The following is a 92,565-nucleotide window of genomic DNA, read 5'->3' as shown; positions in this document are numbered from 1 at the left end:
TTAAAGAACCTGCAACTGGTTCACGGATGCCGTCGATGTCAACGGGAGGAGCAGCGATAAATGCGATGATGAAGCAAGTGGTAGCTGCTAACAAGGTGGGGATCATTAATACACCGAACCAGCCGATGTAAAGGCGGTTGTTGGTGCTTGTGATAAATTCACAAAAACGATCCCATACGTTGGCGCTTTGGCGCTGTTGAATGGTTGTGGTCATTTTATGAGTGCGATGTTTTCGTTATTTAAAAACACAGGTAATTTTTTCCTGATGCTATAAACTTAGCATAAGTTTACGAGTTTTGTAACATTGATTATTTTATTAAAATTTATAAAAGTAATAACTTTTACTTATAGTAAAGTTTACAAAACTTTAGATTTCTTTAATTATATTTACAAATATTCCAGATGTTATGGCAGGAGTCAAGAGTAAAATCCTCTTTTAGTGGGAGTTTAATTATCAGTAGAGGTACAAATTGAAAACCAAAACATGGCTTACGCCAAGCTGCGCTATCAAGCAGTAACCGTGTTTAACCTCCTACCTTCTGCCTCCTGCCTCCTGCTGTATGTAGGGCTTGCTAAACTAAAGTTTAAAAATTAGGATCAAAGCGATTTACCAAAGTAGCTACTACAATCATCGGCAACCCAACAACGAAACAGATTAACCATTGATTCAAGTCCAAGGGTGCTGTATAAAAGAGCTTATTCATTACACTCCACTGGCTGAAAATGAATTGCAAAACAATAGTGCTGGCAATTCCTACATACATTGCAGTTTGATCGCCTATTTCCCTTCTATTTCCGCGAATCTTATCAACAATAGCAAGGCCTAATTGAGTAATACTTAATAAGTAGAAAATTCTCCCTACCACTAAAGATTGAATTGCCATTGTTCTAGCAATATCAATATTGCCGGTGGTTTTTAGTATCCATTCAAATACGCCAAAAATTAAAATCCAGTTAAAAATAGAAATGATAAAAATACGTTTGACTAAATGAGGAGAAAGCAATTTTTCATTGGGGTTACGTGGTGGTTTTTGCATTACCTGTTCAGACTTTGGCTCAAAGGCTAAAGGTACTGTCATAGCAATGGAATTTACCATATTTAACCACAGAACTTGTAAAGATAAAATTGGTAAAGCTCTAGCTAATAAAACACTAATTAAAATCGTCATAGATTCACCTCCATTCACAGGAAGAATAAAGGCGATCGCTTTCAACAAATTTTGATAAACTGTTCTTCCTTCTTCCACCGCAGCTTCGATAGATGCAAAGTTATCATCTGTCAAAATCATATCTGCGGCTTCTTTGGCAACTTCCGTACCTGCCCCACCCATTGCAATACCAATATCCGCTTGTTTCAGTGCTGGTGCATCATTCACACCATCCCCTGTCATGGCGACTATTTCACCTTTAGATTGTAGTGCTTCCACAATCCTTAATTTCTGTTCTGGTGCTACACGGGCAAATACTACCCCATCTTCTATAGCTGTGGCCAATTCTGGTTTTTCCATTTTCGCCAGTTCTGCACCTGTAAAAGCCCTAACTTCCTGATGATGATTAAAACCCATTCTGGATGCGATCGCTGCCGCAGTCACAGCATGATCACCTGTAATCATTTTCACTTGAATACCAGCTTGTTGACAGGCTTGTACTGCTTTGATAGCCTCTTGACGGGGTGGATCGATCATCCCCTGTAAACCCAAGAAAATCAAATCATTGTCTATATCTGCGTGATCCAATGAGTCTTGATTTTCAGATACAGATTTTTTCGCAAAAGCTAACACCCGTAAACCCTGATGCGCCATTGTATCAACTTGCTGATGTACAGTATCGGCATCAATAGGGGTAAGTTGTCCAGAAGAATTTAACATCTGTTGACAACGCTTGATAACTGCTTCTACTGAACCCTTAACGTAAATAATTCGTTCTTGGTTTTCAATTTCATGCAGAGTTGCCATGTACTGAAACTCTGACTCAAAGGGAATGACATCCACCCTAGATATTGTTGCTTGTAAACTTTCGTGGGTTAACTCGATTTTATTAGCAACGGTTATTAATGCGCCCTCGGTAGGATCGCCAACTACTTGCCATAGCCCATTTTTAGTTTCCAAATGAGAATCATTGCACAACAACCCAGCTTTTAAACATTCTGCCAGAGGAGGAAAATCGTTGACATCTACAGAATTTTCATTGAGTAAAATTTCCCCATCTGGTGCATAACCTGTACCCGTGACTGCATACTCCTGATCCCCTGCATAGATGGTTTGTACTGTCATCTGGTTTTCAGTCAAAGTACCAGTTTTGTCAGAACAGATAACCGTAGCACCCCCCAAAGTTTCCACTGCGGGCAACTTGCGAACAATGGCGTGTCGTCGTGCCATGCGGGAAACACCAATAGCTAAGGTGATGGTAACTACAGCAGGTAATCCTTCGGGAATGGCACTGACTGCAAAAGCCACCGCAGCTTCAAACATTTCTACCCAGGTGTTACCGTATCCTAATCCCACTGCAAAGGTGAGGGATGCTATGCCTAAAATGATGTAAAGTAAGGTGCGGCTAAATTTCTCAAACTTCCGGGTTAAAGGGGTTTTGAGGATGTCTCCCTGTTCCATTAATTGAGAAATACGCCCGGTTTCTGTGGCTGTACCTATGGCAACTACAACACCTTTACCAGTGCCAAAAGTGACAAAACTACCAGCATAAGCCATGTTAGTCCGTTCTGCTAGAACTGCATCTACTTGTACTGTTTGGGTATCTTTTTCTACAGCAACAGATTCCCCTGTTAATCCTGATTCATTAATTTGTAAATTGCGTGTTTGTACAAGTCTTAAATCTGCTGGTACTTTATCACCTGATGTTAATAATACGATGTCACCTGGGATCAGTTCAGTAGAAGCTACTTGAAGTTTATTACCATTACGAATAATAGTGCTGTTAGTTTTGACAGAGGAAGCTAAGGCAGCGATCGCACTTTCCGCTTTTGATTCTTGCACAAAACCAATAATGGCATTAATTAAAGTTACGCCCCAAATTACCCCAGCATTTACCCATTGTCCCAAAAATGCTTTAACTGCACCGGCGATTAATAAAATATAAAGTAGCGGTTGATGAAATTGCAGTAAAAATCGTAATAAAGCACTTTTTCCGCGTTTGGCTTTGAGTTCGTTAGCACCAAAACTTTCTTGGCGTTTGGCTACTTCAGCATTAGTTAAACCTGTTTCGATATTACTGTTTAAATAACGAGTTACTTCTTTTACAGGTAAATTGTGCCATTGATGTTCTGTTAATTGATTTGTATTTATAGTTGTCATAATTATTTTCCTATGTTGCTTGATTTTGAACTTACAGCAGAATATGGCTTACGCCACGCTACGCTATCAGGAGTCAGGAATTAGGAGTCACGAGTAAAACTGCTTTTGTGTATAGGTTTCAATTTAGATTCTGTACCTCATTGGTCTGCAATCTGCTGTAAATGTACAAAAAATCTCTCTCAAGAATGATATTCTCAGCAAATATGTTTGGTTCAAGTGACACTATAGATAGATATAATCTCAAACATTGTCATTTAAGTAGAACGGCGGGAAAAAACCAAAGTATGTAAAGAAAAGTAAATTAACCTCAAAACCTCTTCCCCCTTGCCTTTTGCCTCTTGCTTTTTGCCTTGTCATAACGACAATTTTTAACGCCTACCTACTTAGTTCTGAAAAAATATATTTGGTTTTGATTAAAGTTTAATTTATAAATTCCTTTTTATTGAGATTTTAAGAATATATTTATAAATAGATTTTTATTTTAATTAGGGTTTGCTGAAAAAGTCTGTTTGTGGGGGTTAAGTAAGATCCCTACCCCACAATAATTAATTGGATATTTTTTTTATTTGGAAGTCCCTAAAAATCAAAGTAAATATAAGGTAAACTGCCTTCAGGAGCTAGTAACCAAACTGCATAGAAACATAAAGGTACAAAAACAAGTTTTATCGGCCAACTAAACTCTAATTTCATGCCTCGTTTAAAGCCATAAGCTATACTCATCACAACAGCGATCAAAACCAATGACCATGTTAGTTGGTGAGGAGTGCTGTTTAAGGCTTCGACATAGACTTTTTCAATAAACTGTGCATCCGCACTATGACCCCAAAGGTTTTGTATAACTAAAGCAGAATCTTGGATGTTGGGGAGACGAAACCAGATCCAAGAGGTGAAAACCATCAACTGAGTTAACAACCAAGCGAAAATTATACCGACAGGGTTGTGCCAAAATAGGTAAAGAATTTTTGAGCGATCGCTCATAGCATCTGTGAGACGATGAACAGCTAAGGCCAAACCATGTAACGCACCCCACACCACAAAACCCCACGCAGAACCATGCCAAATACCCGCTACTATCATCACAATGAATAAATTTAAGCAGGTACGCATCAACCCCTGACGAGAACCACCCAACGGAAAGTATAGATAGTTACGTAACCAGTCACCCAAAGTTATATGCCAACGTCGCCAAAAATCGGCAATGCTGGTACTGAAGTAAGGAAAATCAAAATTTTCTGGTAAAACTAAACCAAAAAGTAAAGCAGTACCACGGGCAATATCTACATAACCGTTAAAATCTAAATATAATTGTAAACCATAAGCCACAGTAGCTAACCACAAATCTGTGCTACCTGCTCTTGGTAAATTACCAAAACATAAATCTACAAAAATTCCTAGATTATCAGCGAGAATGCCTTTTTTAACCGCACCTCTAGCAATTAACCATAAAGCTTCTGATAAGCTATCAACATTAGGCAATTTTAGAGTATTGAGTTGAACTGCTAAGTTATGGTAACGGGTAATTGGTCCAGAAATTAATTTAGCAAAAAATAATTTATAGGCAGCAAATTTCAAAAATTGTTCAGTAGCCGGCGCTCCACGATAAACATCTATTAAATAAGCAATACACTCAAATGTAAAAAAGGAAATTCCCAAGGGTGTAACTAATTTAAATGGGGCATCTGGAGAATTTATATTTATCTCAAATATCCATTTAAATATGATAGGTAGATATTTAAAACCTAATAACAAACCAACATTTAAAATAATTCCGAACCATAAAATTTTGAGACGGTTAAGATTCCAGTCAGATTGAGCAATTTGCCACTCTTCATTAGAAAGTTGCCAGTCTTGGAAATGTTTACCTGGTGAAGTATTTTTACCTATTTCCAAGCCTATACGAAAGTTCAGAAAAGTCAGTACCAACAGTAGAGGCAGGTATTGAATATTCCAAGATGAGTAGAATACAATACTAGCTATCAGTATTGTCCATAATCTTAATTTTTGTTCGCTTACAGTCCAGTAAATACCAAGAATACTCAGCAAAAACAGCGCGTAAAAAGGTGATATAAATTTCATTTTTTAGTTATTAGTTATTAGTTATTAGTTATTAGTCATTAGTCATTAGTCATTAGTCATTAGTTATTAGTCATTGGTTATTAGTAATTAGTTACCAGTCCCCTGTCACCAATCACCAATCACCAGTCCTCAGTTCGCATTTATTTAAAACTCCAGGGTATCATCGGATCAATAGCCAACCTTTTAGATACTTCATAAGCTCCGTAGCGGTTGAGATGACTGGGGTCAGAAAAGTAGTCATGTGCTTTGAGCCAGATTTTGCTTAAATCGCGGTAGATAAAATTGCTATTAGTAGTGGAAACATCTAACATATATTTTTGAAATTCTTGTTCATATTTTAACCGCACTGAGTCTAAATAATCTCCTGTTAATGGCATATTTACAAATACTAATGATATTTGTTTATCCTTGGTAAACTCTATCATTGATTTTAAGGACTCGTCTTGCTCACCTGCTAATTGAAAATCTTTGTAGTCATTGTCGTAAGCTCCAGCTACTCTGGGATGGTTTTGATAATATGTAGCAGGATTAAAACGAATAGATAAGGGCAAGAAGCCATCAAAATCAACGGCTGCTTGGGAATTTTGCTCTTGTGTATAGCTGGTCAATTCGGTTTTTGAGTTGACTTGCTGAGAGTTATTAATAACTGGTAAATAGTTAAGTTGTTGTTGCAATAAAGCTTTGATTTGCCCCCGATTTTCATAGCTGGCAGATATACCAACTAAAGCTTGATTTAAAAAATTATTAGCCACTTGATAACTATTAACATTTAATGGTGTATCTTTAATTGGCTCATCTTTCGCTGCATTTGCTTGTTGGCTGGATGAATTATTGTTAACAGGCTGTGTAGCTCTTTTTAATACCTCTTCATAGCCTTTGGAAGTAGCAATAGCATTAAAAGTGATATCTTTGCGCGCACTATTGAAAGCTCTAGAACCATCTGCCCAAATAATCATTTTTGGTAATTCCGAGGGTTGTAAAACTCGACGAATGATAAATTCTACAACTTGGGCTGTAGCACCATTAATACCAAAATTAAATACGTCAACTTTGGGATAACCCTGAGTGGACAAGGCTTTAGAAAGGGCAACAGGATCAACTCCTCTCAAGGCACGAGAAGAACCAATAATTAGGACATCTGGTGGTTTTCCATCTGTTGCTAGGCGCTGTTTATAAAGTGCTAATTGTTCATCTAATTGCGTAGCATTAAAACTGGGTAAATTTGATCTTGCAGCCAAGAGAATAGCAGTAGTATTGGCTTTTTGTTTTAATGGTGCGGCAGGTAGATTTGTTGATGGAGTATCATCAGCTTGGGTAAAGGCAGAAGCATTAAAAGCAGAATTACCAAACTGAGAAGATGTTGTGTTATTTTTGCTGGTAAAAAATGTTGTTCTTTGACTTTGATTTTTTTCTGATGTTAAAGAGACCTGAGACTGTGAGGATGGAGATGTTAAAACACCAGTAACTTTGGGTGTATTTTGTCCAATCTTAGTAGTAACGTAACCTAACATCCAATCACTTTGGACTACGAGTATTAATCCCAAAGCTACCCAGATGAAACTTCCCCAGAGTCCTTGTTCATGGGGATTTTGCTCAGTTGATTGGTTAGTTGCTGTAAACAGTTGGCTTGCTAAAAGTAAGTTTCTGACTTGTTGATGAGCGGTTTCCAGCCAATTTTGTGCTGCTTCAGTCACCAAAGTTTGAACTTCCTGGGTTGTCAAGTCAGGTCGCAAAATTGACTCTTCGGTTTCATTCGGCAGTAAATCACTGACATATTGAACAGTAGCTGCAAATTCAGGTGTAGCTTCTGGTACTAATCTGTGGCGTTGTCCAAAATCAACCCCGTGATGCCAAACAGGTTCAGTATCACCGGCTCGGCGACCATAAACTCTCACACCAGTAACGCCGACAATACTGAGTTGACGAATAAATTGGGTGACTTTGCTGGCTACTTGCTGGCGTTTGGGACAATTGGGCGCATCACACATAATGTGTAGTAAATCACCCTTACGCAATAATAAAACGCGGATACCGCCTGTTTTTAACCGCCAATCCATATCCTGATTTAACAGACGCTCCAGTAGGAAAATGATCGCTGGTTCATCCCCGGCAGCACCTAATTCTAAGCTGGATGTTGCTAAGGCGGGATGTTGTGCAGCGGGTAAAGATAACCAGTCTACCCAAGCAGGTTGTTTATCTTCTGTTTTTTGTCCGTAGACAGCAGCGGCCAGAATGCCTTGGGGGGCGATTTTTTCTAACTGAGAGATAATTAAAGGTAAACAAACTTCCTTTTCTGGTGCAGGAGAATTTTTTAAAGGATCAACTGCTGGAGTACAAAAGATATGTAAGGTAAATTCTTTTAAAGAAGCTTGAACGGTAACTTGGAAATCTGATAAAACTTCAGTTAACAAACGAGCGATCGCTTGTATATCTCCCCAACGCGCCCATTCTTTGAGCATGGTTTCCGGTGGGGTTAAATCCACCCTTAACCGCCAATCTGGCTCACTTTCACCCCCAACTTGGGAGACAATAACAGCATCTTGATAACCAGCCAGCTTGAGATGTCGCAACTGTTGGGCTACAGGTTCAGCTAATAATGTAGCATCAGGACTATAAGTTGATTGGCAAAATATCCAGAGACGATTACCTGTTTTCTGGGATTTGGCTTTAGACTCGTAGGGTTTGCTTTTAACTTGTACTGCTACACCCAACTTACTCAAATTTTCACTCAGATAACGAGCGATCGCATCGGGGTTGCCTTGACGTGCCAAACTTTCATTAGAGACGATCAGCGCCCCACCAGGTAGTCTGGATTTTTTGGTTTCTAATAAAAGTGCTTGTTCTGCTTGCTCTAGATGTCGATCTAATTGATTTAAATAGACTCTATGACACCATTGAGGACGATGTTCTCCTTTCTTTCGACCATAGACCAATACTTGGTATATTGAGGATTGTTCCTCATTTGTGAGACTATCTAAATCTGTTTGTCCCAGCGCTTGCAACAAGTCATAGAGTGTGTGCCAACGTTTTGGACAGTCTGTACCTTCACAAAGGATATGCAGGTCATTTCCTAGTAACCGAACTTTCACCCCGAAAGTGTTAATTCCTGTTGCTTGGCTTACCCATTGCACTAAGGTTTGCTGACGATCTAGTAATAATGTTTTCATTATGAAGTTAACTTTAACAGGAAGCGAGTATTGGGGGATTTTGCCTGTACTTGTAAACTAGAACCATAGATTTATCATATTTTGCAGTTTTTTTTTAACAATTTTGTTACCATTGGAGCTTGCAAAATCGGCAAAGATAGTCTTACAAGGTTGCACTTCCTCTCAAGATTGAGTTTTGCGTCTATTTTACTCATCTGGCCATCATCAAGAATTAGCAATGTCATCTGTAACCCAACACCCATCACCCACCCCCGGATTAAATTTGCTCTTTTTTAGTATTCCCCAATCTGGTCTCTTACAAATAGCTACAGTATCTATGCTACTGCTACTTGTAGCAGATAAAGCAACTGGTGAAGCACTCAAAGCTATAGGCGAAGCTAGTGAAGAGGTATTTAGAGGCGATCGCCTCCCAATTCTCAACTTTCCAGATCAACAGGAATGATAAGTAGGCAGGAGGCAGAATAATTTTAGATTTTAGATTTTAGATTGGAGTTGAGAAAAACAATCCAAAATCCTTTCATCCAAAATCCAAAATTGTATCCCCAGTCACCAGTCACCAGTCCCCAGTCCCCAATCACCCCCTACAGCAACAACCAAAAAACTAAAATTGTAGGCATTAATTGGCTTTACTAGAGCAAAGAATATGAGTTCTATTTTATACTCCTCCTCGCCATCAGCGAATATCTACCCTATGTCTGAATTATTTTTACGTCATCGTCTACAGATAGTAGAAGAATTGTGGGAGTCGGTGTTGCGGCAAGAATGCGGCCAAAAAATGGTGGATCTATTACGGCAGTTGCGTGATTTGTGTTCACCGGAAGGACAAGCTACCAATGATCAAGCCTCGTCAGCTGTGGAACTGATTGAACAGCTAAATATTAACGAGGCCATTCGTGCTGCTCGTGCTTTTGCTCTTTATTTTCAATTGATTAATATCATTGAGCAGGAATATGAACAAAAGCAACAGTTAAGCCGCTATTCTGACTCAGACAGCATAGATCAGGAAAATATTCCTAATATTGTTTATTCGACTAACCAACGAGAAGACGACTTACCTGTTACTAAGTCATGGGGAGGAAATCCCATATCTCACAGTTGGACTGATACAACACCAGCTACACAAAAAGGTACATTTGCAGCTTTATTTCCTCTATTATTCAAACTGAATGTACCACCCCAGCAAATTCAGCGTTTAATTTCACAACTAGATATTCGCTTGGTTTTCACCGCCCATCCCACGGAAATAGTCCGCCACACGATCCGCGATAAACAAAGACAGGTGGTAAATCTATTACAACAGTTGGATAATGTGGAAACCCGTTCTGGTGGTTATCCTTGGGAAGCAGCAGAGGTAAAAGAGCGATTATTAGAAGAAATCCGTCTGTGGTGGCGTACTGATGAATTACATCAGTTTAAACCAACTGTATTGGATGAAGTAGATTATGCTTTACACTACTTCCAAGAAGTGTTATTTGATGGTATTCCCCAACTTTACAAACGTCTCAAATACTCTCTAAAACAAACATTTCCTTGGTTAGAACCACCCAGTAAAAATTTCTGTTCTTTTGGTTCTTGGGTAGGTTCAGATAGAGACGGAAACCCATCGGTAACACCGGAAGTAACTTGGAAAACCGCTTGTTATCAGCGGAAGATGGTTTTGGAAAGATACATTCAATCAGTGAAGCAACTGATTGAATTGTTAAGTGTGTCAATGCACTGGAGTGATGTACTTCCAGATTTGTTGGAGTCGTTAGAGTTAGATCAATCTATTTTGAGTGATGTGTACGATGCGCTGGCTTTGCGTTATCGTCAAGAACCTTATCGCTTAAAATTGGCTTATGTGTTAAGAAGGCTGGAAAATACCCGCGATCGCAATCTGGCTTTATATAATCGGGAAACACCAAGCAATGAAGATTCTCCCATGTATCGTTCTGGGGCGGAATTTTTAGCGGAACTGCGATTAATTCAACGCAATTTGACGGAAACAGGTTTAAGTTGTGGAGAATTAGATCATCTCATCTGTCAGGTAGAAATTTTCGACTTTAATCTTACCCAGTTAGATATTCGTCAAGAATCATCTCGTCATTCTGATGCGCTCAATGAGATTCTTGAATACTTGCAGATTTTACCCCAATCTTATCACGAACTCTCAGAAGCACAAAGGGTAGCTTGGTTAACGGGAGAACTGCAAACCAGACGGCCGTTAATTCCCGCAGAATTACCATTTTCGGAAAAAACTAATGATGTAATTGAAACTTTCCGGGTGGTGCGATCGCTACAACAAGAATTTGGCATTAACATCTGCCAAACTTACATTATCAGTATGTGCCGGGAAGTTAGCGATGTTTTGGAAGTTCTGCTGTTAGCGAAAGAAGCGCGGTTATTTGATCCAGCGATCGCTGTAGGAACTATCAGAGTTGTACCGCTATTTGAAACTGTAGAAGACTTACAACGCTCTAGAAGCGTGATGCGGCAATTGTTTGAACTACCATTGTATCGTGCCTTTTTAGCTGGAGGTTATGAAGCAACCAACCCAGAAAATACCTCTTCCCATACCACCCTCAACCCCAACTTACAAGAAGTAATGTTAGGGTATTCTGACAGTAACAAAGATTCAGGGTTTTTAAGCAGTAACTGGGAAATTCATAAAGCCCAAAAATCACTGCAAAAAATCGCCGAAGAATACGGTTTAAACCTGCGAATTTTCCACGGACGGGGTGGATCGGTAGGTCGTGGTGGTGGACCTGCTTATGAGGCAATTTTGGCTCAACCAGGACATAGTATTAATGGACGGATCAAGATTACTGAACAAGGGGAAGTTTTAGCTTCTAAATATTCTTTGTTGGATCTAGCTTTGTATCACATTGAAACTATTACCAGCGCAGTGGTCCAAGCTAGTTTGTTAAAAACCGGGTTTGATGATATTGAACCTTGGAACGAGATTATGGAAGAATTAGCTCATGCGTCGCGTCAACATTATCGGGCGCTCATTTACGAACAACCCGATTTTATCGACTTCTTCCATCAAGTTACCCCCATCGAAGAAATTAGCCAACTGCAAATTAGCTCCCGTCCAGCGCGACGACCATCTGGTAAAAAGGATTTAAGCAGTTTACGAGCAATTCCTTGGGTATTTAGTTGGACACAAACCCGATTTTTGTTACCTTCCTGGTATGGTGTGGGTACAGCTTTACAGGAGTTCTTGAACGAGCAACCGGAAGAACACTTAAAATTAATGCGTTACTTTTATGTCAAATGGCCTTTCTTCAAAATGGTGATTTCTAAAGCAGAAATGACATTGGCAAAAGTAGACATAGAAATGGCGCGTCATTACGTACAGGAATTGTCTAACCCAGAAGACAAACCTCGCTTTGAGAAAGTGTTTGAGCAAATTGCTAGTGAGTTCTATCTCACCAGGGATTTAGTCTTAAAAATCACTGGACACCAAAAACTTTTAGACGGTGATCCGATTTTGCAGCGTTCAGTACAGTTACGTAATGGAACTATTGTACCGTTAGGATTTATCCAAGTTTCTCTACTCAAGCGCCTACGACAGTATAAGAACAGTACCACACCAGGAATAATTCACTCTCGTTACAGCAAAGGAGAGTTACTGCGAGGAGCATTGTTAACTATTAACGGTATTGCCGCAGGAATGAGAAATACTGGTTGATGGGGAAAGGAGTTCAAGGAGTCAGGAGATGGGAAAGTTTGAGTTCTTGAGTTTTGACTTGTGACTTTTGACTTGTGACCTTTCACTTGAGTCTACCAATGACCAATGACCAATGACCAATGACCAATGACCAATGACCAATGACTAAAAAACGCATCCTAATTTGTACCGTTATTGCTTTATCATCTGGCTTTTTTGGTGGTTTAATGGCGGCACAAATTACTTCCATGTTACACAACCAAAAATGTCAAACTCAAGGCTGGGGTTTCCAGCAAGTTTGTAATGTCGTAGTCACACCTGGAGCAATTTGGCAGGGTAGTATAGCTGGAATATGGACAGGTACAATATTAGGGGCGTTTGTTGGCGGGTCAATAGTACGTAAAAGTTATTAATTAGGGAACAGGGAACAGGGAACAGAAGGCAAGAGGCAAGAGGCAAGAGGCAAGAGGCAAAAGTTATATTCTCCTCCTGCTTCCCCTGCCTCCCCTGCTTTCTTCCCAGTCACCAGTCACCAATCACCAGTCACCAATCACCAATCCCTTGGAGTAGTAGATGATTGGAGACTGCTTAAAGATTGCCAAGTATTGGTGCTAGTATCAAAACATCGCCAATTTCCCTTCCGTTCGTCTTTATAACAAAATAACGTGCGATCGCGGTCATCAAAATTATCAGTTAAAAAATATACCATTCCTCGAAATGGATAAGTTTTACGACTCAGGCGCTTTGCTACGGCTTGATTCGGACATTCTACGATAAAAACGGATTCTCCATTGATTTTAGCGAGGGAGAAAATACACATCCGCAAAATTGCTCTCAGCCAACTTTCAGAATTCTCGAAGTAATCGTCGATAATTTTGTTAGTTAGAGCTTGTTCGAGGCTGCGGTCTTTGTTACGAGGAGTGTGGGCATCAGACATAGCATCACCTAAAAATGGCTATACCGCTGGTTCGAGATTAAACTAAAATTTCCCAAAGTGGCAAGTCTGAATAGGTGACAGGTGACAGCGAAGAAGTAGGGGAGGTAGGGGAGGTAGGGGAGGTAGAGGAAGATTAATAACCCAATGCCCAATGACCTGGTAATATATACCTAATAACTTTGAGAATTTAATAGCCATGACTACCGAAACAAATGTAAAAAATCAAGCTACTACAGGTGCTGATGCTATTGATGTAGCGATCGCACAAGGAATTGATTTTGACGGTTCTCCTATTCCCGCAGCTAAGTTAGAACTGTATAACCAAGTCATGGGCTTAGAAGCTGGTAGACAACGCAGTGGTGTATCTAATACTATGCGTTCTCGTATCGTTCGCATTGGTGCAAAGCATATTCCCCAAGCTGAGTTAGACGCAAAGCTGGTTGCTGCTGGTTTTGCTCCTTTGAAAGAAAAAGAAATTGCCTTTTTCTATGGCGGTAAGTAATTTTTCCTGTTGATAAAAGCAAGAGGCGTTTTATGGAACGTCTCTACAAAAATTTATAATAATCACAATTATTGCTATCTTCAATTTTCTGGAATTAGGGTAAATTTAAAGTAATCTTATATTTTCGACTCAGGAGTTTAATTGATGGATATACTCATTGAATCGACAAAGGATTTTGAAGCTGATTTAGAAAAGTTTACAGATACAGAGAAGTTTAGAATTATTAAGGAAATGAATCGGAATTTTGAACTTCTTTCATCTAATAATAATTCTTTAAATAATTCTTTTTATGAACATAGCGAACAACTCAGAAACATTAAACTAAATCATGACTATGATTCTACTATATATTGTCTCAAAATTAACGATCAACAAAGAATAATTTTAACTATTGATGATGATCCGATTTTTGGGTGTATTTTAATTACTTTATTTAGATTAGTGGATCGAGAAAATGCCCAAAAAGCTTACAATGCAGTTACAGAGATGATTTATCAAGATTTCACGGTAGAAGAAAATCAAGATTTAGAAATTCAGTGTTGTTAATGGCACAAATTAAACCTCTGTTAGATGAATATGGTGTCATTCATGAAGCAATGAAAATTCTTCCAGAATATCTGAAAATTGATTTTCTGGAAGCTTTAGCTGAGTTAGAAGATAATGAATGTCACAGAACTAGAACTTTTCCAAAAACTAGATTACATAAGGTAGCGGGTATTAAACAAGCTATTTACCGTGCGGATATTAATAAAATATCAGGGTGGCGGATTCATTTACAATATATTGATGGAAAAATTCACCTCAAAGATATTATTAATGGTCAACATCATGATAATGTGATGCTGGTGATTAAGTTGAAAAAGGATAGATATGATTAATAATTGATAATTAATAATTGATAATTGATAATTGATAATTGACAATTGGTAATTGGTAATTGGTAATTGGTAATTGGTAATTGGTAATTGACAATTGACAATTGACAATTGGTAATTGATTCTAGCCTAAAATGCTATCAACGGTAATTTTAATTTCTGGAAATGCGAGAATATCTAAAATTTCACCACGTTGCAAGGTTTTGATTTTACTATAAGTATTTTCTGTAGGTTGACGATAAACGATAATTTTTTGTTCGATGATATCAACTAACCAAACTTCTACAATACCATTAGCTGCATAAAGGGGAATTTTGATATCTCGATCATATTCAAAACTACTATCTGCAACTTCTATTAATAAGAATACATCCGATGGTTGGGGATGTGCAGATTCATAAAAATCTTCACGGGGTTTCAGTAACGCTATGTCTGGTTGCGGTTCGGAAAAATTATCTAAAGTTATGGGGTTTTGTACAGCAACAATTACTCTTTTACCTAGTAACTGTGAAAAAATAGAGTTTAAACGATTTACACAAGATGCGTGTTTTCTTCCAATTGGTGACATTTCAATTATTTCTCCGTTAATTAATTCCACTCTATCATCTTCTGTTAATATTCCTGCTTCATTCATTTGGTGATATTGGGTAACGGTGAAACGTCTGGTTAATAGTTTTGTAGACATAGTTCACTCTCTTTTTTGATGTTATTGGTTAATTATTTCTATAGTTTGTTTATAGAATTTGTTTCTATAATTATTTTGTTCCTAAAATACTATCAACGGTAATTTTAATTTCTGGAAATGCGAGAATATCTAAAATTTCACCACGTTGAAAGGTTTTGATTTTACTATAAGTATTTTCTGTAGGTTGACGATAAACAATGATTTTTTGTTCGATGATATCCACTAACCAAACTTCTACAATAGCATTAGCTGCATAAAGTGGAATTTTTATATCTCGATCATATTCAAAACTGCTATCTGCAACTTCTATTAATAATAATACGTCCGATGGTTGAGGATGTGCAGATTCATAAAAGTCTTCACGGGGTTTAAGTAACGCTATGTCTGGTTGCGGTTCAGAAAAATTATTCAAATTGATGGGATTTTGAGAATCAACTATTGCTAATGAAAGCAACAATTGAGAGAATGTACTAATTAGTCTTCTTACACAACTTGCGTGTCTTCTTCCAATGGGTGACATTTCAATTATTTCTCCGTTAATTAATTCTACTCTATCATCTTCTGTTAAAATTCCTGCTGCATTCATTTGATGATATTGTGCAACTGTGAAACGTCTGGTTAATAGTTTAGTAGACATAGTTCACTCTCTTTTTTGGTGATATTTATAGTAATTTCCATTCAAGTGAAGTACAAGTATTAGTAATTAAACGCAGATGGACGCAGATAAACGCAGATAATTTTGTACTTCATTAGAATAGGAAACGGTATATCAATTCTAGCATTTATTGGTTTTTTAAGAGATAGATCCCCGATTGATTTCATAATTCAGGGATCTGGAAAGGTTTTGATTTTGCTGAAAGCTGATTAGTGATTACTGATTACTGATAGCTAAATGCTTACAAATAATCAAAAAATACTTCTGGTACTAATCTTAATTCTCCTGATTTAAACTTCTCAATTTCTACCCATAAAGCGCGATGTTTCTTTTCTGGTGTTTCGGAAAAAGTTAAACTTTCAAGTTGGTAAAATTTCGGATCTGCAAAGTCGCATTGATAAAGTTGGATGATTTCATGTCCTTGTTTACCATCGAATATAAACAGGTTTTCGATACAATTTAAATAACGAATGTTGGTTAAATCAGCTTGTATTTCTTCTTGAAATTCTCGTTCCAATGCTATGCGACTGGTTTCACCAAATTCTACTCCTCCACCTAAAGCACGATAAAATGTTGATTGTTTTGTCGGATCATATCCTTCAGAAACAAAGATTCTGTCACCGTCTTTAATTAATGCTAAAACTATGACTCTAATTTCACCTGGTTTATTCATTGTTGTGAGTAATTGTTGTTATTTGAATGATTAATTATCGTAAATGGAATAAGCACGAGTTTCACTATCTTCTACTGGCCAATCTTCGTTTTCACCACCTAAATATAATGCTTCTATGGTGACGTATTCTTCACTTAATTGAGTGAGGGCGTTGATGAGAATATCTAAGGCGATCGCATCACTTGTTCCTAAATCAAACCAGCATCTTCCCCATTCCCCTTCATATTCAAATTCTCCCATGTTGTGCATTAAAGCTAACATACTTTGATCATAACCTTGGTTGTCATAATCCATGTAGCTTAAATCCAAACCTGTTTCTTGAACTTGCAAGTTTTCAGCGTTGAAACCTCCTAGTTTACCTAAATAAAACCAGGAGTTAAACACTTCTTCTACATATTGTTTTTCTTGTTGGGAAGGAATGGTACTAAATTTGATCCAGAACCAAACGTCAAAGGGATTAAATTCGCGGAATTGAATGTACATTTTTGGTGATTGGTGATTGGTGATTGGTGATTGGTGATTGGTGATTGGTGATTGGGACAAATTATTACTGTAATCACTAATGACTAATAACCAATAACTAATTACTCATGACTAAATTATCATATATTATTTAGTCGGTTTTTAGCCTGGTTGCGTTCGGATTCAATTTGTCTGACTAGACTAGCAGGAAGTTGGGATTTTTTGGTTAACGCTTTTTCAAAATATGCGATCGCTTCTTTAACCAAATTCTGACTTTTATCCTGTTTACCTTGTAAGTACAGTATTTGCGCTTTCAGATAATAAATTTCTGGGTTGTCAGAGGTGTTTTTCAAAGCACGATTTACATAATCTAATGCTTGGGGATATTTTTTCAAATCCCTATACGCTAAAGCAATACCCCTATCTACTAAATATCCAGGTGCTGCATTTTGTTCCAGTTGTTCAATCGCTTGATCAGGACTAATAAAAGGCAAATTAACGGCTAACATTAAGTTCATATAGCCTTTAATTAAATTTAACTCTGGATCATTGGCATTAATGGCTTCTGCTCTATCTAAATATTTATACACTCTTGTTAACCTAGTAAATGCCTTTGATGCACCATTAACCGTACCTTCACGGGTAAGAATAACAGCACCTTCTAAAAAATTGCCTACTCCAGTGTATAAATTACCACGTAATTGGTTAGTAGCAATCAACTTTTGTCCAGCTTCTAAAGTCTTTTTGCTGTACTTCTCCAAATTAACCAAATCTTGATTAGTATAAGCTAAAGATGCTTTTAAAGCATAAGCTAAAGGTTCATCGGGTTCATCAGCGATCGCTTTTTTCAGGTGATCCTCTGCAACAGGATAATTTCCTTGTTGGAAAATAGCTTTAAACGCTGCTTCCGTGCGATCGCCAATTTTATGGGGTTCACTGCTGCGAAACGGATCACCAGCTAATGAGGGATTTACCCACAAATTTAAGATTAACGTAGTAGCAAAAGCAACTTTAGAAACCAGAGGAAATCCTAAAAAATATTTAGACATAATAAAACACAGAATTATTACGGTTGAATTTGTCTTATGTATTACTTAAAATCAAAAAATGCTTAACCAAAAAACGCTTCTGTCTTAGCAAAAAATCCCAAAAAAATCAAATTTATCTAGACTATTGAAAATTCATGAGGTTTCCTCGCTGATTGTAGCGATTTTTTTTGTGTACTTCTGTCAAAATAGAAAAAGTTGAATGTTTGTTGCTGCTGGATCAGCTTTTGGTTACGGAACTTTGCTTTTAGTCCATCATTAGTCCATCAGTTGTTCGCTACTTGTTCGCTGACTATCTGGTAATTTTAACAAATGCTTTATCTGAGAAATTTAACTTATCACCCCACAGCTTGTCCCACAGCAATTCTTAAATCTATTAACCTGGAATTACCACCACAGCAACTAGGTTTAGTCATAGGTCCTAGTGGTTCGGGTAAAAGCACCTTATTAGAAATTTTATCAGGATTAGCTGAACCTACCTCCGGTGCTGCATTTTGGAGAGAACAACCACTTATATCGGAACAACTGCAACAATTAGCCGGAATAGTCTTTCAATTTCCCGAAAGGCACTTTTGTGGTGGTACAATTTTGGAAGAATTGCGTTTAGGACATCCCGAATTAGGTACAGAACGAGTTCATCAAGCACTTAGAGAAGTAGGATTAGATCATTTATCACTTTCTACCTCACCCCATGCTTTAAGCGGTGGACAACAAAGACGTTTAGCTTTAGCAGTTCAATTAATTCGCCAACCAAATTTATTATTATTAGATGAACCTACAGCCGGTTTAGATTGGTCTATTCGTCGTCAATTAGTAAGTTTATTAGCGAAATTGAAAAAAGATTGGACTTTGTTAGTTGTTACACATGATGCTGGAGATATGTTACCAATAGCGGATAGTTGTTGGACTTTAAATCATGGTGTTTTAGAATCTGTTGATCCTAAAACTTTAGAAAAGAAAATTGCAGAAACTGTTGGGAAGTGAAACATTTGAATTAAAAATTAAAATGTTTCACGCAGAGGCGCAGAGGCGCAGAGAAGAACGCAAAGAGTTTGAGATAATTAATTGAGTAAATATGAGTTTAGAGTCTGTATCTAGTTTACCAGAAATGCTAGAAGTTTGGCAAGAAACATTAAATTGGCAACCAACAAATGATCAACAAAATCAATTGCAAAAACTCTATGAATTAGTTATTGAAGCTAATCGTTATCTTAATTTAACGCGCATTACTGAAGCGTCAGAATTTTGGGAAAAACATCTTTGGGATTCTTTGCGAGGAGTTGCACCAAAACAGCATTTTCTTGATTTTCTTCATCAAGGTGCATCTGTCATTGATATTGGTACTGGTGCGGGTTTTCCTGGTTTACCTATTTCTATTATTTTTCCCAGTTGTCAAGTAACTTTGTTAGATTCTACGCGGAAGAAAATTAATTTTATTGACTCTGTTTTTAATGATCTTCTTCTCACAAATGCGAAAACAATTGTCGGGAGAGTGGAAGAAATTGGACAGGAAAGTAAACATCGAGAAAATTATGATTTAGCTGTGATTCGTGCGGTGGGTAGTGTTTCTGCTTGTGCTGAATATAGTTTACCCTTAGTGAAAAAAGGTGGTTTAGCAGTTATTTATCGTGGAAGTTGGACAAAGGAAGAAAATGACAGTTTAGAAAATGCGGTACATCATTTAGGAGGAGAAATTGAATTAATTGAAGAATTTACAACTCCTTTAAGTAATAGTATTCGTCATTGTTTATATTTAAGGAAGGTGAAACATACACCTGTAAGTTTTCCCCGTCCTGTGGGTATACCTACACAAAAACCTCTTTAACAGGACTGCATCTCGATTTGGCAAAATTCACAAGAATGACCACAAAACCCTCTTTATACTTTTTTTCCTTTGTGTTCTTTGTGTCCTTTGCGGTTAGTTTATTTCCAGTTTTCAAACCTTCACCAGTTTTAGCTGCAATAGAACCTTTACCAAAGTTAAAACAAGTTGCTAACTATCAAAAAATAACCCAAAAATATCAGCCTTTATCTGGTGTAAAAATTTTAGTTAATCCTGGACATGGTGGTAAAGAAACTGGTGCTGCTGGTGCAACTGGATTTTTAGCTAAAGACGTGAATTTAATTGTCTCTAAATTACTGCGTCTTGAGTTACAAAAACGAGGTGCTACAGTGGTTATGACCAGGGAAGATGATCAAGAAATATCTTTACTAGAACGTCAAAATATCATTAATCAAGAAGAACCGACAATAGCGATTACTATACATTATACTGCTGTAGAAAGTGATGGTGATACAGAAAAAACTCAGGGAGTGAGAAGTTTTTGGTATCATCCTCAATCCCATAGTTTAGCAATAATCATACATCACTATTTAGTGAATAAATTAGGACGTAAATCTCAAGGTGTGTATTGGAATAACTTAGCCCTAACTCGTCCAGAAATTGCACCAGCAGTAGTGTTAGAATTGGGTTTTATGACCCATCCTGAAGAATTTGAGTGGATAGTTGATCCCCAGGAACAAAAAAAGTTAGCCGTTGTACTAGCTGAAGCAATTACAGAATGGTTTAGACAGTCTCAGGACTAAAAAACAGAGAAATTAACTATCCTAATTTCTTTGCATCTGCAAATCGTTGATTAATTTCATCCCAATTAATCACATTCCACCAAGCATCTAAATATTCAGGACGACGATTTTGATATTTTAGATAGTAAGCGTGTTCCCAAACGTCATTACCAAAAATGGGATATTTACCTTCCATTAAAGGACTATCTTGATTTGCTGTAGTTGTAATTTCTAACTTACCGTTTTTGTTACGAACTAACCAAACCCAACCGCTACCAAAACGACCACCACCAGCTTCATTAAACTGTTTTTTGAAATCTGCAAAATTGCCAAAATTATCATTAATTGCAGTTGCTATTTCTCCAGTTGGTTCACCACCACCATTAGGTTTCATGATTTTCCAAAACATGGAATGGTTCACATGACCACCACCATTATTTCTGACTGTAGTTCTAATATCTGCGGGGACATTATCCAGATTTTGCAGTAGTTCTTCAACGGTTTTGTTTTTCAGTTCTGGGTATTTGTCCAATGCTTTATTTAAGTTATTCACATAAGCTGCATGATGTTTATCGTGATGAAACTGCATGGTTCTAGCATCAATATGCGGTTCTAGTGCGTCGTAAGGGTAGGGTAAAGGAGGTAATTCAATAGTTGATGTTCTGGGGGGAGAGGTTTCCGCAGAAGCGCAACTATCGAGCAGAAAAGCACCCGCACTTGCACCCAGTAAAACCAAGAAATGACGACGATTTAAACTCATAATTTTTTTGCAGTTGGTAGATTTACACACTGTTTTAGATCATAACTGCAAAAATAGATTAGGGAATAATAAATTGTACCTCTCCACAGTAAGAGGTGAGTTTCTGAAATCTTGCATTAGTAGCAATATCCACCTCCGAATTAATTCGGAGTCTCATAGCAAAAGTCGTCTTCAGACGACTATTCACAGGTTTTAGTTTAGTTTTTTATTTGGGAGGTTTCAGCAGGTGGATTTATTTGACTCGGTGATAGTCTAAAAGCAACAATAGGTATTGACTCCTGACTCCTGACTCCTATACCCTCACGGAAAGACTTTCTCAGCAAACCCTAGATATGAATCTTATTCATAATCAAGAAGATTTGTATTTTGCTATCTGTGAAAAAATTGGTATACCAGACAGTAAAGGTTATATATTTACAAGGAACTTGGAAAATAAAAAAGTATTATTAGTTTTAGATAATGTTGGTAAACTAAATGGGTCAGGATTTATAAGGGATGTGAGGGATCATTTACGCGGTTTATCTGAAGGTGAAAATGCTTGTTTAAAATTAGTTGTTGCCACCAATGAACCTTTAAAAACATTATTTAATGATAATCCTAAAATCACACTTAAATACTATCAGGGTCTACACCCAAAGCCTTTAATTTTTCTGCTAATAATTGAGCGCGTTCTTCTGCTATTTTCGCACGTTCATCACCAGTTAGTAAAACATTACCATTTTGATCACACCAACGCAACCAAGAATCATTTCTATCTTCAAATTCTCCATTCCATAAAGTTACACCCAAACCAATATCTTCTAACCATTTATCTGTAGTTTCTACATAACGTCTACCCTGGATAGAATAAATTCTTAAAACTTCTGCTCCTAAATTTTGATGTGGGTCATATACAATATAATAAGAAACTCGCATTTTCTCATAAATTTGCAGCTTTTTATCTAGTTCTGCACCTTCTTGATTTGATACAATTTCAATGACAACTTCTGGTGATTTACCGAATTTCCAAACTAGATAACAACGATTTTGTTTTTCCCACCAGTTTTGAGGAGTTTGCACATCAAAACTGACAAATACATCAGGAACTATGGCAGGTTCACCATAAGTATGATAAACACCTACATTAGCTGCTGCTAAAAAAATCTGATTTTGTAAAGAACTGTAAAGAGAACCGACTAAAAGGCGTTGTTGTTTTTCAGATGCGAGATTATCCACAGGTGTATCATCTTCAGTGACTAGCAAGTTGGCATCTGGTACATCACAATTATCAATTTCACTATTGATTAGAAGTTGCTCAATCATGATTGTATCCACTAGTTGAGATATGGAGATTATAACACTTTACTTGAGATTTTAATAACAATCTAAACTCAAACTAAATCCTGGTAATATCTCTTCCCCTAATAATTCTGTGGGTAAATTGCGTAATTCTACATCTTTTCCTAAACGATAAATTTCTACCTGCTGCTGTTGAGGATTTATCAACCATGCCAGTTTTACCCCTGCATCCATATATTCTTGCATTTTCTGACGCAGAGTGTCTAAACTATCCGTTGCTGACCTTAATTCAATCACAAAATCCGGTGCAATAGGGGGAAATTTTCGCCTTTGTTCAGGTGTTAATGCTTCCCATCTTTCTTTTTTAATCCAAGCTGCATCAGGAGAGCGATCGCCCCCATTTGGTAACTTAAATATAGTGGAAGAACTAAAAGTATAACCTAGTTTTGTTTGCCGATTCCAAACACCTAAATCTATAATAAATTCTGCTTCTCTATTTCCGCTTTCTCCTCCCACTGGTGGCATAATAATTAATTCTCCGGTAGATGTACGTTCAAATTGTAAATCACTGTTTTTTTGACATAATTGATAAAACTGTTCATCGCTTAAATTAACAGTATCTAAGTTTAGTTTGAAAGGACTGATAACCATAAAAAATCACCTATTTGCAATACTAATTTAATTGCTTTTTAATCTGATTTAAAGTGTTTATTTTCTGTCTTACCCCAATAATTCATCTACTGTAATATTAAACCCTAGTAATACAGTTTGAGTCCTCACTATTTCACCAGCAATAAACACAAGACGTTGATTCTTAGTAATTACAATAATCCAACGATTTTCAGGAAAAACTAACCAAACTTCCTCACTTCCTGATTGCAAATATTCTTGAGATTTAGCAATCATATCTTCTGCTAAATCTGTGGGAGAAATAATTTCTGCTACGAGGGGAAAACTTTGAGGTAAAACGTCAGGTTCACCAAACTGCTGTATCAATTCTGGAGTAAGATAAGCAACATCAGGACGACGACCTTGTTGATGAGTGCGACAGGGTGCTTCTGTATAAACTTCTCCACCTTGTTCACTAGAATCTTTATAATTTCTCCAGTAAGTAGCTAGTTTTGCTTGTACCCGACTATGTTTCAGTGTCACTTCTTTTTTCTCCAATAATTCCCCATTTACCCATTCTGTACCCTCTGGGGAATTTTGTATCCAATTTTCTAGCGAATAATTTTTTAATACCTCTTCTTTAATTGGTGTCATTACCATAATCATCTATTCTCCTTTTCAACACTTTTGATATTATTGATATTATGACTCAAATATAATTTTTATACATTTTCTCAATCCAATCCTGTTCATCCTTTAATCCTGGATATCCTGATTCAGACAAATAGGACGGGAAAACCCGCCCCTTTAGTTAATAGTAATTAACCCAAATTAACCGAAATGTTTGATAATTGCTTCAGCAAATTCTGAACATTTCAAAGGTTCTACAGGTGGTTCTATTAACCGCGCTAAGTCATAAGTAACTTCACCATTAGCTATGGCTGCACCTAATCCTTTTTTAACCAAATCTGCGGCTTCTTGCCATCCCATATATTCTAGCATCATTACACCGGAAAGAATCACAGAACCGGGGTTAATTTTATCTAAACCGGCGTGTTTGGGTGCTGTTCCATGAGTAGCTTCAAAAACGGCGCAGGAGTCACCAATATTTGCCCCTGGACCCATGCCTAAACCACCGACAATGGCGGCAGCAGCATCGGATAAATAATCACCGTTCAGGTTCATTGTCGCCAGAATAGAATACTCATCTGGACGGGTTTGAATTTGTTGGAAAATACTGTCAGCGATGCGATCATTTACCATCACTTTATTTTTCCATTTTCCATCACCATGAGTTGCCCAAATTGAGTTAAGAACTGTTTCCACTTCTTTAACAATTTGGGCTTTTTTCTCTGGGGTTAAAGCATCAAAACCAGGATCGATCATTCTGGCGTTTTCTTCTAAGGAAAGGTTGGGGTTTTTCTCCTTATTTCCTAATATCCAAGATTCTCTTTCGGTAACGCATTCATTACGAAATTCGCTGGTTGCTAATTCATAACCCCAATCTCTAAAAGCGCCTTCGGTGTATTTCATGATGTTGCCTTTATGCACCAATGTTACTTGTTGCTTGGCTTTGGGCAGTTGTAAAGCGTGCTTGATGGCACGTCTAACTAAACGTTGTGAACCGCTTTTGCTGATGGGTTTAATTCCTATACCTGCATCGAGAGGAATTTGCTTTTTACCATGTTCTGGTGTTGCGGGAATAAGTTCATTGTTGAGGATAGAAATCAGGCGATCGCCTATTTCACTACCTTGTTTCCATTCAATCCCCAAATAAATATCTTCCGTATTTTCCCGGTACACAATCACATCCAATTTTTCCGGGTTTTTATGAGGTGAAGGAGTTCCCGCATAGTAACGACAGGGACGCACACAGGCATAAAGGTCAAAAATTTGACGTAAAGCCACATTTAAAGACCGAATCCCACCACCTACGGGAGTAGTCAAAGGTCCTTTAATCGCAACGCCATATTCTTTAATAGCGGTAAGAGTATCCTGGGGTAAATACTGATAAGTGCCGTATAAATCACAAGCTTCATCACCAGCATAAACCTTAAACCAGCTAATTTTTCTTTTGCCGTTGTATGCTTTTGCTACCGCAGCATCCAGTACCTTTTCTGTAGCTGGCCAAATATCAATACCTGTGCCATCACCACGAATAAAGGGAATAATAGGATTGTCAGGAACAACAGGTTCACCATTTTTGAAGGTAATTTTTTCGCCAGTTGTCGGGGGGGTAATCTTGTCGTACATAGTTAACACATTCCAAATAGAATAATTTCAAGGAGTCAGGAGGCCGGTGACAGGTGACAGGTGACAGGTGACAGGTGACAGGTGACAGGTGACAGGTGACAGGTGACAGAAGGCAAAAGTTAATATTCTCCCCCTGCTTCCCTTACTTCCCCTGCCCTTTCTTTGAGGCGCAGATCATCCCCTGCGTTACCTGGTAAATTATTGGTAGCTCAGACGTAGATTGCAGTTAAACCGGCGCTACTTTGTCCAGTCAAAAATAGTAAACTACTTTTCGCTATCTGTGCTTCATTTTGTAGAATGCCCAATAGCTGATTCGTTTGTTCACTGAAACGCTAACACGAGTAATGGCATGACAGACCCAATGATTGTATCAGGCACTGCTAATGACATCGACTCCCTGCGCCAAAAGTTAATCGCTGGGTCCGAAAAAGTCCAACAACAAATCATCCCACAATTAGCTAACTTGGGTAATGAGGGTTTAGAGGTGTTGCAGGAATTTTTGTTGAAACGTCGTGACACTCCAGCAACTTGGATTGATGGTAAAGCTTACCAAGTCATCTATAATTCTGATGCACCTACGGCTAAGGAATTTCTAGAAACTCACTTTCCTGAAGGAATTGTACCTCTAAAATCAGATCGTGGGATCAGTTACAATTCTTTGCAAGAATTACTCATCAAGCAGGAGTTTCAAGCTGCTGACCTGCTGACAATTCAAAAAATGTGCGAAATGGCAGGACCCCAAGCAGTACAAAGAAAATGGTTGTATTTTACTGAAGTGGAAAATTTTCCCATTAAAGATTTACAAACAATTAATCATCTTTGGGTTGTCCACTCCGAAGGCAAGTTTGGTTTTTCTGTACAGCGAGAAATTTGGTTGGGGGTGGGTAGAAACTGGGAAACTTTATGGCCAAAAATCGGCTGGAAGGACGGTAATAAATGGACTCGCTACCCCAACGAGTTTACCTGGGATTTAAGCGCCCCTAGAGGTCATCTACCCCTTTCTAACCAACTGCGCGGGGTGCGGGTAATGGCTTCTCTTTTATCTCATCCTGCGTGGGGTTAGGTGACAGGTGACAGGTGACAGGTGACAGGGAAGAGGCAGGGGAGGCAGGGGAGGCAGGGGGAGCAGGGGAAGATTAATAACCCAATGCCCAATGCCCAATGCCCAATGCCTAATGCCCAATTATCAATTATCAATTATCAATTATTAGAAATGGCTAAAGTTGTTTTAGATAAAATTAAACGTAAATTTAACAATGTCACCGCGATTGAGGATATCACCTTTGAAATTCCTGATGGTGAGTTTTGGGTTTTAGTTGGTCCTTCGGGGTGCGGTAAGTCTACAATTTTACGAACTATCGCAGGTTTGGAAACTGCTACTTCTGGAAATTTGTTTATAGGCGATCGCTTGGTTAATGATATCCCAGCCAGAGCGCGTGATGTAGCAATGGTATTTCAAAATTATGCCCTTTATCCCCATAAAACCGTCGCCCAAAATATCGCTTTTGGTTTGGAAATGCGAAAGGTGGATAAGAAAACTATTCAAGAACGGGTTTTGACGGTTGCGCGATCGCTGTCTTTGGAACATTTGTTAGACAGAAAACCTAAACAACTTTCTGGAGGACAACAACAACGGGTAGCATTAGGAAGAGCGATCGCCCGTCAACCTCAATTATTTTTACTTGATGAACCTTTATCTAATTTAGATGCTCAATTACGAGATGATACTAGAGCAGAATTAAAACAACTACATCAACAATTGGGAATTACTACAATTTATGTCACCCATGACCAAGTTGAAGCTATGACTTTGGCTGATAAAATTGTAGTTTTAAATCGGGGACGTATTCAACAAATTGGTGATCCTCAAAGTATTTATGCTTTACCTGCTAATGAAATGGTAGCAACTTTTTTGGGTAATCCTCCCATGAATATTTTAGCGGCTATTTATAAAGGTGATCATTTTGATATTTGTGGGCAATTATTAGCTATTCCTGAAAACATCAAAGCAGCTTTTAATTTGCATCCTGAACAAATTTGTAATTTGGGTATTCGTCCTGAACATATTAGTATTAGTAAATCAGAAATTCAACCAGAAAATTCAACCCTTGCAGTAGAAGTTAAAGTTGTTGAACCTTTGGGAAGGGAAATTTTAATTCGTGTGAGTTTACCTGGTTCTTCTGGGTTTACGAATGTTCAGGTGGGTGGGGGTTTGCGTTTACATCCCGGTGAAAAGTTGCATTTGCATTTCGATTTAAATCATTTATTTGTTTTTGATCCGGGTAGTGGAGAAAGAATTTTTCCCGTTTAATGTAGGTTGGGTTAAGCGACAGCGCAACCCAACAAGAAGTTAGATCATTTTATTTATTCATGTTTTCTCGGTGTAGTTTCCAAAATTTTCGATTAATGAACCGCAAAGTACGCAAAGTACGCAAAGTAAGAGAATGAGTAATGTTGGGTTTCCTTTTGTCAACCTAACCTACTATTTATTTTAATCCTGTCGCTTTGAGAATTTCTTGATCACCTTTTCTCACTATTAAAGTTGAATCCGCATTTCCATTTTCTGTAATCGGTTGTTCTATGATGTAAACATAATCTCCATTTCTCCAACCGGTAACACATTTTCCATCACGACAAGAAACTTTACCACCTGTTAATTCAATACAGTTACTTTTTGTATCACATCCTTTATATGTCAAGTTTCCTGTATTATTAACTCCTGTCCAAGAATCACCATTACCAATAGTAATTGTCCACTCTCCGTTACTGATGGTTTGGGTTTTATTTGCTTGAGGTTTTGTTTCTGTCTTTGTTGTTGTTTTATCTTCTAAAACCTCCATTTTAGTAATTATAGATTCTTGACGAGTTTTTCCGCAAGGTTCTGCACTTTCACAATCATTCACTGATTCTACTGTGAAACTCGCACGGACTTTTTTATTTAAAAATTTTCCTTCTTCTGCACAAATATCAAAACTTGCCCCAAATTGATTTTCTCCACCTTTTTCATTTACTAAGGTGACATAACACATTAAATCACCATTGACTAATTGTTTGACTTTACCAACTTGCGGTGATTTATTTTTGATATTGGTTTTGCTGACTGTTTGCGGGGTAGATTTTATTTTCTCTGGTTTATCTGTTTCGGTTTCGGTTTCGGTTTGATCTTCCTTTTCTGTTTCAGATGTGGGTGAATTTTCTGGTTGAGATTCTACAGTATTATTAGTTGATGTTGCTGTGGTTGGGTTGTTTGTATTTGTTGTGTCGGTTGGTGTATTACTACAACTAACCAAAGAAATGCAAGATAGAATTAAAGTGATTATGGGGATTAATTTTTTCATGGGTGGTAATTTATGAGGTTTTGTCAAAACTCAATTAATTTTTTTGACATAATATGTTGTTTATGTCAAAGTTTAGTAGATAATACTATCAACTTATGATATTATATAATGGAACTGAATACTAAACACAAAAAAACCCTTGACGCTATATTTGAAAATCCAGTGAGAGCAAACATTCCGTGGAATGATATTGAAGGAATGCTGGTAGCACTGGGAGCAGAAATAACAGAAGGTTCTGTGGTTCACGGGTGAGAATTGCTCTCAATGATGTAAAAGCTGTTTTTCACAGACCTCATCCTCAAAAAGAAACAGATAAAGGTGCTGTAAAATCTATGCGTCGCTTTTTATTAGAAGCAGGAGTTAGCGATGAAATATAAAGGTTATGAAGCAATAGTTGAATTTGACGAAAAAGCTGATATTTTTCATGGTGAAGTTATTAATATTAGAGATGTGATTACATTTCAAGGTAGCAGCGTGGAAGAGTTGAAACAAGCTTTTCACGATTCTGTGGATGATTATTTAGAATTTTGCAAAGAACGTGGTGAAGAACCTGAGCAACCATTTTCAGGTAAATTAATGGTGAGAATTAATCCCCAATTACACCAAAGAATTGCAAATCGAGCTAAACAAGAAGGTAAAAGTTTAAATTCTTGGATAGAAAAATGCTTGTCTGAGTATACAAGTAAATCTGGTTATATTCAAAGTTAAAAATCAGTTAAAAATCACCCACATTTATGGGTGAGTTAATAATTAAGAATGATTATGGCACTTTACCAAATCCCCTGGAGCAAAAGCACCATTTTCTGTAATAATGGCTGTAATTAACTTTGCGGGAGTAACATCAAAAGCAGGATTATAAAATTCTACTCCTGAAGGTGTCAAAACAGTATCACCAACTTGATAAACTTCTGAAGGATGACGTTCTTCAATAGGAATTTGACTACCATTAGCTAAGGTAAAATCTATAGTAGAAATCGGTGCAGCGACAAAGAACGGAATATTATGAGCTTTAGCAACAATGGCTAAACTGTAAGTACCGATTTTATTAGCAGTATCTCCATTGGCAGCTATTCTATCAGCACCGACAACCACCGCATCAATTAAACCTTGTTGCATACAATGAGCGGCCATATTATCAGTAATTACAGTAACGGGAATTCCTTCTTGTACACATTCCCAAGCGGTGAGTTTTGCACCTTGTAAACGAGGACGGGTTTCATCTGCAAATACTCGTGTGAGTCTTCCTTCTCTCCAAGCAGAACGCACTACACCTAAAGCAGTACCATAACCAGCGGTTGCTAAAGCACCAGCATTACAGTGAGTTAATATGATTAATTTTTCGGGTGTTTTGGGTAAAACATTTAAACCGTGATCACCTATTTTTTCACAGGTTTGGATATCTTCAGCGTTGATAGTTTGGGCAGTTTCTAGGAGATTTTGTTTAATTTCTGGGATAGTTCCCAAAGTTTCATAAGCAGTTTTCATCATTCTCCCAATTGCCCAAAATAAGTTTACCGCAGTGGGACGGGTAGAACGCAATAACTGGGCGACTTGTTCTAAACGGTTTAAAAATTCCGTGCGATCGCTGGTTTCAATTTCCCTTGCACCCAAATACATCCCGTAAGCAGCTGCAACACCAATAGCCGGCGCACCTCTAACTATCATAGTTATAATGGCCTCGGCCATGTCTTCGCTACGATTAATTTCTACCACTGCATACTCATTTGGTAAACGGGTTTGATCAATGAGTAAAACTGAGTTATTCTGCCAAACAACGGGATAAAGCATAAATTGGTAATGGGTAATGGGTAATTGGTGATTGGTAATAGCAAAACTGTCACCTGTCACCTGTCACCTGTCACCTAACATTGTGGAAAATAAAGAATCATCATAGCAACATTGGGTTGATTATGAGCGATCGCAAATATTTTTTACCATCTGCGTTTTTTGCTTAACAATTTTTAACATGATTTTGACCCAAAAATCCCAAAAAAGTTTCAACACTCGTTTTTACCCTCAAATTATTGAGAATGGTTGCGAATGACTCAACGTAATTTCAAGGGTCTTGACTTCTGACAGGGTTGTGTTATGATAGTCTTGAAAATAATCCAAGGGTTTTATATACCCAAAAACTGAAATTTCCACTGGATCAGATTTTTTATTGGAATTTATAATATAGAATAGAAAACGCAGATGAACGTAGATAAACGCAAATAAATTTTTCAGTTTTCATCTGAATAAATGGGATATTTGATTTAAATTAATAGGTAATAGGTAATAGGTAATAGGTAATAGTAAAACTGTCCCCAGTCCCCAATCACCAATCACCCACTACTGGGGAAAATAAAGAATCATCATTGCAACTTTGGGATGATGATGAGCGATCGCCTCGGGAATATGACCAAGTAGGGAAAATATCTGGCTTTTTTGTGCTACAGTTCCATTTAACAATAATAAGTCATTAGGTTTGAGTAACCGTGATACTTCTCTGACAAAATTACCTTGCAATTTTTGTACAGGGATATCTGCTGGTATGATCCCATCTGTTAAATCAATATCTACTCCTTTGCTACTGACGACTTGCAAAAGTTGTAAAGATGCTTTTAATTCGGTGGCTAAAGTTTTAGCTAGTTTAATATTTTGGGGAAAAGAAATAGCTTGTGCTTGTTGGGTAGTAAAAGCTAAAAATACTCGTGATGTATGTTCAATTGGTAAAGGAAAACGACTGACTAAAACTGGTACAGAACTGCGTTGCACAATTTTATCAATCACACCACCAAATAAATTTTCTTGGTAAGTGGAATAACCTTTCCAACCACAGACTATCACACTAGCTTGTTTTTCTTCTGCTACTCTAGCAATTCCTTTATCAATTGATTCATCAATTCTGCCAATAGGTAAAACTTTAGTAACTGCGGCATGGGCGATCATTTCTGCGGTGGAAAGTAATTGATTTTGTCTAGCTTTATCTGCGGGTGAAATTGCTTCACCTTCTTCTATTAAAATGTGTAAAGGTAATAAAGTTCCAGCAGCAGACTTAGCTAAGATCATTGCTAACTTTAACAGGTTATCTTCAGTATTGGGGTTAGCTACAGGAACTAAAACGCGATCGCCTAATTTTCCACCTTGAGGTTTTTGAGTAGTAGCATCTTCTGGTTTGATTTTTTTTCCCCATTTTGCTGTCACCCAAGGAGAAGCAATACAGGTAACTAAAATCATAGCTATTGTACCATTTACGGTTAATTGATCTACCAATTTGATATTATAAGCAACAGTAATTGCAGCTAAGGTAGAAGCAGCTTGAGCTACTGACAACCCAAATATCACCATAATTTTATCATGGTTAAAAGCAAATAATTTACCTGCACCCCAAGCAGGAAGATATTTAGCAATAATGGCAACCGTCACCATTACACCAGATACTATTAAAGATTTTGGTTCTTGAATCAGAATTTTGGGATTTACCAACATTCCCACAGAAATGAGGAAAAATGGTACAAATAAAGTATTACCAATAAATTGAATCCGATTCATTAACGGACTAAGTTGGGGGATTAATTGGGTAATAGCAACTCCCGCTAAAAAAGCGCCAATAATCGGTTCTATTTGGACGATATCAGCACCGTAAGAAACTACAAACAACGTAGCGAGAACAAAAGTAAACTCTGCCCCTTCATCATGTCCAAATCTTCTAAAAAACCACTTTCCTAAACGGGGAACACCCCAAAGAGTCAGGAAAGTGTAAATAATCAGAGAAGGAATTAAAAATAACCAAAACTGTAAGGTTAAATTACCTTGATGCGCCCTGACAACTACCGCTAATACTAACAGTGCTAAAATATTAGTAATTAAAGTACCGCCAAGAGTAGTAGTTAAAACTTGCGATCGCATAATTCCCAATTTACTCGCTATCGGTAAAGCCAATAATGTATGGGAAGCAAAACAAGAAGCCACCAAAATAGCAGGTAAAAAACCATAACCTATCGCTAACATTGCCACCGTACCCAAGATCATCGGAATAGCAAATGTCAACAACCCAAAAATTAACGCCTTATCCGCGTTATATTTCATGTCATCGAGGCTCGTTTCCAAACCTGCCATAAACATCAAAAACAACAAACCAACAGTACCCAAGAGGACAATAGTGCTATCTCTGGCTAAAAGTCCGAAACCATGAGGACCAACTATCACCCCAGCCAAAATTAAACCTACGATACCTGGAAGGCGGATTTTTTCAAATAATAGGGGTGCAATTAGCATTATCCCTAAAATTGTCAAAAATACAGGTACAGGTTCTTTAATAGGCGCAGAAACCACAGTCGGCAATAAAAAATTAATGGCATCTATGAACATAGATATTTCTCAGGTAGGAAGTTAGCATTCGACTAAAATATCTATTAATTTCTGAAAATACAAATGCCTTTAGTAGCTATTTTGAGATAGATTTTCGGAAATCGTAAGCATTCAGCTATCAGTAATCAGTAATCAGCTTATAACAGCAAAAACAAAAATTTATCAGCATTAATTGAGGAAATTTACACTTTGTGTAGGGAGCATCCCAATTTTGAAAAAAATAAACACAGCCACACCAAAAACTCTCCCTCAACTCTCTTAACTTTGTGTACTTTGCGTCCTTTGCGGTTCAATCATATCAAGACTTGGGTGCATATTATTTCCATGGATAAAAATATATTTACACATTTAAGATGCTCCCTCTGTGCATTTGTTATTGTTCTTTGTATTTTAGCGTTGAAAGCTGATAACTGACGGCTGAATACTTACCGGAAATTAAGTAAGTTTTTCCTTTAAAGATGCTACTAAAGCTGGTAAATGTTCTGTAGCCTTACCCTCAAGGACAGTAAACCCATCTAATACATCATACAGTACCTCTGAAAGTAGGAATACCGCTTTCTGCGGAAAGTCCAGCACCACTAAATACAACTATCATAATTTTTCAAACCTTCTTCTCGTTATCGTTCCCAGTCTCAGACTGGGAATGCCATTTTAGAGTCTCTGACTCAATTATAAACATTTTTTTGTCTGAATCAGGATGTCCAAGATTTGAGTATTTTCAGGATGTTGTTTGATGATGGTTGGTTACGCACAAGTCACAGAAGAATGAACCACGAAGAACGCAAAGGACACGAAGGTAAGAGGTTTTAGAGAGATTTTCTGTTTTCATCCTGTACATCCTTTAATCCTGGTTATCCTGATTCAGACAAAATACAATTTCTGAAAACTTAGATCAATCTTCAAAAACCATCCTGTAAATCCTTAAATCCTCGAAATCAATAACTTTTTGACTTTTGACTTCCCTAAGGGTGTTCTGATTTAGATTATTCTAACCGCTAAATTTTGATAGTCTTATCACCACTCCCACGTTTAAGCTGATTACTGATAGCTGAATGCTTACTCAAAATTGATATTACTCTCCCATCTTTTCAAATAAATCTGCTAATACCACATTAGAAAATAAAAACCCATCAGGATCAGTTAACCGCAATTTTTCCCCCATAATTTGTACCCAACCTTTACCCAAATAAGGATACAAACATTGTTTGATTTCTGCTACTTTTTCTGTACCAAACTTTTGGGTTAACGTCTTTAAATTCAAACCTTCAGCTAAACGCAAACCCAGCATTAAAGTTTCTAACAATTCGTCTTTCCCAGGTGTGATTTCGCAATCAATTATTGTACCATTTTCTAACCATTGATAATATTCTTTGGTTTTACGAGGACGGGTAAAGCGTTTACCTTGTACATAACTAGCTGCACCCATTCCGAAACCGTAATAAGACAGATTTTGCCAATAAACTAAATTATGTTGACATTGATGTCCGCTTTTGGCATAGTTGGAAATTTCATAATGTTCATAACCTGCATCTGTTAATATTTTTTGCCCTAATTGATACATTTTGACAGTGGTTTCATCTGTCGGTAGGGGTTGATCTCCTGGTTGGTAATAACGTCCGAAAGCTGTACCCGGTTCTATGGTTAAATCATAAATAGATATATGTGTTGGCGAAATTTCTACCGCTTTAGTTAGGGAATTTTCCCATTGATCTAAAGACTGATGTGGTAAACCAGAAATTAAGTCTATGCTAAATTCGGGTATTTCGACTTGGTGAATTAAATCAATAGCTGCAAAAATATCTTCAACTGAGTGCGATCGCCCTGCAATTTTTAACAATTCTGCTGCAAACGTTTGCACACCCAAACTTACCCGGTTCACACCTGCATTTTTATATCCTGTGATATGTGCTAAATCAAAAGTACCGGGGTCCATTTCCATTGAAATTTCTACACTTGGTACAATGCCAAAACGCTTTTCTAATGTTGTTAAAATCTGTTGTAATTGTTCTGTAGATAACAGCGAAGGTGTACCACCACCAAAGAAAATGGTTTTTAAAGGTTGATTAAAAGTGGGTGCAGAGTTTATTTCTTGACAAACTGCCTCAACATATTGACTAATTGTATGTGATGTTTCACCCCGTGAGCGATCGCCCACTACAAACACCGGAAAATCACAATAAAAACACCGCCGACGACAAAAAGGAATATGTACATAAGCAGCAGTAGGAACAGAAAAACTCATAAGATTTTAGATTTTAGTTTTTAAGTAAGCATTCAGCTATCAGCAGTCAGTAATCAGTAAAAGCAGGAATTTGTGAGCATTTTTAGCGATGAATTTAGAAATTAATTTTAGTACCAGTATCCATGAAACATCCTTGAAAATTAGTCTGAATATCAGTTTTATCTGACTCCTGACTCCTTTCTTTACAACAATTCATCTTTTGATAACAAAAATAATAATAATTATGCAAGGAAAAGTCTTTGGGTATAATGTTTGCATAATTGTATTAACTGGTAAACCTATAGTGTAAGTTCATATTTCCCCAGCAATCACCGTTGAAATAAAAAATACCTTACTCTAATGGGTAAACACAGTCGCAGGAAACATTATCATGCTTGATTTCACTATCATTCTCTCATTTATTATCGCATCTGCCGGAATCGGTTATTTCAGTACCGACCTCCTCCCCCCTGGAACTCTTGACGGAGTAACCAACCTAGACGCTTTACGCTTAGTTGTTGCTGTCTTTGCTGCTATCATCGGTGGTGCAGTGGGTTTAAGTTTCCAGACTACCTACCGCCGCTTAGAAGCACAAGTTAGGGAAATGCCTCTAGAAGTCATTTTAACTCGTGCCATTGGTTTAGTAATTGGGTTATTACTGGCTAATTTAATGTTAGCCCCGCTATTTTTATTACCCATTCCCGCAGATTTCAGCTTTATTAAACCTATAGTAGCTGTTGTTGGCAGTATCATACTTTCCGTAACGGGTATGAATTTAGCAGATACCCACGGACGGGGTTTATTACGCTTAATTAATCCTAACACTGTGGAAACTTTAGTAGTGGAAGGAACTCTCAAACCTGCAAATACTAAAGTTTTAGATACTAGCTGCATTATTGATGGCCGCATTGAAGCATTGTTAGAAACGGGATTTTTAGAAGGAGTAATAATTGTTCCCCGGTTTATTTTACAGGAACTGCAACAAGTAGCTGATGCCAGTAAAGATGTAAAACGAGTGCGGGGTAGAAGAGGTTTAGACATTCTCAACCGCATCCGGGAAACTTACCCAGAAAGGATTTTGATTAATCCTGTAGACTATGAAGAGATTCATACAGTTGATGCAAAATTGGTAAAATTTGCCCAAGAAATTAACGGAACACTATTAACTAATGACTACAATTTATCAAAAGTTGCTAGTGTGCAAAAAGTCCCAGTTTTGAATGTTAATGATTTAGTAAATGCGGTGCGTCCTTCTTATTTACCTGGTGATAATATTGATTTGAAAATTCTCAAAGAAGGTAAAGAACCAACTCAAGGTATCGGTTATCTTGATGATGGAACAATGGTAGTTGTTGAAGAGGGAAGCGGTTTTGTGGGTGCTGAATTGCGTGTAGTTGTCACCAGTGCTTTACAAACCTCAGCAGGGAGAATGATTTTTGCTAAACCTCAAGCTTCCGCTTTAGCGTGAGGAAAATGCTAAAGAAAATAGCTGTTTTCCCATCCCTGATTTCTTGAGTCAGGGATTTTGTATTTTAATCCTGACTCCTGTACGGGAATTTTAGATTTTAGATGTCAGATTTTAGATTAAAAAAATTGGGTATAAGTCCATGTCCTTGGGATCATCCCAATTTTTCAACTTGATTTTTCAACTTGAGTTTTCATCAATTTCTGCACACTTACCAAAGCTCGATTTAATTCATAATTTCTGATTTCTGGATTTTGTAAAAAAGCTTGTTGTTCTTCTTCTATCATTTTTACATCTTGTACCACCAAACCGTCAAGTAATTTCTGCGCTGCACCAAATAAGCTATCTTTAATAAACTTCCGAAACCATACTGGTAATTTGTGTAATCTCCAAAAAGCATTGAGTGAGGTAAAATGAATTAAATAAGCTTTGGTTTCTGTCTCGTTTACTGGACATAATAAACAGTAAATTTTAAAATCTTTACCCAAGGTAGACACCCAATGAGGATAAACATAACTCACGTCTAATGGTTCAGGATGCAACCGACGCAAAGCAGGAAAAAACAACTGAGATATAGACCAAATTTTATCTATTTTATAATAACTTTGGGCTGTATAATGGGCATGAACTTTATTGTCATCTTCATCAATATTTTGCAGTGATGCTTCCGCCCAAGCTTGTAAATCTTGATGCAAATGTCCGTGATACATATCCATCAAATTTTCAATTAAATAAGAATAATGGGCTTGAGTTTGAATGACGGAAACTGTGGCAATATAATTTAAATGTTCCCATTCTGGTAAACCCATTGGTTCTGTTTTTGGTTCTTGATCTCCAGGGAATAACCAAATAAAACCATCTTGTTCTTTAACTGGATAATGGCGAATTTTACAAGTTGGTAATTTTTGATTATCTGCTAAATAGGGAACTGCCGCACATTCACCGTCACTATTGAACCGCCAACCGTGATAAGCACATTCTAATTCGTTGTTTATTACTTGCCCATGACTAAGTTTAACTTGACGGTGAGGACAACGGTCTTCTAAAGCGTGAACCTTTCCTGTACTATCTCTATACAGTGCGATCGCCTGTTTCCAAATTGTTACAGCTAAAGAATTATTTGTAACATCGCTACTCCGTGCAACTACATACCAATGATTAGGGTTAATTCCTAATTGGCGGACACTTTTTGGTAACAATGGAGAAATAGATGCGTTTGTTTCAGGTATTGTTTGTTGCATAAAATATTAATATTTAGGTATATTCCAAGATATAATATAAAAATAATATTTGATTTTTGCTCTCACTCACTAGACAAACCTTTATTTCTTCTTTCCTGTTCCCTGTTCCCTGTTCCCTAAACTTGTGACACAAGCCAATTTTGCCTACAAACGATAAAGTAGTTGTAGATTAAAGCAGTAACTATATTGAGGAAAAAATCTGTATGACAAGCTACCAAGAAACTCTCACTCCTGATGAATTAGTTGATGAACTCATTGCGGAAACATCCAGTATTAATTATGTAGAATTAATTGAAAACGTCATTAGCACTTTAGAAGAAGATAAAAGCGCAATGGTGAGTCACACACCAAATGGCGCTTATCTGTGGAAATTTAAATATGGAACAGTGGAAGTATTCGTACAACTCACAGGTTCTAGTGATGAAGATACTATCACGGTTTGGGCTGGGGTGCTGAAATTACCCGCTAAAGATGAACCCAAATTAATGCGTTATCTGTTAGAGTTGAACTGTACTGTTACCTTGGAAGCTCGTTTTGGCATAATTGAAAACCAAGTAGTTGTCATTTCCACACGCACTGTAGCAGAATTGTCACCAGGGGAAATTTCCCGGATCATTACTATTGTGGCCACTATCGCCGATAATTATGATGAGCCTTTGATTGCAGATTATGGTATGGCATAGGCAATTTTAGATTTTAGATTTTAGATTTTAGATTTTGGATTTTAGATTTTGTGGTAAAACAGGTTTGGCGACTAATTCCTTGTTTTGCGGCTGCTGGTAAAATACAAATGGCAGTTGACAGATGGTTACTAGAACAGCATGAGTCAGGAAAACATCCTTCCACTCTGCGGTTTTATACTTGGTCGCCTCCTGCGATTTCTTTGGGTTATCATCAAAAAAAATACCCGGAATTTTGGGAAAATTTATCCACTAATTTCACTGGGAATGGTGATAAACTTGATTTGGTACGTCGTCCTAGTGGTGGTAGAGCAGTTTTACACCAAGGTGATTTAACTTACGCAGTCATCACTTCGGGAATATTGGGTAGTCGGTTACAAGCTTATACAAAGATTTGTGAATTTTTGATTGCTGGATGGCGATCGCTCGGTGTAGAGTTAAACTACGGTCAAGCTGGCCGTGGTTATATTCACAATCCTAACTGTTTTGCAACTGCTACAGGTGCAGATTTAATTTTAGCAGATGGCAGTAAATTAATTGGTAGCGCCCAACTGCGACGGGGAAAGGCAATCTTACAACATGGTTCTATAATTTTACACCCAAATGGGGATTTATTTCAACAAGTATTTGGGAAAGATACTTTTACACCTGTGAAACTACCTGAAAATTTAGATCAAGAAACGATCATTAATACTTTAACTGATGCAGCTTGTGATAGTTTTAATATGCAGGTTGAAATACAACCACTTTCTGAAATTGAGTGGAAAGAAATTTTGGATAAATTGGCATAGATATTAATATTGGTTTTTATATTTCATAACTATGCAAAAAACGTCCGGGAGTGTTACCGTGTTTCCACCCCAGACGCTTTTTGAACTTTGCTCCTCACACACAACTAGAATATATCACTGGTTCAATAGAATAGCAAGAGTTTTCTTGGAAATTTTATATTAGTAAATTAAATATATCGTTTGCAGGGAAAATACAGCCAAATAAAAAACGCCTGGGAGTGTTACCGTGTTTCCACCCCAAGCGTTTTTTATATTCAACATTGCTCCTCACACACAATGGTTAAGTTATCACTGCTAATTTAAAAAACAAGTATTGTGAGTGACACTTTCAAAACTGCACTAATGTTAGGGACTGGGGACTGGGGACTGGGTTATTAACTTCCCTTTCTTCCCCATCTCCGCATCTCTCCTGACTCCTGACTCCTTGAACTCCTAATTAGTGTAAAAAGTGCCGCACACCAGTTACAACCATCAATAAACCCAGTTCATCAGCAGCTTTGATAGAGTCTTTATCCCGCAAACTTCCCCCTGGTTGCACAATAGCAGTAATTCCTGCTGCGGCTGCGGTTCTCACGGTATCATCAAAGGGGAAGAAACCATCACTGGCTAAAAATGCACCTTGGGTTTTTTCTCCTGCTTGTTCTAGGGCAATTTTTGCCGAACCTACCCGGTTCATTTGTCCCGCACCTACGCCTAAAGTCGTTCTATCCTTGCTGATGACAATCGCATTAGATTTAACGTGTTTACAAACTTTACAAGCAAATAGCAACTCAGCTAACTCGCTAGGAGTGGGTTGACGTTTGGTGACAACTTGCCATTTAGCGGTATCTGCAACGATATCATCCGCAGTTTGCGCTAGGAAACCGCCAGCGATCGCTCTTACAGTTTCTTTCGGTCCAGTCAACAAATCTGGTAAAATCAGGACTCTGACATTACCTTTCTTAGTTAAAATTTCCTTGGCTTCCTCATCACAACTCGGTGCAACCACGCATTCTAAAAATGTCTTCGTTAATTCCGTCGCTGTGGCTGCATCAATAGCCCGGTTTAAAGCCACAATACCACCAAAAGCTGAGGTAGAATCAGCATTAAAAGCTTTTTGATAAGCGTCGAAAATACTTTCTGCTTCCGCAGTTCCACAGGGGTTAGTATGTTTAATAATTGTCGCTGCCGGACTTTCAGTAAACTCAGCAATAATGCGGCGTGCAGCTTCTAAATCTACCAAATTATTATAACTGAGTTCCTTACCTTGCAGTTTAGTTGCTGCTGCCCAACCTGTGGGTTTAGTTCCGGTTTGATACCAAGCTGCGGGTTGATGGGGGTTTTCTCCATAACGCAGAGGTTGAATTTGTGTACCGGAAACGGTGTAAGTTTCTGGTAAACCTTCGCTTTGCGTACCAGCTAGATAAGCTGCAATGGCGTTATCATAACTTGCGGTGTGCAAAAATCCTTTTAAAGCGCATTTTTGGCGAAATTCTAAAGAAGCAGAGCCATTTTGGCGTAATTCCTGCAAATACTCATCATATTGAGCCGGATCACATAATACTGTGAGATGGGCAAAGTTTTTTGATGAAGCGCGTAACATTGCCGGACCGCCAATATCAATTTGTTCTACTGCGTCTGCTAAGGTGACACCAGGTTTAGCAATGGTTTCCTCAAAAGGATAAAGGTTAACGACGACGAGATCAATAGGACGAATTTGGTTATCTTCTAAATCTTTGACATCTTGTTCTAAATCACGCCGTGCTAAAATACCGCCATGTATGCGGGGATGGAGTGTTTTCACCCGACCGCCTAATATTTCTGGTGAGCCTGTATAATCTGAAACCTTTGTTACAGGGATTCCCGCATCTTTCAGGGTTTTGGCTGTTCCCCCACTGCTGATGATATCAAAGCCAAATTCCTCAACCAAGCTGCGGGCTAGGTCAATTATACCAGTTTTGTTAGATACACTCAGCAATGCTAGACGCGCCATAATTCCCCTGTTTGTTTTGGACTACAAGTTTGCAAATAGATGTTTATTGTACCTAATGGGGTGCTGTTGGGAAATGTAGAATTAGATATCTTTTGAGAATTACAGATAATTCAAGCACGGAAAACGAACCACGAAGGACGCAAAGGACACGAAGGCAAGAGGATATAAGAGAGTGTTTTCGTACTTCCTATATATTGCTGATATCACCAAATATTCTAACTCCTGACTCCTGACTTCTGACTCCTGACTCCTGACTCCTAATAATATTATTGTTGACTTAGTTCAATAATATTTCCATCGGGGTCTTTTGTGAAGAGGGCAGGACGACCGGAAGCACTTGCTTGAAATGGGTAATTATGACTTTGTAATTCTGTTTTTGCTGCTTCTAAGTCAACAACTGAAAATGCAATGTGGGGGTTACGTCCCCATTTTTCGTTTTGGTTTTCTGTGGGGACGAATGGGGATACTATTAAGTGTATTTGATAGTTACCGAGTTGATACCATGCACCGGGATATTTAAGGGTGCGGTCAATTTTTGCTAGTCCTAATATTGTGCCATAAAAGTGTTCTGATTTTTCTAAGTCGGTGACGAGGATGGCGGTGTGGAGACTTTGGGTAATTTGCATTTGATGGTGTTGGTTTTTTGATGAGTTGTTGAATAGGGGTTTTCAGCTTTTTATTCTATCTCATTAATCCAATTTTGAATAGTATTGAGTAGGTTTTGTTGCTGGGGAAAACCTCTTAATGGTGGGTTTAATGGTTGTTCTGTGATGAAGGCGATATGTAATACATCTGTGAGTTTATTAAGGAAGTTGATGATAGTTTCGTTTGGTTCGCAGTTGTTGATAATTAATGCTAGGTTTTCGGTTTTTAGATGTTTTTTGATTTGGGGAATTTTGCTTTTTAGTTGAGGTGCGTTGTTTACTGTGGGAATTTCTTCTGGTTCGGTAAATGCTGTGAGGTAAATTTGGTTGCAAATTTCTTGAGATATTTCTATGATGTCTGTTTCGTTTTCCAGGGTTTGGAGGTTTAGGGGTAGGGGATATGTTTTGTTTGTGGGTTGGAGTTGGGTGAGGAGGGAATGGGTATTTTTAAGTTGGTTTTCTAGGTTTTGAATTGTGGGTGAGTTACCGTGCCAAGCGCGGTAAAATTCGGGATAGATCATCTTTGATGAACAATTCAAGAGAATTTCATAACAATACCAATAACGATCCTTACAATTATTCTTAAATAAGAATTGAAAATACTTTTTGTTTAACACCCGAACTATTTCCTCTATCACACCAACAGGTGATGTCTGATAAAGACTTATATCATATAAATAGTCTAAAGCAGCTATGATAGTAGTCTTATTCCTACTCTTGTTAAGTATCTGCATACAAATTTTAACTATTTCTAAGTCGTCATAATACTCACTCTGATGAAGAATATAAATTAATGATTCTAAAAAATCATCATTATTATCATTCAAATTAGAATTAATTTCTCTGTAAATATTAACAACTTCTGTGTTATCTTCAGAAAATATCTGAATCAATCTATTTATGATTGCTCCTCTGATAAATTGATCATTATTTAAACTCAATTTCTTAACTATTGCTGTCACTTTTGCTGTATTTATCCATTTCACTTCTTCTTGATAATCAATTTCTCGCTGTTTTATAATTTCTTTACTTTTCTCATATTCGTCATACATAACCTTGAATGTATGAAAACCAAAATCATCATCTTCTTCTGCGCTGTAGTGCATCCAAATTCCCAATTTATTAATGAGAGATTTTCTAATTTCTTCTCTTTGTGATGATGATCTCATACAATCAAGGTTGTAACGCATAATCCAATCATATAAGTCAGATTCCCATATATTATCAAACACCGTAACAACTTCATCTTCACAATCACAAATTACAGTTTTCAAACTGCAATCAGTAAATTCTCTTAAACATTCCTTTGCAATAGCAAATAAATTATATTTCCAAATATTTGGGCAATCATACTCAAAATCACAACCATCTTCAAACTTTGATAACTCATTCATAAATTCATCCTTGATGTTAGGTAATATATCTTGTCTTCCTATCCACAATAAAATTACCTCTTTCCATTTATCTTCAAAAATACGATAAACACAATCTTGGTTATTATGCTGAACAAAAGGATTAGGATTAGCATTATTATGATTGAAAAAATAACTCCAATCATTAATAACTAAAGCTGCAAAATATTCCTGAAAATTAGCATGAAAAAAAGCATAAACATCTTCATCACTCACAGCATCCCTATCTACCTGATTTAACCAACCAACCTCACAAGCTAAATTAAATAACTTTTCATCACCCATTGCTTTTACAGCAAAACTTCTTTTTAATCTAAATCTCACATCACTATTAATTCCCGCTAAAGCTAAATTACCTAACCCTTGATGTAACTTTTCTCTTAATTCATAAGATGTGATTAAATCAGGAACTAATTCCGGTTTCCATTCATAAAAATAACGAGTGAAAAGCTGATAAAATTGAGCTTTAGTTTCTGGTAACTCTCCATTTTCATCTTGATCAAAAATCTGACATAATAAACTTAATCTTAAAGGATTAGTTACTAACTCTCTAATTCTTTCTTTCCCTTTTTCCCGCAATTGTGCAATTAATTTTTCACCATGACTAATCTTATTGGCTTTTTCAAACCAATCTCTAATAAATCTCTCTACATCTTCAGGTGTAAATTCTTGAGTTTTAAAAGTAGTAAACCCAGGTAAAATATTATTATTAGTAGTAGCATCCCACACATTTAAACGACAAGTTAAAATAACCTTTGCTTGTCCTAACCAGTTTTTTAACTCTTGAGCAATTTTATGTAATGCTTGTATAGGTGAAGATTCTCCCATTTCATCCACACCATCTAACAATAACCAAAACTTCCCTTGATAAAATTCGCTTTTAAATTGTTCTTCTACTTCCGTATTAATAACAGCATTAGCATTAACTAACCTTGCAGCATGAGGTAGCCATTTTGTGATCACATAATCTGTTAATGTATTTTCTTGTAAGCTACCAAGAGAAATAAAAATGGGTAAGTTCTGAGTTTTCTCTTTAATATATGTAGCAATAGCATTTAATAAAGTGGTTTTACCTGCTCCTGGTTCTCCCACAATAGCAATATGTTTATTTTTCCGCTGATCACCCTTATTAATTATTTCCTGTAAAAATTCATCATGTTGATAGGTTTTAGTAATTACCTCTGATTCTAATTTATAAATATCTTCTTTTTCTACATTTTCATTTCTTCTTTGTTGCTGTTTTCGTTCCACTAAACCCAAGGGTACATGAACATCTACCTCATATCCCATAGATGATGCTTTGCGTCTATTATTTTGTTGTTCTTGTTGTTTTTCTAGCATTTGATAGCAAATGTTCACTGAATCAATATTACTTTCATCTTTATTACTTTCATTTTTAACTTTATTTTCACTTTGTTGATACCACTCATTAGGATCAACAATATCTGTAGGTTTAATTCCTAAAGCAACAGAAACAGCTTCTATAGTTTTTTGGTCTTTATTTTCTCGACGTTGCAAAGATTTAAGAGTATCAATACTAATTCCTGCTACTTCTGCTAATTTTTCACGAGTGTAACCTTTTTCCTGTCTTTTTTGTTCAATTAAAACTTGACCTTGGGAGGTAATAGAATAACCGCGTTTACGTTGTTTATTCATAGGTAGACACTCGACTTAATCATTAACTGTTATCACTATATTCTGTTCTATACCCTGTGACAAGTGGAGTTAAGGGAAGATAAAGAACTTAATATCTTTCCTTATCTTCCCTGTACGCAGCTAATTTATTTCCTTATGCTGTATTCAAGAGTGGAGGAAAAAGGTTATGAATACTCAAAAACAACTAAACCAAATCTTTCAAAGTGATGAAAATAAATATAAAGTTGGTAATTTAAAACAGAAAGTTCGTTTTCAAGATCCTGAACATACACAAAGACGTAAACAACAAAGAGCTATTAATGAAACTATGATGAAAATTGCTCTTTTATATGGTGAAAAAGATTTTCATGGTAACGATATTAGAGTTACCATACTAGATAAAAATTTGCGAAATACTATTTATGCCAAATTTATAGATAAATTGCGTGGTTTACGAGTTATCTGGAAAGGAGAACTAAACAACCCAGAAATTATTACTGTTTACTGGGATTTTAAAACAAAAGCAACAGGCCGCAAATGAACAGGAATAAATAACTAAATATTGGTGAAAGAGACGTTGACTAAAACGCCTCTTTTATTTTTTGATATTTTCTTTTTATCCATAAAATAAAAATAGTGGTATAATTTATAAATAACATATTTAAACAAGTACAAGAATATGCAACAATTAATCATTCAAGTGGCTGATAAAGAAAAAGCAGAAATGCTATTAAAAATTATTTCGGCTTTAGATTTTGTCAACTCTGTAGAAGTCGTAGAAGATAACACAAATATAGTTGATAGTCAACAAGATTTTTTTGCCTTAGCTGGAATGTGGGAAAATAGAGACATTACCACTGAATCCATTCGTCAACAAGCATGGAGAACAGAAAATAAATGATTTTATGTGATACCAATATCATCATAGAATTTTATAAAAACAATTCTCAAGTTATCTCTGAACTAAGTTTTCTGGGTATCAATCAATTAGCCATTAGTTCTATTACTCAAGCTGAATTATATTATGGTGCTATCAATAATGTGGAGTTGAGAAAAATTAAAAACCATTTAAAATTACTCCATATTATCCCCATTGATGTCATGATATCTACTCAGTTTATTACATTAATGGAAAATTATTCACTTAGTCATAAATTAAGTATTCCTGATGCTTTAATTGCTGCAACAGCATTAGTGTATCAGTTGATTTATATACCTTAAATGTGAAAGATTTTCGCTTTATTAAAAGTTTAAATTTACATCAACCTTCTATTAATTAATAGTGAGGGGATTTATTAACGATGTGCAACAAATGGCAAACGGTTAAGGTAATTTCTTAAACTTCAAAACTTTGAAAATGCTGCAACAAACATCAAAACAAGAAACTGAATGGGAGTTTGCAGAAATCTGGGTAGATACTCTAATATCTCCTCCTTATATTCTGATGTTAGTCCAAGAACAATCAGGAAAATTCTGTATTCATAACCCTGCACAAAACTATAAAATTATCTTTAGCAGTGACAATTATGAAGCCGCTAAAATGTGGCTACTAGAGGATGAATATGAGCGATTGAATAGTCGTATTTTACAACAAGATTCTGATGATTAAGATTAAAAGAGAAAGTGAATCCCTTGAAAACATTGAAATCCTTAGATGATGTGGTTCGTTTAAAAAAAATTAGTAAAAAAATTGTAGGATGCGTTACTAACACACCCTACCTATCTTGCTTTTCTTAATGTACAGCCCCAGTATGTACAGTTTTCACCCACTTCAGCCTTTTAGGACGAACCGACATCCGGGCAGTAGTGCTACTCATCACCATCAACCAATGCAACATATAAATACTGCCGCGAATGGTTTGCAGAAGTAACACCAAATAATTAGATGTTTTTTGATCTTGGCGTGTGCGCTGTAACCCAGCAAACATCCCCACAAAAGACATCGTTACTGATAAACCAGTAATAGGGGCTAAAATGGGTGGACGATGGCGAATTACAGACATTAATAAATCGGGTACTGCTGCTGTCGGTAAAATATACATAATCAGCAGAAAAATCAGTAAATCCACAGTTTTCCGCGTTCCCATGCGGTTTTTGAGGATTAGATCCCAGTAATCTAAATAACGTTGATAACCACCTTCAGCCCATCTGTTACGTTGATGCCAAAGGGCGATCGCAGTAGTTACACCTTCTTCCTGTACAGGGGGATAGAACATACATTCAATATCCCACTGATCCAAATTCAAACGGATAGTCAAATCTAAATCATCGGTGATAGTTTCCTCATTCCAACCACCACAGCTATCCAAAGCTTGACGGCGGACAAATTGACCATTTCCCCGCAGTTCACCCAGTCCACCAATAGCGGTTCTTTGTTGTTGAAACCAAGTATCAACAGCCATTTCCGCCATTTGTCCCTTAGTCCAGAAATTTTCCTTAGCGTTGGCGATCGCCTTTCGCACCTGCACCGCCCCCACCTGTTCCCTTTGGAACACAGGCACAACCTGTAACAATAAATCTGGGTTAACTTGGGCATCCGCATCAAACACCGCAATAATATCGCCCTTAGTCATAGGTAATACCTGATTCAAAGCCCCAGACTTACCGCCAATAGCATCAGCAGAACGTCTGAAAACCTTGAGTTGCTTGTATTCTTCCTGTAGTTCTGCTAATAACTGTGGTGTTTTGTCCGTACTATGATCATCAATAATCCAGACTTCATATTCACCATTAGCATATTCTAAACTACAAAGATTTTTCACTAATCTGCCTATGACCGCTTCCTCATTTTTTGCAGCCACCAACACCGAAACACGGGGTAAATCTCCCTGTATTTCCTTATGATGGTGGCGGGGTCTAGCAAAAATAATCCTGAAAGCATGAATGCTTAAAATTGCCGTCAATCCAAGGATAAAAATAGAACCCCAGGAAACCAAATGTAAAGCAATAGTTCCACCCCAAACCACAGTTAACATGAGGGCAGCTTTGGGTCTACGTCCTTGAAAGCGCGATGAAGAATAAACAGTCTTGATCCCTTCCGTTAACTCCTCCTCTGTTGAAAGGTCAGACAGCAGGGAGTTAAGAGGGTCAGAATTTTCGTTGTAAGCGTCGTTTTCCGGCCAGGAATTCGCTGGCATAGTTTAATTTAAGTAAAAAACCACTATTTGTTTAAAGTTTACAGTTTTTACAGCAGAAAACCCACAATTAGGTATTTAGCAATGCGCTTTATCCCGACTGATTTAACCTCAAAAAGCGACAGATCAAAAAAATATGACTACAAGAGGTTTGACTGACAACTCCTGACTCTTGCCTCTTGCTACAGCAAATATTTTTCTTAAAGTGTGTGAAATCACATACTTATGGGAATAATATTGATTACAACTCAATATCCCATAAACCTAGCTAAGTTGAGGAATTGTCAACGATGTCTATCGACCAACTTCAACCTGTGAGTCAACAGCAAGCTACTCTCTATCTGCCTTACATCCAGCAAAGCAAACGGAATTTCTTGCCTTATGCCATCAGTCTTTATCAAAAAGGCTTTGTTGAAGGACATCGCAAAATAGAAGGTAGTGACAATATTCCCTTCATCGCTACCTGGAACGTTGGGACCTTACCCTCAGACCTCACCCGTTGCCGTATTCAGTTTGATAGCAATGCTGAATTAAGTTATGAAGTAATGATGGCCAGTTATGAGTTTATTAATTTTTTGATTGAACTTATGGAAAATTATAAGCGCCAAAAAGTTAGTGATTTTTCTACAGCTTTTTACCGCAAACTACTGCGAATAGAAGAGTAAATCGGCAGACAGGAGGTAGGAGGCAGAAGTTATGTATTTTGGATTTTGGATTTTGGATTTTGGATTGTTTTTGTCAACTCCAAGCTAAAATCTAAAATCTAAAATCTAAAATTTTCTTCCCCAGTCCCCAATCCCCAATCCCCAAAATCAGCGATTTCTGTTGCTTCAGCTAAAATTAGGAAACACCTAGCTGGGTTCAACAGACGTTTGAAATTAGGAGTGCATGGCGTGCCAACATCTGTTAAATATTTGCTGATTGGATCAGTAGAGACTTACAGTGGTAAATCCGCAACTGTTTTGGGTTTGTCTCATCAGCTAAAGCAAAAAGGATTGGATATAGCCTACGGTAAACCTTTAGGTAATTGTGTGCAGTCCGCCGATGGGAGCTTAGTAGAAGAAGATGTCCAGTTTATTTCTCACAGCTTGAAACTGCCAGAAAATCGTGTTGCACCCACCTTACTTGCTTTAAATGAGGTCAGTGTCCAAAAACGTTTACGTGGTGAAGACAAAACTGATTATCAGCAGTCACTGGTACAGCATTATTTACAAATACCACGGGGTGATTTGATGCTGTTGGAAGGACCAGGTGATTTACCAGAAGGTAATTTATTTGGCTTGTCCTTACTGGAAGTAGCTGAAGTTTTAGATGGGGGTGTGCTATTGGTACATCGTTATAAATCCCTGCTTACGGTAGAGGCGTTGTTATCTGCCAAGAAATTGATAGGCGATCGCCTAGTTGGTGTCGTCATTAATGAAGTTCCCACCGAACAATTAGAAGCAGGTCATAATCTCTTACGTCCATTTTTGGAAGAGCAAGGCATTCCTGTATTAGCAATGTTGCCAAAAAGCGACTTGCTCCGTAGCGTCAGCGTGGGAGAACTGGTAAAACAATTACAGGCTGAAGTTCTCTGTCGCAGCGATCGCCTAGATTTATTAGTGGAAACCTTGGCCATTGGAGCAATGAATGTCAATGCCGCCGTTAAATATTTCCGCAAACGCCGTAACAAGGCAGTAGTCACAGGAGGCGATCGCGTGGAAATTCAACAAGCCGCTTTAGAAACTTCTACCCAATGCCTGATCCTCACCGGACAACTACCCCCTCCCGCCTTTATTCTCAATCGCGCCGAAGAATTAGAAATACCAATTTTATCTGTTGACCTCGATACCTTAACCACAGTGGAAATTGTTGACCGCACTTTTGGACAAGTTCGTGTCCACGAACCTCTCAAAGTAGAGTGCATTAGCCAATTAATGTCCGAACATTTTGACATTAACCGTTTCTTATCTCAACTAGGAGTCAAACCAGCAGCCGCTTTATCTTAGTCGGATTATTGACCCAAATTACCAGTTAATCACCAGCGTAAATCCTACCATTGCCTGTTTCCAAAGCCTGACAGTGAACAGTAATTTTTTCCAACTACCTATTTTGTTAAAGCACTGCCATCAACAAAATCTTTTGTTACTTAACAAAATAATCAAGAAAACAGAGAAATCTGTAACTCTAGTTGGCTTCTTACCTACACGCTGTTTGATAGAATATCTAGGTTGTTTAATCTGATCACCTCCATCTTTGAGCCAGTCAACAGAACTTATCAACCTTGATACATTAGCGCAGGAACTGGCGACAATCCAGCAAACAGGTTCTAAACGAATCGCCTTGTTGGGTTCCCGTCATGTGCCAATTACTCATCAAAATCTCATTGAAATGATGACTTATGCCCTGGTTTTATCGGGCAATCGCATCATTACTTCCGGTGCTACAGGTACTAATTCCGCTGCCATCAAGGGCGCAACACGGGCAGACCCGAACTTATTGACGGTCATCCTACCCCAAAGCCTGGAACGTCAGCCCCATGAATCACGCCAACAACTAGAGCAGGTTATGCATCTAGTCGAAAATCCCAGTAATGATAATCTATCTTTGGCTGAGGCCAGCTACCTGTGCAACAAGGAGATTGTCTCCCGTTGTCAGCAACTCATCTGCTTTGCTTTCCACGACAGTCGCACCCTGCTACAAACCTGTGGAGAAGCAGAAGAACAAAGAAAAGTGGTGACACTGTTCTACTTTGATTAAAGTGAAACGCAGTCTCCACACCGCTAATGATAGAGATGGGTAATTACCAGTGGGTACTGGGTAATGTTTTATCTAAATTACTCAGTATTCCTTTGCGCTCACTAAAAACTACTACCAGTACCAGTATTTATTAGGTTAATGTCCCTATTGCAACTACCTATACCTGCTATTTTTTTGTACTCTATTGCTGCCGCCGCAGTTCTCATTTATGTACCGTTTTTATTCGTAGCTTACGGTCGGGCGCAGGTTGGTTTTGATTTATCTGCCCCTCGTGCCATGTTTGATAAATTGCCTCCTTATGCCCAAAGAGCTACCTGGGCGCATCAAAATTCTTTTGAGGCATTCATAATTTTCAGTGCTGCATCTCTAATGGCTTATGTCTGTGGGGTGAATACTCCTTTAGCAGCAATGGCAGCGATCGCCTTTATCCCCGCTCGGTTACTATACTCTATTTTTTATATTGCCAATATCCCCATTTTGCGATCGCTCATGTTTGGTATTGGCTCTTTTAGTTCTGCCACTCTCTTCTATTTGAGTATCATGAAAGTTTCAGGATAGGTGATAGGTGACAGGTGACAGGTGACAGGTGACAGGTGACAGGTGACAGGTGACAGTAAATCATTAGTTACCTATTACCCATTACCAATTACCAATTACCAATTACCAATTACCAATCACCAATCACCAATCACCAAATTAAACATTTCACATTCAATTTTCTTTATGGCTTCTACGTTTTCTTTTGATATTGTCAGCGACTTTGACCGTCAAGAATTAGTGAACGCTGTTGATCAAGTGGTGCGAGACATCAAAAGCCGTTACGATCTCAAAGACACACAAACAACTGTCGAGTTAGGCGAAAACAGCATTACTATTAACACCGACAGCGATATGACTTTAGAGGCTGTACATGGCATACTGCGGGAAAAAGCAGCCAAACGTAACCTCTCCCAGAAAATATTTGATTTTGGTAAAGTTGAATCTGCCAGCGGCAACCGTGTGCGGCAAGAAATCACCCTCAAAAAAGGCATTAGTCAAGACATTGCCAAACAAATCTCCAAATTGATTCGTGATGAATTTAAAAAGGTGCAAGCCTCAATTCAAGGTGATGCTGTGCGGGTGACAGCCAAAGCGAAAGATGACTTACAAGCTGTAATCCAACGAGTCAAACAAGAAGATTTACCTGTAGCTTTGCAATTTACCAATTATCGTTAGATATTGGTAATTGGTGATTCAATTTTGGATTTTGGATTTTGGATTTTGGATTGTATTTTATTAACTCCAATCTAAAATCTAAAATCTAAAATCTAAAATTTTGTTCACCAATCACCAGTCCCCAATCACCTTTTACCGATACTGTTTTTAAATGCTGGACGCTCAGAAATCTTCTGAATATAGTTAACAACGGCTGGATATTCACTCAAATCAAGCTTGAGCATAATGGGAATATAAGCGAGTATAGATCCCACAGCCACATCGGCAACAGTGAATTCATCACCAAGTAAGAAAGGTTGCCGCGCAAAAATTTCATTCAGGGTAGTTAATAGGCGGGGCATTTCTCGCTCGCGGTTGGCTTCCACAAAAATTCCTGTAGCCAAGGTAGAATTACCAAATAATACCCATTGGGAAAATATGGCACGTTCCTCTAGAGAAATCGGATTTTTACCATATTTTTCCGCAATATACAGCAAAATTGCCCCAGATTCCCAAAGTTTCAAATCACCATCAACAATTGCTGGAACTTTGCCTATGGGGTTAATTGCCAGGTATTCAGGTTGTTTATGTTCACCTGCTTTCATATCCAAAAGGATAAATTCGTAGGGAACTTGTAGTTCCTCTAAATACCACTGCACAATTGATGCACGGCTAAAAGCGCCACCGTAAAGTTTCAACATAATAACTGCTTAAAATCAAAGAACTTTGTGAGTGTGAGAATGTTGTTTAACGTTGTCGTCTTTAGTGACAACTCTAGCGGCATTTAGCACCCGTTTGCGTTCTGTAGAATAATTAAAATCGGTTTTGGTTGTTCCTGCGGGAATCAGGGTTTGGGCTGATTCACTACGCTTGTAGGTGCGAGCAACTGAAAATGCCCGTTGTACAAATTCATCTGCAAACTGTGCTGAATCAGGAAATCCATCAGGCAATAACAGCTTATCACCATCCAAGATACTTCCCAAAGTAGTTGCACAGGCAAGTTTATATGAAGTAGGAATGCCTTTTAATATTGCTTCTAATGCTGCTGAGGGAATAGGTTCTATAACTTCGATTTGGTGTACTTCTCCATCTTCTTTGTAAAAGCACGTTGCCAAGCCGATCACAATGTAATCATCGGCTGTAAGGTCCAAAGCATCTGGATGAGAAATTGTTGTTGTCATGGTAAATTTACTCAAAATTAAATTGTACTGGGCATTGGACATTGGGCATTGGGCATTGGGTAACTTCCCCCTGACTCCTTGATCTCCTGACTCCTGACTCCTGACTCCTTGATCTCCTGACTCCTTGATCTCCTGACTCCTTGATCTCCTGACTCCTTGATCTCCTGACTCCTAACTCCTAACTCCTGACTCCTGACTCCTGAATTATTACATTGATCAAAATTCTTTCTGGAATTGACCTTTGGAGTGATGTATATATTTTTAGGCTTATGGCTTAATTGTTTAAGTAGTTTAAATTTGTTCTTCTTCGATTAAGCCAAGACTCCTGAAACAGTGAAACAGTGAGTAAACCACTAGCAGACAAAATCCTATCATTTGATTTCACAGAGCAAGTAGCTCAGGCAGGAATATATGGATCATTACTCCTTTTTAACTTCTAATACACAGAACAATCCACTATACAAAGGCAATCATCAAAATACTGCGTATACACAAAAAACTGGCGTGAAAACTAGCAGTAAATCTTTACCAGAGGACGGCTACTTAAGGTCTTATGCTTTAAAGTTAGCTCACCAAGGGGATTACACAGAGGCGATCGCTTTGTTAAACCAATTGATTGATAGTCATCCTAACAATGCAATTGATTATAACAATCGCGGGCTAATTTATTTTCAAAGTGGTGAATGCCAAAAAGCTCTAAGTGACTACAATACAGCAATGCAGCTAAATCCTAAGTTAGCAAGTGTTTATAATAACAGAGCTAATTGCTATGCTGCTTGTGGTGAGTTCATTGCCGCATTAGCTGACTATGATCAGGCTTTAGATTTAAATCCGCGTTATGTTCGTGCTTGGATTAACCGTGGTATTACTTTGCGTGATTTAGGAGAATATCAGGAAGCAATTGATAATTTTGAGATTGCATTGTTGTTTGGTCAGCTACAAGGTAATATTTGGGCTGAACGCGGGAGAACTTATCATCTCTGGGGTGACTGGAATTGTGCGATCGCTGATTATTACCGCGCCCTCACATATATCAACTGTTTAGACACCAATGAGGATGTTTCTGGTTATCGGTTGCGCTTACAACTGGAAAATTGGTTAGATGAATTGCTTCTTCCCCAAAAGACTGATTGGTAAATTTTTCACATTAAATCAGATTAAATTCAAAATTCAAAAAATTTCAATTTTTTGCTTTCTCAAATTTTAATTTTTTGTTTTAATTTTGTGGTAGCGCCCCTGCATCTTTGATTTGCTAATAGATGATAACTATCAAACTCTTCACGAATTAGCTATTGACTATTAGCTTCTGTTATTAATAGAAATTCATTTCTTGTTTATACACCGTTAAAGTTACAAATCATTTCAATTTGTCTCAGGGTGTGGAATTGGATCGTTCAGTACCTTTAGTATCTGGATTAATCAGCACCACCGGAAGTTGACTGGGAGCAAATCTATATGATTGTTCTTGCCTGATACTATTAGCTTGGCTGGGATCAAAATTGCGGCTAAATTCCGTCCTCAAATTATCAACACGTCCTTGCATCAACTTGACTTCTGTACGGATCTCTCGCAACTTATCTTGCTGTAACCAGTGATAGGGGATAAGCTGAGATAGAGCAGATACCGCTGCTGTGATAATAACCAAGTTAACGGTGATCTTGGCAGAAGTTTCTAGTGCCATGATTTGATAAGAACGTTGGTGAAGATGTTTTTTTGGTCTAGGAGCAGTTCGGGTGGGTTTAACTGGTGGTTGTAGCGGTGGTTTGGATGGTTGAAAGGCGTTCATAACAATAAAAATAGTCAGGCTGATTGAAGGGAAGCACCATTAAAAGTAAAATGGCGCTAATTGCGACTTAATTTAGCTGCCATATTACTTCATTTTTGGCAATTTTCTACAAGTATTAGGTCATAAAAAAAATACCTGGCATACGCAGGTACATTTTTTCAAGATACTTTTGGCTAAAAGTCCCAAGATCCTGAAGATTTTACCTTGTATGGCCAGGTTGATTTAGTCTTCTGTGCGTGTCACATCTGGGAGTTACTTGTAAAGTTCAGTCGCCAAACGCCAAGCGAGAATGCCTGGAATTAAAGCCACAGCTAGAGCGATGTACACTTGAGTATCTGAGATAGTCATGGTGGAAACTCTCCTAAAAGTCCAATGAGATGATTAACATTTCTTTTACTACTTTTCCCTGTTTTGCCAAAATTGGGGAATATCTTGTTACAAGATGCAACAAAAACATGATTGATTGGTGATTGGTGATTGGTGATTGGGAAAAATACAAATAACTTCCCCCTGCTCCCTGCTAGAAAGCTCCCCTGCTTCTTCCCCAGTCACCAGTCCCTATTCCCTATTCCCTATTCCCCGTTATGACTTTCTACTTGGGTATTGATTTTGGTACATCTGGCGCACGAGCGATAGTGATTGATGAAGAGGCTAGGATTGTCTCTCAGATGCGTTATCCTTGGGCAAATGTGACAAATTGGGTAAATTGCTGGAAAGACGCTTTATGGGGTCTTATAGAGGGAATTTCCCAGGAATGGCGGCGGGAAATTGGGGCGATCGCTATTAACGGTACTTCCTCTACAATCTTGCTGACTGATGCTGCTGGCCAGCCTGTAGATGCTCCCTTATTGTACAACGATCCACGGGGATCAATGATGCTCAAGGATTTGAGTAGTATTGCTCCACCTAACCACACGGTACTGAGTGCTACTTCTAGCCTGGCAAAACTGTTGTGGATGCAACAATTACCTAGCGTTAACCAAGCTAGATACTTATTACATCAAGCTGATTGGTTGGCATTTCTCTTGCATGGAAAATTAGGTATTAGCGATTATCACAACGCTTTAAAATTGGGTTATGACGTGGAAAAGTTGCAATATCCAGAATGGCTAGAAAACCTGCAAATTCCTGTATTTTTACCCCAAGTTTTAGCACCTGGTACTCCCATTAGTGAAATAAGTCCTGAAATTGCGGTTCAATTTGGTTTTAGGCGTGATTGCTTGGTGTGTGCAGGAACAACAGATAGCATTGCGGCTTTTTTAGCTAGTGGGGCAAAATTACCAGGAGAAGCAGTAACTTCCTTAGGTTCAACCTTGGTACTGAAACTTTTGAGTCGTACCCGTGTAGAAGATGCAAGATATGGAATTTACAGCCACCGTTTAGGTGATTTATGGTTAACAGGAGGAGCTTCTAATACTGGGGGCGCTGTATTAAAATATTTTTTCACTGATGATGAGTTAGTTAGCTTGAGTCAAGAAATTGATGTATCAAAAGCCAGTGAATTAGATTATTATCCCTTATTAAAAGAAGGCGATCGCTTTCCCATTAATAATCCCCATCTACCCCCAAGACTAGAACCCAAACCAGATGATCCCAAAGAATTTTTACATGGTTTGTTATCAAGTATGGCGCGAATAGAAGCACAAGGATATGAATTATTGCAACAACTGGGAGCAGATAAATTAAACTATGTTTATACGGCTGGTGGTGGGGCGGCTAATTCTACTTGGACGGATATTAGATCAAGATATTTAGAAGTACCTGTAGTTGCATCTAATAACACCGAAGCTGCTTATGGAACTGCGCTTTTAGCGATGCAGGGATCAAGAATAATTTGTAATTCGTAAAACGGGGAATAGGGAACAGGGAACAGGGAACAAAAGGCAAAAGTTAGTATTTTTCTCCTGTTTCCCCTACCTCCCCTGCTTCTTCTGTCGCCTGTCACCTGTTATATGCAAAAAAAAGTAAAAGTTAAACCAAATTCTAAACAACAGAAAATTACAGAACAGGAAGATGGTAGTTTAATTGTAAATTTAAAATCACCACCAATTAATGGTAAAGCTAACGAAGAGTTAATTAACTTATTAGCAGAAAAATTTAATTTACCCAAGTCTCATATCAGAATTAAATCTGGTTTAACATCTCGGCAAAAATTGATAGAAATTGATGATATTGGGTAATTGGTGATTGGTGACTGGTGACTGGGATAAAAATTTTAGATTTTAGATTTTAGATTTTAGATTGGGGATAACAAAAACAATCCAAAATCCAAAATCCAAAATCCAAAATCCAAAATAAATAACTGCTGACTCCTGACTGCTTACATTTTCACTTTTTGTTTACAACTAACTTCTAAAGGCAGGAAAATGGTTAAAACTTCCCCATATTTGGGATTTTGACGTACAATCAACTTACCACCAATAGCTTGAAATAGATGTTTAGTTGCAGCAATATTTAAACTAATAGTTCCTGTTTCCGGTTGGAATACTAATAATTGACCTAAAGATTTACGAATTGGTAGTGTTATTGTTTTGGTTGTATCTTGACAATCTAATTGAGGTGATAATTGTAATTTGAGTTGATCACCAGCGGGAATAACTTGAACTTGAATAGAACTACCGGGGGGTAAACTGCGGGTGAAATTTTCCATTAAACCTGTGAGTACCCGATCTAGCATAGCGGGATTGCTAACCACAGTTGGTAATTGCTGAGGTAAAGCCACATCTAAAGTTAAATTCCGTCGAGTTGCTGCTTGTTGCCAACGGGGGATACTTTGCTGTAAAACTTGATCCAAAGACATTGGCGTTAATTGGGTATTGCCAGATTTGGCTGTTGTACAAGTTTCTAATTCTGCGGCTTTAAATAACAACTCCATCCGATCAATTTGCTCAGTACATTCGTGATCAATAACTTGCAAACGATTAATTACAGTAGTTGGTAAATCTTGCCGCTTGAGTAGCAACCGAGTCATAGTACGAATAGTTGCCAGTGGGGTGCGAACTTCATGAGCAAAAGCCTGTAGTAATTCCACATCAGAACGGGAAGATGGTTTTGCTGATGGGGAAACATGATTTTGGGTAGGTGGAGAGATGGGAATAGTATGTGTTGGTTTATCCGTTTCTGGTTCTGCTAATTCCTGAAGCAAAAACTGGCTAAATTGAATTATAGTTTGATAGTTTGGTGCAGTTGCAGGATATTTTTGGACTAAAGCATCCAACTCGGCAAATAATTCGGGATTAGTCAAAACCACCCTCGCGCCTAAAACTTGCCAAGCTTGCTGTACTACTTCTGGTGCGAAAGAAAATAAAAATTCTTTGTTCCCGCTGCTGTTTGCTGATAACACCAAAACCAATCTAAAATTTTCTGTGAACACCAAGCAAAACTGCTCTGTTCCTAGAGGATCGGCAGGTAATAAAGGTAAAATTGATTCTTCTGGACAGATATGATTATATTTGTAAGCATAGTCTGTAATTCGCTGCGGATCTTCCCAAGGAGACATGGCCTCATTTTCTCGACTTTGGGCGATCGCACCGGAAACGTGAAACGGCATCAAAGCCAAAGGGTTAAAAGGTTGAGCAGTAAAAGTAACCGTTTTTAAACTTTTGGTTAATTCTGGTTGACTAAATAAGGGTGCTGGTGCTGTTAAAACTAAACCTTGAGTTAAACCTTGGGTTAAACCTTGAGTGATGTCAGATGTCGTGGTTGCCAAGGTATTGAGGAGAAGATGTTCTGTAGCTGCTAAACTGATGCGCCATTGTTGCTCTGCTTTAGCAGATGAAAACTCAGCCGTATTTGATCGGCTTTCGGCTAAAACTTCTCTCAAACTTGGCAAAATCCATTCGTACACAGGTTTTCACCTCTCGATTAACGAGTATCTAATGAGCATCTGCTATATAAAACCTAGACAAAACTAGACTTTACTTTCTACTTCAACGGGAGCATGGGAGCGGTTATCCCTCAGTAGACTTGCACGCTGTAGCCCAACGCGACTTTCTCAGGTTAAGATTTGGAAACAGACTATCACTATCAATGCTTGGTTTTCGCGTCGGTAATAGTCTGATTCAATACTTGATATCTGAGGATTATATATCAAGTTGGCATTTTTCTGAGCTAACTTATGTCCATTTTTGTAAACATAAGTATATTTTTGTCTATAAAATGGTCAACTTAGGACAAGCTCACAGCAGCTAAAGTAGATACTGCACTATATACTTATGAGGTTATAGTCTTTTCTGCATTAGTGATAGTAGTAGAACCGAACAATTGAGTAGGAATTTCCCTGGTGATGATGGCTATCTTGATGAAAATCAAGCTGGGATAAAACCTTGACAGGATATGATTACAACTTTCCTTGTTTGTTGACTTATCTAGCGGCATTCGCAACATATTGTTACAATATTTAACAGCGTTTATCTCACTGGTGGCTTTTTGATGATGGTTAAGAGTCTTCCCCCTAGTTCTCGTTCTACCGTGGAGGACAGTCGCGGAAGCGAATTGTCCTTAATTGAAGTAATACCAGAAAATAGTACAGAAGTCTTGGTGATTAATTCACCAAAATTCTCAGCAAAGCATAAGCAGACAGTATTATCTGAAACTGAACCTGAGACACTGCGTTATGATCCTGAAGAGATTCAAGCACATTACCAAAACCAACCTTTACAGGTTCTGCGGCGAATTTTAACAGTTTTACGACCTACGTTGTCATATCTTTTCGGGATTTGGTGGGATAAGCGACGGGGAATTGTGGTTAAAAATGATCGTCGTCGGGCAGTTCAACTGCGAGAATTATTAACAAAATTAGGTCCTGCTTATATTAAAATTGGACAGGCTTTGTCTACAAGACCGGATTTAGTTCCTCCTATATATTTGGAAGAATTAACTAAATTACAAGATCAATTACCACCGTTTCCTAATGAAATAGCTTACCAGTTTATTGAGGAAGAATTAGGAAATATTCCAGAGGAGATTTACTCGGAACTTTCAGCAGAACCAATTGCTGCTGCGTCTTTGGGACAAGTTTATAAAGGTAAACTCAAAACTGGGGAAGAGGTAGCAATTAAAGTCCAGCGGCCAGATTTGCGAGAAAGAATTACCATTGATTTGTATATTTTACGCAAGTTAGCTGGATGGGTGCAAAAAAATGTAAGACGGGTTAGAAGTGATTTAGTTGGGATTTTAGATGAATTGGGCGATCGCATTTTTGAAGAAATGGACTATATCCATGAAGGTGAAAATGCTGAACGCTTTTTTGAATTATATGGACATATCCCAGATATTTATGTACCAAAAATTTACTGGGAATACACCAACCGTCGCGTTTTGACGATGGAATGGATTAATGGTATTAAATTAACTCAAACGAAGGAAATTAAAGAACTAGGAATAGATGCACGTTATTTAATTGAAGTAGGTGTGCAGTGTTCCCTGCGTCAATTATTAGAACATGGATTTTTCCATGCTGATCCCCATCCTGGTAATTTGTTAGCTACCTTTGATGGTAAATTAGCTTATCTCGACTTTGGCATGATGAGCGAAATTAAACCGCCCCAACGTTATGGTTTAATTGAAGCTATTGTTCACGTTGTTAACCGTGATTTTGATTTATTAGCACAAGATTACGTAAAATTAGAATTTCTTTCCCCAGAAACAGATTTAACACCGATTGTTCCAGCTTTTGCTAAAGTTTTTGCTAATGCCCAAGGTGCGAGTGTCGCAGAACTAAACATTAAAAGCATTACTGATGATTTATCAGCATTAATGTATGAGTATCCTTTCCGTGTACCTCCCTATTACGCTTTAATTATTCGTTCTTTGGTGACATTGGAAGGGATTGCAATTTATATAGATCCGAATTTCAAAGTTCTCAGTGAAGCTTATCCTTATGTTTCTAAAAGATTGTTAACAGATCCATCTGATGAATTAAGAACTTCATTGAAAGATTTACTATTTAAAGATGGTAAATTCCGGTGGAATCGTTTGGAAAACTTGTTAAAAAATGCCCGTAACAATCAAGATTATGACTTTAACTTAGTCATGAATCAGAGTGTAGAATTTCTCTCTTCTGAACGCGGTGCATTTATTCGTGATAGGTTAGTAGATGAGTTTGTCAATGGAATAGACGCATTAAGTAAAAACGTTTTACATAATTTTACTTTTTTACTTCGAGAAAGGGTAGGTTTAACAGCAGTTAATGAAATACCTGGTGCGACAGTTGAACAACAACAAACTTTAGAACATATTAAACGAATTTTAGGGATTCTCCGAGAAACGAGAGGTTTTGATCCTGCTAAACTTGCTCCCCAAGTAGCGCAGGTTTTGGTTAATCCAAGAGTACATTATTTAGGACAACAAATTGCTAATCGTTTTACCCAAAAAGCTGTCGCTAGGTTAATTCGACAATTATTAGCAGATGAAGCAATTGGGTGATTGGTGATTGGTGATTGGTGATTGGTGATTGGTGATTGGGAATCATATAATTAATTACCCATTACCCGTTACCCATTACCCATTACCTATTAGTAATTCAAAATTGAGGAACAGGGAACAGGAAAAAATAATTACTGTCACCTGTCACCTGTCACCTGTCACCTATTATAAAGAACTAAGCCTATCGCGCAAAATTTCCGCTTGTTTTTGTGCTTCTGCTAAAGCATCTCTGGTAGTTTGTACCACATCTGCGGGGGCTTTATCTACAAAGTTGGAATTACTCAATCTTCCAGTTAAAGCTTTAACTTCCGCTTCCACTTTATTCAAGCTTTTATCTAATTTTGCTCGCAATACTTCAACGTCAACAACTCCAGTGAGAGGAATAACAATTTGCACAGTACCCACAACTCCTGAAATAGAATTTTCTTTTTTCTGTTCAGGTTCTTTTGCTTCTATGATAGCAGATTCTATTTCTGTTTCTGTTGGTGTTTCCTTCGCTGGGAAATATTTGGCAATTAGTTCTTTTCTGGCTTTACCATTAAGTAAGTAACGGACTACAAACCAACCAGAATAAAATAAACCCACTGTTTCAAAGAAACTACCAAAAAGCGGTATCCGTAAAGATGTATTTCCCACAAAAATAGCAACTCTGAGAGTAACTAAGACTGCCAGAATTAAACCAATATTTTTCAAAGTCCGCCAATAGGAACTGCTGAAAATTTCGTTATTTTTTGGTAATTCTGTTGGTGTTTCTCCAGTATTGTCTGGAGTGATTTCTATGGAAGTGGGAGCGTTAATAGTTAAGGTTTCTACCTTGGCTAAATCTTTGATATAAGCTTCACCAGTAATGAGAATTGACCTTTCTTTTTCGCTTTCACTTTGCAAATTAGCGGTAATTTTTGCCCCTGGTTTAACATCAGCTTCCGCCCGTAAATTACGAATTGTGCGGATAGCACCAATTAACAAATCAAATTGTGTTTCTAAGTCAGCATCAATTAGATTTGTATCCGCTTCTGGATAGCTTTGTAAAGCTAAAACTTGGGGATTTTCGGCTGGTTGTTGGGTGAGAGTTTGCCAAATTTCTTCGGTAATATGGGGCATGAAAGGATGTAATAATTTTAAGATTCCTTCCAAGATTTCCGCTAATATTTGTTGGGCAACTTTGCGAGATGCGGGATCTGCGTCTTTTTGTAATCTGGATTTTACTAATTCAATATACCAGTCACAAAAATCCCCCCAAATAAACTCATAAAGTCCTTTTGCTGCTTCCCCTAAACCGTAATTATCAATGTAGTTATTTGTCTGTTTAACTACTTGATGATAACGGGAAATAATCCATTTATCACTGAGTTCTGTGGGTTCTGGTTTGCCTAATTGGGCTGGTGTTTGTCCGTCCAAATTCATCATTACAAATCGGGCGGCATTCCAGATTTTATTAGCAAAATTTCGGGATGCTTCTACAGAAATAGATTCATCTTTTTTACGGTCATATTCTAAACGAATATCTTGACCTGCACCGACTACTTCTTTCACTAAAGTATAACGCAGGGCATCAGTTCCATATTTATCAATCAACAATAATGGGTCAATTCCATTGTTTGCTGATTTGGACATTTTCTTATTATTTTCATCCCTCACTAAACCGTGAATATAAACGGTTTTAAAGGGCATTTTTCCGGTAAAATGTCCTGCCATTAAGGTCATTCTCGCTACCCAGAAAAAGATAATATCAAATCCTGTAACTAGCGTAGCGTTGGGATAGTAGGTTTCTAAGTCTTTGGTTTGTTCTGGCCATCCTAAAGTTGAGAAAGGCCATAAACCGGAGGAAAACCAAGTATCTAATACGTCGGGATCTTGTTCTAGTTTGACTTCTTCGCCGAATTGGGCTTTAGCTTTTTCTAATGCTTCGGCTTCTGTTTTAGCAACAAAGAAGGGTGTGTTATCGGTAATTTCTCCGTTGGTTTCGCTGACTGCATACCAAGCGGGTATTTGATGACCCCACCATAGTTGACGGGAAATACACCAGTCACGCAGATTTACTAACCAGTCTCTATAGACTTTTCTCCAGCGTTCGGGGACAAATTCGGGGGAGTTTTGGTTATCGAGGAAATCGAGGGTTTTGTCAGCGATGGGGCGAATTTTGACAAACCACTGGGTACTTAATAGGGGTTCAACGGGGACTTTTCCGCGATCGCTATAGGGTACGGTATGTTTATATTCTTCTATTTTAACCAGTACGCCATCGGCTTCTAAACGAGCAACTACATTTTTTCTAGCTACAAAACGGTCTTGTCCTTGAAATTCACCTGCATTTTCGTTAAGCGTGCCGTCTTTGTTCATAATATTGATAAACGGCAAATCATGACGCTTACCCATTTCAAAGTCATTCGGATCATGGGCAGGTGTCACTTTTACGCATCCAGTACCGAAAGCAGGATCAACTAACTCATCACCAATAATCGGTATTTCCCGATTCATAATCGGTAAGGTGAGGGTTTTTCCAATTAAATCTTTATACCGTTCATCTTCTGGGTTTACCGCTACTGCTGTATCACCTAACATGGTTTCAGGTCTTGTGGTAGCAACTTCCACAAATCCAGAACCATCAGTGAGGGGATAACGGAAGTGCCAAAGATTACCATTTACTTCCTTGGGTTCGACTTCCAAATCAGACACCGCAGATTGTGACGCAGGACACCAGTTAACTAAATAATTACTCCGGTAAATTAGACCTTCTTCATAAAGACGAATAAATGCTTCTAAAACAGCTTTTGATAAACCTTCATCTAAGGTGAAGCGTTCCCGCGACCAGTCTACGGAAACACCCAAACGGCGTAATTGATTGACAATTGTACCGCCTGATTCGTTTTTCCATTGCCAAGCACGTTCTAAGAATTTTTCCCTACCCAGGTCGTAGCGAGTTTTACCTTCTGCTTTGAGTTGTTTTTCCAGAATTGTTTGGACTGCGATACTTGCGTGATCAGTACCGGGTAGCCAAAGGGCGTTTTTACCTTTCATTCTTTGATAACGAATGATGGCATCAATTAACGCACTTTCAAAGGCGTGACCCATGTGTAAACTGCCGGTGACGTTTGGGGGCGGAATCACAATACAGTAGGGTTCACCGGGATGATCGGGATCTGCTTTGTAGACTTGGTTTTCTTCCCAGAATTTTTGCCATTTCGCTTCTGTGGAGAATGATTCGTAAACACTGGGGAGATTTGGTATAGTTGCGGTCATGCTGGGAATTTTCAGTTTTTGAGGACTCTGATCAATTTTGCCACAAGGTAGGATAGATGGTGATTTGTTACGAACCGCAAAGTTCGCAAAGTTCGCAAAGTTGGAAGATGGGTTAGTTTTGGATGTTTGAGATGATGCGGTTTATGGTCTGTTGGTTTTGATGTTTTTTGTTTTTTTTAACCGCAAAGTTCGCAAAGTTCGCAAAGTTAGAATATTATGTAATTTAGTCAATGTAAGGAAAGAAAGTTATGCTGAGACAGCCAAATGAAGAGGTAGAAAAGTTAGCTTATAGAGTTATTGGTGCTGCTATTGAGGTACATCAAGTATTAGGTGCTGGATTTTTGGAGGAGGTATATCATAGGGCTTTAAGAGAAGAATTTCTGCTTCGTGAAATACCTCATACCTTTGAACATCCAGTAAAACTATACTATAAAAGTCGTCCTGTAGGTGAGGGTAAATTAGATTTTTTAGTTGGAGAATCCTTAATAGTAGAATTAAAATCTGTGCAAAGTTTAACTCCTATCCACGAAGCACAAGTTCTCTCATATTTAAAAATGACTAAATACCCGCTTGCACTCCTCATCAACTTTAACGTTTCCCTCCTCAAAGAAGGCATAAAACGCATCATCCTTTCCTCCTAACCTCACCCTCCCTTAAAACCTCTTCCTTTGCGCTCTTTGCGTACTTTGCGGTTCGTTACAAAAAAAATTACCAACTATGTCAATAAGAATTTTCACTACAGATACTTCTCCTCTCTATGTTCTGCTAACATTGCCTTAACTTGTTCATCAGTTGGTGCTGGTTGATTGGTTTTTAATAAACCTTTCATTTGTTTGATAATGCGAGTTTTTTCTGACTGTTGGCTAGGTTGATTTTGCAAGGATTCGATGATTGCGCGGACAAGTTCTAGGCGATCGCTCTCCGATAATTTACAGGCTTTTTCTTTCAGTTCTTGTAGAGACATAGAGGTTATTTTACTACGATTTAGGTTTGATCTCAAATTCAAGTTTTGAACGATAAAAACAAACATCAAATTCCAGAAAAAAATTAGTTTGTCCCAAAATTAAGGGTGCTTGACTATATGTTTCGTGTGATTGGCGATCGCATTTCCTAAAACCATCCTACAAGCGAAGACAATCTTCCAGATCATCACCTTGCCAAGTTCCAGCATAATGTAGTAAATCACCTGCTTTTTTACCTCGCTTGATAGGGGAAATACGACGTAATGGGCGTTGATTTAAGGTGCTTTTTTCCTGGATAGAGTCGAGGAAATCACTAACTAAGGAAAGCTGTTCTGGTGGTAGTTGGGATATCTGTTTTTCAATCTTGCGATGTAGTTCTAAATCTGTCATCTGTACCTCGTTTTGATAGGAAGACAAAATACTTGGCTGATTCTATTTTATCTCAGAATCACCGCCCCTTACCAACATCTTTCATACCAATTCTACAAAATAATGAGCCAGATTTATTGTAGGGGTTTAGCATTGCTAAACCCTTACCCACCGCGCATTCTCATCATCAATATGGTATTGCATCATTAAAGTATGAATTGTGTTTCGCGCAAAGACGCAAAGGAGCAAAGACGCAAAGGAAAAATGGGATAAATATTAATTTTTACATAAGGCGTTCATATCAACGGGATGTATTTTTTCATCATCATTTAGTGTAAGACTAGCTCCTGCGGATAATTTAACTATCAAGGTGCTTAACAATCTTGCAGCACCATCTATTGAGGAATCGCTAATAGCTTCGTCTATCTCTGATTCAGAAAGATTACTGCTTGGTCTAGCAAATGCAATTTTTAAATTATAATTACCAGAATTAGGAGCAGAAATATATATATTCCAATTGGTAATTTTTGTGATTGATTCATCTTTAAAATACCATGCAAAACGCGGCGGTTGCTTCTCTTTCTGACCTGGTAGTATACCTCCTTTACTAGCAGTATCTAATAGCTTAGTACCTGTCTTCTTATCAACCATTTGTGTGGTAAGCTTTGGATTAAAATTAGAATAGTCCGAGTTGGGAGTAGTAAGCTCAATGAACATAATATTTCGTGGCTGTATCTTGACGCTGTATGAATCATATCTTGATTCAAAATTATCATTCAGACTGCCACGCGGAGCAACCTTATCATTTGCATCAATACTACCCTGAATAGTCTCACATTTAAGAGGGAAAAGATTCTCACCCGGAACTAAAATAACTTTATTCTTTGTTTCTGCAAAAGAAGGTAAAGCAGTCAGCAAAACCAGCGCACATCCTTGGAATATCAATTGATAAATTTTCATGATTTTATTATCCAATTTTATAAAGCTTCCACATTCATTTTGATTCAAAAAACATCGTTACTGGTTTAAATTTGGTAACGATGTTTAGCGTTATATCAAAAAACCCTTAACAACTATATCCTATTCTTCCCGATTCTGCAATCTTTCTAACAACTCCTCACGGGATAAACTACCCAAAGACAAAAGTAACTGAGTGCGTTCAGCAATAGGAAATTTAGCAATCTTTTCCACCGCACCAGATAACTCAGCATCTAAACTACCAAACCGCCCTTCCAACAGAGAAGTTATTAACAAAAGTTGTCCTTCCTGTCTTCCTTCTTCTTTTCCTTCTTCTCTTCCTTCTTGCTTTCCTTCTTGCTTCCAGTCTTCTATTTGTTGTAAATAAGCTGGTGATAAGTTCATAATCACTTCCTCCTCTTCTCTACTTAAATTATCTCTCAATTCTAAATTTTTACGCCAGTCGGCTAAAATCTCTAACAAATTCTCCCTAAAAGGGTTGTTTTCTGGTAAAGTTGTTAACTCCTCTACTGCTCTTTTTTGTGTTCCTCCTTTCCCTAAAACTCTTAACCATAAGGTATCCTCATTTTCTGGTAGTTGATGAATGACAACTATTGCTGCTTTCAAAATATCGTGCAGAAAATAAACACCTTTAACCCAATCTTCTCCTATCTCATGTCCACCTAATCCGTTAATCATGCGAGGTGAGAAAGTTGGTGTTAAAATCCATAATATCGGAAATTCTGATTCAGCAATATTTTTGTTTTCTCGTTTCGCCTTCCTGACAATATCGCCATGAACAGCATATAATTTGCGTAAACAACTGCGAATTTCTATTTCTGATGGGGGGTTACGAAAAACCTCAATTAAACATTGAGTTTTTGCTATCTTCCCTAATAAACCCAAAGGTAAATTTTCCTTAGTGGGTGTAGGAAAGGGTTCAAACCAAACATCAATTTCTTGAACTTCGCTTTTCACCTTTTCGCTTTTTTTGATTGTTCCTACAGGTGTTAATAATTCCTCTAGGTATTCTTTAGCAAATTGATCGTGAGTTTGTCGAGTCATTTGATGATATTAAAAATCACATTTTTACAAAAATAATCCTAAACATGAAAAATATTGTATAATAATAATGTTACTATAAAATTATACTTTTAATAGTAGTTAACCCCAAGCAATCAAACAAATGTTACAATCAATCGAAGGCATTTATCAAGACGGAAAAATTGAGCTAACCGAAATGCCAACAGGCATCAAAACAGCGCGAGTAATTGTAACTTTTATTGATGCAAATGCTTCTGTAGATTTGTCATCTCGTGGGATTAATGAAGAACAAGCTGCAAATTTAAGAGCTAGATTACAATGTTTTGCAGAAGATTGGGAACAACCAGAAATGGAAGCTTACGATGCCTTATAATCGTGGTCAAGTAGTGCTGGTTTTGTTCCCAGACTCAAACTTAAAAACTGCTAAACGTCGTCCTGCTTTAGTGGTTCAATCTAATAATATTGGTACTGGTTTATCGCAAACTATTATAGCTATGATTACTAGCAATGTTTCCCGTGCTGGACACCCTAGCAGAGTTTTTGTGAATATAGCAACACCACCAGGAAAACAAACAGGATTAGTTAGCGATTCTGTGATTATGACAGATAATCTAGCAACTGTTTTAGATACAGAAATTGATAAAGTGATTGGTTTTTACTCAGAAATGTCTTTAGTAGATGCAGCACTCAGACATACATTGGAAATTTAAAATTAGACATTTAAAATTGTGTTGTGTCTGCCAGAGAATTTCTGCATCTTGTAAAAATGGCAATCGCTCCAGGTTGAAAAATCTCTAAAATCCGATGTTTACCATTGCTGAACGATATACAGTTGACGGTAATGTAACTACTTATTAAAATTCTTATTAAACAACTGTTTAGCCTGTTCATAAACCTGAATATCAATAACAACTATCCCATTCTCCTGAGCATAATTTTCAATCTTCTTCCGTGCAAAAGGACGCACAAAAAAAGGAATTTCTTTAATCTTAGCTTCCGCTTCCGCAGTCCATTTAATTTGTTCACTCATAGATTTTTAGGTTGTGAATGATGTGACAGATTTCGATTTATACACAGTTACAAAAATAGAGCATTTTTCATGTATTTCTTAAATCTTCTTTTTCGCTTTTTTCTTCCTTTGCGTCTACCCTGCGGGATCTCCTTACGGAGATTGCGTCTTTGCGTGAGATATAAAAATCTGGTTCACGAAAATCACTATAATATCGTTACCAGGTTGAACCCAGTAACGATATTTAACAAGAACTATTTTAGCATTGTTGCGCTACAGGTTCTTTCGCCAAAAATTCCTCTAACTCAGTTAAAGCCTCAGCTTCAATCTTAGTCTGCATGGGGCAGAACTTAGGACCACACATAGAACAAAACTCAGCCTTTTTATAAACATCATCAGGCAAAGTTTCATCATGATATTCCCTAGCTCGATCAGGATCTAAAGCTAACTCAAATTGACGATTCCAATCAAAATTATACCGCGCTCTAGACAGTTCATCATCCCGATCTCTCGCACCAGGGCGATGTCTAGCAATATCAGCAGCATGAGCAGCTATTTTATAAGCAATTAACCCATTCCGCACGTCTTCCGCGTTAGGTAAACCTAAATGTTCTTTAGGTGTCACATAACACAGCATCGCCGTACCATACCAACCCGCCATAGCAGCACCAATAGCAGAGGTAATGTGATCATAACCAGGAGCAATGTCAGTCACCAAAGGACCAAGAACATAGAAAGGAGCTTCTGAACATTCCTCCATTTGCTTGCGGACATTAAACTCAATTTGATCCATAGGAACGTGACCAGGACCTTCTACCATTACCTGGACATCATGTTCCCATGCTCTGCGGGTGAGTTGACCTAAAGTTTTCAGTTCCGCTAACTGCGCTGCATCTGTCGCATCATGGGTACATCCAGGACGCAGGGAGTCGCCTAAACTGAAAGTAACATCATATTTCTTAAAAATCTCAATGATGTCGTTGAAATGGGTGTACAGGGGGTTTTGTTTGCGGTGCAGCAACATCCACTTAGCCAAAATACCGCCACCACGGGAAACAATACCTGTGAGACGGGTTTTCACTAAAGGTAAATGTTCTATTAACAAACCCGCGTGAATAGTTTGATAGTCTACCCCTTGTTGAGCGTGTTTTTCAATGATGTGAAGAAAGTCGTCAGCGGTGAAGTTTTCCATTCTGCCGTGAACACTCTCTAAAGCTTGGTAAACTGGGACAGTACCGATAGGAACGGGTGAAGCCTTGATAATAGCGGTACGAATTTCATCTAAATTACCGCCACCTGTGGAAAGGTCCATCACGGTATCAGCACCGTATTTAATAGATAATTTGAGCTTTTCCAATTCTTCTTGAACATCGGAAGAATTAGGAGATGCACCAATATTAGCATTGACTTTACATCTAGAAGCGATACCTATAGCCATCGGTTCTAGGTTAGTGTGATTAATATTCGCCGGGATAACCATTCTTCCCCGTGCTACTTCTTCGCGGATAAGTTCAGGTGGTAGGTTTTCCACCTTAGCGACGTGGTACATTTCCTCAGTAATTACACCTTGGCGAGCGTAGTGCATTTGTGTAACATTACCCTGCCCACGTCGCTTGGCTATCCATTCAGTTCGCATATAATAATCCTCAATATACAGCTTCCCTACGCTGGTATTATCCAGTCTCAGGTGTTAAGGGTTTGATCTCAGCTTGGCTTTCACAAGCACCCCTAGCATTTATAGAATTTTAGCATTTTGTGGATGAGTAACGGGAGGGGTTTAAGATTTTTTGGTGTTTTGGTATTTTGGTGGTGAAAGTGGGATATTCCTCAATTTGGATGAAAATAGGTATAAATTTCTTGTGCTAATCTCGGTCCTATTCCTGCAACTTCTGTTAATTGCTGTGGTGTAGCTTGACGGATATAATCAACGGAGCGAAAATGAGCTAGTAGTAACTTTTGTCGATGGTGTCCTAAACCGGGAATTTCATCTAAGCGCGACCTTTTCAATTTATCACTTCTTTGTTGTCGATGAAAACTCACAGCAAACCGATGTGCTTCATCTCGCAACCTTCGCAATAACTGTACTCCTGGTTGTTCTGCATCTGTTTCTAAAGGTAAAGACTCACCGGGTAAAAAGATTTCTTCCCGTTTTTTTGCTAAACTCACAACCCGCAAGTCTGCTAATAAATTTATTTCTTCTAAAATAGATACTACCGCAGATAATTGACCTTTACCACCATCAATCATAATTAAATCTGGCCAGTCAGAATTTCCTAATCTTGCTAATTTTGGATCTTCAATATATTTCCTAAATCTTCTGTGAATCACTTCTGCTAAACTGGCAAAATCATCAGAATGTCCAATACTCACATTGGGATTTTTAATTTTATAATGACGGTAATATTGTTTTGCTGGTAAACCATCAATAAATACCACTTGAGAAGCTACTGCATTACTTCCTTGAATGTGAGAAATATCATAACCTTCAATGCGGTGAGGTAAGTCTGGTAAATCAAGAATTGCTGCTAAATCTTCTAATGATTTTTGATTACTATCACCCAATTTTTGCATTCTTTGTAATTCAAATTGGGCGTTTTTTTCTACCATTTCTATTAATTCTGCTTTTGTTTGTCGCAAAGGTGCAATAATATTTACTTTTCTGCCTTTTCTTTGTGTTAAAATTTCTGCTAAAATTTCCCCATCGGGTAATTCATGTTGTACTAAAATTTCACTAGGAATTTCTACACTATCTGCTGTTTGATAATGTTCTTCTAATACTCTTTGTAAAATTGCTCCTGGTTCAGCTTGGGAGTTAGCAATAAACGCTAATCTTCCGACTAATTGACCTGCACGAATTTGAAATAATTGAATGTATGCGTGTTGATTATCTGCGGCTAAAGCAATGGCATCTCTTGATACTGTATCATCAGGTAAGGATACTTTTTGCTGTGCAGTTAAGGATTTTAAACCAATAATTTGATCTCTGATTTTGGCTGCGGTTTCAAAATTCAATTCTTCCGCTGCTGCTTCCATTTGTGTTGTTAAAATATCTATTAATTCCTGAGTTCTTCCTTGAAATACCATTGCTATTTTTTGGATAATTGTCCGGTATTCTTCTACAGAAATTAACTTTTGACAAACTCCAGGACAACGACCAATATCATAATTTAAACAAGGACGATCTTTAAATAAAGGTTGGGGTCTTTGTTTTTGGGGAAATATGCGTTTACATAAGTGCAGAATTTCCCGTAATAAACCTGAGTCTGTGTAAGGTCCATAGTATTTATCTTTTTTATCTTTGGGTTTTCCCAGTTGACGTTTGCGAGTAATAAAAATGCGCGGATATTCCTCGGACCAGGTAATGCAGAGATAAGGATATTTTTTATCGTCTTTTAGTAAGACATTAAAATATGGTTGATGTTGTTTGATTAAATTTGCTTCTAATGCTAAAGCTTCTGCTTCGGTATCCGTGACGATAAATTCAATTTCTGTCACTAATTTAACCATCGTGTTGATGCGTTGGGTTTTATTAGTGTAGTCACGGAAATAGGAACGAACACGCGATCGCAATTTTCGAGATTTACCTATATAAATAATGCGATCGCTTTCATCCCGCATGAAATAAACCCCTGGTACTGGGGGAATTTCTGCTAAACGGGTTTCTAGTTTCTCTGGGTTTTTAACTAAGGGTAGAGTTGGGGATGATACTGTCACGGCTAATATTAGGTAATTTTACAAATAAATACCTTTCTTTATTGTAAGAAATATTTTTAATGTCATCTAATTTTTGATGAAGATGCGATGAATTAATTATATAATGAACCGCAAAGGACGCAAAGCACACAAAGAAAACCAGAAAACCAGAAAACCAGGGAATAAATTCCCTGTCTTATAGTTAAAGTCGGTTAAAACTGACTATTTTGCCAAGATTATGGTTTATTAAACGCTAGAATTAATAAATTCAGCAATTCTACTTACTGCCGTTTCTAATATCGCTGGTTCTTGCACCAACGCAAAACGCACATATCCTTCCCCTGCTGGACCAAAACCCGCACCGGGGGAAGCAGCTACACCAGTTTCTTTAACTAGCTCTGTACAAAACTTGATAGAATTATTACTCCAGGGTTCTGGTAATTTTGCCCAAATATACATAGTTGCTTCTGGTGTGGGAACGTTCCAACCTATGCTGTGTAAGGCATTGATGAAAGCATCCCGACGCTGGCGGAAAATAGCAACTGATTTTTTTACACCGTCTTGATTGCCTGTAAGTGCAGCGATCGCCCCATTCAAAATTCCCAAATATTGATTAAAATCAACGGTAGCTTTGACTTGTCTTAAAGCTTGAATTAATCGGGCATTACCAATAGCATACCCGATGCGGAAACCACCCATATTATAAGATTTAGACAGGGTGAAAAATTCAATGGAAACGCTTTTTTCAGGGTCAGCTTGTAAAATTGAAGGAACTGAGGATTTTAGATTTTGGATTTTGGATTTTGGATTGAAAGTTTCGTCCTGGGTAAATACTAAATCTACGTAAGGGAAATCATGGACTAAAACAATGTTATGCTTTTGACAGAAAGCTACAGCTTCTTGAAAGAAAGATAAAGGAGCGATCGCATTGGTAGGATTATGGGGATAGCTTAACACCATCATCCGTGACTGAGCCAAAACCGAAGCGGGAATATCCGTCAACACTGGTAAGAAATTGTTTTCTGCTTTTAATGGCATTGGGTAAATTTGCCCACTTGCTAAATAAACTCCTCCGGCATGGGAAGGATAACCAGGATCTAACAATAACGCAAAATCACCAGGATTGAGAATTGCTAAAGGTAAATGTGCAGTTCCTTCCTGAGAACCAATCAAAGGTAAAACTTCTGTTTCTGGGTCAACTTTAATACTGAATTTTTGCTCATACCATTGCGCCGCAGCCTGGCGAAATTCTTGAGTACCGCGAAACAGCAAATAACCGTGAGTGCTAGGGTCATCAAGAGATTTGGCGATCGCATCGATAATATGATTATCTACTGGTAAATCAGAAGACCCCAGAGACAAATCAATTAATTCCTTTCCAGCAGACACAGCCAGCGATTTAGCCCTGTCCATATCCGCAAATACATTAGCTTGTAAGGGTTGTAAACGATTTGCAAATTGCATTTTAGTCATTAGTCATGGGTCATTAGTAATTAGTCATTGGGCATTGGGCGGAAAATTTTAGATTTTAGATTTTAGATTGTGGTTGACAAAAATAATCCAAAATCCAAAATCCAAAATCCAAAATAAAAAACTCCTGCCTCCCCTGCTGCCCCCAGTCCCCAGTACCTGACCATTGACTAATTACTATTTAAATGATGATCTAAAAGACTGAGTAATTGATCTTTGCTGATAACTCCCTCAGTCGATTCTAGCAGTTGGTTTTCTTTAATTAACCTGAGTGCAGGGACACCTTCCACCTGATACTGTTTTACAGTTAGGGGGTTAGGGTCAATTTCCATCTTGACAATTTTTAGGCGATCGCTGTATTTATTAGCAGCTAAACTAATCATTGGCGACATCAATTGACAAGGACCACACCAGGAAGCCCAAAAGTAAACTAATACAGGCTGTTCGGCTTTTAAAACCTCAGTTTCAAACTCAGCATCAGTGATAGTTATTACACCCTTACTCATTAAAGTCTCCATTAGGTGGCATCGTTAAAAGTTGACACACACATTACTGTATCGTAAAAGGAGATCAAGGAGTCAGGAGTCAGGAGTCAGAATAATTTTAGATTTTAGATTTTAGATTGGAGTTGGCAGAAACAATCCAAAATCCAAAATCCTTTCATTGTATCCCCAGTCCCCAGTCCCCAACGAAACAAAATCCCACAACCTTGAGGTCAAATGTTTTTTCTGCAAAACTTACAACTGATCTAATTGTCTCTTTAAAGCTTCCAACTCAGCATCAACTGGTTCACGAGGTCCAGATGTGGTAGTTGGTTGTTGTGTATTGCTGGTTTGTTGTTGTGGGGGTAGTTGCGCTTGAGGTGGTGCTGGTGATAGCATACTTGCTTTCAAGGCTGCCAATTCATCATCAACATCGCTACTACCTTCCAACTGGGCAAATTGGCTTTCTAAAGTTCCACCTACTAATTCTGCTGTAGACTGAGCGCGAGCTTCTTGCATCAATACCTTTTCTTCCATGCGCTCAAAAGCAGCCATAGCACTGCTGGTACTCATCCCACTAACCATTGAACCCAGTTGTTCCTGAGCTTTAGCAGCAGTAATTCGCGCTTTGAGCATTTCTTTCTTGGTTTTAGCTTCAGAAATTTTGCTCTCTAGCTGGATTAAATTCTTTTTCAGAGTTTCCACCTGTACAGTCTGCTGATCCAAACTAGCTTTTAATGCTGTAGCAGTATCATTAAAAGTTTTCTTGCGCTCTAATGCTTGACGAGCTAGGTTTTCATCACCTTTTTGCAAAGCTAGTTGAGCGTTACGTTGCCACTTATTAACTTCATTTACAGCCTCATTGTATTGTTTATCTGTGCGTTTTTGGGCAGCGATCGCTTGTGCAATACCTTGACGTAACTGTACCAAGTCTTCCTGCATTTCCAACAGGGCTTGTTCCAGCATTTTTTCTGGATCTTCTGCTTTATTGATTAAATCGTTAACATTCGCACTAACTACTCTTTTAAGCCGATCAAATAATCCCATAACTTTGTTTTTCCTTGTTTTTATGCTTGAGGTTTACGCGCTTGGTTAGACAGTGAACTTTTTTACTGTTTAATAGCTACTTATTTCAATTTAATCTTTTTAGTCGGGAATGGTATTTTTACAATACTCTCTCCATTCTGGATCATGACAATATAATTCAGCTACATTAACTCATCAGATTCAACATTTAGTAGTTTTCATTACTTGCTGTACTGCAAAGCTATAGCTCAAGCTATATCTGTGTCTGCTGGTTATTTACCTCCTTTAACATTTGGGTTTTCATTGCTGCTAGTTCGGTATCAACATTCATAGAATTCAACTTAGCAAACCTTGTTTCCAGATTATCACTACCCAATTGACTAATAGCTGCTGATTGTGCTTCCATCTGTATAACTTTATCTTCCATCCGTTCTAATGCACCCAGACTAGATGTAGTAGAAAATTCACTCAGCATTTCCTGAAGTTTATAGGAAGCTTGAGCAGAACGAGCGCGAGCAATGTACATATCTTTTTTAGTTTTTACCTCTGCGGTTTTCAACTCCAAACTACGCATATCCTGTTTTAACTTCTCTACAACTTGTTTTTGCTGTTTTATTTGCTCAAACAAAGTTGTAGCTGTTTGTTGATAAGTTTGGCGTTTGGTGAGAGCTTCCCTGGCTAAAACTTCATTACCTTGTTGGAGAGCTAGTTGAGCGCGACGATACCATTCTTGAGATTGAGACTCTGCTGCAAGTGCTTGACGTTCAGTGCGTTTTTGGGTAGCGATCGCACCAGCAACTCCCTGTCTCAATTGTACCAAATTTGACTGCATTTCCAGAAAGGTTTGCTCCAAAACTTTTTCTGGATCTTCAGCACCGTTTACCAAGCTGTTAACATTAGCACGAATCACCCGCAAAATGCGCTTCATCACTTCCATACTTAAATATGCTCCATTCAGGTTTTAGCAACCAGCAAATTTAGGCTTCTTTCCATGAGCAATCATGATCAATTCTGAATTATCAGTCCTTAATTATCAATTATCAACTATCAATTATCAACTATCAATTACCTATCATGGTTTTCGTACACGGGCTTTAATGCCTTTTGCCTGTAGTTGCTGTAAACGTTGTTTTGCTTCCTCTTCAGTCTTCAACGCACCAAGATAAATATACTTTTGTCTATCTGATAAATAAGCATCAGGAACAACTTGCCGCGCACTTGCTAAAGCATTATTGCCTTGATTATCAGCCACTATATAATAGTACCCATCAGCTGATGGTTTGATATCTGTATTTAGTCCTGGTAAGGTTGGCTGAGGCTTTGGTATAGCTGAAACATTGGGGACTGAAGTTGGTGGAACTACTGGACTTATTGGTGTTTCGATGACTATGGGTTGGGGAGTAGCTGTCGGGGTTGGTTTAACTTTCGGTGTTAAACCTATTACATCATTAGGATCTCTCACCTGTGGAAACTCACGAGCAGCCAAGTTAGGATATTTGGGAATAGGTGTGATTTCTGGTTGGGCTATAGGTGAGGGATTACTTGCCGGAACATAAGTATTTTCACTATTTCTTGAGGAAATCCGGTTAAAAAGTTGGCTCAAATGCAACTGTGGTAAAGTTCGGGAATTAAATACTACATAGCCTAAAGTTAAACTAGCTAACAGCAGCAGCAGCATAGAACCAATACCCAAAGGTGACAGTAAACTGTCGTTAGAATTACTTGATTTGTTGGTTGGTGGTTGTTCTTCTTGGAGACTTCGCAGCAGTGCTTCACTTGATTCTAAATAATCATCTGGGTGTTTGGGAGTATGATTTGCCGCTACAGGAGTTTCACTTTCAGCCTTGGGCTTTGTCGGTACTATACTACTGATAGGCTTTGACTCTGGTGGCGGTGGTGGGGTTTGTATTTTGGTAGACTGTTCGGCAGAAGACAGTGGTAAATGATTGATTTCTTCCTGTTTTTTCACATCTGAGACAGGATTTTCTAGAAAACTTGAGTTATTCTTAAATTCTGAGGTTGATGGCTGAGTTGTTACCAATGTCTCAGTTATGGTATTTAACTCTTGGGATGGCTGAGGAATATAATTTTCTACACTAACTGTTTTCGTTTGCCTCACTCCATTGCGTGCGCGTCGGTATCTAGTTAACTCTTGATCCAACTGCACTTCTAAACTTCCTAGTGCTGCTGCTAGTGCTGGTTTTAAGCCAGAGGTTTTAGCGGATGGTTTATCAGAATCAATGGTAAGATTTTGACTCATTGCCAGGATACCTTAAATGCGATACTGCTGTATGAATTTTATCAGTAAAAAATTCAAGTGACTCCTGAACTCCTGACTCCTTGAACTCCTGAACTCCTTAAACTCCTTGATCTCCTGACTCCTTAAACTCCTTGATCTCCTGACTCCTTAAACTCCTTGAACTCCTGACTCCTTGAACTCCTGACTCCTTGAACTCCTGACTCCTTGAACTCCTTGATCTCCTGACTCCTTCCTAAAATCTAAAATCTAGATGTCGTTGAAATCTGTTAATGATATTTTAGGCATTCTCCAACTGGAAGCCCAATGGCAGGAACAACCTTTTTCACGCTTGCTCAAGTGTTGGCAAGAAGTTGTTGGGGTTAAGGTTGCTGCACAAACACGCCCTTTGTCGATTCAGCGTGATGTTTTGTGGGTAGCAACTTCTAGTGCCGCTTGGGCGCAAAATTTGACTTTCCAACGCAAAAATCTGCTGTTAAAGTTAAATCAAAAGTTAAATCACGAGATATCTACACCTTTGATAGATATTCGCTTTTCTACTGCCCAATGGAAACAAACACCATTACCAGACAACCCACAACAAACTTTATCACCCCAAGCACACCCTAGTTATTTGGGTGATGTAGGTGTGGCTATTTCCAAACCTGAACTTAAAGCTAGTGCTAAAAATGCTCAGATAGCTTTTGAACAATGGGCTAGAAATAGACAAGAGCGATCGCATAACTTAAACTTACCTCTTTGCCCCCAATGTCAATGCCCATCGCCACCAGGTGAAGTCCAACGCTGGGGTGTTTGTTCTCCTTGTGCCGCTAAATTTGTCATTGATCAAGCAGGAAACAAAGAATAGCCAAAATGCAACATCTAAAAGGCTCGTGTCATCCAAATCTCACTCTTTACCTTTGATCCCCAATGCGTTATAGGCAAAAACAAGTATGTGGACACTTCACTAATCATATACAAATATGACAAAAATATAAAAACATAATAAAAATTTTTTTTTCAAAAAAATACCTAAAACCCTTATTAGATAATTACTTCTTGGCTTTTATACCTATTTTGTCAGGGAACGAAAATATTAAGTGTGATAATTACCCTTCGTTCGCACTCAAAACTCAAGATTATGAAGCCAATTAACCCTTTAACATCAGCCTGTAGGTATTGTCGTCATTACCAACCAGAAGGCCGTCGTGGTGGTATGTGTCAGCAATTAAGCGCACCTGTTCAAGCTGGTTGGAAAGCTTGCTCTTTAGCGATCCCCGCCTTTGCTCCTACATGGGAATCTTTAGAAGATAATTGGAGCTTACCATTATCTAAACCTATTGTACCTATCCTACCCGTTGCAGCTAATATCAATTCCGATTTAGAAAATCTAGAATTTACAACTGTTGCTGAAACATCTGTTTCCTCATTACCAGAGATAAAAACTAAAGTTATAGCTGTTTAAGACTTGGTTACTACTTTTGGTGACTACTCTAATTATATCTTTCCCAATCAGACTGCTAAATATAACATTGGCATTTAGTTAGCTTTGCAAATTTTTTGGTGCTGCAATTTTGCTTTTGATAAAGCCTTATTAGCATCGCACCTTGTGATCAGGTGCGGTTGTGAGGATGGTTAAGGCAACCAAGGAAAGTCCCGAAAATTGGGGGTCCGTTTTTCTAAGAAAGCTTGTTTGCCTTCTGAACCTTCTTCGGTCATGTAATAAAGTAAAGTTGCATTACCAGCCAGTTCTTGTAACCCTGCTTGTCCGTCACAGTCAGCGTTAAATGCTGCTTTTAAACAACGTATGGCAATGGGACTTTTTTCTAATATTTCCTGCGCCCATTTTATCCCTTCGGCTTCGAGTTCTGCTACAGGAACTACTGTATTTACTAATCCCATTTCTAAAGCTTGTTCGGCATTATATTGACGACAGAGAAACCAAATTTCTCTTGCTTTTTTCTGTCCTACTATTCGCGCTAAATAACTCGCACCAAAACCACCATCAAAACTTCCTACTTTTGGTCCAGTTTGTCCAAAAATAGCATTATCCGCAGCTATGGTTAAGTCACAAATTAAATGTAAAACATGACCACCACCAATAGCATAACCGGCGACTAAAGCAATTACTACTTTAGGCATAGAACGGATCAAACGTTGTAAATCTAGCACATTTAAGCGCGGAATCCCTTCATCATCAACATAACCAGCTTGTCCGCGTACACTTTGATCACCACCAGAACAGAAAGCATATTTTCCATCTGTGTGAGGTCCCGCACCCGTAAATAGAACTACACCAATATTAGTATCTTCACGAGCATCACAAAAAGCCTCATAAAGTTCAAAGACAGTTTTCGGGCGGAAAGCATTGCGTTTGTGGGGACGGTTGATGGTTATTTTAGCGATACCATCTGTTTTTTGATACAGAATATCTTCGTAGGTTTTAACAGTTTTCCAGTCTGTTGACATAGGATGAGTTAACTATGGTGCTTGAGAATTTTATCAGGGAAGAGGTGACAGGTGACAGGTGACAGGTGACAGTAAGAAGGGAATAGGGAACAGGGAACAGGTGAGGTGAGGAGATGGGGAGATGGGGAGATGGGGAGAATAATAACTAATAACTAATTACTAATTACTAAACAGACATGATATTATTTGATTATTATTGTATTCTGAAGTTGGAAAAATCCAATACGATGATTTTATGTCTTACAGTGATTTTACTTTAGAAGCGGTTAAGAAAAACCTGAATCTCAAAATTTCTACGAGAGATAATATTTTTGCTGGAGTTACACCATCGCCAATAAGTGATTATTTACAGGAAACTTTAGCTTATAATGTTCCTTTTGCTTTGGCTAGTAATACGGAAAAATCTCGTTCTGAGATGATTATTACACCTATTTTATTAGAGTTAACTAAACAGAAAAAACAGAAAAATCAAGAAATTAGTTTGTTCTCTGGTGTAGAATTTAATGTTGATTCTAGTCAGGGTTTAAGCGGTAATTGTGATTTTATTATTAGTCGTTCTCCTGAATTTTTATTAATTAATGCCCCGGTAATTTTAGTTGTTGAAGCCAAGAAAGAAAATATTAAAGGTGGTTTAGGTCAATGTATTGCAGAAATGTATGCTGCTAGGTTATTTAATCAAAGAGAAGAAAATGAAATTACAGAAATTTATGGTGTGGTAACTACTGGGGAAATTTGGAAGTTTTTAAAGTTATCAGATGAACGGGTACAGATTGATTTAGCCGAGTATTTTTTAAATGATGTTGCTAAAATTATGGGTATTTTAACGAGTGCTGTCAAGTAATTAGGTGACAGGTGACAGGTGACTGGGACAAGATTTTAGATTTTAGATTTTAGATTTTAGATTGGAGTTCATGAAATACAATCCAAAATCCAAAATCCAAAATCCAAAATTGTATCACCAATTACCAATTACCAATTACCAAACATTAAAATATACCAAATAAATCAGCTTTATGACTTTTTTTACTGTAAGAATCAGTTGAGTCAGAGTAGAATTAATCTGGCCAATTTTCTCTGGTTAAATCTCTACAAACAGGAGGTTAAATTTTGGCTAAGTTGAAAGTCGCTATTAACGGTTTTGGACGGATCGGACGTTTGGTACTCCGTGCGGGTATTAATAATCCTAACATTGAATTTGTGGGGATTAATGATTTAGTAACACCGGATAATTTGGCTTATCTTTTAAAGTACGACTCTACACACGGTAAGTTAAAAAGTAAGGTGGAAGCTAGGGAAGATGGCATGGTAATTGATGGCCATTTTATCCCCTGTGTTTCCGTCAGAAATCCCGCAGAATTGCCTTGGGGTAAGTTGGGTGTAGATTATGTTGTGGAATCTACAGGACTTTTCACTGATTATGCTGGGGCGGAAAATCACTTAAAAGCTGGTGCAAAAAAAGTTGTGATTTCTGCACCTACAAAAGATCGAGAGAAAGTGAAAACAATGGTGATGGGTGTAAACCATCAATCCTATGATCCTGCAAAGGATTTAATTGTTTCCAATGCTAGTTGTACTACAAATTGTTTAGCGCCAATTGCTAAAGTTATTAATGATAACTTTGGTTTGGCTGAAGGTTTGATGACTACAGTTCATGCGATGACTGCTACTCAACCTACAGTAGATGGACCAAGTAAAAAAGACTGGCGCGGTGGTAGAGGTGCTGCTCAAAATATTATTCCTTCTTCCACCGGTGCAGCTAAAGCTGTGGCTTTGGTTTTACCAGAGTTGAAAGGTAAGTTAACAGGAATGGCTTTTAGAGTTCCTACCCCTGATGTTTCGGTAGTTGACTTAACTTTCAAAACTGTCAAATCTACAAGTTACAAAGAAATTTGTGCAGCAATGAAAAAAGCTGCTGAAGGTGAGTTAGCAGGTATTTTGGGTTATACCGATGAAGAAGTAGTTTCTACAGATTTTCAAGGTGATGCCCACTCTAGCATTTTTGATGCAGGTGCAGGAATTGAATTAAATTCCAATTTCTTTAAAGTTGTTTCCTGGTATGACAACGAATGGGGTTACTCTAACCGTGTTGTTGATTTGATGTTGTCAATGGCACAGAAGTAAAAATTGATAATTGACAATTGATAATTGTCCATTTTCCATTGTCAATTGTCCATTATCCCCAGTATGGGCTTAACGAGGTTGCACTACCTGGACCGTTACCCCCTACTTTTTATGATGCGTCGAACCAAGATTATCTGTACTGTTGGTCCTGCTACTGCTGCACCGGAAAAGCTGCAAGCTTTGGTGGAAGCGGGAATGAATATGGCTCGGTTGAATTTCTCGCATGGTGCTTATGAAGCTCACGCTCAAACTTTTCACCATTTACGGCGCATTAGTGATGAGTTAAAAAGACCCGTTGCGATTATGCAGGATTTGTGTGGTCCGAAAATTCGTTTGGGGAAATTGCCACCGGAAGGTTTAATGCTGGAAGCTGGGAGTGAGGTGACTTTTCTGTTACAGGAAAAGGGGGAAAATATTGATGAACTTCCCCTGCCTCTACCTACTTTATTTGCAATGATCCGACCTGGTGAACCAGTTTTGATTAATGATGGTCGGGTGAAGTTAACTGTAACCCGTCGTGATGCTGATAAAATTTGCGCTCGTGTGGATATTGGGGGGTTGATTTCTTCTCATAAGGGTGTAAATTTACCTGCGACTCCTTTACCTGTGAGTTCCATTACGGAAAAGGATTTGCAGGATTTACGGTTTGGGATTCAGTTGGGTGTAGACTGGGTAGCGGTTTCTTTTGTGCGATCGCCCGCAGACTTAGAACCGGCAAAACGCATGATTGAAGCTGCTGGTTCTAAAATTCGTCTGATTGCCAAAATTGAACGCCCGGAAGCTGTCGCCCAGTTAAATGACATCCTAGAAGTTGCTGATGCCATTATGATTGCCCGTGGTGATTTGGGAGTAGAAATGCCTATTCACCAAGTGCCATTAATTCAAAAAGATATCACTCGTCTCTGTAATTTGATGGGTAAGCCAGTAATTACAGCTACGCAGATGTTAGAATCAATGATTAGCGCCCCTGACCCTACTCGCGCCGAAGCAACGGATGTGGCTAATTCCATTTTGGATGGTACGGATGCGGTGATGTTGTCGGGAGAAACTGCCGTGGGTGAATATCCCATTGCGGCGGTACAAACAATGCACAATATCGCTTTGCAAACGGAAAAAGCATTGCAAGCGGGTGCTAAACATACCTGGAATCATGAAGCCGGTCGTCTGAGTGTTACAGAATCAGTTGCCCAAGCGGTTTGTCGCATTGCTTATGAAACAGGTGCTAAGGCGATTCTTTGTAATACAACTTCTGGAAATACGGCTAGATTGATTTCTAAATATCGTCCTCTGACACCAATTATTACCCTGACTTCTGAGGCTATTGCTTACCGTCAGTTGGCTTTATCTTGGGGTGTAGAACCTTTGTTAATCAACCCTGTTCACCATGCAGAGGAGATGTTTACCAATGTGGTTAACACAGTGGTAGAAAAGGGTTTTGTGAAAAAAGGTGACAAAGTTGTAATTACCTCTGGAGTACCAATTGGTATGTCAGGAACAACCAGTTTAATCAAAGTGCATTCTATTGGACAGCCTATTACAGCTTGAGACGTTTAAAATAGGGCTGAGGCTGGAACTTTTCTCTTCCTGCTCAAAAATTCTCAACTTCATTCCTTCTCTTCCTTTGTGTACTTTGCGGTTAATAAATCAAAAAAAGTTGGCAACTGCACACCTGAGAGGAATGTGGGTAGTAAAGTAAGGTTAGGCAATTATTAAGAAAAGTTGCCAAAATCAGAATCGTATGCAAGATCAAAGAGTTTAAATAATTGGGGATTGGTAAATCCTACACCAAAAAAATTTACGGAGTATGTTATGGCTAAAAATTTACTGGAACAGTTGCGGGAAGTAACCGTTGTTGTGGCGGATACTGGAGATATCCAAGCAATTGAAAAGTTTAAACCCCAGGACGCTACTACCAATCCTTCTTTGATTACTGCGGCGGCACAAATGCCGGAATATCAGGATATTGTTGATCAAACTTTAATTAAAGCGAAAAAAGACGCTGGCGCTAAAGCTACCCAAGCCGAGGTAGTTTCTTTAGCTTTTGACCGTTTGGCGGTATCCTTTGGATTAAAGATTTTGCAAATTATTCCCGGTCGGGTGTCTACTGAAGTAGATGCACGGTTGTCTTATGATACTGATGCTACTGTGGCTAAAGCTAGAGATTTGATTGCTCAATATAAAGCTGCGGGTATTGCTAAGGAACGGGTTTTGATTAAAATTGCTGCAACTTGGGAAGGTATCAAGGCTGCGGAAATTTTGGAAAAAGAAGGTATTCACTGTAATTTAACTTTGTTGTTTGGTGTTCACCAAGCGATCGCCTGTGCTGAAGTTGGTGTCACTCTGATTTCTCCTTTTGTGGGTCGTATTCTTGACTGGTACAAGAAAGATACCGGACGGGATAGCTATCCTGCCGCAGAAGATCCCGGTGTATTGTCTGTAACTAAGATTTATAACTACTACAAAAAGTTTGGTTATAAGACTGAAGTTATGGGTGCTAGTTTCCGTAACATTGGCGAAATTACAGAGTTAGCTGGTTGTGATTTGTTGACTATTTCTCCTGGTTTATTATCAGAATTGCAAAATACTGTGGGTGAACTACCCCGCAAACTTGATCCTGCTAAGGTTGCAGGTTTATCTATTGAAAAAATCTCTGTTGATAAAGCAACCTTTGATAAGATGCACGCTGCTGACCGGATGGCATCTGATAAACTCTCTGAAGGTATTGACGGTTTTACTAAGGCTTTAATTACTTTAGAGCAATTATTGGCTGAAAGATTGGAACGTCTGGAAAAAGAAATGGTAGCTGCTGGTTAAGGATAATTATTAGATGATTTAGGTGATTTAGATCCCCGGTTTCTTGAAGAAATCGGGGATCTGTTTTTTTTATTTTTTTAATTGTCTGAATCAGGTGGTTATCGAGCGAAGTCGAGATGATTTCCAGGATTTAAGGATTTACAGGATTGATATTTTTTCGTTGTTTTTTGGCGTTGATATCCCCGACTTCTATGATTGATTATTAGTATCCCGATGATTAGTAACCTTTGCGGTAAGTATTCATTCAGATTTGAGTTTTAAAATTGATATCAATTCTGATAAATTAACATCATTCCCATTGATAGCGATCGCACTTTCAATAATCAATTCTCCTGCTTTCATATCGGTGAATAATGTTGAACCAGGAGTAACTGTTTTAAATAGAACTTCTAACAGTTTAACCTCATTACGTGGTAATGTATAATAAATTTTATCTCCCATAACTTTAATTTTTTCAGGTAATACATTTTGGGGAATATATCCACCCAGAAAAATTTTCCAGCCTCCAATTAAAGTTTTATAAATTAAAGAATCACTTTGAATATCTGGTTGTTTTAATAATTGTAATTCTCCTTCAATACAATCTTCTTTAAGAGTGATTAACTTAGGCTTAAAATGCAACTTTACTTCTATTTTATCCTGTTGAATTATCGCTATTAATCCTTGAGTATCATCAGGTGTTAAACTAATAATTTGCTCTATTTTTGACTCAACTTGACGACATAAAAAAGTAACAGTTTTTGGTTTTAAGATTAATTGTTTGGCTGGGGTATTAAATTCTATATATGATTGTAAAATATTTTCGAGTATTTTTCCTGCATTACCTACAGTTTTCTGAATATTTTTGAATAAACCCATATTTTTGAATGAAGAAATTTTTGAATAAATAATTTTGACAACTATATTTAATTATATAAAAAGCTACAGAATATGTCAATTACGTAGGGGCAAACCCCCCCTGGTTGCCCCCAAATGTGCTTAGGGGTAGGCACGGGGGCGCTACCCCTACAACAAATTTTCCTATTCCCTGTTCCCTATTCCCTAATATATAAAAATTTGCATGATGGAAAAAACCACCATGCAAAATCAAATTATTGAATAATTCAAACTTTACACCAAACCGCCAGCAGCTTGAAAACGAGCGCGAGCGCGTTTAAAGGCTTGTGTGGCTTGAATTTGAGCTTGTCTATCCCCTGCGGGAACTTGGTTTAATTTGGTTTGTGCTTGGTTGAAAGCTGTGCGGGCTTCTTCTAAATTAATAGCGTCCCCACGTTCAGCACCATTCACCAGAACGGTAACTTCATCTTCATCAACTTCAGCAAAACCACCCAAAAGAGCGATCGCTTGCCAGTTGGCAGCTTTGTTGGCACGAACCCGCATTACACCTGTATCCAATGCTGTCAACATGGGAGCGTGTCCACTTAAAACACCCAACTGACCAGTAGTGCTAGGTAAAATTACTTCATCAGCGGGAGCATCCCAAACAGTTTTGTCTGGGGAAATTACACGAACGGTCAGAGTCATATTCTTTAGTTTCTACTTATGATTGGTAATTGGTAATTGGTGATTGGTAATTGGTAATTGGTAATTGGGATAAATTTCTTACCCATTACCCATTACCCATTACCCATTACCTATTAACCTTTGAGCTTTTGAGCTTTAGCGATCGCTTCGTTGATATCGCCTACCAAGTAGAAAGCTTGCTCTGGCAGATCATCCAATTCACCAGATAAAATTCTTTGGAAACCTTTGATGGTGTCTTCCAATTTCACATATTTACCAGGAGAACCGGTAAATACTTCTGCTACGAAGAAGGGCTGAGATAAGAAACGTTCAACTTTCCGAGCGCGTGCTACGGTGAGACGGTCTTCTTCAGACAATTCATCTAAACCAAGAATAGCGATGATGTCTTGTAATTCTTTGTAACGTTGTAAGGTTGATTGTACAGCACGAGCAGTATCATAGTGTTCTTTACCAACAATGCTGGGTTGCAACATTGTCGAAGTAGAACCCAGAGGATCTACCGCAGGGTAAATACCTTTAGCTGCCAAACCACGAGACAATACTGTTGTACCGTCTAAGTGAGCGAAGGTTGTAGCGGGTGCGGGGTCGGTTAAGTCGTCCGCAGGTACATATACAGCTTGAATAGAAGTAATAGAACCTTCGGTTGTAGAGGTAATACGCTCTTGTAGCGCACCTACGTCAGTACCAAGAGTGGGCTGATATCCTACCGCAGAAGGCATCCGTCCTAAAAGCGCAGATACTTCAGAACCAGCTTGTACAAAGCGGAAAATGTTGTCAACAAACAACAAAACGTCTTGCTTGTTCACATCACGGAAGTATTCAGCCATTGTCAAACCAGACAAACCAACCCGCATTCTTGCTCCGGGTGGTTCGTTCATTTGCCCATACACTAGAGCAATTTTAGATTCGTTGAGGTTATCTTTGTTAATAACCCCAGATTCGATCATTTCGTTGTAGAGGTCATTACCTTCGCGGGTTCTTTCACCTACACCAGCGAATACAGACACACCACCGTGTTGGGTAGCGATGTTGTTGATCAATTCCATCATGATCACGGTTTTACCAACACCAGCACCACCGAACAGACCGATTTTACCACCACGACGGTAGGGAGTTAACAAGTCCACAACTTTGATCCCGGTTTCAAACACAGAAGGATTAGTTTCCAACTCTGTGAATTTAGGAGCTTCGCGGTGAATAGGTAAGGTTTCGGTGTTATTTACAGGACCCTGGTTGTCTACAGGTTCACCTAAAACGTTAAAGATACGTCCTAATGTAGCTTTACCTACAGGTACGCTGATGGGTGCGCCAGTGTCAACAACTTCTAAACCACGAGTTAAACCGTCAGTGGTACTCATTGCCACGGCTCTAACTTGGTTATCGCCTAAAAGCTGTTGTACTTCAACGGTGAGGCTGATTTTTTGTCCAGCTTCGTTAGTGCCTTTGATGGTCAAAGCGTTGTAGATTTGGGGTAGTTTACCGCCGGGGAACTTAACGTCTACAACCGGACCAATTACTTGGGTAATGTAACCTATGTTTGTTTTTTCTGCGGTGGTGACCATGCTGCGCCTAATGAATGAAGCTATTTTTCAGAGTTGGTCTTCAAAGACCATAAGATCAAGCAATATCATCTTTTAGGTTAGCACTGAATGATCCCATCTTTGCCTTAAATTCATTATTAAAACTAAATGCTAATAGATGCTAAAAAATGCTAATAGATGCTAAAATATACTAAATTATATCCCAGGCTTATTAGATAAGTCTAAGATGTGGGTACGGGTACAAACAATGCTAAATTGATATATTATTTAGGACTTACGCAAGATAAGACTCAAAACCTGATTCTTGCGTAGGGGTAATTTTAGTTCTGTTTTGCGTAAGTCCTATTATTATTATTATAGAATTCGTAAAGTTTTATTAATCAGTAATCAGCAATTAAAAGTAATCATGACAACTAAAGCAGAAATCATCAATCAATTAAAAGTCCTAGAAGCACTTTCTCAACAAGGAGGATATAGTGATATTTTAGCTTCATCACTCAGAAAGATTATTCATCAAGAAAGAGAACATATTCAACAGCAAATCAGAGAATTAGAAAGCGATTTGCAAGTATTTGAGCAGCGTTCTCAATGATCATCTGTGGAGTTTTATCAACAATTTAAAGCTGGTAAATTAGGAGATGAAGTTGATTTTGTGGAATGGAGTGCTTTTTATCAAATGTGGTCTGATTTACAAACTCAGTTAGAGTTACTTCACTCAGTCTCTTTATATAGTGATCCGATTTGATTCATGAATTGTTCGTCGAGGCAGGGAACAGGGAACAGGAAAGAAGGCTTTCAGTATGTAGTGAGTTCTGTTCAAAAATCAAATAGGAGTCCTATAGATAATAGCTGATTACTGATTACTGATTACTCACTTACGTTTTCTGATTTTTGGATTTAAACCTACCTGCAATAAAATCTCGCTTTTGCAGATGTTTGGTTTTGCGTTGAGTAACTCTTTCTCTCCACATCTGGAAACTAGAAGATTTCATTTCTCTTCTCATCAAGGCTATTACCTGCTTTTCTAAAAGTCCAAATTGTGTTTCTATTGCTTCAAATGGGGTTTTATCTTCCCAGGCCATTTCGATAATACGATCTATAGTTTCAGGGTCTAAGTCAGGTAATTTCATAAGTTGACAGATGTGGAGAACTAGACAAAAATCTTATTTTGGTATATTTGGTATATGTTGATCATACATGATCAATTAATGAAACAACTGGTAAAAATACGATTTTGAGATCCGATCGCTCCCAACTGCCTCAATTGCCTTAAAATAAGAGTATGTCGCCTCATACCTACTGCTTATGAACTTCTCGTCAGCACGTCAATATTTTTACCAAGAAATCCAGCAACCTGACGAGTCTATCAACCTGGCCAGGGCTGCTTTATATATCGCCCAGGAAGAATATCCCGATCTTGATCCAGAAGAATACTTAAACGCCCTAGATACAATGGCAACAGAGTTAGAGGAGCGTTTACCATCTTCCCGCTATCCGCTGCGGATGATTCAAAGTATAAACCAGTATTTATACGATGAATTAGGTTTTACGGGTAATAAAATTGATTATTATGATCCGCGTAATAGTTTTTTTAATGATGTCATAGAACGCAAAACCGGTATTCCTATTACTTTAGCGTTAGTTTACATGGAGGTAGGAAAACGCATTGACTTTCCAATGGTGGGCATAGGAATGCCTGGACATTTTTTAATCCGTCCAGATATTGCAGACATTGAGATTTTTGTGGATGCTTTTAATGGTGGTGAAGTGATGTTTCCTCAAGACTGTCAAGAAAGACTATCTCAAATTTATCAGCAATCGGTGACATTACAACCAGAATTTTTAGCTGTGGTTAGTAAGCGGCAATTTTTAGCGAGGATGCTGACAAATTTGAAGTATATTTATTTAAATCGCCAAGATTTAGAAAAAACCCTATCTGTGGTAGAAAGAATTTTGTTGTTGTTTCCTGGTGTGAGTTTAGAATTAAGAGACAGAGGTTTGCTTTATTATCAACTTGGTTACTTTACCCAAGCAGTAGAGGATCTGCAAATTTATTTAACTAAAGTTCCTGAAGCCGAAGATGCTAATGTAATTCGGCAATTACTAAGTAAGTTGGATAGTTGACAGTTGACAGTTGACAGTTGACAGTTGACAGTTGACAGTTGACAGTTGACAGTTGACAGTTGACAGTTGACAGTTGACAGTTGATAGTTGACAGTTGACAGTTGACAGTTGACACTTGATAGTTGATAATTTTTAACAGAGAATATGAGATTTTTGTCAACTTCTGGCCTTAATCTGATAAGTGGGTGTTTCATAATATACAAAGTTTTGTTAACATATAAACGTTATTTTTACTACAAAAAAATAAGTAAATATACTATTGCGTTTTCTGTCCCATCAGCATACCATGTAGCGCAATAAGTTTTTGTTATCTAAACCATCATGAAATCTATTCTGCAAACCTACACAGAGAAAGAGATATGGTTGTTAATCAGAGATAAATGGTATTTGGCAACAATTATCGGGGTTGTAGATGACTTATTGTGGTTTAAACACAGAACTCACAACAAAGAGACAGAAGAAGATACTTTGTGGGAAATGGTGGTGAAAATCAGTGAAGTCATTGCTATTGATAAAGTGATATCTGTGATGAGTAGAAAACCAGATGTATTTATGTCTAGGTTATTGGAAGCAGATAATACCATACATAATAATCAACAGGAACATGAGAAATAAATGCTAATTATGTAAGGAGTCAAGAGTCAGGAGTCAGGAGTCAGAATTTATTTTTCTTCCCATGCTTTCCTTCCTTCCTATACCCTATTCTCACTGATAACTGATAATTGTAAAACTCAGAAAACTTGCGTCATTAGTTATTAGATAAATTATTCCCAAGTGTGATAGTTTTGGTAAATTTACGCCAAAGCGATCGCACTACTTTTTTTTGTTGAATTGAGTGTAAAATAATAAAAACCAAAAATGTGTAAGCTAACCAAAAATGTAAACTTCTACCGATTTCCACCATTGCTGAATTTTGGGGAAACATATCAGGTAAAAGAATACCAAAAACTTTAACATTATTACTTTTAAAAGAATTAGAAAGTAAAAAACCCGTAACGGGAACAACCCACATAAAGATATATAAACTGGTATGAAGGGCGACGGTTTGCAACCATTCGGGAGTAAATTTAGGAAATTTTTTTGTATATTTGCGCCACCAAACTCGCAACAATACTAAAATTCGCCATGTGAGAATGGCCATTGTTAAAGCACCTATTGATTTATGAAAATCGTAAAGAGAAGGGCGAATAAAAATCTCTCTTGGCAACCTGGCCATAATTGTGCCAGTTAAAAATAGGATTAAATAACCAATTGACATCCACCAATGGATAGACATTAGGTGTTTAAATGCCGAATTTTGTCTAGGTTTAGAGGGTGTATTGATAGAATTCATATATTAATGATTGGTTTTTATCTATGATTGTGAAAATTTGTAAATTTAGTTTAGCAACGATTTAAGTTATACGCTTGTGTTTTTGGGTTAAGGTAGATTTAAGGTAGTGGAAAATATCGCTAGGTAGGTATCTACTACAAAAAACTTACATCTTCATATAAATCATTCATATTTCCCTGAAAATTAATACTTTGCAATTCAAAGGATGATTCTTGATAAGATTGTAATACCCATAAACCTTGTTCATTACGCCGGAAACAATCTACTTGAGGTTTTTTCACATCAATTAAAACATATTCTTGTAAAGTGTCTATATTTTGATAATCTTTAAATTTATCTCCCCGATCAAATGCTTCTGTGGAATCTGATAATATTTCAATAATTAAACATGGGAATTTTTTATAATTTAATAATCCTTTATCTCTTTCATCACAAG

The 92,565-nt window shown here is 37.9% G+C and carries 92 protein-coding genes, 1 pseudogene and 1 riboswitch (1 of these 94 cut by a window edge); of the genes and pseudogenes, 43 read left to right on the top strand and 50 right to left on the bottom strand.

What is annotated here, in order from left to right; genetic code table 11:
- From IQ237_RS05365 to IQ237_RS05350, 4 genes and pseudogenes are all read right to left on the bottom strand, one after another.
- A pseudogene (locus IQ237_RS05365) lies at window positions 1-214 on the bottom strand (photosystem II q(b) protein); the annotation flags it as partial.
- Between the two features lie 370 nt (window positions 215-584).
- Complete coding sequence (locus tag IQ237_RS05360; RefSeq protein WP_194053088.1) at window positions 585-3,308, bottom strand: cation-transporting P-type ATPase; 2,724 nt, start codon at window positions 3,306-3,308, stop codon at window positions 585-587.
- Window positions 3,309-3,884: 576 nt separating this feature from the next.
- Window positions 3,885-5,384: an MBOAT family protein gene (locus IQ237_RS05355; protein ID WP_194053087.1), complete on the bottom strand. Its 1,500-nt coding sequence runs from the start codon at window positions 5,382-5,384 to the stop codon at window positions 3,885-3,887.
- A 140-nt stretch (window positions 5,385-5,524) separates the two neighbouring features.
- A complete protein-coding gene (locus IQ237_RS05350) occupies window positions 5,525-8,551 on the bottom strand; it encodes a DUF1574 domain-containing protein (protein ID WP_194053086.1) in 3,027 nt (1,008 codons plus the stop codon).
- Window positions 8,552-8,768: 217 nt separating this feature from the next.
- On the opposite strand from IQ237_RS05350, the gene IQ237_RS05345 reads away from it, so the two are divergent.
- From IQ237_RS05345 to IQ237_RS05335, 3 genes are all read left to right on the top strand, one after another.
- Window positions 8,769-8,993 (top strand): hypothetical protein, encoded by a 225-nt coding sequence (locus IQ237_RS05345; protein WP_194053085.1) that lies wholly within the window; start codon window positions 8,769-8,771, stop codon window positions 8,991-8,993.
- 201 nt (window positions 8,994-9,194) lie between these two features.
- Window positions 9,195-12,224: a phosphoenolpyruvate carboxylase gene (gene ppc / locus IQ237_RS05340; RefSeq protein ID WP_194053084.1), complete on the top strand. Its 3,030-nt coding sequence runs from the start codon at window positions 9,195-9,197 to the stop codon at window positions 12,222-12,224.
- A 140-nt stretch (window positions 12,225-12,364) separates the two neighbouring features.
- Window positions 12,365-12,616, top strand: coding sequence for a hypothetical protein (locus IQ237_RS05335; RefSeq protein WP_194053083.1), 252 nt, complete (start codon window positions 12,365-12,367; stop codon window positions 12,614-12,616).
- 137 nt (window positions 12,617-12,753) lie between these two features.
- Here the strand turns inward: IQ237_RS05335 and IQ237_RS05330 are convergent, their stop codons facing one another.
- Window positions 12,754-13,140: a hypothetical protein gene (locus tag IQ237_RS05330; RefSeq protein WP_194053082.1), complete on the bottom strand. Its 387-nt coding sequence runs from the start codon at window positions 13,138-13,140 to the stop codon at window positions 12,754-12,756.
- A gap of 196 nt (window positions 13,141-13,336) precedes the next feature.
- On the opposite strand from IQ237_RS05330, the gene IQ237_RS05325 reads away from it, so the two are divergent.
- From IQ237_RS05325 to IQ237_RS05315, 3 genes are all read left to right on the top strand, one after another.
- Entirely contained in the window at window positions 13,337-13,642 is a 306-nt protein-coding gene (locus tag IQ237_RS05325) for a DUF4090 family protein (RefSeq protein WP_194053079.1), read from the top strand.
- Window positions 13,643-13,786: 144 nt separating this feature from the next.
- Window positions 13,787-14,188 (top strand): hypothetical protein, encoded by a 402-nt coding sequence (locus IQ237_RS05320; RefSeq protein ID WP_194053077.1) that lies wholly within the window; start codon window positions 13,787-13,789, stop codon window positions 14,186-14,188.
- Window positions 14,188-14,520: a hypothetical protein gene (locus IQ237_RS05315; protein WP_194053075.1), complete on the top strand. Its 333-nt coding sequence runs from the start codon at window positions 14,188-14,190 to the stop codon at window positions 14,518-14,520. The genes IQ237_RS05320 and IQ237_RS05315 overlap by 1 nt, the downstream gene beginning before the upstream one ends.
- Window positions 14,521-14,641: 121 nt before the next feature.
- On the opposite strand, the gene IQ237_RS05310 is transcribed toward IQ237_RS05315, so the two are convergent.
- The 5 genes from IQ237_RS05310 to IQ237_RS05290 all read right to left on the bottom strand — a co-directional run bounded on the left by IQ237_RS05310 (window position 14,642) and on the right by IQ237_RS05290 (window position 18,041).
- Window positions 14,642-15,202 (bottom strand): Uma2 family endonuclease, encoded by a 561-nt coding sequence (locus IQ237_RS05310; protein ID WP_194053073.1) that lies wholly within the window; start codon window positions 15,200-15,202, stop codon window positions 14,642-14,644.
- 70 nt (window positions 15,203-15,272) lie between these two features.
- Complete coding sequence (locus IQ237_RS05305) at window positions 15,273-15,839, bottom strand: Uma2 family endonuclease (protein ID WP_194053071.1); 567 nt, start codon at window positions 15,837-15,839, stop codon at window positions 15,273-15,275.
- 259 nt (window positions 15,840-16,098) lie between these two features.
- Entirely contained in the window at window positions 16,099-16,530 is a 432-nt protein-coding gene (locus IQ237_RS05300) for an NUDIX hydrolase (RefSeq protein ID WP_194053069.1), read from the bottom strand.
- A 30-nt stretch (window positions 16,531-16,560) separates the two neighbouring features.
- Window positions 16,561-17,013 (bottom strand): DUF3531 family protein, encoded by a 453-nt coding sequence (locus IQ237_RS05295; protein WP_194053068.1) that lies wholly within the window; start codon window positions 17,011-17,013, stop codon window positions 16,561-16,563.
- 119 nt (window positions 17,014-17,132) lie between these two features.
- A complete protein-coding gene (locus IQ237_RS05290; protein ID WP_194053067.1) occupies window positions 17,133-18,041 on the bottom strand; it encodes a Sll0314/Alr1548 family TPR repeat-containing protein in 909 nt (302 codons plus the stop codon).
- Window positions 18,042-18,350: 309 nt separating this feature from the next.
- Here IQ237_RS05290 and IQ237_RS05285 point away from each other — a divergent pair, with 309 nt between their 5' ends.
- The 3 genes from IQ237_RS05285 to IQ237_RS05275 all read left to right on the top strand — a co-directional run bounded on the left by IQ237_RS05285 (window position 18,351) and on the right by IQ237_RS05275 (window position 20,624).
- Entirely contained in the window at window positions 18,351-19,022 is a 672-nt protein-coding gene (locus IQ237_RS05285; RefSeq protein WP_194053066.1) for an ABC transporter ATP-binding protein, read from the top strand.
- A gap of 91 nt (window positions 19,023-19,113) precedes the next feature.
- Window positions 19,114-19,863, top strand: a complete 750-nt coding sequence (gene rsmG, locus IQ237_RS05280) for a 16S rRNA (guanine(527)-N(7))-methyltransferase RsmG (protein WP_194053065.1) — start codon at window positions 19,114-19,116, stop codon at window positions 19,861-19,863.
- Between the two features lie 35 nt (window positions 19,864-19,898).
- Window positions 19,899-20,624, top strand: a complete 726-nt coding sequence (locus tag IQ237_RS05275; RefSeq protein ID WP_194053064.1) for an N-acetylmuramoyl-L-alanine amidase — start codon at window positions 19,899-19,901, stop codon at window positions 20,622-20,624.
- Window positions 20,625-20,640: 16 nt separating this feature from the next.
- Here IQ237_RS05275 and IQ237_RS05270 read toward each other — a convergent pair whose 3' ends face one another.
- The 5 genes from IQ237_RS05270 to IQ237_RS05250 form a co-directional block, all read right to left on the bottom strand.
- A complete protein-coding gene (locus IQ237_RS05270) occupies window positions 20,641-21,363 on the bottom strand; it encodes a superoxide dismutase (RefSeq protein WP_194053063.1) in 723 nt (240 codons plus the stop codon).
- A gap of 609 nt (window positions 21,364-21,972) precedes the next feature.
- Window positions 21,973-22,665 carry a Uma2 family endonuclease gene (locus IQ237_RS05265; protein WP_194053062.1) on the bottom strand — a complete coding sequence of 231 codons (693 nt, stop codon included), beginning with the start codon at window positions 22,663-22,665 and terminating at the stop codon, window positions 21,973-21,975.
- 51 nt (window positions 22,666-22,716) lie between these two features.
- Entirely contained in the window at window positions 22,717-23,292 is a 576-nt protein-coding gene (locus IQ237_RS05260) for a Uma2 family endonuclease (RefSeq protein ID WP_194053059.1), read from the bottom strand.
- A gap of 69 nt (window positions 23,293-23,361) precedes the next feature.
- Window positions 23,362-23,910 carry a Uma2 family endonuclease gene (locus IQ237_RS05255; protein ID WP_194053057.1) on the bottom strand — a complete coding sequence of 183 codons (549 nt, stop codon included), beginning with the start codon at window positions 23,908-23,910 and terminating at the stop codon, window positions 23,362-23,364.
- A 171-nt stretch (window positions 23,911-24,081) separates the two neighbouring features.
- On the bottom strand, window positions 24,082-25,503 hold the full coding sequence (locus IQ237_RS05250; RefSeq protein ID WP_194053055.1) for an NADP-dependent isocitrate dehydrogenase: 1,422 nt from the start codon (window positions 25,501-25,503) through the stop codon (window positions 24,082-24,084).
- A 349-nt stretch (window positions 25,504-25,852) separates the two neighbouring features.
- Between IQ237_RS05250 and IQ237_RS05245 the strand changes: the two genes are divergently transcribed.
- Together IQ237_RS05245 and IQ237_RS05240 are read left to right on the top strand one after the other, a co-directional pair.
- A complete protein-coding gene (locus IQ237_RS05245) occupies window positions 25,853-26,566 on the top strand; it encodes a GUN4 domain-containing protein (RefSeq protein WP_194053054.1) in 714 nt (237 codons plus the stop codon).
- A 150-nt stretch (window positions 26,567-26,716) separates the two neighbouring features.
- The gene (locus tag IQ237_RS05240; protein WP_194053100.1) at window positions 26,717-27,814 is read left to right on the top strand and encodes an ABC transporter ATP-binding protein; all 1,098 of its coding nucleotides are present in this window, start codon (window positions 26,717-26,719) and stop codon (window positions 27,812-27,814) included.
- Between the two features lie 175 nt (window positions 27,815-27,989).
- On the opposite strand, the gene IQ237_RS05235 is transcribed toward IQ237_RS05240, so the two are convergent.
- Window positions 27,990-28,841: a hypothetical protein gene (locus IQ237_RS05235; protein WP_194053052.1), complete on the bottom strand. Its 852-nt coding sequence runs from the start codon at window positions 28,839-28,841 to the stop codon at window positions 27,990-27,992.
- 108 nt (window positions 28,842-28,949) lie between these two features.
- Here IQ237_RS05235 and IQ237_RS26860 point away from each other — a divergent pair, with 108 nt between their 5' ends.
- From IQ237_RS26860 to IQ237_RS05225, 3 genes are read left to right on the top strand one after another with little or no spacing between them, the layout of a single operon-like run.
- Window positions 28,950-29,093, top strand: a complete 144-nt coding sequence (locus IQ237_RS26860; RefSeq protein ID WP_309225664.1) for a hypothetical protein — start codon at window positions 28,950-28,952, stop codon at window positions 29,091-29,093.
- The gene (locus tag IQ237_RS26855) at window positions 29,090-29,218 is read left to right on the top strand and encodes a type II toxin-antitoxin system HicA family toxin (protein ID WP_309225663.1); all 129 of its coding nucleotides are present in this window, start codon (window positions 29,090-29,092) and stop codon (window positions 29,216-29,218) included. The genes IQ237_RS26860 and IQ237_RS26855 overlap by 4 nt, the downstream gene beginning before the upstream one ends.
- Entirely contained in the window at window positions 29,208-29,549 is a 342-nt protein-coding gene (locus IQ237_RS05225) for a type II toxin-antitoxin system HicB family antitoxin (RefSeq protein ID WP_194053050.1), read from the top strand. The genes IQ237_RS26855 and IQ237_RS05225 overlap by 11 nt, the downstream gene beginning before the upstream one ends.
- A gap of 42 nt (window positions 29,550-29,591) precedes the next feature.
- Here the strand turns inward: IQ237_RS05225 and mtnA are convergent, their stop codons facing one another.
- From mtnA to hemW, 4 genes are all read right to left on the bottom strand, one after another.
- Entirely contained in the window at window positions 29,592-30,629 is a 1,038-nt protein-coding gene (mtnA, locus tag IQ237_RS05220; protein WP_194053099.1) for an S-methyl-5-thioribose-1-phosphate isomerase, read from the bottom strand.
- Between the two features lie 543 nt (window positions 30,630-31,172).
- The gene (locus tag IQ237_RS05215; RefSeq protein WP_194053048.1) at window positions 31,173-33,194 is read right to left on the bottom strand and encodes a cation:proton antiporter; all 2,022 of its coding nucleotides are present in this window, start codon (window positions 33,192-33,194) and stop codon (window positions 31,173-31,175) included.
- 435 nt (window positions 33,195-33,629) lie between these two features.
- Window positions 33,630-33,770: a hypothetical protein gene (locus IQ237_RS26125; RefSeq protein WP_228019704.1), complete on the bottom strand. Its 141-nt coding sequence runs from the start codon at window positions 33,768-33,770 to the stop codon at window positions 33,630-33,632.
- A gap of 496 nt (window positions 33,771-34,266) precedes the next feature.
- Window positions 34,267-35,436 carry a radical SAM family heme chaperone HemW gene (gene hemW, locus IQ237_RS05210; RefSeq protein WP_194053046.1) on the bottom strand — a complete coding sequence of 390 codons (1,170 nt, stop codon included), beginning with the start codon at window positions 35,434-35,436 and terminating at the stop codon, window positions 34,267-34,269.
- 370 nt (window positions 35,437-35,806) lie between these two features.
- On the opposite strand from hemW, the gene IQ237_RS05205 reads away from it, so the two are divergent.
- Window positions 35,807-36,883: a PIN/TRAM domain-containing protein gene (locus tag IQ237_RS05205; protein ID WP_194053044.1), complete on the top strand. Its 1,077-nt coding sequence runs from the start codon at window positions 35,807-35,809 to the stop codon at window positions 36,881-36,883.
- Window positions 36,884-37,047: 164 nt separating this feature from the next.
- Here IQ237_RS05205 and IQ237_RS05200 read toward each other — a convergent pair whose 3' ends face one another.
- The gene (locus IQ237_RS05200) at window positions 37,048-38,121 is read right to left on the bottom strand and encodes an aromatic ring-hydroxylating dioxygenase subunit alpha (RefSeq protein WP_194053042.1); all 1,074 of its coding nucleotides are present in this window, start codon (window positions 38,119-38,121) and stop codon (window positions 37,048-37,050) included.
- A 203-nt stretch (window positions 38,122-38,324) separates the two neighbouring features.
- Between IQ237_RS05200 and IQ237_RS05195 the strand changes: the two genes are divergently transcribed.
- On the top strand, window positions 38,325-38,804 hold the full coding sequence (locus tag IQ237_RS05195; protein WP_194053040.1) for a YbjN domain-containing protein: 480 nt from the start codon (window positions 38,325-38,327) through the stop codon (window positions 38,802-38,804).
- 107 nt (window positions 38,805-38,911) lie between these two features.
- Window positions 38,912-39,592: a biotin/lipoate A/B protein ligase family protein gene (locus tag IQ237_RS05190; RefSeq protein ID WP_194053096.1), complete on the top strand. Its 681-nt coding sequence runs from the start codon at window positions 38,912-38,914 to the stop codon at window positions 39,590-39,592.
- 436 nt (window positions 39,593-40,028) lie between these two features.
- On the opposite strand, the gene purH is transcribed toward IQ237_RS05190, so the two are convergent.
- The 3 genes from purH to IQ237_RS05175 all read right to left on the bottom strand — a co-directional run bounded on the left by purH (window position 40,029) and on the right by IQ237_RS05175 (window position 45,276).
- Window positions 40,029-41,564 (bottom strand): bifunctional phosphoribosylaminoimidazolecarboxamide formyltransferase/IMP cyclohydrolase, encoded by a 1,536-nt coding sequence (purH, locus tag IQ237_RS05185; protein ID WP_194053038.1) that lies wholly within the window; start codon window positions 41,562-41,564, stop codon window positions 40,029-40,031.
- Between the two features lie 266 nt (window positions 41,565-41,830).
- On the bottom strand, window positions 41,831-42,190 hold the full coding sequence (locus IQ237_RS05180; RefSeq protein WP_194053036.1) for a VOC family protein: 360 nt from the start codon (window positions 42,188-42,190) through the stop codon (window positions 41,831-41,833).
- 50 nt (window positions 42,191-42,240) lie between these two features.
- Complete coding sequence (locus IQ237_RS05175) at window positions 42,241-45,276, bottom strand: NACHT domain-containing protein (protein WP_194053034.1); 3,036 nt, start codon at window positions 45,274-45,276, stop codon at window positions 42,241-42,243.
- A gap of 166 nt (window positions 45,277-45,442) precedes the next feature.
- Here IQ237_RS05175 and IQ237_RS05170 point away from each other — a divergent pair, with 166 nt between their 5' ends.
- The 4 genes from IQ237_RS05170 to IQ237_RS05155 all read left to right on the top strand — a co-directional run bounded on the left by IQ237_RS05170 (window position 45,443) and on the right by IQ237_RS05155 (window position 46,864).
- Window positions 45,443-45,796, top strand: coding sequence for a DUF4258 domain-containing protein (locus IQ237_RS05170; RefSeq protein WP_194053033.1), 354 nt, complete (start codon window positions 45,443-45,445; stop codon window positions 45,794-45,796).
- A 138-nt stretch (window positions 45,797-45,934) separates the two neighbouring features.
- Entirely contained in the window at window positions 45,935-46,156 is a 222-nt protein-coding gene (locus tag IQ237_RS05165) for a hypothetical protein (RefSeq protein WP_194053031.1), read from the top strand.
- Window positions 46,153-46,476, top strand: coding sequence for a type II toxin-antitoxin system VapC family toxin (locus tag IQ237_RS05160; protein ID WP_228019702.1), 324 nt, complete (start codon window positions 46,153-46,155; stop codon window positions 46,474-46,476). The genes IQ237_RS05165 and IQ237_RS05160 overlap by 4 nt, the downstream gene beginning before the upstream one ends.
- Window positions 46,477-46,612: 136 nt before the next feature.
- Entirely contained in the window at window positions 46,613-46,864 is a 252-nt protein-coding gene (locus tag IQ237_RS05155; protein WP_194053028.1) for a hypothetical protein, read from the top strand.
- A 124-nt stretch (window positions 46,865-46,988) separates the two neighbouring features.
- On the opposite strand, the gene IQ237_RS05150 is transcribed toward IQ237_RS05155, so the two are convergent.
- The gene (locus IQ237_RS05150; protein WP_194053026.1) at window positions 46,989-48,392 is read right to left on the bottom strand and encodes a glycosyltransferase family 2 protein; all 1,404 of its coding nucleotides are present in this window, start codon (window positions 48,390-48,392) and stop codon (window positions 46,989-46,991) included.
- A 287-nt stretch (window positions 48,393-48,679) separates the two neighbouring features.
- Between IQ237_RS05150 and ebsA the strand changes: the two genes are divergently transcribed.
- The 5 genes from ebsA (at window position 48,680) to IQ237_RS05125 (ending at window position 52,343) form a co-directional block, all read left to right on the top strand.
- Window positions 48,680-49,054 (top strand): type IV pilus biogenesis protein EbsA, encoded by a 375-nt coding sequence (gene ebsA, locus IQ237_RS05145; RefSeq protein WP_194053025.1) that lies wholly within the window; start codon window positions 48,680-48,682, stop codon window positions 49,052-49,054.
- 228 nt (window positions 49,055-49,282) lie between these two features.
- Complete coding sequence (locus IQ237_RS05140; RefSeq protein ID WP_194053023.1) at window positions 49,283-50,377, top strand: phosphotransacetylase family protein; 1,095 nt, start codon at window positions 49,283-49,285, stop codon at window positions 50,375-50,377.
- Window positions 50,378-50,624: 247 nt separating this feature from the next.
- The gene (locus tag IQ237_RS05135; protein ID WP_194053021.1) at window positions 50,625-51,128 is read left to right on the top strand and encodes a DNA recombination-mediator protein A; all 504 of its coding nucleotides are present in this window, start codon (window positions 50,625-50,627) and stop codon (window positions 51,126-51,128) included.
- Between the two features lie 138 nt (window positions 51,129-51,266).
- Window positions 51,267-51,686, top strand: a complete 420-nt coding sequence (locus IQ237_RS05130; protein ID WP_194053019.1) for an MAPEG family protein — start codon at window positions 51,267-51,269, stop codon at window positions 51,684-51,686.
- Window positions 51,687-51,851: 165 nt separating this feature from the next.
- On the top strand, window positions 51,852-52,343 hold the full coding sequence (locus IQ237_RS05125) for a YajQ family cyclic di-GMP-binding protein (RefSeq protein WP_194053094.1): 492 nt from the start codon (window positions 51,852-51,854) through the stop codon (window positions 52,341-52,343).
- 125 nt (window positions 52,344-52,468) lie between these two features.
- Here the strand turns inward: IQ237_RS05125 and IQ237_RS05120 are convergent, their stop codons facing one another.
- Both IQ237_RS05120 and IQ237_RS05115 read right to left on the bottom strand, forming a co-directional pair.
- Window positions 52,469-53,023 (bottom strand): glutathione S-transferase family protein, encoded by a 555-nt coding sequence (locus tag IQ237_RS05120; RefSeq protein ID WP_194053017.1) that lies wholly within the window; start codon window positions 53,021-53,023, stop codon window positions 52,469-52,471.
- A 15-nt stretch (window positions 53,024-53,038) separates the two neighbouring features.
- Window positions 53,039-53,503 carry a hypothetical protein gene (locus IQ237_RS05115; RefSeq protein ID WP_194053015.1) on the bottom strand — a complete coding sequence of 155 codons (465 nt, stop codon included), beginning with the start codon at window positions 53,501-53,503 and terminating at the stop codon, window positions 53,039-53,041.
- 411 nt (window positions 53,504-53,914) lie between these two features.
- Here IQ237_RS05115 and IQ237_RS05110 point away from each other — a divergent pair, with 411 nt between their 5' ends.
- The gene (locus IQ237_RS05110; RefSeq protein ID WP_194053013.1) at window positions 53,915-54,640 is read left to right on the top strand and encodes a tetratricopeptide repeat protein; all 726 of its coding nucleotides are present in this window, start codon (window positions 53,915-53,917) and stop codon (window positions 54,638-54,640) included.
- A gap of 235 nt (window positions 54,641-54,875) precedes the next feature.
- Here IQ237_RS05110 and IQ237_RS05105 read toward each other — a convergent pair whose 3' ends face one another.
- Entirely contained in the window at window positions 54,876-55,289 is a 414-nt protein-coding gene (locus tag IQ237_RS05105) for a hypothetical protein (protein ID WP_194053011.1), read from the bottom strand.
- A 252-nt stretch (window positions 55,290-55,541) separates the two neighbouring features.
- Window positions 55,542-55,637, bottom strand: coding sequence for a photosystem I reaction center subunit XII (gene psaM, locus IQ237_RS05100; protein ID WP_194053009.1), 96 nt, complete (start codon window positions 55,635-55,637; stop codon window positions 55,542-55,544).
- 236 nt (window positions 55,638-55,873) lie between these two features.
- Between psaM and IQ237_RS05095 the strand changes: the two genes are divergently transcribed.
- A complete protein-coding gene (locus IQ237_RS05095) occupies window positions 55,874-57,136 on the top strand; it encodes an FGGY-family carbohydrate kinase (protein WP_194053007.1) in 1,263 nt (420 codons plus the stop codon).
- Window positions 57,137-57,241: 105 nt separating this feature from the next.
- Window positions 57,242-57,469: a DUF167 domain-containing protein gene (locus tag IQ237_RS05090; protein ID WP_194053006.1), complete on the top strand. Its 228-nt coding sequence runs from the start codon at window positions 57,242-57,244 to the stop codon at window positions 57,467-57,469.
- Between the two features lie 140 nt (window positions 57,470-57,609).
- Here IQ237_RS05090 and IQ237_RS05085 read toward each other — a convergent pair whose 3' ends face one another.
- Entirely contained in the window at window positions 57,610-59,136 is a 1,527-nt protein-coding gene (locus tag IQ237_RS05085; protein ID WP_194053005.1) for a sensor histidine kinase KdpD, read from the bottom strand.
- 584 nt (window positions 59,137-59,720) lie between these two features.
- On the opposite strand from IQ237_RS05085, the gene IQ237_RS05080 reads away from it, so the two are divergent.
- A complete protein-coding gene (locus IQ237_RS05080) occupies window positions 59,721-61,715 on the top strand; it encodes an AarF/ABC1/UbiB kinase family protein (protein WP_194053004.1) in 1,995 nt (664 codons plus the stop codon).
- 165 nt (window positions 61,716-61,880) lie between these two features.
- Here the strand turns inward: IQ237_RS05080 and IQ237_RS05075 are convergent, their stop codons facing one another.
- Window positions 61,881-64,955 (bottom strand): valine--tRNA ligase, encoded by a 3,075-nt coding sequence (locus tag IQ237_RS05075; protein WP_194053003.1) that lies wholly within the window; start codon window positions 64,953-64,955, stop codon window positions 61,881-61,883.
- Between the two features lie 248 nt (window positions 64,956-65,203).
- Here IQ237_RS05075 and IQ237_RS05070 point away from each other — a divergent pair, with 248 nt between their 5' ends.
- Window positions 65,204-65,596 (top strand): GxxExxY protein, encoded by a 393-nt coding sequence (locus IQ237_RS05070; RefSeq protein ID WP_194052996.1) that lies wholly within the window; start codon window positions 65,204-65,206, stop codon window positions 65,594-65,596.
- 95 nt (window positions 65,597-65,691) lie between these two features.
- Here IQ237_RS05070 and IQ237_RS05065 read toward each other — a convergent pair whose 3' ends face one another.
- The 4 genes from IQ237_RS05065 to IQ237_RS05050 form a co-directional block, all read right to left on the bottom strand.
- Window positions 65,692-65,919 carry a hypothetical protein gene (locus IQ237_RS05065; RefSeq protein ID WP_194052993.1) on the bottom strand — a complete coding sequence of 76 codons (228 nt, stop codon included), beginning with the start codon at window positions 65,917-65,919 and terminating at the stop codon, window positions 65,692-65,694.
- A 157-nt stretch (window positions 65,920-66,076) separates the two neighbouring features.
- The gene (locus IQ237_RS05060) at window positions 66,077-66,307 is read right to left on the bottom strand and encodes a hypothetical protein (RefSeq protein WP_194052991.1); all 231 of its coding nucleotides are present in this window, start codon (window positions 66,305-66,307) and stop codon (window positions 66,077-66,079) included.
- A gap of 255 nt (window positions 66,308-66,562) precedes the next feature.
- Window positions 66,563-67,294: a hypothetical protein gene (locus IQ237_RS05055; RefSeq protein WP_194052989.1), complete on the bottom strand. Its 732-nt coding sequence runs from the start codon at window positions 67,292-67,294 to the stop codon at window positions 66,563-66,565.
- 72 nt (window positions 67,295-67,366) lie between these two features.
- Complete coding sequence (locus IQ237_RS05050; protein ID WP_194052987.1) at window positions 67,367-68,308, bottom strand: hypothetical protein; 942 nt, start codon at window positions 68,306-68,308, stop codon at window positions 67,367-67,369.
- A gap of 121 nt (window positions 68,309-68,429) precedes the next feature.
- Here IQ237_RS05050 and IQ237_RS05045 point away from each other — a divergent pair, with 121 nt between their 5' ends.
- Together IQ237_RS05045 and IQ237_RS05040 are read left to right on the top strand one after the other, a co-directional pair.
- Window positions 68,430-68,660 (top strand): hypothetical protein, encoded by a 231-nt coding sequence (locus IQ237_RS05045; protein ID WP_187040985.1) that lies wholly within the window; start codon window positions 68,430-68,432, stop codon window positions 68,658-68,660.
- Window positions 68,650-68,997 carry a type II toxin-antitoxin system PemK/MazF family toxin gene (locus tag IQ237_RS05040; RefSeq protein WP_194052985.1) on the top strand — a complete coding sequence of 116 codons (348 nt, stop codon included), beginning with the start codon at window positions 68,650-68,652 and terminating at the stop codon, window positions 68,995-68,997. Before IQ237_RS05045 ends, IQ237_RS05040 begins: the two co-directional genes overlap by 11 nt.
- A gap of 137 nt (window positions 68,998-69,134) precedes the next feature.
- Here the strand turns inward: IQ237_RS05040 and IQ237_RS05035 are convergent, their stop codons facing one another.
- From IQ237_RS05035 to IQ237_RS05000, 8 genes are all read right to left on the bottom strand, one after another.
- On the bottom strand, window positions 69,135-69,317 hold the full coding sequence (locus tag IQ237_RS05035) for a PCP reductase family protein (RefSeq protein WP_096571967.1): 183 nt from the start codon (window positions 69,315-69,317) through the stop codon (window positions 69,135-69,137).
- Window positions 69,318-69,555: 238 nt separating this feature from the next.
- Window positions 69,556-70,932, bottom strand: a complete 1,377-nt coding sequence (gene thiC / locus IQ237_RS05030; RefSeq protein WP_194052983.1) for a phosphomethylpyrimidine synthase ThiC — start codon at window positions 70,930-70,932, stop codon at window positions 69,556-69,558.
- A 6-nt stretch (window positions 70,933-70,938) separates the two neighbouring features.
- Window positions 70,939-71,036: riboswitch (TPP riboswitch) on the bottom strand.
- An 87-nt stretch (window positions 71,037-71,123) separates the two neighbouring features.
- Complete coding sequence (uvrC, locus tag IQ237_RS05025) at window positions 71,124-73,010, bottom strand: excinuclease ABC subunit UvrC (RefSeq protein WP_194052981.1); 1,887 nt, start codon at window positions 73,008-73,010, stop codon at window positions 71,124-71,126.
- Window positions 73,011-73,235: 225 nt separating this feature from the next.
- The gene (locus IQ237_RS05020) at window positions 73,236-74,462 is read right to left on the bottom strand and encodes an LL-diaminopimelate aminotransferase (protein WP_194052979.1); all 1,227 of its coding nucleotides are present in this window, start codon (window positions 74,460-74,462) and stop codon (window positions 73,236-73,238) included.
- A 167-nt stretch (window positions 74,463-74,629) separates the two neighbouring features.
- Window positions 74,630-74,965 (bottom strand): co-chaperone YbbN, encoded by a 336-nt coding sequence (locus tag IQ237_RS05015; RefSeq protein WP_194052977.1) that lies wholly within the window; start codon window positions 74,963-74,965, stop codon window positions 74,630-74,632.
- 231 nt (window positions 74,966-75,196) lie between these two features.
- A complete protein-coding gene (locus tag IQ237_RS05010; protein WP_194052975.1) occupies window positions 75,197-75,988 on the bottom strand; it encodes a PspA/IM30 family protein in 792 nt (263 codons plus the stop codon).
- A 232-nt stretch (window positions 75,989-76,220) separates the two neighbouring features.
- Window positions 76,221-76,904 carry a PspA/IM30 family protein gene (locus tag IQ237_RS05005; protein ID WP_194052973.1) on the bottom strand — a complete coding sequence of 228 codons (684 nt, stop codon included), beginning with the start codon at window positions 76,902-76,904 and terminating at the stop codon, window positions 76,221-76,223.
- A gap of 135 nt (window positions 76,905-77,039) precedes the next feature.
- Window positions 77,040-78,227, bottom strand: coding sequence for an SPOR domain-containing protein (locus IQ237_RS05000; RefSeq protein WP_194052971.1), 1,188 nt, complete (start codon window positions 78,225-78,227; stop codon window positions 77,040-77,042).
- A gap of 250 nt (window positions 78,228-78,477) precedes the next feature.
- Here IQ237_RS05000 and IQ237_RS04995 point away from each other — a divergent pair, with 250 nt between their 5' ends.
- Together IQ237_RS04995 and IQ237_RS04990 are read left to right on the top strand one after the other, a co-directional pair.
- Window positions 78,478-79,071 carry a DUF721 domain-containing protein gene (locus IQ237_RS04995; RefSeq protein ID WP_194052969.1) on the top strand — a complete coding sequence of 198 codons (594 nt, stop codon included), beginning with the start codon at window positions 78,478-78,480 and terminating at the stop codon, window positions 79,069-79,071.
- 273 nt (window positions 79,072-79,344) lie between these two features.
- Window positions 79,345-79,668, top strand: a complete 324-nt coding sequence (locus IQ237_RS04990; RefSeq protein WP_194052967.1) for a hypothetical protein — start codon at window positions 79,345-79,347, stop codon at window positions 79,666-79,668.
- 170 nt (window positions 79,669-79,838) lie between these two features.
- On the opposite strand, the gene menB is transcribed toward IQ237_RS04990, so the two are convergent.
- Complete coding sequence (menB, locus tag IQ237_RS04985; RefSeq protein WP_194052965.1) at window positions 79,839-80,672, bottom strand: 1,4-dihydroxy-2-naphthoyl-CoA synthase; 834 nt, start codon at window positions 80,670-80,672, stop codon at window positions 79,839-79,841.
- Between the two features lie 235 nt (window positions 80,673-80,907).
- Between menB and IQ237_RS04980 the strand changes: the two genes are divergently transcribed.
- From IQ237_RS04980 to IQ237_RS04965, 4 genes are all read left to right on the top strand, one after another.
- Window positions 80,908-81,513, top strand: coding sequence for a hypothetical protein (locus IQ237_RS04980; protein WP_194052963.1), 606 nt, complete (start codon window positions 80,908-80,910; stop codon window positions 81,511-81,513).
- Window positions 81,514-81,779: 266 nt separating this feature from the next.
- Entirely contained in the window at window positions 81,780-82,793 is a 1,014-nt protein-coding gene (gene gap / locus IQ237_RS04975; protein WP_194052961.1) for a type I glyceraldehyde-3-phosphate dehydrogenase, read from the top strand.
- A 114-nt stretch (window positions 82,794-82,907) separates the two neighbouring features.
- Window positions 82,908-84,338: a pyruvate kinase gene (gene pyk, locus IQ237_RS04970; protein WP_194053092.1), complete on the top strand. Its 1,431-nt coding sequence runs from the start codon at window positions 82,908-82,910 to the stop codon at window positions 84,336-84,338.
- A gap of 264 nt (window positions 84,339-84,602) precedes the next feature.
- Window positions 84,603-85,607 carry a transaldolase gene (locus IQ237_RS04965; protein WP_194052952.1) on the top strand — a complete coding sequence of 335 codons (1,005 nt, stop codon included), beginning with the start codon at window positions 84,603-84,605 and terminating at the stop codon, window positions 85,605-85,607.
- A 240-nt stretch (window positions 85,608-85,847) separates the two neighbouring features.
- On the opposite strand, the gene IQ237_RS04960 is transcribed toward IQ237_RS04965, so the two are convergent.
- From IQ237_RS04960 to atpD, 3 genes are all read right to left on the bottom strand, one after another.
- Window positions 85,848-86,465, bottom strand: coding sequence for a hypothetical protein (locus IQ237_RS04960; protein ID WP_194052950.1), 618 nt, complete (start codon window positions 86,463-86,465; stop codon window positions 85,848-85,850).
- Between the two features lie 252 nt (window positions 86,466-86,717).
- Entirely contained in the window at window positions 86,718-87,131 is a 414-nt protein-coding gene (gene atpC / locus IQ237_RS04955; RefSeq protein ID WP_194052948.1) for an ATP synthase F1 subunit epsilon, read from the bottom strand.
- Window positions 87,132-87,244: 113 nt separating this feature from the next.
- Window positions 87,245-88,693: a F0F1 ATP synthase subunit beta gene (atpD, locus tag IQ237_RS04950; RefSeq protein WP_194052946.1), complete on the bottom strand. Its 1,449-nt coding sequence runs from the start codon at window positions 88,691-88,693 to the stop codon at window positions 87,245-87,247.
- 385 nt (window positions 88,694-89,078) lie between these two features.
- On the opposite strand from atpD, the gene IQ237_RS26120 reads away from it, so the two are divergent.
- The gene (locus tag IQ237_RS26120) at window positions 89,079-89,264 is read left to right on the top strand and encodes a hypothetical protein (protein ID WP_228019693.1); all 186 of its coding nucleotides are present in this window, start codon (window positions 89,079-89,081) and stop codon (window positions 89,262-89,264) included.
- A gap of 6 nt (window positions 89,265-89,270) precedes the next feature.
- Entirely contained in the window at window positions 89,271-89,417 is a 147-nt protein-coding gene (locus IQ237_RS26115) for a hypothetical protein (protein ID WP_228019690.1), read from the top strand.
- Window positions 89,418-89,547: 130 nt separating this feature from the next.
- On the opposite strand, the gene IQ237_RS04940 is transcribed toward IQ237_RS26115, so the two are convergent.
- Window positions 89,548-89,802, bottom strand: coding sequence for a TIGR03643 family protein (locus IQ237_RS04940; RefSeq protein WP_194052944.1), 255 nt, complete (start codon window positions 89,800-89,802; stop codon window positions 89,548-89,550).
- 175 nt (window positions 89,803-89,977) lie between these two features.
- Here IQ237_RS04940 and IQ237_RS04935 point away from each other — a divergent pair, with 175 nt between their 5' ends.
- Window positions 89,978-90,796 (top strand): SirB1 family protein, encoded by an 819-nt coding sequence (locus IQ237_RS04935; RefSeq protein WP_194052942.1) that lies wholly within the window; start codon window positions 89,978-89,980, stop codon window positions 90,794-90,796.
- A gap of 321 nt (window positions 90,797-91,117) precedes the next feature.
- Window positions 91,118-91,411 carry a hypothetical protein gene (locus IQ237_RS04930; protein ID WP_194052940.1) on the top strand — a complete coding sequence of 98 codons (294 nt, stop codon included), beginning with the start codon at window positions 91,118-91,120 and terminating at the stop codon, window positions 91,409-91,411.
- 133 nt (window positions 91,412-91,544) lie between these two features.
- Here IQ237_RS04930 and IQ237_RS04925 read toward each other — a convergent pair whose 3' ends face one another.
- Both IQ237_RS04925 and IQ237_RS04920 read right to left on the bottom strand, forming a co-directional pair.
- Complete coding sequence (locus IQ237_RS04925; RefSeq protein WP_194052938.1) at window positions 91,545-92,129, bottom strand: cytochrome b; 585 nt, start codon at window positions 92,127-92,129, stop codon at window positions 91,545-91,547.
- 134 nt (window positions 92,130-92,263) lie between these two features.
- Window positions 92,264-92,565 carry the 3' portion of a Uma2 family endonuclease gene (locus tag IQ237_RS04920; RefSeq protein WP_194052936.1) on the bottom strand. 259 nt of this gene lie beyond the right edge of the window, so the window shows 302 of its 561 coding nt (coding positions 260-561); the start codon falls outside the window, past its right edge; it ends in the stop codon at window positions 92,264-92,266.

This window comes from Sphaerospermopsis sp. LEGE 08334 (assembly GCF_015207205.1).
Classification (GTDB): domain Bacteria; phylum Cyanobacteriota; class Cyanobacteriia; order Cyanobacteriales; family Nostocaceae; genus Sphaerospermopsis.
This window is presented reverse-complemented; position numbering and strand designations above follow the sequence as displayed.

What these genes read in the sequence shown, in the direction of transcription:
- IQ237_RS05360 (WP_194053088.1), bottom strand. Translation starts at nt 3,308, where the DNA reads ATGACAACTATAAATACAAATCAATTAACAGAACATCAATGGCACAAT.
- IQ237_RS05355 (WP_194053087.1), bottom strand. Translation starts at nt 5,384, where the DNA reads ATGAAATTTATATCACCTTTTTACGCGCTGTTTTTGCTGAGTATTCTT.
- IQ237_RS05350 (WP_194053086.1), bottom strand. Translation starts at nt 8,551, where the DNA reads ATGAAAACATTATTACTAGATCGTCAGCAAACCTTAGTGCAATGGGTA.
- IQ237_RS05345 (WP_194053085.1), top strand. Translation starts at nt 8,769, where the DNA reads ATGTCATCTGTAACCCAACACCCATCACCCACCCCCGGATTAAATTTG.
- ppc (WP_194053084.1), top strand. Translation starts at nt 9,195, where the DNA reads ATGAGTTCTATTTTATACTCCTCCTCGCCATCAGCGAATATCTACCCT.
- IQ237_RS05335 (WP_194053083.1), top strand. Translation starts at nt 12,365, where the DNA reads ATGACTAAAAAACGCATCCTAATTTGTACCGTTATTGCTTTATCATCT.
- IQ237_RS05330 (WP_194053082.1), bottom strand. Translation starts at nt 13,140, where the DNA reads ATGTCTGATGCCCACACTCCTCGTAACAAAGACCGCAGCCTCGAACAA.
- IQ237_RS05325 (WP_194053079.1), top strand. Translation starts at nt 13,337, where the DNA reads ATGACTACCGAAACAAATGTAAAAAATCAAGCTACTACAGGTGCTGAT.
- IQ237_RS05320 (WP_194053077.1), top strand. Translation starts at nt 13,787, where the DNA reads ATGGATATACTCATTGAATCGACAAAGGATTTTGAAGCTGATTTAGAA.
- IQ237_RS05315 (WP_194053075.1), top strand. Translation starts at nt 14,188, where the DNA reads ATGGCACAAATTAAACCTCTGTTAGATGAATATGGTGTCATTCATGAA.
- IQ237_RS05310 (WP_194053073.1), bottom strand. Translation starts at nt 15,202, where the DNA reads ATGTCTACAAAACTATTAACCAGACGTTTCACCGTTACCCAATATCAC.
- IQ237_RS05305 (WP_194053071.1), bottom strand. Translation starts at nt 15,839, where the DNA reads ATGTCTACTAAACTATTAACCAGACGTTTCACAGTTGCACAATATCAT.
- IQ237_RS05300 (WP_194053069.1), bottom strand. Translation starts at nt 16,530, where the DNA reads ATGAATAAACCAGGTGAAATTAGAGTCATAGTTTTAGCATTAATTAAA.
- IQ237_RS05295 (WP_194053068.1), bottom strand. Translation starts at nt 17,013, where the DNA reads ATGTACATTCAATTCCGCGAATTTAATCCCTTTGACGTTTGGTTCTGG.
- IQ237_RS05290 (WP_194053067.1), bottom strand. Translation starts at nt 18,041, where the DNA reads ATGTCTAAATATTTTTTAGGATTTCCTCTGGTTTCTAAAGTTGCTTTT.
- IQ237_RS05285 (WP_194053066.1), top strand. Translation starts at nt 18,351, where the DNA reads ATGCTTTATCTGAGAAATTTAACTTATCACCCCACAGCTTGTCCCACA.
- rsmG (WP_194053065.1), top strand. Translation starts at nt 19,114, where the DNA reads ATGAGTTTAGAGTCTGTATCTAGTTTACCAGAAATGCTAGAAGTTTGG.
- IQ237_RS05275 (WP_194053064.1), top strand. Translation starts at nt 19,899, where the DNA reads ATGACCACAAAACCCTCTTTATACTTTTTTTCCTTTGTGTTCTTTGTG.
- IQ237_RS05270 (WP_194053063.1), bottom strand. Translation starts at nt 21,363, where the DNA reads ATGAGTTTAAATCGTCGTCATTTCTTGGTTTTACTGGGTGCAAGTGCG.
- IQ237_RS05265 (WP_194053062.1), bottom strand. Translation starts at nt 22,665, where the DNA reads ATGATTGAGCAACTTCTAATCAATAGTGAAATTGATAATTGTGATGTA.
- IQ237_RS05260 (WP_194053059.1), bottom strand. Translation starts at nt 23,292, where the DNA reads ATGGTTATCAGTCCTTTCAAACTAAACTTAGATACTGTTAATTTAAGC.
- IQ237_RS05255 (WP_194053057.1), bottom strand. Translation starts at nt 23,910, where the DNA reads ATGGTAATGACACCAATTAAAGAAGAGGTATTAAAAAATTATTCGCTA.
- IQ237_RS05250 (WP_194053055.1), bottom strand. Translation starts at nt 25,503, where the DNA reads ATGTACGACAAGATTACCCCCCCGACAACTGGCGAAAAAATTACCTTC.
- IQ237_RS05245 (WP_194053054.1), top strand. Translation starts at nt 25,853, where the DNA reads ATGACAGACCCAATGATTGTATCAGGCACTGCTAATGACATCGACTCC.
- IQ237_RS05240 (WP_194053100.1), top strand. Translation starts at nt 26,717, where the DNA reads ATGGCTAAAGTTGTTTTAGATAAAATTAAACGTAAATTTAACAATGTC.
- IQ237_RS05235 (WP_194053052.1), bottom strand. Translation starts at nt 28,841, where the DNA reads ATGAAAAAATTAATCCCCATAATCACTTTAATTCTATCTTGCATTTCT.
- IQ237_RS26860 (WP_309225664.1), top strand. Translation starts at nt 28,950, where the DNA reads ATGGAACTGAATACTAAACACAAAAAAACCCTTGACGCTATATTTGAA.
- IQ237_RS05225 (WP_194053050.1), top strand. Translation starts at nt 29,208, where the DNA reads ATGAAATATAAAGGTTATGAAGCAATAGTTGAATTTGACGAAAAAGCT.
- mtnA (WP_194053099.1), bottom strand. Translation starts at nt 30,629, where the DNA reads ATGCTTTATCCCGTTGTTTGGCAGAATAACTCAGTTTTACTCATTGAT.
- IQ237_RS05215 (WP_194053048.1), bottom strand. Translation starts at nt 33,194, where the DNA reads ATGTTCATAGATGCCATTAATTTTTTATTGCCGACTGTGGTTTCTGCG.
- hemW (WP_194053046.1), bottom strand. Translation starts at nt 35,436, where the DNA reads ATGAGTTTTTCTGTTCCTACTGCTGCTTATGTACATATTCCTTTTTGT.
- IQ237_RS05205 (WP_194053044.1), top strand. Translation starts at nt 35,807, where the DNA reads ATGCTTGATTTCACTATCATTCTCTCATTTATTATCGCATCTGCCGGA.
- IQ237_RS05200 (WP_194053042.1), bottom strand. Translation starts at nt 38,121, where the DNA reads ATGCAACAAACAATACCTGAAACAAACGCATCTATTTCTCCATTGTTA.
- IQ237_RS05195 (WP_194053040.1), top strand. Translation starts at nt 38,325, where the DNA reads ATGACAAGCTACCAAGAAACTCTCACTCCTGATGAATTAGTTGATGAA.
- IQ237_RS05190 (WP_194053096.1), top strand. Translation starts at nt 38,912, where the DNA reads ATGGCAGTTGACAGATGGTTACTAGAACAGCATGAGTCAGGAAAACAT.
- purH (WP_194053038.1), bottom strand. Translation starts at nt 41,564, where the DNA reads ATGGCGCGTCTAGCATTGCTGAGTGTATCTAACAAAACTGGTATAATT.
- IQ237_RS05180 (WP_194053036.1), bottom strand. Translation starts at nt 42,190, where the DNA reads ATGCAAATTACCCAAAGTCTCCACACCGCCATCCTCGTCACCGACTTA.
- IQ237_RS05175 (WP_194053034.1), bottom strand. Translation starts at nt 45,276, where the DNA reads ATGAATAAACAACGTAAACGCGGTTATTCTATTACCTCCCAAGGTCAA.
- IQ237_RS05170 (WP_194053033.1), top strand. Translation starts at nt 45,443, where the DNA reads ATGAATACTCAAAAACAACTAAACCAAATCTTTCAAAGTGATGAAAAT.
- IQ237_RS05165 (WP_194053031.1), top strand. Translation starts at nt 45,935, where the DNA reads ATGCAACAATTAATCATTCAAGTGGCTGATAAAGAAAAAGCAGAAATG.
- IQ237_RS05160 (WP_228019702.1), top strand. Translation starts at nt 46,153, where the DNA reads ATGATTTTATGTGATACCAATATCATCATAGAATTTTATAAAAACAAT.
- IQ237_RS05155 (WP_194053028.1), top strand. Translation starts at nt 46,613, where the DNA reads ATGCTGCAACAAACATCAAAACAAGAAACTGAATGGGAGTTTGCAGAA.
- IQ237_RS05150 (WP_194053026.1), bottom strand. Translation starts at nt 48,392, where the DNA reads ATGCCAGCGAATTCCTGGCCGGAAAACGACGCTTACAACGAAAATTCT.
- ebsA (WP_194053025.1), top strand. Translation starts at nt 48,680, where the DNA reads ATGTCTATCGACCAACTTCAACCTGTGAGTCAACAGCAAGCTACTCTC.
- IQ237_RS05130 (WP_194053019.1), top strand. Translation starts at nt 51,267, where the DNA reads ATGTCCCTATTGCAACTACCTATACCTGCTATTTTTTTGTACTCTATT.
- IQ237_RS05125 (WP_194053094.1), top strand. Translation starts at nt 51,852, where the DNA reads ATGGCTTCTACGTTTTCTTTTGATATTGTCAGCGACTTTGACCGTCAA.
- IQ237_RS05120 (WP_194053017.1), bottom strand. Translation starts at nt 53,023, where the DNA reads ATGTTGAAACTTTACGGTGGCGCTTTTAGCCGTGCATCAATTGTGCAG.
- IQ237_RS05115 (WP_194053015.1), bottom strand. Translation starts at nt 53,503, where the DNA reads ATGACAACAACAATTTCTCATCCAGATGCTTTGGACCTTACAGCCGAT.
- IQ237_RS05110 (WP_194053013.1), top strand. Translation starts at nt 53,915, where the DNA reads ATGGATCATTACTCCTTTTTAACTTCTAATACACAGAACAATCCACTA.
- IQ237_RS05105 (WP_194053011.1), bottom strand. Translation starts at nt 55,289, where the DNA reads ATGAACGCCTTTCAACCATCCAAACCACCGCTACAACCACCAGTTAAA.
- psaM (WP_194053009.1), bottom strand. Translation starts at nt 55,637, where the DNA reads ATGACTATCTCAGATACTCAAGTGTACATCGCTCTAGCTGTGGCTTTA.
- IQ237_RS05095 (WP_194053007.1), top strand. Translation starts at nt 55,874, where the DNA reads ATGACTTTCTACTTGGGTATTGATTTTGGTACATCTGGCGCACGAGCG.
- IQ237_RS05090 (WP_194053006.1), top strand. Translation starts at nt 57,242, where the DNA reads ATGCAAAAAAAAGTAAAAGTTAAACCAAATTCTAAACAACAGAAAATT.
- IQ237_RS05080 (WP_194053004.1), top strand. Translation starts at nt 59,721, where the DNA reads ATGATGGTTAAGAGTCTTCCCCCTAGTTCTCGTTCTACCGTGGAGGAC.
- IQ237_RS05075 (WP_194053003.1), bottom strand. Translation starts at nt 64,955, where the DNA reads ATGACCGCAACTATACCAAATCTCCCCAGTGTTTACGAATCATTCTCC.
- IQ237_RS05070 (WP_194052996.1), top strand. Translation starts at nt 65,204, where the DNA reads ATGCTGAGACAGCCAAATGAAGAGGTAGAAAAGTTAGCTTATAGAGTT.
- IQ237_RS05065 (WP_194052993.1), bottom strand. Translation starts at nt 65,919, where the DNA reads ATGTCTCTACAAGAACTGAAAGAAAAAGCCTGTAAATTATCGGAGAGC.
- IQ237_RS05060 (WP_194052991.1), bottom strand. Translation starts at nt 66,307, where the DNA reads ATGACAGATTTAGAACTACATCGCAAGATTGAAAAACAGATATCCCAA.
- IQ237_RS05050 (WP_194052987.1), bottom strand. Translation starts at nt 68,308, where the DNA reads ATGACTCGACAAACTCACGATCAATTTGCTAAAGAATACCTAGAGGAA.
- IQ237_RS05045 (WP_187040985.1), top strand. Translation starts at nt 68,430, where the DNA reads ATGTTACAATCAATCGAAGGCATTTATCAAGACGGAAAAATTGAGCTA.
- IQ237_RS05040 (WP_194052985.1), top strand. Translation starts at nt 68,650, where the DNA reads ATGCCTTATAATCGTGGTCAAGTAGTGCTGGTTTTGTTCCCAGACTCA.
- IQ237_RS05035 (WP_096571967.1), bottom strand. Translation starts at nt 69,317, where the DNA reads ATGAGTGAACAAATTAAATGGACTGCGGAAGCGGAAGCTAAGATTAAA.
- thiC (WP_194052983.1), bottom strand. Translation starts at nt 70,932, where the DNA reads ATGCGAACTGAATGGATAGCCAAGCGACGTGGGCAGGGTAATGTTACA.
- IQ237_RS05020 (WP_194052979.1), bottom strand. Translation starts at nt 74,462, where the DNA reads ATGACTAAAATGCAATTTGCAAATCGTTTACAACCCTTACAAGCTAAT.
- IQ237_RS05015 (WP_194052977.1), bottom strand. Translation starts at nt 74,965, where the DNA reads ATGAGTAAGGGTGTAATAACTATCACTGATGCTGAGTTTGAAACTGAG.
- IQ237_RS05010 (WP_194052975.1), bottom strand. Translation starts at nt 75,988, where the DNA reads ATGGGATTATTTGATCGGCTTAAAAGAGTAGTTAGTGCGAATGTTAAC.
- IQ237_RS05005 (WP_194052973.1), bottom strand. Translation starts at nt 76,904, where the DNA reads ATGGAAGTGATGAAGCGCATTTTGCGGGTGATTCGTGCTAATGTTAAC.
- IQ237_RS05000 (WP_194052971.1), bottom strand. Translation starts at nt 78,227, where the DNA reads ATGAGTCAAAATCTTACCATTGATTCTGATAAACCATCCGCTAAAACC.
- IQ237_RS04995 (WP_194052969.1), top strand. Translation starts at nt 78,478, where the DNA reads ATGTCGTTGAAATCTGTTAATGATATTTTAGGCATTCTCCAACTGGAA.
- IQ237_RS04990 (WP_194052967.1), top strand. Translation starts at nt 79,345, where the DNA reads ATGAAGCCAATTAACCCTTTAACATCAGCCTGTAGGTATTGTCGTCAT.
- menB (WP_194052965.1), bottom strand. Translation starts at nt 80,672, where the DNA reads ATGTCAACAGACTGGAAAACTGTTAAAACCTACGAAGATATTCTGTAT.
- IQ237_RS04980 (WP_194052963.1), top strand. Translation starts at nt 80,908, where the DNA reads ATGTCTTACAGTGATTTTACTTTAGAAGCGGTTAAGAAAAACCTGAAT.
- pyk (WP_194053092.1), top strand. Translation starts at nt 82,908, where the DNA reads ATGCGTCGAACCAAGATTATCTGTACTGTTGGTCCTGCTACTGCTGCA.
- IQ237_RS04965 (WP_194052952.1), top strand. Translation starts at nt 84,603, where the DNA reads ATGGCTAAAAATTTACTGGAACAGTTGCGGGAAGTAACCGTTGTTGTG.
- IQ237_RS04960 (WP_194052950.1), bottom strand. Translation starts at nt 86,465, where the DNA reads ATGGGTTTATTCAAAAATATTCAGAAAACTGTAGGTAATGCAGGAAAA.
- atpC (WP_194052948.1), bottom strand. Translation starts at nt 87,131, where the DNA reads ATGACTCTGACCGTTCGTGTAATTTCCCCAGACAAAACTGTTTGGGAT.
- atpD (WP_194052946.1), bottom strand. Translation starts at nt 88,693, where the DNA reads ATGGTCACCACCGCAGAAAAAACAAACATAGGTTACATTACCCAAGTA.
- IQ237_RS26120 (WP_228019693.1), top strand. Translation starts at nt 89,079, where the DNA reads ATGACAACTAAAGCAGAAATCATCAATCAATTAAAAGTCCTAGAAGCA.
- IQ237_RS04940 (WP_194052944.1), bottom strand. Translation starts at nt 89,802, where the DNA reads ATGAAATTACCTGACTTAGACCCTGAAACTATAGATCGTATTATCGAA.
- IQ237_RS04935 (WP_194052942.1), top strand. Translation starts at nt 89,978, where the DNA reads ATGAACTTCTCGTCAGCACGTCAATATTTTTACCAAGAAATCCAGCAA.
- IQ237_RS04930 (WP_194052940.1), top strand. Translation starts at nt 91,118, where the DNA reads ATGAAATCTATTCTGCAAACCTACACAGAGAAAGAGATATGGTTGTTA.
- IQ237_RS04925 (WP_194052938.1), bottom strand. Translation starts at nt 92,129, where the DNA reads ATGAATTCTATCAATACACCCTCTAAACCTAGACAAAATTCGGCATTT.